The sequence below is a fragment of the Lysobacterales bacterium genome, from assembly GCA_016703225.1.
GTDB lineage: Bacteria > Pseudomonadota > Gammaproteobacteria > Xanthomonadales > Ahniellaceae > JADKHK01.
This window is the reverse complement of record JADJCM010000001.1, coordinates 1,785,707-1,901,049: the sequence shown is the minus strand read 5'-3', so window position 1 is coordinate 1,901,049 and position 115,343 is coordinate 1,785,707. Positions and strand designations below refer to the sequence as shown.

Here is a 115,343-nt window from a genome sequence, read left to right as displayed (position 1 = left end):
CGAGCAAGGCCAGATGCCAGAAACCGATGATGCCCGGCACGCGCGCGCGCGCCGGCGACTCCTCGCGCACCGCCAGCACGCCGAGTTCGCGCCGGAACAGCCAGGTCAGCAGCAACGCGTTGAACAGCACCGCGATCACCGCCCGCCAGCCGAAATGGCTGAGCATGAAGCCGACGTCCCAACCCCAGGTGCCCGCCACCATGAGCACCGGCGGCGCGGCGTAGGGCGTCAGCACGCCGCCGATCGAGATGTTCACGAACAGCACCCCGAGCGCGGCGTACTTCAAGCGCGAACTGATCGCCTGCGAGTAATAACCATCGCGCAGGATCAGTGCCGCCAGCGTCATCGCCGCCGGCTCGGTGATCAGCGAACCGAGCAGTGGCACCAGGCTCAGGGTGACGCTGAAGTACGCGGTCGCGCGCGGCATCGGCAGCACCCGCGCCACCATCGACACCAGCGTCCGCGACACCTGCAGTACGGCACGACTCGCGGCCACGACCATGATCGCGAACACGAACAGCGGCTCGGTGAAGTTCAGCCCTTCGACATACTGCAGCGCTGCCGGCTTGCCCTGTAGGGCCACGAACACGCCAAACAACACCATCGCCCACAGCCCGAACACCACCTCGACCTCGCCAAGCAGGTGGAACACGCCGGCATGCTGCGGCCGCATGTGCGACAGGTGATCGAAGAACTTGGTCGAGAACGTGTGCAGCACCGCCAGCGCGAACAGGCCGCTGCCGATCCACTCCATCATCGTCGCCATGCACTCGCTCCGGGCATCCTGGGCACAGTTTAGCGGGAGGCCTTCAAGCCGCGCCCGTCAACGCCTGCGCGACTGCAATTGCGCGCGCAGGCTGTCGAGGGAGACGCTGGCGATGTCGGTACCACCACGGCGGCGCGGCTGCGAGGCGTCGGGGGCGATCGCTTGCGCGAACACGACTTCGTAGCTGGCCGGGTAGCGGCCGTCGTCGCCGCGGAAGTGCTCGTAGGCGGCGAGCATGGCCGCGAGCTTGCGCTTGCCGGTCAGGCCGCGCGCGCGCGCGGCGTCGGCGTTGCCGGCGCCGATGCCCTTCAGTTCGCGCATCAGCAGCTTCGGCTCGGAGTAACGCAACTGGTAGTGCTCGACATCCAGCATCGGATCGCGAAAGCCGGCACCGATCAGGCGATCGCCGACATCGTGCAGGTCCAGAAACACATGGACGTGCGGCCCGCCGTCGACCGCAGCCCAGCTCTGGCGCAATTCGGTCAGCGTGTCCGGGCCGAAGGTGGTGAACAGCAGCCAGCCACCCGGGCGCAGCACGCGACGGAACTCGTCGAACACCAGCTCCAGGTCCTCGCACCACTGCAGGCACAGGTTCGAGAACAGCAGGTCGATGCTCTGGTCGGCGATCGGCAAGGCGCGCGCGTCGCCGCAGACGCGCCGGAACGGTTTCCACCAGCCGGCGCGCGACTTCGCTTCGCGCAGCATCGGCAAGGCGAGATCGAGCGCGATCACTTCCACCTGCGGAAAACGTTTGCGCATCGCGGCGCTGGCGCGCCCCGGCCCGGCGCCGACATCAAGGATGCGCGCGGGTGCGTCCTTGACCAGATCCAGTCGCTCCAGCAGTTGCGCCTCGACCTGGTGCTGCAGCTGCGCGAGCGCGTCGTAGGCACCGGCCGCACGCGCGAACGCGCGGCGTACGCGCCCGACATCCAGACTCATTCGCCGTGAACCTCGCGCACCAGGATCTTCATCTGCACGGTGAGTTCAGCCAGGTGGGTGATGAACGGCGCATGCGCCGCACCCTCGATCAGGTGGTAGCGCCCGCGGGCACGTTCGGCGGCCCACTCCATCGCCCGCCATGGCACCAGTCGGTCGCGACCGCCGGGCACCCACACACTCGGACAGGTGAGTTGCGAAAGTTGCTCGCTGTAATCGCTGTGCTCGAGCGCGTACAGACCCATCTCCAGCACCGCCGCGCTCGGCTCGCCGCGGTCGAACACATGCATACGCAGCTCACGCAAGCAGGCCAGGGCGTTGTCGTCGCCCTGCGCCTCCAGCGCCAGGAAGCGATCGATGGTGCCACGGTAGTCGCTGGCGAGGTCGCTGCCGAACTGCTGCAGCACCGACAGCGGCACACCGTGCTCCCAGGCACCGTGCTGCACGAAGCAGGGCGAGGCGCAGATCATGCCAAGCCCGGCGACTTGCGCCGACAAGGTCAGCGAGGCACGCAGCGCGACCAGCCCGCCAAGCGACCAGCCGATCCAGATCGATTGCGGAGGCACCAGCTTCGACAGGCGCTCGACGCAATCGGCAACGTCGAATCCCTCCTCGCCGGCGCGGCTGTAGCCATGCCCGGGCAGGTCAACCACATGCACGCGCACGCGCGGGATGCGCACCAGCGCCTCGGCCAACGGCGCCATCACGCCGCCGTGCATGGCCCAGCCGTGGATCAGCACGACTGGAATGTCTCCGCCCGAACCGTGAACGTCGATGTGCATGGCTCAACTCCGCGACAGTCGCCGCAGGATCTCGATCGCCTCGTCGGCGCGGTCCAGCGGTACGAACAAGTGATCGTGATGGTACGCCGCCACGGCGTTGCAGGCGATGCCGGCATCCGCCAGTGCGTTGGCGACCGCGGCGGTCAGGCCAACCGCCTGCAGCGAGGAATGCACGCGCAAGGTCAGCCATGCGCAGGGAAAGGCGAAGTCGATGCCCGCCGCCTCGGCGGCCTCACGCGTCGACACCAGCGTCCAGCCCTCGCGCTCCCGGAACGTCATCACCGCATCGATACCGGCGGGCAGCGTCGGTGCCGTGGCGAAGACGTATTCACCCGGCCGGCGCTCGGGCGACAAGGTGCGCAACAGGATGGTGAGCTGGGTCTCGCCGCTCATGCAGGGCGCGCCCGATCGAGTGCGTCGAGCAGACGATCGACGTCCTGCGCGGTGTGCGCCGCCGACAGCGTGACGCGCAGGCGCGCGCTGCCCGCGGGCACGGTCGGCGGGCGGATCGCCGGCACGTACAACCCCTGTTGCCACAACGCCTGCGCCAGCGCTGAGGCATTCGCGGCATCGCCGAGCAGCAGCGGCTGGATCGGCGTCGAGGAATCCATCAGCACGCCGCCGATCTGCGCCACGCCGGTGCGATAGCGCGCGATCAAGTCCTGCAGGTGTGCGCGCCGCTGCGGCTCGCGGCGGATGATCGCGATCGCCGCCGAGGCCGCCGCCGCAACCGCCGGCGGCATCGCGGTGCTGTAGACGAACGGCCGCGCGAACTGCAGCAAGGCCTCGATCAGCGCGCGCGAACCGAGCACCAGCGCGCCGCCACAGCCGACCGCCTTGCCGAGCGTGACCATGCGCAAGGGCACGTCGTTGGCGCCGAGGCCGAGCTGCTCCGGGCTGCCCTGCCCGTCCGGCCCGAGCACGCCGAAGCCGTGCGCGTCATCGACGTACAGCAGTGCAGCGTGGGTGCGCGCAACGACGGCTAGCTGCGGCAACGGCGCCAGGTCGCCGTCCATCGAGAACACGCCATCGCTGGCGAGCAGTTTCGGTGCCGCGCCCGCGGCTTGCAGCTGGCGCGCGGCAGCCTCGGCATCGCCATGCGGATAGCGGCGCAGTTCGCAGCCGGCGAGGCGCGCGGCGTCGATCAGGCTGGCGTGGTTGAGCTTGTCCTGGACGCAGGTGTCGCCGCGCTCCTGCAGCCCGGCGATGACGCCGAGGTTGGCCAGGTAGCCGGTCGAAAACAGCAGCGCCGACTCGTAACCGAGCCAGTCTGCGACCGTGCGTTCGAGCTGCGCATGCGGGCCGCGATGGCCGCCGAGCAGGTGCGCCGCGGTGCTGCCGACGCCCCAGCGATCCGCCGCATCCTGCATCGCGGCGATCACTTCGGGATGTTGCGCCAGCCCGAGATAGTCGTTGCTCGCGAACGAGCGCAACTCGCGTCCAGCGACGCGCAAGCGCACACCATCGGCGTACTCGACTTCGCGTAGCCCCCGGCGCAGGCCGGCGGTTTCGCGCTCGGCCAGTCGCGCCGCGGCCCGCGTTGCGATGGTCGCGGCTTCGCTCAAGCGGCCTGCGCGCAGTCGGAATCTGCGGCGGCCACCAGCGGCTTGAGTCCGAGCTTGGCGAACAGCGCGCGATCGGACTCGGTGTCGGCGTTGCCGGTGGTCAGCAGCTTGTCGCCGTGGAAAATCGAGTTGGCGCCGGCGAGGAAGCACAGTGCCTGCAGTTCCTCGCTCATCGATTCGCGCCCGGCGGAGAGCCGCACCATCGAGGCCGGCATGGTGATGCGCGCCACCGCGATGGTGCGCACGAACTCGAAGGCGTCGAGGTCGCGCTCGTCGGCGAGCGGCGTGCCGGCGACGCGCACCAGTCGGTTGATCGGCACCGAATCCGGATGCTGCGGCAGGTTGGCCAGCGCGCGGATGAAGCTGGCGCGGTCGGAGCGGGTTTCGCCCATGCCGACGATGCCGCCACAGCAGGTCTTCATGCCGACCTCGCGCACATGCGCCAGGGTGTCGAGGCGGTCCTGGTAGCAGCGCGTGCTGATGATCTCGCCGTAGAACTCGGGCGAGGTGTCGAGGTTGTGGTTGTAGTAGTCGAGGCCGGCGTCCTTCAGCGACTGCGCCTGCGCGCGCGTGAGCATGCCGAGCGTGGCGCAGGTCTCCAGACCGAGCGCCTTGATCGCCCCGACCATCGCGTTCACCTCGGCCAAATCGCGGTCCCTGGGCGAGCGCCAGGCGGCGCCCATGCAGAAGCGCGAGGCGCCGGCGGCCTTGGCCTGCTGCGCCTTCGCCAGCACCTCGTCGAGCGCCATCAGCTTCTCGGCCTTGAGCCCGGTGTCGTGGCGCGCGCTCTGCGGGCAGTAGGCGCAGTCCTCGGGGCAGGCGCCGGTTTTGATCGAGAGCAGGGTCGACACCTGCACCGCGTTGGCGTCGTGGAACTCGCGATGCAGCGACTGCGCGGCATGCATCAGGTCATTGAACGGCAACGCGAACAGCGCCTCGACCTCGGCCTGGGTCCAGTCATGGCACAAGCCATCGTCCGCGATCCGCGACCCGCCCTCTGCGGACGCACACGCACAGCCGCAACCACCACCGCATCCGCCACCCTGTTCCATCACCGTCTCCTTGTCCGCCAAGGCGCGGAAGGGCCGCGCTACAGTGCGCGCAGTCTATGGACGCCCCGGCACCTGTCAACGCATTCCGTTTGAATCCGGTTGACGGGTTCTTCCGCCGACTCGGCCTGCGCGTGCTGCCGCCGCGCTGCCTGCTGTGCCGGGCGCCCGGCGCCAACGGTCGCGAGCTTTGCCCGGCCTGCGCGAATGACCTGCCCTGGAACCGATCCGCCTGCGCCCGCTGCGCGCTGCCGCTTCCGGCACCCGCTGCCGCCTGCGGCGACTGCCTGCAGCATCCGCCTCCGTTCGAGCGCCTGCTCGCGCCGCTGCGCTACGCCGATCCGCTCGACGCCTTGGTCCAGCGCTTCAAGTTCCACCACGACCTCGCCGCCGGCGTACTGCTCGCCGACCTGCTCGGCGACGCACTCGCTGCCCTCGCGAGCGACCCGGCCGACCGCCCCGACCTGCTGGTGCCGGTGCCGCTGCACGCGAAGCGCCTCGCCGAGCGCGGCTACAACCAGTCGCTGGAACTGGCCAAGCGCATCGCTCCCGCCTTGCGGCTGCGCATCGACGCCGCAGCGTTGACACGCACCCGCGCCACCGAAGTCCAGTCCGGGCTCGATTCCAAGGCGCGCCGGCAAAACGTCCACGACGCCTTCGCCGCCGATCCCGAGCGCGTCCGCGACCGCCGCATCGCCCTGCTCGACGACGTCGCCACCACCACCGCCACCGCCCACGAATGCACCCGCGCCCTGCTCCGCGCCGGCGCCCGCAGCGTCCACGTCTGGGTCCTCGCCCGCGCTGCTGCGCGGCGGGAGTGAGGCGAGGGATCGGTGCGGGAATACGTTGCTTCCAAATCCGGAGCCGCGCTGAATCGCCAGCCGGTCCCATCGCAAGTTCTCGCGACACCGCACTGCCGATCGGCACCAATCGGGTAGAGTGCAGCCGTCGTGCACATTGCGCTGCCGCACTCCAGACCACGCGTGCTGCTCAACATGCTCGTCGCACCGATCCACCGCACGAACGCGCAGGCGGCGTGAATCACCGGAGCCAACGCCATGACCACCGTACAGATCACCTTGCCCGATGCGCTCGCGCAGGAAGCGACGAACGCCGGGTTGCTGACCCCCGAGAAGATCGAATCCTTGCTGCGGCAACGACTGTGCGCCGAACGCATCGAACGCCTGCAAGCCGCCCGCGCCAAGCTGGCGACTGCACCGCTGGAGCCGATGACGCCGGAAGAGATCCAAGCCGAGATCAAGGCGTATCGAGCCGAGCAGCGGCGTGCGACTGGTTCTTGATACCAACACGGCACTGTCCGGCCTCTTGTGGGGCGGCGTACCGGGGCGCCTGATCGAGGCAGCCGAACAGCAGCACATCGAACTGGCCAGCAGCACCGCGCTACTCGCCGAACTGCAGGGCGTGTTGTCGCTTTCGCGATATCGCCCACGAGAACCTCGAACTCGCTGGTTTCCACAGCCGTTCCCTATTGGTTGCCTCGCAGACGCTTCATGAAGGCTTCTCGTCCTCCTAAAAACTCTCGGGCAAGCAAATCAGAGCGCTGAAGTCCACCTTCCAGACGTCGATCTCGCAAGGCACTCCGCTATCGTCCACGTTGAGCGACGCAATGACATCGACGCCATCCGCGTCTTTGAATTGAATCTCGGAGACCTGATGGCATGCCTTAGCCGCAGGCTGTGGACCAACGACCCTCAAGCTGCCCATGCCACCATCGTCCATTGGTTCGACTCTCAGCTCCACAAGCCAAGACACTGGAAGAGACAGGCCTCCTTGACGGATCAGTGCATCAAGGAGGTTGCTTTCTGCTGGGGTCAGTTTTCTTTTCACGGACTTCACCACGGTAGCGTAATTCGGCCGACGTTGATCGCACCGTCATCAAGCAGGAATGCTGAGTACGTCACTTCCTTGCCTCCAACAAAAATCCGCTGATTGAATGGCTTTCCGGGTTGAATCAGCGACGCCGAGGTGCGCAGATCGGCGAGCACGGCGCGCTGAACCGCCTCTCGGTTGAGGCCACCCGCCTCAACGTGCCGAAACGTGTGACTGAGCTGATTGGCGTTCCGGCCGAAGCTGATCTCTGGGCCAGAGATGCGCAAAAACCTCCCCAACTTCCCAGCCCACTTCGCCAGCTTGCCAGCGCCGAACTCTAGAGCTGCGTACTTGGCGGCAAACCAGCCCGCGTCCTTCAGGGTTTCAAGCTGTTGTGACGTGATCCTGCGGTTCAGCGCGGCATACTCGTCGCACTCGGAACAGTCAATCTGAGCGGCGGCGGATGGCGTATGCAGGCCGGAGCCTACCCGCCCGCCCGCGGCCCCACCGCCCCACGCACGCGTGGATTCGGTCGTGAATCCGCCCGAGCTCTTGCACGTGCCATCTTGATTCGTGATGTGCGATCCGGTGCAGCGTCCATCCGGATCAAAATACCGATACGGACTGTTGTTGGCATACGCGTACCGATTCCAGTTCCCCGCCGAGCCCATGTCCACGGCCATCGGATCAGTCGAGAGGAAGCGGCCGAGGGCGGGGTCGTAGTAGCGTTGTTGGGCGTAGATCAGGCCGGTGCTGGTGTCGTGCTGGTGGCCGGTGTAGCTGGGGGCGCCTTCGCGGGGGGTGGTGAGGGGTTTGCCGTAGGGTTCGTATTGGGTGCGGCTGCCGCTGATGACGGTGGCGCTGGTGTTGGTCTCGGCGACCGGGCTGCCGAGGGCGTCGGTGTGGACGTAGACGATGCTGTAGGTGGTGGTGGAGGTCGGAGCGCTCGGGGCTTCGCCATCGCGGCCGCCGTCGCTGCCGGCGACCACTTCGGTGGCGCCGGCGAAGGGGTTGCGGAACGGGTTGAGCGACAGCGTCTGCTGTTCGCTGTTGCTGGTGCCCGGGTAGCATTCCGCTTGGGTCAACGTCGAGTCCGCCACCACCTTGGCCACCAGCGATCCGGCCAGGCGCACGTAGTTCACGCCGCGCGAGCGCAGCCGCGAGCACTCGATGTCGTTCTCCCACTGGAACACGCCGCTCGGGGTGTAGATCTGGAAGCGCAGGTCGCGGTCCGGTTGCGGGGCACCCGGCGCCGGCTTGGAGGTGCGCGTGCGCAGGCCGTTGCCGTCGTACACGTGCGTCGCCTGCAGCACGTTGTTGCGCGTCGTTCCCAGCATGCGATCGGCGAGGTCGTAGGTGAAGCGCAGCGTGGCGCCCGACTGCGTGCGCGTCAGCACATTGCCGCGGGGGTCGTGACCAAGAGTGACCTGCGCGACATCGCCCGCCGTACGCGTGCGTTGGAGCCGCTGCGTGGCGGCGTCGCCACCACCACCGCCCACGAATGCGCCCGCGCCCTGCTACGCGCCGGCGCCCGCAGCGTCCAAGTCTGGACCCTAGCCCGCGCTCCCGCGCGACGGGAATGAGGCGGGCGATCGGTCACGGGACTACATCGCTCCGAAGTCCGGTGCTGCGCTGTGCACCGCTTGATCCGCGAGCGGCAGCGACTGTGCGCCGAACGCATCGAACGCCTGCAAGCCGCCCGCGCCAAGCTGGCGACTGCACCGCTGGAGCCGATGACGCCGGAAGAGATCCAAGCCCAGATCAAGGCGTATCGAGCCGAGCAGCGGCGTGCGACTGGTTCTTGATGCCAACACGTCGCGCGTCGTTATCAACTGCGGTTTCCGTCAGCCAAAACCGTCAGAGCGCGAAGTCGAGTCGCCCCGCGCCCCTGCCCGAACAATACGATGCACCCATGCGTCCGAGGCCAGCGTTTCATCCGAGGCAAGCGACACGCCCTCCGAATCCATCACGGCGTATATCTGGTTCGCGATCTCTGGACTCAGGAGGTAGCCGAAGTCGAAAGACCCCTCGAAGCCGAACCAAGCCACTTCAGCTCCCGCAGCTCGTGCAGCTTGCAGACAGCGAGTGATGAGGGCTTCAATGTTCGGCGGAACATCTCTAAAGGAGAGGTCGTACTCAACGACACGGCGCTCCGACAAGACGTCATCTTCGTCGTCTAGGACGTAGGTCTGCGTCTGCGTCGGCGCAGGCTCCAGTGGCAGCGCCGCCAGATCGAGGAGCGAACTCTCCGTTGAAACGACGAACATTGATAGCGTTGCTCCCGAGCCGCTCCATGCGATGGCGTCCGCAATCGATCCCATCACAACCCCCAATGAGCAATTTGAGACGCATCAGGGACAATAGCGGAGAGGATGCGCCCCTGATACGGCCCTTCCTTCGCTACGAACACAACCACCTGTTGGCCACCAGCCTCGCCCGCGAAAGCGCGCGCTGCCGTTCCGCCCAATTTCCAGTCGAAAGATGCGGAGGGTCTTCGCAAGATCGAAGACGTCAGCCGCCGAGACTGACCTCGGTGGCATAGCCCGCCGCCAATCACGAGGCTGACCCCAATCGCGACGATATAGCTGCCATCGCGCCCGTCAGGAACAGATGGACAATCACAACGACGCCAATCTCGATTCCTGAGGATGAAGCAAAGAATCCCTCGCCCCGGATGACAAGTGCGATGTACCAAAGCAAGCAGGGAACCAACACAACTTGCGACTTCGCCTGACGCGATGAAATCCCCTGCATGAACCAGACCACATTCAAGAGTTGCAGCACGATTGCGGCGCCGACCAACGTCCAGGCGAGAAACGTCATGGCACGAGCACTCGTTGGCCGATCAAGCCTTTGATCCACTCCCATCCGGATGGATAGACAAGTCTAGTGCCGGCCACTTCCACGGTGGCAGCGCTTTCGTATGTGTAAGTGAATCGTGTTCCCGAGAGCCACCAACTTGACGTACTCCGGCCGCCAACCATGTACCAGACCCCTTCACCGCCCCAACGCGTCGCGGTAACTGCCGCCCCGGAGCGCGCAGCTCCGGTGAAGAGTCCGGCCCCCATCGCGAGCGAATTTGCGACCCCAAAATAGCCGCCGTTGTCGTAGGCGCCCGACATGATATCGACGCCTCCATCAATGCCATTGCGTTCACGAATGTACTCCGTGAGGCCCATGCTCATCGTGTCACCCCATCCAGCCGCAAAGTCGACCAACGGTTGCGGCGCTGATGGCCAGTCATACGTCACCTGCGGCGAATTGTCGACGACCGCTTGAAGCTGGGCATCGCTGTAGCTCCAAGGATCGCGGCGACCATAGTTCGTCATCTCGCCGATCATTCGCGCATCGACTCCCACCATTCCATCACCGATGTAGCGCGCGCCGGCGCCTGGTGCGCGCCCATCCGGATCCGTAAACCGATACGGGCTGTTCGCGGCATAAGCGTACCGATTCCAGTTCCCCGCTGAGCCCATGTCCACCGCCATCGGGTCGGTGGAGAGGAAGCGGCCGAGCTGGGGGTCGTAGTAGCGTTGTTGGGCGTAGATCAGGCCGGTGCTGGTGTCGTGCTGGTGGCCGGTGTAGCTGGGGGCGCCTTCGCGGGGGGTGGTGAGGGGTTTGCCGTAGGGTTCGTATTGGGTGCGGCTGCCGCTGATGACGGTGGCGCTGGTGTTGGTCTCGGCGACCGGGCTGCCGAGGGCGTCGGTGTGGACGTAGACGATGCTGTAGGTGGTGGTAGAGGTCGGAGCCGTCGGGGCTTCGCCTTCGCCGTCGCGGCCGCCGTCGCTGCCGGCGACCACTTCGGTCGCGCCGACGAAGGGGTTGCGGAACGGGTTGAGCGACAGCGTCTGCTGTTCGCTGTTGCTGGTGCCCGGGTAGCATTCCGCTTCGGTCAGCCTCGAGTCCGCCACCACCTTGGCCACCAGCGATCCGGCTAGGCGCACGTAGTTCACGCCGCGCGAGCGCAACCGCGAGCACTCGATGTCGTTCTCCCACTGGAACACGCCGCTCGGGGTGTAGATCTGGAAGCGCAGATCGCGGTCCGGTTGCGGGGCACCCGGCGCCGGCTTGGAGGTGCGCGTGCGCAGGCCGTTGCCGTCGTACACGTGCGTCGCCTGCAGCACGTTGTTGCGCGTCGTTCCCAGCATGCGATCGGCGAGGTCGTAGGTGAAGCGCAGCGTGGCGCCCGACTGCGTGCGCGTCAGCACATTGCCGCGGGGGTCGTGACCAAGAGTGACCTGCGCGACATCGCCCGCCGTACGCGTGCGTTGGAGCCGCTGCGTGGCGGCGTCGCCACCACCACCGCCCACGAATGCGCCCGCGCCCTGCTACGCGCCGGCGCCCGCAGCGTCCAAGTCTGGACCCTAGCCCGCGCTCCCGCGCGACGGGAATGAGGCGGGCGATCGGTCACGGGACTACATCGCTCCGAAGTCCGGTGCTGCGCTGTGCACCGCTTGATCCGCGAGCGGCAGCGACTGTGCGCCGAACGCATCGAACGCCTGCAAGCCGCCCGCGCCAAGCTGGCGACTGCACCGCTGGAGCCGATGACGCCGGAAGAGATCCAAGCCGAGATCAAGGCGTATCGAGCCGAGCAGCGGCATGCGACTGGTTCTTGATACCAACACGGCACAGTCCGGCCTCTTGTGGGGCGGCGTACCGGGGCGCCTGATCGAGGCAGCCGAACAGCAGCACATCGAACTGGCCAGCAGCACCGCGCTACTCGCCGAACTGCAGGGCGTGTTGTCGCGGACCAAGTTCGCCGGGCAACTGGCCAAGCGCGGACTGACCGTCAACGACGTCTTCGACGGCTATGCCGCGCTCGTGCTCGGCGTGACGCCACTCACCACGCCCTGCGTCGTGCTGGCTGATCCCGATGACGACCATGTCATCGCCTGTGCCATCGCAGCACACGCCGATGCCATCGTCTCCGGCGACAGCGACTTGCTCGATCTCAAGCAGCATCGAAACATTCCGATCCTCACCGCCCAGCAAGCGCTCACCCGCATCACCTGACCGAGCCAACGGCGTGCCCGCCGATGTGGATGCACGCCTCGGTCATCAGCCGGCGACGGTTGCACTTGTATTCCCAGCGCATCTCGCTCGCGGGACCGCGCGTCAAGGTCGTTGCCTCCGCTGCGCGCAGCGCCAAAAGGCCCGCCCCAATCGCGAGTGAATTTGCGACACCGAGATTTCGGTCAGCCCCTTATGCAAACGAGTTAAAGCACATCGACGATAGCCTTCACCTGATTCCCTTCAACCATCTCAAACCGAACACCGGATCGAAACCGCCCCTCGGGTGCATCAGGCGAAAGGAAACGCGCGTCAGCTTTACACGGCTGAGCACGCGCATCTCCTCGAATCTGCAGCACGACACTCCACGCAGTAGACGGCCAAGAAGCCTTGTCCTCAGGAAACCGCGCCACAGTGATGTATTGCCCAGAGGTCGGCAGCAACTCAAGCCTCTCGTCGGACCAATGAACTAGTACCGGGTGCAAGTTAGTCACGGCAACTCCCGAATTGCGGCCTGTTCGAGCTGGTTCAGCTCTCCGTATCGAGCTGGCCCGATGCCATCCAGCCTTTCCAAGCGCATGAGCATATCCGCGACAGGCTTCGGGAGTTTCACTTCCAGCAGCCTACTCATTTCTTTTCCATTCAAGAGATCGCCCCATTGCGTTGCGTGCGCCCGGTCGTCGTCGACTGCTTCCAGTGGCCGATGCCGAGGCCGTACTCGTCGGCGTTCACCTTGGCGAAGGCGATGCTCTCCGCCGAGCCAAGCGCGCTCGCCGCTATCTCGCCAAAGCCGCCAACCGCTTCAACCGCCGCGCTCGCTCGCACGTGATGGCGCCGCGACTTGCGCACGCAATCATGGCCTCCAAGGCTTGTCCCAAGCCGTTCCTGCGCGTGGCGAGCACTTTTGTTCACTGAGATTCGGCGCTAATCAGGTCTATCTATCCCAAGTTCCGCAGTTGGACCCAAAAATTTCGCCCTTGCTCGGCGGTGAGGGTCAATAGAGTCAACGACTTGGCGCGATTTTTGGAGGGTTTTCGGAAGGGTCGTGTTGTGTCACGTCGGAGCGCAATAGTGTCTTACAAAGCGGTTTTGGCTGTGCTAGGGTTGGCACATGTACACGCGCATCACTCGCTCCGGTGGCCGCAGTTATCTGCAGATCGTCGAAGGCTTCCGCTCGGAAGCTGGAGTACGGCAGCGCGTGGTCGCGAACCTGGGTCGCCTCGATCAGTTGTCGGACAAGAAGCTGGATCCGTTGATCCACGGCTTACAGCGCGCACTGGGCCGTGTGCCGAGTTCGGCGCCGGTGCCGGAGTACGACACGGCGCTGGCGTTCGGTGATGTCTATGCGTTGAACGCGCTGTGGTCGGAACTTGGTTTCGGTGAGGCGATCACGCGCGCGCTGCGCTCGTCGCGCCGGGCTTTCGATGCCGAGGCGCTGGTGCGTGCGATGGTGTTCAACCGCTTGTGCGCGCCGGACTCGAAGCTGGGTTGCCTGGAATGGCTTGAGACCGTCTCGATTCCCGGCATGCCCGAGGGCATCAGCCACGACCAACTGCTGCGCACGATGGATGCGCTGATGGATCGGGCGGAGGCCGTGGAGGCGCGCGTTGCGGCGCAGCTGCGGCCGATGCTCGACCAACAGCTGTCGGTGGTGTTCTACGACCTGACCACGATCCGCATTCACGGTGAGGGCGAGGTCGCAAACGATCTCCGCGCGTTCGGCATGAACAAGGAAACTGGCGGCATCGAGCGCCAGTTCGTGCTCGGCGTGGTGCAGTCGGCCGAAGGTCTGCCGCTGATGCATACCGTGCACGCCGGTAACGTGTCGGAGACCAAGACGCTGAAGGCGATGCTGGACTCGGTGCTCAAGCGCTTCGATGTCGAGCGCGTGATCATCGTCGCCGACCGCGGCTTGCTGAGCTTGGACAACGTTGCCGAACTGGCCGCCGTTGCCAACGCCACGCAGCGCAAGTTGCAGTTCATCCTGGCGGTGCCGGCGCGGCGCTATCGCGAACTCGGCGGGACGCTGGATACCCTCGCGTTCGATCGCGACCACGCCAGTCTGGCCGAAGGCGAGTTCGCGGGTCATCGCCTGGTGGTCGCGCACGATCCGGCACGCGCGGCCGAGCAATCGGCGAAGCGCCGCGCGCGGATCGACGAGATCGAGGCGTTCGCCGAGAAACTGGTGAGCAAGCTCGATGCGCAGGATCAGGGCAAAACCGCGCGCGGTCGCAAGGCCAGCGATCGCGGCGCCTACACGCGTTTCCAGCAGGCGGTCGCGGACGCCGAACTGACGCGCTACATCAAGGCCGACTATCAGGCCGATTGCTTCAGCTACGGCATCGACGAACACGCGATCAGCGACGCCGAGCGTTTCGACGGCAAGCTGGTGCTGCTGACCAACGTCAACGACTTCAGCGCCGAACAGATCGTCAGCCGCTACAAGAGTCTCGCCGACATCGAGCGCGGCTTCCGCGTGCTCAAGAGCGACCTCGACATCGCACCGGTCTTTCATCGCTTGCCCGACCGCATCCGCGCGCACGCGTTGATCTGCTTCCTCGCGCTCGTCCTCTACCGCGTCATGCGCATGCGCCTGAAGGCGAACGGCAACACCAACAGCCCGAAGACCACTCTCGAACTCCTGCGCCGTCTGCAAACGCATCGCGTGCACATCGGCAAACAGAGCCTCACCGGCATCGGCACAACCACACCCCAGCAACTCGAACTGTTCGCCGCCCTCGGTATCAAGAAACCCTCCTGACGCTGAGGTATCCCCACGTTTTTCATGATAGCGGGCAGGTCTGAAGCGGTGGTGGAGCGCCATGCGCCAGGTGCGAGAGGAAGCGGAGGAGTTGATGCGGCGACGGCCACCAAGCGGGTCGGCGCAGGACTTCGACGCCGAGGCGCATGGTGGAGTGGTGGCTGCGCACGCAGGTGTTTTTGCCTTCGAGCCTGCCGCCGCGGCCCTGGTGTTCTTCGTGCAGTCCGACAAGCCAGGTCGCGAGTTGCACGAGTGCGAACAGCAGGAGCAGGTTGGAGAGGCGGGAGTCTTTCCGGGTCAGGCTGTGTTCGAAGCCGGCGCCAAAGGTTCCGCTCTTGAGGTCACGGAAGCCTTGCTCGATGGTCATGCGGCGCTGGTAGAGGCACGCCAGTTGCACCGGTGTGCCGCGCTCGGGTGGAAGCGATGTGGCGAGAACCCACGGTTCGCGTGCCGAGCGGGCAGCGCTCTGGCTGGTGCTGTCGCGTCGACGCGCACCGCGCCGGGTCAAGGCGCGACGCCCCTTCGGCCGCGACTGGTGGACAACGATCCGCGTTGTTACGGTCTTGGTGCGCCCGAGATGAAAGGCACCGAGTTCACGGCTGCGTTCCGGCAAGGCCAGTTCGTGGAGCGCGCTGCACGGCAACCAGTCGGCGGCGTTGATCGCAGCCTTCCGGACGGGCTGCACATGGACCGTGCCGCGCACTCGTCCAACGTAATCCCAGCCGAGTGCGGTGACTGCCGTGAACCATGGTCGACGGAATCCGGCGTCGCTCAGGATGACCGGTCGACAACCTTGCGGCAGCAAGCTCGCCAGCTTGCGCAGGAAGGCGCGCTCCACGACTGCCGAACCGGCGCTTTTCTCGGGGTGGACTTCTTCCCAGAGCGTCAGCGTTCGCCCGCGCACCGCCAGGCCGGCGCGCAACAGTTTGAAGCTGCCATCGGGCTTGAGGTCGGACCAGTCGACGACGATCAACGGGTGGGGTTCGCGAATCAGCCAACGCAACATCGCCTGATAGATGGCGGCACGCTGTCGTTCGAGCGGTGCACTGCGCAGCAGGCGGTCGATCGCCTTGAGTGGTGCGGCGACGCGCATCGCACCGGGCCAGTGGCGCGCGATCTCGGTCATGGTCAACCAGCTACCGCTAGCCAGCGCATCGAGCGCCTTGAGCAGCACGGTGGCGGTTGCTGCGTGCAGGGTGGAGAAGACAGAGGGGAGGCATTGCGGCAAGATGGCGCTGGGGCGCATGAGCGTCGGTGATCCTTGGTCTAGACACCCGAACGATTACCGACCTCATGTCGCTCCGCAAGCTATCGCTTTGATTTCGCAGGGCATCGTCGCGCGAAAAGGTGGGGATACCTCAGCTCCTGACGCCCATGTTGTGTCATTTTTGCCTGTCTCACGACAAGCAAATCAATGGGTTACGCGATTAGCTGCGGAACTTGGGATCTATAGCCCGTCATTTCTATCAGAAATCCACTGTGCGAAGCGCCTACGAGCTAACGCAACATCAGCCCTCAAAGGAACAAATAGATCAGCGCCTCCATCATAGGGTGCATACGCACTGCACTTTGAAATATTCGCAAAAACAATTGGCCACGTCTTATCGTTTGCTACAGATAAGATGAGTTTGTCAAACGCTCCATGCCGCCAAACTACGTCAGCACAGAAGATTTCCAAATCCCCTTCGTCGCCATGATGAGACATGACATGTGTCGGAGACAGCCCGTCGACAGGCATATTAATCGACGAGTTCCATTGTTTGCTCTTTCCGAATACTGAGATAAAGAGATTGCAGCGGCTCTCGTTCCCCAAGACAAAGTCAGCAACGACATTATGGCGGCGCAGAATTTCGCTCTTCTCTTCCTCCGTATCGGCATATCTTTTTGACTCGGGTAGGCTATGGATTCGCAGCCAACGATGCCGGAGGGATTCTCTACACGAGAACCCAACAGGCAAAGCAGCACCAAAGGCGTGCTGCCATTCTTCCCGGAGTTGATGCTTAGCCATATACGTAGCCCAATTCAAAAGTTTCAGTTATCGATCTATTGATTAATCACCGATTCGTTCTAGCGTGGCATCAAATGTTCCTGTGCGCGTTTCTCTAGAGCCGAGATTTTCTACAGAGTCAGCCATCTTCCATGCTCCGCCTTTATGCGAATCAATATCTCGAGTTATAAATCTTTTCCCGTCAGTGAATATCGCCTGCCCTCTTATTGTTTCGCTAATTCGTCGAAAGCCAAGTTTCCTGGCTGCGTCTGCGGCCTCTTTTGTGGTCTTAAACACGACCGCCCCTGCAGCGGCAAGCTGCTTAGCCTTCACGCCAAAGCCAAGGAGCTTTCCAGAAGGGCCCAGCCACCAATACTTCACCGTGTCGGTAGCTTGTTCGTCGATCACATCCGCAGCTGCAGACGCTCCGTCGGCAACCTGGCCTGCCGGCGCAGCTTGCCTTCCAATGAAGTTGTGGTGAACCTCTGCCGCGATTTCGTCCGCCTCATTCTTGGCGGCCTCCAACGGAAATTGCCCTCGCCGCTGGGCTTCATCACGACGCTCTTCGCAGAAGAGGTTCTGGTTGCAGACCTGTCGCCCATCCGGATCCGTAAACTTGTACGGTGAGTTGGCGGCATAAGCGTACCGATTCCAGTTCCCTGCCGAGCCCATGTCCACCGCCATCGGGTCGGTGGAGAGGAAGCGGCCGAGCTGGGGGTCGTAGTAGCGCTGTTGGGCGTAGATCAGGCCGGTGCTGGTGTCGTGCTGGTGGCCGGTGTAGCTGGGGCGCCTTCGCGGGGGTGGTGAGGGGTTTGCCGTAGGGTTCGTATTGGGTGCGGCTGCCGCTGATGACGGTGGCGCTGGTGTTGGTCTCGGCGACCGGGCTGCCGAGGGCGTCGGTGTGGACGTAGACGATGCTGTAGGTGGTGGTAGAGGTCGGAGCCGTCGGGGCTTCGCCTTCGCCGTCGCGGCCGCCGTCGCTGCCGGCGACCACTTCGGTCGCGCCGACGAAGGGGTTGCGGAACGGGTTGAGCGACAGCGTCTGCTGTTCGCTGTTGCTGGTGCCCGGGTAGCATTCCGCTTCGGTCAGCCTCGAGTCCGCCACCACCTTGGCCACCAGCGATCCGGCCAGGCGCACGTAGTTCACGCCACGCGAGCGCAACCGCGAGCACTCGATGTCGTTCTCCCACTGGAACACGCCGCTCGGGGTGTAGATCTGGAAGCGCAGGTCGCGGTCCGGTTGCGGGGCACCCGGCGCCGGCTTGGAGGTGCGCGTGCGCAGGCCGTTGCCGTCGTACACGTGCGTCGCCTGCAGCACACCGTTGCGCGTCGCGGTCAGTACGCGCTCGGCGAGGTCGTAGGTGAAGCCTTGCGTGGCGCCCGACTGCGTGCGCGTCAGCACGTTGCCACGGGTGTCGTGACCAAGAGTGACCTGCGCGACATAGCCCGCCGTGCGCGTGCGTTGGAGCCGCTGCGTGGCGGCGTCGGTGTCGTAGTACCAGTCGCGACCGGGCATCGTGTAGCGCGTGAGATTGTCGAGCGCGTCATAGGCCATCGTCGCCGTGCCGAGGCTGCCGCTGGCGCTGGTCAGGCGATCAAGCGAGTCGTACGCGAGCGTCTTGTCGTCGAAGTTCAGCGCATCGTCGATGCCGGTCGGGTTGCCGTTTTCGTCATAGGTGTAGGTGTGGTCGATGACGGTCGCACCGCCGTTCATGTCACGGCTGCGCCAGGGCAGATCGCGCGCGTTCTTGGTCAGCGTGTGCACCACGCCGTTGCCGTAGGTGAACCCGGCCAGCGCTCCGTTCGGGAACCACGAGATCGACGACGCGTACACCCGCCCGGCATCCGGGTCCTTCACCAGCATGGGCTGGCCGAAAGCGTTCGGGCTGTAGGTCGTCCACACCCCGTTCAGCGCGTACTCGCCGGCGACATTGCCGATCGAGTCGTAACTCCAGTTCATCGCCGAACTCTGGCCGCCGATGTGGATGCGCGCCTCGGTCATCAACCGGCGACGGTTGTACTGATATTCCCAGCGCACCTCGTTTGCCGTCCCGGGGCCGCGCGTCAGCGTCTTCAGCGCGCCGTCGGCGTAGTAGGCGCGAGACTCATCGAGCGTCGTGTCCGGGTAGTTCACCGTCAGCAGACGATCCCGCAGGTCATACCCGCGCGCGATCCTTGCCGCCGCCGGAACGCTGGTGTCCTCGCAGCTCGTGGTGCTCAACAACGCCTGACCCTTCGCGCTCCAGTCGATCCGCGAGGCGCCGTCGTAGTGGAAGATTTCCGCAGCGCGCTCGGGCTCGATGGTCTTGCACAGACGCTGATACGCATCGTAGACGTAGCTGCGCGTCGCGCTCACCGTCGGGCTGGTGCCCGAGCGCGTCATCGAGGTCGGCTTGCCCCAGGCATCGCGCACGATCTGCGTGGTCGCGAGCGGCGATGGTGCGTTCAGATACGGGTACTGCTGGATCTGCGTCGGCGAGTCCTCGCTCGGCGCGTCGTATTGCAGAGCGTCGATCTCGGTCGTCTGGCCGCGCGGATTGACGATGCGCTTGCGGTAGCCGGACAAGTAGTCGACCAGCGTGATCAAGCTCCCTTGCTCGGAATGCGCCGCCGTGCTGCGCAAGCGCCCAAGCGCGTCGTACTGCTTGCTCACGCCAACACCCGATGCCACCACTGCCGACACCGTGCCCACGCTCGCGCTCGGATACGACGCGAAGGTCTCGCGGTTGTCAGCGTCGAATGCGCGCACGCTGTAGCGGTGGCTGTTGGTCAGGTAACTGTCCCACTCGTGCGCCAGCACCGGCCGCCACAAGGCATCGAACAGCACCTCCTTGCGATAGCGCCCGGTCGTCGTCGACTGCTTCCAGTGGCCGATGCCGAGGCCGTACTCGTCGGCATTCACCTTGGCGAAGGTGATGCTCGTGCTATCCCAAGTGGTGCCGTCGCCGCTCGGTGGCGTCACCAGATTGACGCGGCCCATGGGGTCGTAGCCAAAGCCGGTGGAATAACCGAGCTCATCCGTGGTCGCGGTGATCTGACCCAAGGCATTTACCGCAGCGCTGATCGCAGTCGCGTTTGCAAAGCCGATGTTGCGCGGAATCCCGCGGTACCAGTTCGACAAGGTCGTGCTCTTGTTGAGCCCATCCACGACCGATGCGAGCGTGCCGTCGCCATTGTAGGCACGGGTCTCGACGCGCAGACCGTTGCTGTAGAGCTTCCACGGTTGGGACAGCGAAGTGAAGTCGGTGGACTCCACCACCGCGCCTGCGACCGTGAGCTTCTTGACCTGTCCAAGCACCCAGTTCGTGAAGTCATGGTGGTACTCAATGGTCTCCGACCGGCCGCCGGCCTCGCCGGTCAGACTGTTGAACCGCTTCACGGTGAGCGCATTGGCGAACTGGTCGTAGCTGTCGTTGCGCAGCACGAACTGCGTGCCCTGTTCGGTGATCGTGCGCTGCTTCAGGGGGCGCAAGGCGGCGGCCGAGAACTCGTCGCTGTGGTCTTCGGCGACCATGCCGAACGGAACCCTGCCAACCATGCCGGGAAACGGCTGGGCGGCAACTTGATCTTCGGCAATGTAGGCATTCGTAGTGGACCGCAAGATGGTGCCCGAAGCATCCAGCACTTGCGTTTCACGCAGCTGCCCCTCGTTCAACGCATAGTCCAGCCCGAAGAAGTAGCGCGCCTTGGTGCCGTCGGGCGCAGTCACTGTGACCTGCTTGCTTTGTCCTGGCGCTGGAGTCGCGCCAGGTACGCCGGGTCCCGGCGCATAGCCGCCCGAGAGATAGCCGTTGGCATCGTTGTCCTTGACGTACTCGTAGGTCCAATCCAACGTCCCGATATTCGGGTTGGAGATGCGCTTTCGCACAAGCGACTTCACGTCCTGGAATACCGGAAGACGGTTCCAGTACTGATCACGGTCTTTGTCCGGGTTTTGCACGCACTCGTAGGGCACGTTGTTGCGGCCATGCCGGGTTGGACGAACCGTGAATTCGCCCACCGCGCCTGAGGGGTGGGTGATGCGGATCGACTGCTCGAAGTGACCTTCTCGCGTATCGATCATCCGCTGATAGCTGCACCACAGGCGCCGATCCAGCGGTAGCGGCAAATTGTTCGCTGGCCGCTCCTGGTAAGAAATGGCCGCGCTGATGCCGTTGGTGTAGGCCCAACTGCTGATGCCGTCGGGGTTCAGCACGCTGGTCAGCTTCCCATTGACAACGTACTGCCAGGTGCGCGTGCCATCGAATACCGAGTTGATGAAACCTGAAGAGCTATAGCCGATGGTGAGCAGGCGACCATCATTGGCCTGGATGCTCTGCAAGCGATCACCCGACCAGTTGTAGTTGACGAAGTTTCCGAAGCGGTCCTCGACCCGCGTGGGGAATAGGCGCACTTTCACGCGTTCCATCCAGACGGGCTCAAGGCTGTGGCGATCCTGATTCATGGTGATGCCGGGGTACAACCTGACCACCATCTGGTCGAAGTAGTAGCGGGTACCGTCCGGCGCATGCGCCAGGAAGCCCTCGCCAGCATGTCCGCTTTTCAGCGTCGGCAAGCACGAGAAGAACCAGAAGTCCTTGGTCACCCATTTGTTGAGAAACCCGTTCGTGGGCAGCGTCAACTTGGGGTGGCCATTCAGCACCCGCAATTCACCACCACCACCGCCGGGCAGCACTAGTTTGTTGCCGCTCCAGAACTCGTAGTTGTTGAAGGTCCCGTAATTGGGCGGTGCCGCTTGAGAGCTGCAGCGGGCTGCGGGCTTCCAATAGCCATCCAAACGCTCATTCGCAAACACGCCTTCGAGATGGGGCAGATCCAGATCCCAGTCGCCCAATGGGAGTGCTGGCCCGATCTCAGAAAGGTCCAACTTGCGACTGAAGGCGACCGGGAGTCCGCTGTTGCCCGGCAGGGAAACATCGGTTGCGGAGAATCCCAGAGCGCCAGTGAACAAGCTGACGCTCTCGCCGAAGATCTCCCCGCTCAAGGGCCCAACGGTCTTCGCCGACCCGATGCGGCTGGAGTATTCCTGCGCCCACTGCACGCGGCCCACCGAAGTCGGCGCCTCCGATGGGGGCACGGTGTCGCCGCCTTGCGCCGAACTGGTCGCCGGGGTCATTGCCACCAACGCCAGCAGCGTGGTCAGCAGGGAGATTTTTCGCTTCATCATGTCCAGTCCTGATTCGGGCAAGCCAACACCGCCCCGCCAACGCATGGCAGGTCCTTATGAACGACAAATTCACCACTGCGCCCCCCGGCTCTCAGCGGCAAAGGGGGCGCACTGTAACGACGGTCAATGAATGTGACAACCCCCAAGCGGCCTGTGATCTGCGGTCAACTTTGGCTCGGGCTGATCTGGATCAAGCGGCTATCGCTGCAGCGGAAGCCAGGCGCTGCGACCAAAAAAAAACGCCAGCACAAAGCTGGCGTTTTTTCGTTGCGGGATTGCGTTAGGTGGGAATCAGAACTTCATTTCCGCGCGCAGGTAGACGAAGCGGCCGGCGGGCAGGTCGTAGCTGGATGCGTCGTAGCCGTTCAGCGAGCACGACAGGCAGATCGGCGGGTCCTTGTCGAAGATGTTGTTCATGCCGAGCGTCAACTGCGTGCCCTCGAACCAGGGCGTCTTCCAGCCGAACTGCAAGTCGCTGTAGGTAGTCGAGCCGAGGCGATTGGTGCCGGCGGTCGGGTTGCTGCACACCTCGAAGTCGACCGCGTCGCCGCATTCCTCGACCAAGTCGCTCATGTGGCGCAGCGTGTAGGCCGCGGAGAAATCGCCATGCGCCCAGGCCAGGCTGGTGTTCGAGGTCCATTCCGGGATCGCGCTGTCGTTGACTTCGATGCCGACGGCACGCGGCTGCAGCACGCCGAGACCATCGACCGCGGTGTAGTCGTTGACGAAGGAGTTCTGCCAGGAGACGCGGAACGAGCCGATGCTCATCTCCGGCAGCGTCCAGAACACATCGAAGTCATAGCCATCGGTATCGACCGAGCCGAAGTTCTGCAGGCGGTTGTTGAACCCATTGATGCCGCCGGTGCTGGCGCGGGTGATGCCGTCGCAGAACGGCGAGTCCGGGCCGCCAGCGACGCACAAGTCGAGCTGGGTCTGCGCATCGATCGCCTGCACCGCACCGTCGATTTCGTGGTTGTAGTAGCTGAACTCGATGTCGAAGCGTTCCGACCAGCCGCTGTTGGCGCCGAAGCCGGGGCTCCAGACGAAGCCGAGCGAGTACGAGTCCGACGTCTCCGGTTCCAGTTCGGGGTTGCCACCGGTAGTCACCGAGATCTGCGAGTTCGCCTGCGCCGCGCCTGCCGGCACGCCGAAGGCGGAGCAGTTCGCTTCCGGCGGCGAGCCATCGAGGCCGATCAGGCAGGGGTCGTCGATCTGCGCGTCGAAGCGCGCCGCGGAGCCGAACAGTTCGCCGATCGACGGTGCGCGGAAGCCCTGCGCGTAGCTGCCACGCAACAGGAACTCCTCGCTCAACTGCCAGCGCAGGCCGAACTTGCCGGTGGTCTCGCCGCCGAAGGTGGAATAGTCGGAATAGCGGCCGGCCAAGCTCAGATCGAGCCGCGACTCGCCCGACTCGTACACCGGCACATTGAACTCGGTGTAGAACTCGTCGACGTCGTACTCGCCCGCGGTGGGCAACGAGGGGACGCCGTTGTATTCGCCGGCGACGGTGAGCGCGTCGGGCAGATAAGTACCGTCGAGGCGACGATGTTCATACCCGGCCGCGACCGCGACCGCGCCGGCGGGCAGGTCGAACAGGTCGCCGGAGATGTTCGCCGAGAGCAGTTGCAGGTTGTTCTCGCTGTAGTCGCGCACGATCGGCTGGATGTAGCCGAGCATCGCCGGCGTGATCGCGCCCGGACCGCTGAAGATGTCGAGCGGCACACACTGCGGATCGGCCTGGCAGGCGCCGATCGGGCCAAGCGCGAGGTTGATGCGGCGGATGTTGTAGCTGCCGTAGTTGGTCTGGTTGGCCTCGTTGCCGCTGCGCACGTAGTTCACGTCCCAGAACCAGGAGCCATCGCCAATCTCGAACACGCCTTCGAGGCCGGTGGCGAAGTACCAGGTATCGACGTCCTGATGGAAGCGACGCGGCCCGCCCTCGATCGGGCGCCGCCCGATGAAGATCAGGTTCGCGTTCGGACCGCTCGACGCGAGATCGAAGCCAAACGGGTTGTACGGGTTGCTCGCCGAAATCAGGATGTTGTCGGCATAGGGATTGCCGGTGCCGGCATCGGGGCCGACGAAGATCGGCTCGGGCGCAGCCTGGTTCAGCGACTCTCGCTGGTTGTACAGCGCGCGCATGTACCAGGTCGTGCTCTCGCCCAGTTCATAGCGGCTCTGCCCGAACAGTCCCTTGCGCTCGCTCGGGGTCTGCAGCAGGTTGAACTGCGCGTAGTTGAAGCGGTTGGCGGTGGTGAACGGAATGAAGTCGGACGGGTAGTTCGGACCGTTCGGATAGAACTGGCCGTTCGGTGTGGTGATGCTGCGGGTCAGGCCGGTGTTCGGGTCGACGAACACGAAGCGGCCGTTCGGCGTGGCCGACGAGCCGAAAGTCAGACCAGTGCCGGGCTTTGGCACGCCGGCGTGTTCGTACTCGGTCGAGCTGATCTCTTCCTGGTCGGTGACACTGGCACCAAGGAAGAACGAGAAGTCGTCGCCGCCACCGCCGAAGGAGATATCGGCGCTCTTGTTCGGGCCGCCGGCGCCGAACTCGCCGTAGTACATGGAGACGGCGGCGCCTTCCATGTCGCGGCGGGTGATGATGTTGACCACGCCGGCGATCGCGTCCGAGCCGTAGATCGAGGAAGCGCCGTCTTCCAGCACCTCGATGCGCTCAATGATCGCCACCGGAATCGTGTTCAGGTCGGTTGAACTGGAGACACCGGAAGCCGAGGCCTCGTTGATCCAGCGCACGCCATCGACCAGTACCAGCACGCGTTTGGACCCGAGGTGACGCAGATCGACCGTCGCCGAACCGGCGCCGACACCGGAACCATCCGGCGGGAAGCCGAAGTTGCCGCTGGAGTTGAACTTGGTGTTCAGCGCCGAACCGGAACCGGTGAGTTGCTGCACGATGTCGGCGACCGAAGTCAGGCCGGACTTCGCCAGGTCTTCGCGGGTGATCACGTTGACCGGGGTCTGTCCCTCGATCGACGCCTTCTTGATGCGCGAGCCGGTGACTTCGACGCGTTCCAGGGTTTGGGAATCTTCTTCGTTCGACTGGGCGAATGCCGGCGCGGTGAGCGGCAGCGCCGCCAAACCAAGCCAGAGCGAACGGCGCACGGCAACCGCGAGCGCATGGCGATGCAAGTTCATAGGAGTCTCCCTCAGGATCTTGTTGTGTGTGGATCAAATCGGAGTCGCAGCACCACCGCCGACCACCGTCTGCGCCGGCGATGAGCGCCCGGGTATGTAGCGCTTTGCGAGCGCGCTGTATACCGTGCCGAAGGTTGGTCCCGTCCGCTAGCCTACGCGCGCCAGGCCCACCGCCATCCCCACCCACAACGCCGCGCCGGCCCAGTGGCTGAGCTTGAAAGCGCGGAAGCAGTCGTCGCGGGCGCGGGTGCGGATGATCCAGTGCTGCACGGCGATGATCGCGAGTGCGGCGCACCAGCCGATGGTGTAGGCGGGGCCCAGGTTCAGGCGCGTGCCGGCGAACCACATCGCGTACAGGAACCCGGCGTGCAGGATGCCGATCGCGACGGTGTCGAGATCGTCGAACAGGATCGCCGTGGACTTGGCGCCGGCCTTCAAGTCGTCGTCGCGATCGACCATCGCGTAGATGGTGTCGTAGGCGGTGCTCCACAACACGTTGCCGAGGAACAGCAGCCAGGCGATCTGATCGACCTCGCCCTTCTGCGCGGCGTAGGCCATCGGCACCGACCAGCCGAATGCGGCGCCCAGCCACAGTTGCGGCAGGTGGGTGTGCCGCTTCAGGTACGGATAGGCGATGGCGAGCGCGGCGCCGACGACGGCAAGCTGCATCGTCAGCGCGTTGGTCAGCGCCACCAGCAGCAACGCCAACATCATCAGTGCGCCAAACACCATCAGCGCCTCGCGTGGCGCCACCTTGCCGTTCACCAGCGGCCGCTGCGCGGTGCGCTGGACGCGACCGTCGAGCCAGCGGTCGGCGTAGTCGTTGATCACGCAACCGGCCGAACGCATCACGATCACGCCGAGCGTGAAGATCAGCAGCAGCGACCACGATGGCATGCCCTTGGCCGCAGACCACAGCCCCCAATAGGTCGGCCACAGCAGCAGCAGCCAGCCGATGGGTTTGTCCAGACGCATCAGCAGGGCGTAGTTGCGCGCGCGCTCGCGCCAGTCGATTGGGGACTGGCTGTGCTGCAGTCCGTCGCCCACGCGCACCGGCGCCGCAGTCGAGCGTGGCTGCGGATGCGCGACGCGTCGCGCCTGCGATTTCGGGGTCCGGGTCATGCCGCGATTGTGCGGCGAAACCCGCGCTCAGCGCGAGCAGGCTTCGAGAAACGATTGCATCAGCGGCGGCGACCCGCGTCGGCTAGAATCTGCCGCAGTTCCGGAGCGCATGCGATGCAGACGGTTCGCTACACCTACTGGCAGGACGGCGAGTTCTTTCTCGGCTTTCTGAACGACTACCCGGACTACCAGACCCAAGGCCGGAGCAAGGACGAGCTGCTGGAGAACTTGCGCGACCTCCTCGCCGACTTCACTTCCGGCGAAGTGCCCTTCATCCGCAAGATCGAGGAATTGCAGGTCGCGTGAATGAAGCGCCGCGACCTGATCAAGGCCCTCGAAGCCATGGGCTGCGTGCTGAGCCGGCATGGCGGCAGACACGACTGGTACACCAACCCGGCGACCCGCCAGTCGCAGCCGGTGCCGCGCCACAACGAGATCAACGAGCAGCTGGCGAAATCGATCCTGAAAAAGCTCGCGGGCGACTGAAGCTCAGCGCGAGCAGGCTTCGAGAAACGATTGCATCAGCGGCGCGCGGCCCATCAGTTCGGGGTCGCGGCCGTCGTGGAACTCGGGGTGCCACTGCACGCCGACGATGAAGCGACTGCGATCCGAGCACGAGATCGCCTCGATCACGCTGTCGTCGGCCTGGGCCTCGACCAGGAAACCGGGCGCGACCTGTTTCGCCGCCTGGTGGTGAATCGAGTTGATGCGGAAGCGCGTGCCGGCGCCGTACCACTCGGCGAAGCGACCGCCGTCGCGGATGTTCAGCGCGTGGCCGTGTTCGTCGTAACGCTCGCTGATCATGTGCGACTCGCTGGTCACGCCGTCGAGCAGCAGGTCTTGGTGGAGCGTGCCGCCGAAAGCGACATTGATCAACTGCATGCCGCGGCAGATGCCGAGTACGGGCTTCATGGCGCGATCGAACGCGCGCAGCAAATCCAGTTCGAAGCGGTCGCGCACAGCATCGACACCGAGCGTGATCTCGCGCGGTTCCTCGCCGTACAGGCGTGGATCGAGATCGGCGCCACCCTGCAAGAACAGCCCGTCGAAGCGCTCGGCGATGTCATCCACATCGAGATCGGCGCGACGCAGTTCGCCGCCACGCTCGATCGTCGGCACCATCGCGACAATCGCCCCGGCGTGCGACAGCCAGTGCGACACCGACTGCTCGAGGAACTGCAGCTTCTTGCCACGGAAGCCGAGTTCGCTCGGCACCTGGTGCAGCAGTCGGGGCGAAACGGCGATCAGCGGAATCCGTGTGCTCATGCACTCAGTCGGGGCGAGATGTCGGGCTGGACAGGTCCGAGAGTATGCGCTGGAGCCGAGTGCCCCGCCAGCCAGCGCGCCACTTCCCGGCAGGCTTCCGGGCGCGTGGCGCCGGTGTCGCGTGCACGCTTGAATTCGGCGATCTGCAGGTCGGCGCTGCTGCCACGCACGAGAATGTGACGCGCCTGCGCCACCGCCGCCTCGCAGCCGAAGTGGGCGACATCGTCGGCGATCAGCGCAAACAGCTGTTCCATGCGTTCGGCCAGCGGCATGCGCTCACCGCTGCCGAATTCGTCGATGAACTGCGCGGCGATGCCGTGGCGCTTGGCCTGCCAGCGGTTCTCCTCGATCAGCAGGCGCGTGGTCGACATGCGCGCCCGGCCGAGGCTCGGGTTGCGCACCGCCGCGCGCACCAGGCAGCGGAACAGGTCGGCGATGCAGAGCGTGTCGCGCACATCGGTGCAGGCATCGGCGATGCGCAACTCGATCGTCGGGTAGTTGGCCGACACCCGCACCGCCCACCACAGGAAGCTGGCGTTCTCGATCACCCCGGCCTGGACCAGCATGTGCACGAAGGCGTTGTAGTCGGCCTCGCCGTTGAAGAACTCGGGAATGCCGGTACGCGGCCACTCGTCGTAGGCAGCCTGGCGATAACTCATCAGGCCGGTGCCCTGGCGGTTCCAGAACGGCGACGAACACGACAGCGCCAGGAAGATCGGCGTGTAGGCGAGGATGCGGTTCATCACGTCGACGCGATCCTGGTCCGGCGGCGGCGCGACATGCACGTGCAAGCCGCACAGCAGGTTGCGGCGGCCGACGATCTGGAAGTCCGAGACCAGTTGGCGATAACGCGGCTTCTGGGTCAGGTTCTGTTCGCGCCATTCCGCCAGCGGATGCGTGCCGGCGGAGACCAGGGCGATGTCAAAACGCTTGGCGATTTCGCCGACGACGCGACGATTGCCGACCACGGCGCGTTCCAGTTCCGCAACGGTGCCGCACACCGGCGTGACCAGCTCGATCTGCGACTGCAGCAGCTCGTTGCTGGCACGCTCGCCGAGGCGGCGACGCACCTCGTGCAGGAATGCTTGCGGCATGCGCGTCGCGATGTTGCCGGTGTCACCCTGCGAGAGGAAGAACTCCTCTTCAACGCCGTAGGTATACGTGTGTTCGTTCATGATGCGATCTCCGTGCCCACCATCACGCCGGAGTCAGCGTCATGGGGAGACAGGGAAGCATGCGCGAAGTTAAGTCCGCGTTATCGATCCGCATGAGGCGTTGCCCCAGGCTCTCATTCGAGCGCTCCTTCGAGGTCGACAAGAATGAGCGCAGACTCGCGCCCTTGCGTCGCATGCCTGAGCGCCGCCGGCGCGACACGACAAGAGCCTGGGGCATCGCCCCAGGTGAACACGACCCATTGGGAGCACGGGGTAAGGCCCCGGGTGCGCGCGACGGAATGGGAACCCGGGGCAACAAACGCCCCGGGAGGGTGCGTCATTTTTTCCGTTTCGGCAGATACAAATCCGTCACCGTGCCCTCGCACACCTCGGCGGCGAGGCCGACGGTTTCGCCGAGCGTCGGGTGCGGGTGGATGGTCAGGCCGACGTCGGCGATCTCGGCCTGCATCTCGATCGCGAGCGCGGCTTCGGAGATCAGGTCGCCGGCATGCGGGCCGACGATGCCGACGCCGATCACGCGGTGCGTGGTTTCGTCGTACAGCATCTTGGTGAAACCCTCGGTGCGACCGATGCCGATGGCGCGACCCGACGCCGCCCACGGGAACACACCCTTGCCGTAGGCGATGCCGCGGGCCTTGGCTTCGGTCTCGGTGAGGCCGACCCAGGCGATCTCGGGGTCGGTGTAGGCGACGCTCGGGATCACGCGCGCGACGAATTCGCTCTTGTGCCCGCTGGCGTTCTCGGCCGCCACTTTCGCCTCGTGCGTGGCCTTGTGCGCGAGCATGGGCTGGCCGACGATGTCGCCGATCGCGAAGATGTGCGGCACGTTGGTGCGCATCTGCTTGTCGACGGCGATGAAGCCGCGCGCGTCGACGTTTACGCCGGCTGCTTCCGCATTGAGCTTCTTGCCGTTCGGCGTGCGCCCGACCGCGCACAACACGCGATCGAACACGGTGTTCTTCGGCATCGACTCGCCTTCGAAGGTCGCGTGCAATCCGTCCGGCTTGGCGTCGAGTGCGGCGACCTTGGTCTTCAGATGGATGCCGGCGTAACGCTTGGCGAGCCGCGTCTGCAACGGCTTCACGAGATCGAGATCGGCACCCGGCATCAGCTGGTCGGCCAGTTCGACCACGGTCACTTGCGAACCGAGCGCATCGAACACGCAGGCCATCTCAAGGCCGATGATGCCGCCGCCGATGACCAGCAGCCGCTTCGGGATCTCGGCGAGCATCAGCGCATCGGTCGAGTCCATCACGCGCGGATCGTCCCAGCGCAGGCCCGGCAGTTTCACCGGCTGCGAACCGGCAGCGATGATCGCCTTCTCGAAACGTACGAGCTTGGCACCGTCCGTGGTCGCGACCTCGACCTCGTGCGCCGAGACGAACTTCGCGACACCGGTCACGCGCGTGACCTTGCGCTGCTTGGCCATGCCGGACAGCCCCGTGTTCAAGGTCTTCACGACCTTGTTCTTGTACGCGCGCAGCTTGTCGAGATCGATGTTCGGTGCGCCGAAGCTGACGCCGTAGTCACTCGCGTGCGCCGCTTCGTCGATCACCTTCGCCGCATGCAGCAGCGCCTTGGACGGAATGCAGCCGACATTGAGGCAGACGCCACCGAGTTCGGCATAGCGCTCGATCAGCACCACGTTCTGGTCGAGATCGGCGGCACGGAACGCCGCGCTGTACCCGCCCGGCCCGGCGCCGATCACCACGATCTGGCATTCGATATCAGGCTGGCGACCACTCGCTGGCGATGCGGTCGCGGACGCTCCGGTCTTCCCTTCTCCCACCGGGAGAAGGTGGCCCGCAGGGCCGGATGAGGGATCGGGTGCGGCCGACGCAAGAGCGCCCTCACCCCCAGCCCCTCTCCCGGCGGGAGAGGGGAGCGAAGCGATCGCGTCCACCACCGCCACCACCATGCCCTCCGATAGCTTGTCGCCTAGTTTTACCCGCAACTCGCGCACGACACCGGCCGCACTCGAGGGCACTTCCATCGTCGCCTTGTCCGACTCGAGCGTGACCAGGCCCTGGTCCTTCTTGATCGTGTCGCCGACCTTGACCAGCACCTCGATCACCGGCACCTCGCTGCTACCGCCGAGGTCGGGGACCTTCACTTCGATCGTGTTCGCCATGACTCGGTCTCCGCTCACAACATCGCCCGCCGGAAATCGGCGAGCAGTTGCGCGAGGTAGCTGGTGAAGCGGGCGGCGGCGGCGCCGTCGATGACGCGGTGGTCATAGCTGAGCGACATCGGCAGGATCAGGCGGGCGTCGAAATTGTTGCCGTTCCACACCGGTTTCATCGACGACTTCGACACGCCGAGGATGGCGACTTCGGGGGCGTTGATGATCGGCGTGAAGGCGGTGCCGCCGATGCCGCCGAGCGAGCTGATCGAGAAACAGCCGCCCTGCATGTCGGTGGGGCCGAGCTTGCCTTCGCGTGCTTTCGCGGCGAGTTCGGAGGTCTCCTTCGCGAGCGCGAACACGCCCTTCTGGTCGACGTCGCGGATCACCGGCACCACCAGGCCATTCGGCGTGTCGGCGGCGAAGCCGATGTGGAAGTATTTCTTCAAGGTCAGCGTCTCGCCGCTGGCGTCGAGCGAGGCATTGAAGTCCGGGAACTTCTTCAAACCGGCGACCGCGGCCTTCATCAGGAAGGCGAGCATGGTCAGCTTGAGGCCGGCCTTCTCGTTCTCCTTGTTGAGCTGCACGCGGAACGCTTCGAGATCGGTGATGTCGGCGTCGTCGAACTGGGTGACGTGGGGAATCATCGCCCAGTTGCGCGCCAGGTTCGCGCCCGAGATCTTCTTGATGCGCGCCAGCGGCTTCGACTCGATCGCGCCGAACTTGCTGAAGTCGACATTCGGCCACGGCAACAGATTCAAGCCGTTGCCAGCAGCGACCGTGGCAGTCACCGCCGGCTTCGCCAGCGCAGCCTTGACGTAGTTCTGCACATCGTCCTTGCTGATGCGCCCACCGCGCGCCGTACCCGTGACCTTCGCCAGATCCACGCCAAGCTCGCGCGCGAACAGACGCACCGCCGGCGACGCATACGGCAACGCCGTGCCCGCCAATTGCGTCGCGTCATGGCTATGCGGCACGGCCACGGACGTGCCCGTAGGAGCGACCCCGGTCGCGACTGGCGTCGCCGCAGGCTTTGGTGCAGGCGATGTGGTTGGTGTGGGAGCGGCCTCTGGCCGCGACGCTGCTGCAACGGTCGCGACCGGGGTCGCTCCTACGGGCACGATTGGAGCCGCATCGGCGGTTTCAATCAACGCCACCACCGAGCCTTCGGAGAGCGCGTCGCCGAGCTTGACCTTGATCTCGCGCACGACGCCGGCATAGCTCGAAGGCACTTCCATGGTCGCCTTGTCGGACTCGAGCGTGACCAGTCCCTGGTCCTTCTTGACCGTGTCGCCGACCTTGACCAGCAACTCGATGACGGGGGCCTCGCTGCTGCCCCCGAGATCGGGGACGCGGGCTTCCTTCAGATCGGCCATGATTCCACCTCGGCGGCGTTTGCCCCAACATGGGGCAAGCATGGCGAACATTGTTGCGGCTTTCCGGTGCAACGGGAAGCCACAGGCGTTTGATTACGATTGCAGCTTCAATCGACGACGCTGAGCCTGACCTCGATGTTGTTGCGCGTCGCTTTCGAGTACGGACAAACGCCGTGCGCCTCGTTGACCAGTTGCTCCGCGGTGGCCCGATCGAGCCCCGGAAGGCGCACCTCGAGTTGGGCGCCGAGGCCAAGTCCGCCGGCTTCCAGCAGTCCGATATCGACGTGGGCGGTGACGAACACGCCCTGCAGCGCGATCTTCTTCTGCCCCGCGACGAAGGCGATGGCTCCGGCGAAGCAGGCGGAGTAGCCACTCGCGAACAACTGCTCGGGATTGGTCGTGCCCGGCGCCTCGTTGCCGCCGAGCGCCTTGGGCTTGTTGAGCTTGATGTCGATCATGCCGTCGGAAGATTTCACGGCTCCATCGCGGCCGCCGTCGGCCGTGGCGTGGGCGGTGTAGAGGACTTTCATGGCGCGAACTCCTGGAAGGGGGGACGATGCTAGCCACAATTCGTGACGGCGGCGTCGAGGCAGCTACACTGGCCGGTCAACGATCGAGAAAAGACATGCCGAACGAACCCACACCCCGCCTGCTCGCCGACCTCGCCACCCTGCCCGCGCTCGAGTCCGAACGCCTGCGCCTGCGTCCGCTGCGCGAAGATGACCTGCCCGACCTGTTCGCGGTGTTCGCCGACCCGGACGTGATGCGCTACTGGACGCGTCCGCCGATGCGCGATCTGGACGAAGCGCGCGCCTATCTGGCCGAGATCGCACAGCACTTCGACGCCCGTACCGGCTTCAAGTGGGGCATCACCCGCAAGGACAACGACCGCGTGATCGGAACGACGTCGCTGTTCCGCCTCGATACCCCGCACCAGACCGCCGAAATCGGCTACGCCCTCGGCTCGGCGCACTGGGGCAATGGCTACGCCGCGGAAGCGGTGCATCGGGTCTGCCGCTTCGGTTTCGAGGATCTCGCCCTGCGCCGCATCGAAGCCGACATCGACCCGCGCCACCACGCATCGATCCACGTCGTCGAGAAGGCCGGCTTCCAGCGCGAAGGCGTGCTGCGCGAACGCTACATCTACAACGACGAAATCCAGGACGTCGTCTACTACGGCCTGCTGGCGCGGGAGTTTCAGCGCTGACTACGGCAACACGCTGCCGGGTCGCCGCGGCGGTGGCGGCAGTAGCCGTGCGAGCTGTTCGCAGTGTGCGTGCTGACGCATGGCTTCGGCCTGCAGCGCCGCCATCTGATTGCGACGCGCCGCGAGCACCAGCGAACCCCGCTGCATGCTCTTTTCGAGTTTCGCGTAGACCGCGCCGAGCCGCTCCTGCAGGGCGATCCGATGCTGCGCGCGTGCCCTGTGGAAATCCGCAAGACCCGGTGCCGCCGTTGGCGCCTGCCGGCGATAGTCGCGCACCAACTGCAGCTTCCAGGCGCTGAGCGCGGCGCGCGCATCGTCCCTGAGCAGATGCGCCTTGACGAGACGCGCGCGGTCGAAATCGGCCGCGGTCTCGATGCCCGCCGCGCGCAGGCGCACGCGCTCAAGCCGGCTCAGTCGCGGTTCGCGCCAGTGCTCGATCAGCTTGCCCTGCAGGAACCGGCGCAGCCCGCCATCGGCCGCGTCGAGCTTGAACTGGGCCAGCGCTGTTGCTTCTTTGGCCTCGAACTGGCGCAGTGCGCGCTCGGCATTGCGCCATTCGTCAACAGCGGCGACCGCGGTGGCGTCATTGATCTCCTCGGCCAGACTCGCAAGCCTCTCGTGCAGGCGTCGGAATTGTGAATAGGCCTCCTCGTATTCACGAAAGCGCCGCCCGAAGTAGTGGAGACCGAACGTTGACACTATGAAACCCAGCACAACGGACAGGAGCAGCAACGGCAGGAAGATTAAGAGGCCGTCGGCCGCGCCCATGCCGAAGGAGGCCACCAGCAGCATGCCGCAGACACCACTGAATATGCCGACGGTGGCACCGAGACCCATCGCCCGCGCCTCGATGTTCTGCTCAGGGTCGGGCGCGCGCAGCGGCGGATACCACGGCACCGGCACGCGCTGCGGCGGGTTCATCTTCCCGACCGCCGCGGCCATCGCGCCGACATCGAATGCGGGGCGTTCCGGGATGGGCGGCGACGCTGGCCGCGTCGACTTGCGCGCGGAGCGCGGCTTGTCCAAAGCTCCGAACAAGCGCACGCGGCGCCGTTCGAGCACGCACCAGGCGCACTCCTGCGCATGTCCGGCGTGGATATGCGCGGCACGCTTCGCACACTGCACCAGCCCTGCCCGCAACCCATCCAGCGCACCGACCCATTGTTGTGGCGTCGGCCGCGCAGCGACGCCGCGCTCGGTGAACGCCTGCTCGAACAGCGCGACGATCGCGGGCGGCAGGCTCTCGATCGGGACCGACTTCGGGGGTGGCGCGATCAATCGTTGGGCGGCGTCTTTCGCGTAGGCGTAGCGGAAATCGCGGATGTCGGCCTCAAGCGATTCACCGATGTGGTCGGCCAGCGGCACGCCGGAATACGGATGCCGCCCGCCCATCAGCAGGTGGAAGATCAGGAGTGCGAGGCCGAAGCCATCGTGGTTCGGCGTGCGCGTGATGTCCTCGAAACTCGCGATCGATTGCAGCTCCGGCGGGGTGAAATGCGCGACGCCGACTTCGCAACGATGCAGTGCGTCGCCGACCTGGATCTGGAACGAGTCGCAGTCGATCAGGATCACGCGGCTGTCGGCACCGACCAGCACATTGCCCTGGTTCACATCGCCGAGCACATGGCCGTGCTCGTGCAGGGTCGCGAACGCGGCGGCGATGTTGCGTGCGACGAACACCAGGAAATCGAAACGCGCCTGCGGAAACGATTCGCGCCGCTGCGCCGGGCTGTACAACATGTGGATCGGCAGCCGCCCTTCGATGCGCTGCATGGTGAAGCCGATCACCGGGCCGTTTTCGCCCAGATGCAGCGTCTCCTCGGGCCAGGCCGCGTAGTTGCGCAAGGGCGAGTCGATGGCCTCCGCCATCAACCGCAGCTTCTGCTGCTTCGCCGCGTCCGGTGCCTGGTGATAGCGCTTCGCCACCCAGTCCGGGTGCGAGGGCAACTCATGCACCACGCCCTCGCCACCGCGGCCGAGTTCGCGGCCGAGGTGAATCGGCTGACCCTGCGCATCGTGCACGGCCGCCACCATCAGATCCTCCGCCCGGTCAGGCCATTCCAGCGATTGAACTCGGCACGCGCCATCGTTTCCAGCTCCATTCGCCGTTCTTGTAGTTGTCGCAAGAGGCCGTCATCTGCGAGCGGTCGCCGCAACTCCTGATACACCGACTGAAGCTCCTGCTCCAGCTTGCGTCGCTTGCTTTCTCGTTCTCGCTCCCGCTCCGCTTCAACCATTTCCGGCCCACGACGAGCCCGCTGCCGACGCTGATAACCACAAGCAAGCACGTTCCGCCACTGCAGCAGCACACGGAACGTCGCGTCGGACAAGACCTGCAACTGCGCCAGTGTGCTTGTGTCGAAGTGAGCTGCTGGCCGGGTATCGGGAACCGCTCTCGGGCTCGAACGCTGCAAGAATGCTAACGCCACAACGGTGGAATCCGGGACGTCGTCTACTGCGGCCTGCTGGCGCGCGACTCTCAGCGCTGAAAGTCGTTCGGAAACGGCAGCAGACCGCCCAGTCCGACGCATACCCGATGTTGTTCGATCAGATTGGAAGTCAGCATTGCCAGAACTTCCATCTCCGCGCTCGTTGGCTCAGCGTCCGGTGAGGCGGCATGCCGCATCGCCTCCAACGCGCGCCGCAACCGATGCTCGATAGCCGCGGCGGTGACCTCGCGACGACGACGGAATTCATTGACGTCTGCTCGCTGCAGACGCCGCTGCCGGTGATAGCTGCGGGCCAACTCGTCGCGCCAGGACGCCAGGGCACGCATGCCCTCGGTCATCGGCACACCAAGCTTCTCGAGCCGTCGATTGTCGACATCGGCAGCAGTTTCGATACCTGCACTGCGCAGCCGCGATCGCTCCACGGCCGTCAATCGCGCATCCACCCACAACGCGATCTGCTTTCGCTGCAGCAATTGCCGCAACGGATCGCCAGTCTCAAGTGTGAACTTCGCCAACTCCAGCGCTTCGCTTTCGTTGAACGATTCCCAGTCGGCAAGTGCCGACCTCCACTCGCGGGTCGCGGCCTCCCCACGACGATCGTTCAAGTCGCGGACCATCACCGCAAAACGCAGCTGGGTTCGCATGAATTCTCCATGCGCGGATGCATAACGCCGATCCCTGCGCTTCTGCACGGACACCGCCGCCTCCGGAATCCCTACCGAGGCCGCTACCGTGGCGAAGCCCAACGTTGCCAGCGCCGCAATTCCCAAGGCAGCTCCCGAGATCGCGGCCACGCCGCCGAGAAGGGTCGAGACGGTCCAGCCGATCACGCCCGCGGTCCGTGCCGAAGCCTCGCCGCTTCCTGGTGGCCTCAGCGCGCCGAGATCCGGAGGCCTGATTCGTGCGGGCAGCGAGATCTTCGCGAACTCGCTTTCCAGCGCCGCGACCACGAGTGCTCGCGTCGTTGGCGCCAACCGCGCTATCACTGGCTTCGGTCTCTCGCCGAAGAGTAGGACGCGCCCCGTTTCCAACCCGCACCACACACACTCGCCAATCACGCCGGCGTGAACATGCAGCGGATTCTTCGCGCAGGCCCGCAGCTGCGCGCGCAGCGCGTCGAGTGCGCCGACCCACTGCGTTGCCGTGGGGCGCGCAGCGACGCCACATTCGGTGAACGCCTGCTCGAACAGCGCGACGATCGCGGGCGGCAGGCTTTCGATCGGGACCGACTTCGGGGGTGGCGCGATCAATCGTTGGGCGGCGTCTTTCGCGTAGGCGTAGCGGAAATCGCGGATGTCGGCCTCAAGCGATTCACCGATGTGGTCGGCCAGCGGCACGCCGGAATACGGATGCCGCCCGCCCATCAGCAGGTGGAAGATCAGGAGTGCGAGGCCGAAGCCATCGTGGTTCGGCGTGCGCGTGATGTCCTCGAAACTCGCGATCGATTGCAGCTCCGGCGGGGTGAAATGCGCGACGCCGACTTCGCAACGATGCAGTGCGTCGCCGACCTGGATCTGGAACGAGTCGCAGTCGATCAGGATCACGCGGCTGTCGGCACCGACCAGCACATTGCCCTGGTTCACATCGCCGAGCACATGGCCGTGCTCGTGCAGGGTCGCGAACGCGGCGGCGATGTTGCGTGCGACGAACACCAGGAAATCGAAACGCGCCTGCGGGAACGACTCGCGCCGCTGCGCCGGGCTGTACAACATGTGGATCGGCAGCCGACCCTCGATGCGCTGCATGGTGAAGCCGATCACCGGACCGTTTTCGCCCAGATGCAGCGTCTCCTCCGGCCAGGCCGCGTAGTTGCGCAAGGGCGAGTCGATGGCCTCCGCCATCAACCGCAGCTTCTGCTGCTTCGCCGCGTCCGGTGCCTGGTGATAGCGCTTCGCCACCCAGTCCGGGTGCGAGGGCAACTCGTGCACCACGCCCTCGCCACCGCGGCCGAGTTCGCGGCCGAGGTGAAGCGATTCACCGCGCGCGTTGTGCAGTGTGTGCATCGATGCCGGACTCAGGCCGCGCGCAACGCGAGCACCAGGGTCTTGTCGTCGTCGGTACGTTCATTCACCGCCGGCGATGACAGAAAGCGCGCCAGCGCTTCGTCGATCTGATCCTGCTGCGCGGCGCTTGCTGCCGCCAGCGTCTTGAAGAAGGGTGCGAAGAACGGCAGGTGCGGCGACTGGTCGGCTGCATTCAAGGCCAGCCGCTGCAGGCCATCGGAGAACAGCGCGATGCGCGAGACCGCTCCGAACTCGGCCACGACCAGACGCTCGGGCGCGTCCTCGTCGCTGAGGAAATACGTCATGTTCGCGTACTCACCGGACATCGGGACCAGCGCCAGCGCCAGCGACTGCTCGTCGCCGAGCACGATCGCGCCATCACCGATCTGGAACACCAGCGTCTGCCCGGGCTGCGCGATCAGGCCAAGAAACGTGCAGGCGAATTCGCGCAAGGGCTGTCCACGCTCACGCGCCAGCGCAACCAGCGCCGAACGCACATGCGCCACCAGTGCACGCGCGAACTCGGCATCGAACAACGCATCGTCGAGCAGCGCCTCCTCGAGCGTGTATTCGGCTGCCGCGCGCACCGCGAGTGTCGCCCCGGCGTCGCTGCTGGCCGCGCTGCCGGCGCCGTCGGCAACGAAGGCCATCAGCAGCTTGCCGCCGGCGAGCAGCGGGAACGCCTCGACATGGTAGGCGTCCTGGCACGGCGTCTGCTGCAGCGCGTGCGACGTTCCGGTCGCCGCGGCGCCGGCAAATACCCAGCTCACACCGAGGCCCAACCCGACGGCGCTTCGAGCCGGAACTCGGTGCCCGGGGTCGAACGCGACACCGAGCGCAACGAACTCGACAACCAACTGAACAACTCGCGAAACCGCAGACCCTGCAATGCCAACGGCGTGCGCTTGCTGATCTTCGCCAGCACCTGGTGGTTGGCGCCCTGCACGCCGATCGGGAAAAACGCGAAGGCCTTGCCGTGCTCGCCGTCGTGCACCAGCTGCGCCGCCTTTGCCCAGTGGTCGGTCGGCGCGCCGTCAGTGATCAGGAAAATCCACGGTCGGTAGTAGGAGATGCCGTTGGCGCGATACTCGGCCTTGCGCCCGCGCACCAGCTCGATCGCGAGTTCGATCGCGCTGCCCATCGGCGTATCGCCCTGGGCTTCGAGCTGTGGCGGCGTGAATGACGCCGCCGACTCGAAGCCCTGCTCGACCCTGACCGGCCCGAAGGTGACGATGCCGACCTCGACCCGCTTCATCGCCAGCGGGTCCATGCGCAGTTCATCGCGCAGCACAGCCAAGCCGGCATTCAGTTCATCGATGCGCGCACCGGCCATCGAGGCGGAGGTGTCGAGCACCAGCAGGCAAGGACAACGCGGCTCGGGGTTGCTGGCGAACTCGGTGGTCTCGAAAACGATCTGGTCGGTCATGCGCGGCGTGGTCCGTGGACAAGACGTGAAGTCTAGCCAGAGCCGCGGCTCGCCACCGGCGTCGGTTGTGACCATGGGCATATGCTGCCGGGGCCAGGACCCGCCATGATGGCGGTGTTATATCCAACCAACACACCTGTGGAACCCGCCTCATGCTGACGATTCGCAACCTGTCCAAGACCTATCCGAATGGCGTGCAGGCGCTGAAGTCGGTCACGCTCGACATCCCCAATGGCATGTTCGGCCTGCTCGGCCCGAACGGCGCCGGCAAGTCCAGCCTGATGCGCACGCTGGCGACCTTGCAGGAGGCGGACAGCGGCGAGGCGAGGCTCGACGAGATCGACCTGCTGCGCGACAAGGACGCGGTGCGCCGCGTGCTCGGCTATCTGCCGCAGGACTTCGGCGTCTATCCGAAAGTCAGTGCGCTCGACCTGCTCGATCATTTCGCCGCACTGAAAGGCTATGTGCACAAGCGCGAGCGCAAGGAAGTGGTCGAGGGCCTGCTGCAGCAGGTGAATCTGTGGAACGTGCGCAAGCTGAAGCTCGGCGGATTCTCCGGCGGCATGCGCCAGCGCTTCGGCATCGCGCAGGCGCTGATCGGTTCGCCGCGGCTGGTGATCGTCGATGAGCCCACCGCCGGCCTCGACCCCGAGGAACGCAACCGTTTCCTGAACCTGCTCGCCGAGATCGGCGAGAACGTGGTGGTGATCCTGTCCACCCACATCGTCGAGGATGTGACCGACCTGTGCCCGCGCATGGCGATCATCAACCAGGGCCAGGTGCTGCTCACCGGCGAGCCACTGGAAGCGATCCGTTCGCTCGAAGGCCGCGTCTGGAAGAAGGTGGTCAGCAAGGAGGAGTTGCCCGCGGTGCAGGCGCGCCTGACCGTATTGTCGACGCGACTGGTCGCCGGTCGCCCGCTGGTGCACGTGTTGTCCGACGCCCAGCCGGAAGCCGGTTTCGAACGCGTCGAGCCCGGGCTCGAGGATGTCTATTTCGGCCAACTCACGCGCCACCGCGCCGCGATCGCGGCCTGAGGACGCGACCATGTTCAGCGAATTCCTAAAGTTCGACCTACGCTTCCAGGTACGCGCACCGCTGCTGTGGATCGGCATCGCCGTGTTCGCCCTGTCCGCGTTCGTCGCCACCAGTTCTGATGCGGTACAGATCGGCGGCTCAATCGGCAACGTGAATCGCAATGCACCCCTTGTGATCCTGCAGTTCCTGAATTCGTTCACCATCCTCGGCCTGTTCATCTCCGGAGCCTTCGTCGGCGGCACCCTGCTGCGCGACTTCGAGATGGGCACGTCCGAACTGTTCTTCTCCAAGCCGATCGGCGCGCGCGCCTATCTGCTCGGTCGCTTCAGCGCCGGCGTGATCGTGTCCGTGCTGATTTACCTCGGGGTTGCGTTGGCGATGATGCTTGGGGCCGCCATGCCCTGGATCGACCCGGCCCGACTCGGTCCATTCCAGCTCTCGCCCTTCGTGTACGGGCTGTGCGTATTCGTGCTGCCGAACCTGATCTTTACCAGCGCCCTGATCATGCTGTTTGCGGCCACGATGCGCTCGATGCTCGGCGTCTACCTCGCGATCATGGCCTTCCTGGTGCTCTCGGGTGTGGCCGGATCGTATGCGCGCGATCTCGACAACCTGTGGGCGGCAGCGCTGACCGACCCGTTCGGCGCGCGCGCGCTCGACCTGACCACGCGCTACTGGACCGCAGAGGACCGCAACACCCTGCTACCGGAACTGGCCGGCTACATCCTCGCCAACCGTGCCCTGTGGCTGAGCCTTTCCGCCGCGTTGATCGCGACGACCCTGTCGGTGTTCAAGGCGCAGCGTGCCGGCACCAGCGCGCGCAAGCCCTGGTTCGGCAAGCGTGCCGGCGTGATGCCGGTCGAAGCCGCACCGACCACGACGCGTACGCCGCGTCTCACTGCGGCGCCGGCAGCGAGCGGATTCGCCTCTGCCTTCCGCCAGTACCTGAAACAGACGCGCTTCGACACCGTGCACGTGCTGTTCTCGGTGCCGTTCCTGGTCATGGTCGCGTTCGGGCTCCTGAATCTTGTCTTCGCCCTGGATGCGACCGGGCCGATGTACGACACGCCGCTGCACCCGGTCACCGCACAGATGCTCGAAGCGATCCAGGGTTCCTACACCTGGCTGCTGATGTTCGTGGTGATGTTCTACGGTGGCGAACTGATCTGGCGCGAGCGCAGCGCCCGACTCGACGGCGTCACCGATGCCTTCCCGGTGCCGAACTGGGTGCCGCTCGCGGCCAAGGCGACGACACTGGTCGCGGTGGTTGCGATTTTCATGCTCGTCGGCGCGCTCTGGTGCATGGGCTACCAGTTGCTCAAGGGTCACCACGCGCTGGAGCCGCTGCTGTACCTGAAGGGTCTGTCACTGGCCGCGGCCCGTTTCATCCTTGTCGGCTGGCTGGCGATCGTGTTCCAGGTGCTGTGCAACCAGAAGTTCGTCGGCTACCTCGCGACCATCGGCATCCTGGTGTCGTGGATGGTGCTCGGCACGCTTGACTTCGACCACAACCTGGTCGCATTTGCGCAGGCGCCGGCGACGCCGTATTCGGACATGAACGGCTACGGCCATTTCATTACCGGCTGGGCCTGGTTCATCGGCTATTGGACGCTGTTCACGCTGTGCGCCCTGCTGGTTGCAGCCGCGTTCTGGGTGCGCGGCACGCCCGAGCCACTGCGCACCCGTGCCGCAGTCGCGAAGTTGCGTCTTGCCGGCCGGCCCGGCGCGCTGCTCGCCAGTGGTGTGGTCACCACCCTCGTGGTGAGCGCCTGGATCCTCTACAACACGACGGTGCTCAATCCCTATCGCGCCAGCGACACCGCGCTCGATCTGCAGACCGGCTACGAAAAGACCTGGCGCCCGACCGAGGGACTGGTGCAGCCACGCATCATCGCCACCGACAACACCGTGCAGATTTACCCGAAACAACGCCGCGTCACCATCGACGGCAAGTACCGGATGAAGAACAAGTCGGCACAGGCCATCGGCGAACTGCACGTGTACCTGGACCCGGACTTCAAGGACGCCACGTTCAGCGTTCCCGGCGCCAGCCTGAAGCGGCACGACGAAGTCAACGGCATGCGCGTCTATGCCTTTACGACGCCGCTGGCACCCGCGGCCGAGTTCGACTTCGGCTTCACGATCGATGCGCGCAACGAGGGCTTCACCAACAACGGCACCCCGGGGCGGGTGCACCACAACGGCAGCTTCTTCGACAACCTCGGCTATTTCCCGCAGTTCGGTTACCAGCGCGGGCTCGAGATCGCGGACCGCAATGAGCGGCGCGAACGCGAACTCGGCGCCCCGCGGCGCATGCCGAAGTTGGAGACGGCGCCGCGTACCGAGACCTATCTGAGCGACGACTCCGACTGGATCGACTTCAAGAGCACGGTGTGCACCAGCCCCGACCAGATCGCGATGGCGCCGGGCTACCTGCAGCGCGAGTGGACGGCAAACGGCCGCCGCTGCTTCCGCTACGAGATGGATGCACCGATCCTCGGCTTCTGGGCCTACATGAGCGCCGGCTGGCAGGTGAAGAAGGACCGCTGGAACGATGTCGCGATCGAGGTCTACTACGACAGCAAGCACCCGTACAACGTCGATCGCATGATCGAGGCGACGAAGAAGTCGCTCGACTACTTCACCGCGAACTTCGGGCCCTACCAGCACCGCCAGTTCCGCATCCTCGAGTTCCCCGGCTACGCCAGCTTCGCGCAAGCGTTCCCGAACACGATTCCGTTCTCGGAGGCGATCGGGTTCATCGCCAATGTCGATGACGAGGACGCGATCGACTACGTGTTCTACGTGACCGCGCACGAACTCGCGCATCAGTGGTGGGCGCACCAGGTGATGGGCGCCGATGCCCAAGGCTCGACCCTGATGAGCGAGACCATGGCGCAGTATTCGGCACTGATGGTGATGGAGCAGGAATACGGGGCGCACAAGATGCGCAAGTTCCTCAAGCATGAACTCGACAGCTATCTGCGTGGCCGCGGTGGCGAGATCATCGAGGAGTTGCCGCTCGACCACGTCGAGTCGAGCCAGGGCTACGTGCATTACCGCAAGGGCTCGCTGGTGATGTACCGACTCAAGGACGAGATCGGCGCGGAAGCGATCAACCGCGCGCTTCGCAACTACATCGCCAAGGTGAAGTTCCAGGAGCCGCCGTACACGGTGTCGACCGAACTGATCGCCGAGTTCCGCGCGGTGGCGCCGCCGGAGAAGCAGCAACTGATCACCGACCTGTTCGAGCGCATCAGCTTCTACGACAACCGCGCCGAGGAAGTGAGCGCGAAGAAGCTCGACAACGGCAAGTTTGAGGTGACGATCGCGTGGAAGGCGGCGAAGAAGCTGTCCGATGGCATCGGCAAGGAAAGCGATCTGGCACTGACCGACGACATCGACATCGGCGTCTTCGCGCGGCCCGAGGGCGGCGAGGAGAAAGACGAGAAGGTGCTGTACCTGCAGAAGCACCGCATCGACCGGAGCGAGGGCAAATTCACCGTCGTTGTGGATGAGTTGCCCTACGACGCCGGCATCGATCCCTTGAACAAGCTCATCGACCGCGTCTCCAGCGACAACCGCAAACGGGTGGTGGTCGAGGAGTGAGCGGGAGGGGGTGCGCTCTTCACACCGCGCCAATTCCCAGCACGCCCCTGTTCTGCTTCGATGCCCGTCCACCCATGCAATGGAGAACCGCCATGCTTACCCTCTACTACTCGCCCGGCGCCGCCAGCCTGTGCGTGCACCAGATGCTGATCGAGCTCGGCGCCGAGCATCGGCTCGAACGGCTGGATCTGCAGGCCGGCGCGCAGAAATCGCCCGAGTACCTGAAGCTCAATGCCGGCGGCGTGGTGCCCACGCTGCTGATCGACGGCGAGCCGATGGTCGAGTCGAGTGCGATCCTGATGTGGCTCGCCGAGCAGGACCCGCAGTCGCGCTTCGTGCCGGGCGAGGGCGCACGCGCGCGGCGCGAGTACCTGCAGTGGTTCCTGTTGCTCGCCAACGGGCTGCAGCCCACGTTCCGGCACTGGTTCTATGCGCAGGAGGTCGCCGGCGAAGCGCAGGCCGAGGCGATCAAGACCTTCGCCCGCGGCCGCATCGAGGCGTTCTGGGAGCGCGTCGACCGTCATCTCGGCGAACGCGGCCCCTACCTTTGCGGCGCGCAGTTGACCGCGGTCGACTTCTTCCTGTTCATGCTCTGCCGCTGGTCGCGCAACATGCCCAGGCCTGCCACCGAATGGCCCTACCTCGCGATGTTCGTCGCATCGATGAAGTCGCGACCTTCGTTCAAGACCCTGTACGAGCGCGAAGGCCTGACCGAGTGGGCCTGATGCCGGACGGGCACGCGCTCAGTCCGCGTGCGGGCGCCAGATGTCGATGGCGAACTCGGGTTCGTAGGGCGGAACGTTGCACTCGATGACGTCGCCCGGTGCGATCTGCAGGGTGGCACCGACGACATCGGCGTACACCGGCAGTGCGTTGATCTTGCGATCGACCAGCACCGCAACATGCGCCGACAGCGGTTCGTGGCGGCGCACCCATTCGAGCACGCGGAACACCGAATGACCCTGGTAGAGCACGTCGTCGACGATGACCACGCGCTTGCCCGAGAACTTTACTTCGGCCTGCTGCGGCGTCTCGGTCAGCGCGGTGTCCGGGTGCAGCAGGGTCAAGTCGTCGCCGTAGCGCTTGACCTTGAGCTCGGTGCGCTCGATCGCCAGCTGCGGGCGCAGCTTCGCCAGTCGCTCGTGCAGCATCGCCGCCAGCGGCGCACCGCGGCGCAATACCCCGACCAGCACCACCGGGTGCGCGTCGAGCCGCATCGACAGCTGCCGCGCCATGCGTTCCATGACGACGTCGAGGTCTTGCGTGGTGTAGGCGCGGAAGCGTTGTTCGGTCATAGTGGGGGACTCGCGGGTGGTTTGGGAATCGGCTCCGGCCGGAGCCAGAGCCACAGGCCGGTGAGGGACATGATGCCGGTGCCGGTGGCGGCCATCCACCATTTCGGCGCGGTCAGGAACATGATCACGGCGCAGGCCAGCATTGACGCGGTCGCCGCCCACTTGGCTTTGCGGCTGACCGCACCGGTGGCTTCCCAGTCGCGGATCATCGGACCAAACAGCGCGTGCGCGTGCAGCCAGTCATGCAGCCGCCGCGAACCTCGCGCGGCCGCCCAGGCAGAGAGCAGGATGAAGGGTGTGGTCGGCAGGCCGGGCAGGACGACGCCGATCAGGCCGAGCAGAAGCATCGCCCAGGCGAAGACGAGATAGGCCCAGCGCGGGATCAGCGGATGCGGTTTCACGGCCGCCGAGCTTAGCGGCTCGACCGCCTCGACAGCCACGCTCGATCGAGTCCGGCGTGCTTCCGGCAAAGCGCGTGTCGACGACCTGCGGCAGGCATTGGCCGGGGGACTGTGACCCACGGCAGGCCGTCGACACGCCGGGCCTTCGCCATCCTGGCGGGCGATCCCGTGTACCCGATGCACTCCGGCATCCGTTTCCGACCGGGCCACGCTGAGCCCGGGGTCCATGTTCTTGCCACGCTCAGGCGGCGGCAGCGTGCTCGTAGTCGGCTTCGAGCCATCCCCACAGCGCCAGTTCGGCGGCGTCGTCCATCGGGATGCGCAAGGCGACGGTGCGCACGTCGCCAATTTGCAGCGCCGGCCCGAAGCGTTCGGTCTTGAGCCCGAGGTTGCGGATCAGGCGCTCGACGCCGACGCTGGTGACGGTGACGATTTCGCGGATGCCGTTGCGGCGCACGAAGCGCAACATCTCGCGGATCATCGCCACCGGGGTTTCGTTCATGCCGAAGCTGGCGCCGTTCTCATGGCGCGCGACCGCGAAGCGGCTGGCTTCCCAGACGTCGGGCTGGCTTGGCGCCGGCTGCCCGTGCAGCAACTCCGGGAACACGTCCTTGAGCATGTACGGGCCGGTAGTCGGCAGCAGCCGCCAGCTGCCGGTGGCGCTGCGCGGGTCTTCGGGATGGCGGGCGACGATGTAGGTCGGTTCGAGGCGGTCGAACCAGTCGCGTTCCTTGCCGTTGTGGCTCTCGACCTTCCATTGCAGACGCTCGGCGAACATCGCGTGGCGCAGTGCGTACATGCTGTCGAGCAGCGGGGCGGAGATGTTTCTCCAGGTGGGCCGACCAATCAGGATCTCTTGCATGGCAATCGCTCCGGCGGGGTAAGGCACGGAGCAATCACAGCGTCAAGCTGACATTTCCAACAGCTGTCAGAACTGACAGGTTGACACGTTTGGCGAGCGGGAATGGAGCGGGAATCGTGGCCCTGCGGGAACCGGGATCAGTCGAGCAGGCCGAGCACCATGGCCTTGGCCACCGCCTGCTGGCGGGTGGCAACGCCGAGCTTGGAACAGGCATTGCGCAGATGGAAGATCACGGTGCGCTCGGTGATCACGAGCAGGTGCGCGATGTCCCAGCTGGTCTTGCCTTCCGCGGCCCACTTCAGGCATTCGCGTTCGCGCGCAGTGAGCGCGCGGATGTCGCGCATGCGATCCCCGAACATCAGCGCCGACGCCGCCTGGTGCACGTAGCTGGCGAGCAGCGTCGCCTCGGCGCAGACGCTGGACTGGGTGATCGGATGATTCGGGTCGGCGGCGGCGTAGGACATCATCCCGAACACGCAGCCGAGCCCGTGCAAGGGCACGCTCAGGCCTTTGGCCAGGCCGAAGTCGCGCGCTTCGCGGACGATGCGCCGACCGAGCGCATCGGGTCGCATCGACGCTCCCGGCGCGCGCGCAAGGTCGTCCCAAAGGGTCGGCACCACGTGCGTGCGCGAGTAGTGCACGGTCGGGTCGCGAAAGGTGTAGCCGGCCTCCAGGTAGTGCTCGCGCCAGTCGTCCGGGTAACCGTTGAGCACGAACTGTTCGCTGCGCGTCGGCGTCACCGCCACCAGCGCGCCGTAGATCCAGTGCGCGAAGCCGAGATCGCGCGCGACCGCGTCAATGGAGTGAGTGAGCGCATCGACGCTGTCGGCAGCGACGATGCGCTCGAGCATGTCGGTGTTGACCATCGCTCGGGCCGGTCTGAGTGCGCGCGGATTCATGTCGACCCGATGCTACCGCCATGGTTTGTGACGACAATAGCAACATCCGTAGCGTGAGCCCGATGCGCAAGATCCTCCACATCGACATGGACGCCTTCTACGCCGCGGTCGAGCAGCGCGACGACCCGGCGCTTCGCGGCCGGCCGGTAGTGGTGGCCTGGAAGGGCGCGCGCTCGGTGGTCTGCGCCGCCAGCTACGAAGCGCGCCAGTTCGGGGTGCGCTCGGCGATGCCGGCGCTGCGCGCCGAGCGGTTGTGCCCGGACGCGGTGTTCGTGCCACCGGACTTCGGCCGCTACAAGGCCGCCTCGCGGCAGATCCGCACGATCTTCGCGCGCCACACCGACCTGATCGAGCCGCTGGCGCTGGACGAGGCCTATCTCGACGTCAGCGTGAACAAGCTCGGCATCGGCAGCGCCACCGCCGTCGCGCAGGCGATCCGCGCCGAGATCCGCGCCGAGACCGGCCTGACTGCTTCCGCGGGAGTCGCGCCGAACAAGTTCATCGCCAAGATCGCCTCCGACTGGAACAAGCCCGATGGCCTGTTCGTGGTGCGCCCGGAGCAGGTGCTCGACTTCCTCGCACCGCTCGAGGTCGGGCGCATTCCCGGGGTCGGCAAGGTGATGCAGGGCAAGCTCGGCGAACTCGGCATCCACACCATTGCCGACCTGCGCGCGTTCGCGCCGCCGGCACTGCAGGCGCGCTTCGGCCAGTACGGTCGCCGACTGCACGAACTGGCGCACGGCATCGACGAGCAGCCGGTGCGGGCGGAGCAGCCAACTCAGCAGATCTCGGCCGAGGACACCTTCGCCGAGGACGTGGCGCTGGCCGCGACCGGGCCGATGATCGAAGCCCTGGCGGAGCGTGTCTGGCGCGCAGCGGCACGTGAGCCGGACCGAATCGCGAGAACGGTGGTGCTCAAGCTCAAGACGCGAGAGTTCCGCAGCCTGACGCGCAGCCTGACCCCGGGCACCCCGCCCGCCGATGCCGCGACGCTGGCGCGCATCGCGCTCGAACTGCGCGATCGCGTCGGGCTGCCCGCCACGACCCGCTACCGCCTGGTCGGCGTCGGCCTCGGCGGCTTCGTCGATGGCTCGTGCGTCACGTCCCAGCTCTCCCTGTTCGGGGCGGGAGAGTGAGCGCCCTCGGTGTACTAGACTCCGCCGCCGTCGGCCCACACTCGACCCGATCGATTGGAGTTGCGCATGAACTGGAGGGGATGTCTCGCGTCATTGCTGCTGGTGCCTGCTGCGGCCGCCACGCCGCATGTGGCGCTGGAGGAATTGTTCAAGCAAGCCGACGCTTCCGACCTCCCAGGCCTCTACCTGCGACTCGAGTCGCCGCTGGGAATTCAGGAATTTCAGGCGGGTGCCGCCGACCCGGACAGCGGTCGCCGTTTTGCCGCCGAGGCGCCGTTCCGCATCGCCAGCATCACCAAGCTTTTCGTCAATGCGCTGGTGTTGCGGGAGGTTGCGTCGGGTCGCCTGCAACTGGATGCGCCGCTGCAGCGCCACCTGGATGCAGCGGAATACGGCGTGCGACGCAGCAAGCCGGATCTTCAAGCCATCACGCTGCATCACCTGCTCGAGCACAGCAGCGGTCTCTGGGACTTCCGCAGCGACAGCATGACCTTCGGTTTGGCGCAGTCGCTGTTCGATCCACGCAAGCAGTGGTCGCAGCGCGAGTTGATCGGCGACGTCCTGCGCCACCGTCCGTATTTCGCGCCGGGTGCCGAGTATCGCTACAGCAACGCCAATGCGCTGTTGCTGTCTGCGGTGTTGGAAAAACTCCACGGCGTGCCGATCGAGACGCTGCTTCAGCAACAGGCATCGGCGTTGGGCCTCAAGGCCTGGGCGTACGAACGCGAGCCGCGCACGCCCCCCGACCTGCCCCGAGGTTTCACCGGCAAGCCGGCCAGACCCAAGGAAACCACGGACTGGAGCATGGGCGGCCTGCCCGACGCAGCGCTGCAGGCTTCCGCTTCCGATCTCGCACGCTTCATCCGCGCTCTGTTCGAAGACGACACGCTGTTGCCGGCACACACCCGTGCACTCTGGTTGGAACAGGAGGGCAGAGTCGGCGATGGTCCGCAGCGGGCATTGCCGGGCATCCAGCTGTTCGCGGGCGCGGGGCTGATCCGGACGTACTGGTACAACGGCAAGGCGTTCGGCTACAAGAGTTGGGTCGCCTATCAGCCGGAGCTTGAACGCAGCGCGGTGCTGTTCATGACCAGTACGCGCGAAGGCGACGAGCGCTGGTTCAACCAGGTCCTCGGGAAAGTGGTGCGCGACGCGCGTGCTCAACCGTCGAACCCGCCGTGACCAGCCCATTCCAGGCGACACGCCAGTCGGCGCGTGGCGACGGGCCTCGGCGGCTTCGTCGAGCGCACAAGGTTCACGATTCAGCCGGGACTGTTTGCGTCCGACTGATTAGGCTGGCTCCGCCAATTGGGAGCCCCCATGTCGACCATCCAGAACGTCAAGTTCACCGAAATCGAATTGCGCGATCTGTTCGCCGGCCAGGCGCTGGCCGGCATGTTGCCGAAGGGCAAGGAACCCGGCGTGCTGCCGAAAAGTCCCGACCAGCTGGCCGAACTCGCCTACGAATACGCCGACGCGCTGATGCGCGCACGCGCGAAACGACCATAGCCGAAATCGCCCTCAGGGCGCCGGCACCGCTTCGCTGAACTCGAGCCAGGACCAGGGAATGCGCCGCACCTGACCGTCGCTCGCGACCAGCCAGGATGCGCTCGCCGGCTGCACTGCCGCCGCCGAAATCGCACCCAGCGCTGTGCGTTGCACGACGTGCGAGGCGAACGCCAAATTGCCGCTCGCGTCGCGGCTCAAGCGCTGCTGCAAGACCACGCCGCTGCCGGCGACGAAGACGCTGTCGTCGCCGCTGCCGGCGCTGAGCGCGAGCAGGTCGAGGTCGAAGTCCGGCATCGCGCGCAGCGCCGATCGCTCCAGGTCCCAGGCATAGAGCCGGGTCGGCGCCGTAGTCAGCAACACCACCGCGCGTGCTCCCGGAACGTGCTGCAGGCGATAGCCACCGCTGCCCGAGACCGCAAAAGTCTGCGCGCGCCACTGCTCGCCGTCGCGTTGCAGATGCACGAATTGGTGGTTCCAGCTGCCTATGAGCGCCTGCTGCTGGCTGGCGTCGAACCACAGCGCATGCAGCGAGAGCTTGCTGCCGGTGAGCGCGCGCACGTCGATGCTCTCCAGCAGTTCCAGGTCAGGCCAGCGCCAGCGCTTGAGACTGCCATCGGAACTGCTCGACCACAGCGCGCCTTCGTCGGCCGCAAGCCACAACTGGTTGACCAGGAACTCGTGGCCACGCGTGCGCCAGCGCAGCTCGAGTTGCGGCTGGCGCCAGACGGCGACGGTGCGGTCGTCGGAAGCGGTGGCGAGCGCTTCCTTGCCGAGCGCGATCGCGCTGATGCCGGCATCGTGCACACGCAGCGAATGCGCCGTTCCGCCCTGCAGCTGCCACAGATCGCCGCTGGCGGTGCCGGCGTACGCCTGCTCGGCATTGGCCTGCAAGTCCCAGACTTCGCCGATCGGCTCCGCGTTCAGCGCCTCCGGCACGGCGCCGGCGAAACGCAATTCGACCAGTTCCCCGCCCTCGGGCTCGCCCAGCCAGACGCGCCCGGATGCCGCGACCAGGCGCGGCAGGATCGCGGCGTTGGCGCCGGCCGGCATCGGCCAAGCCAGGCGCTGGCGTTCACCGTCGCGCCACAGCAGCAGGCTGTGCTCGGCGCGCAGCAGCAAGCTGGGGCCATCCGCCAGCCACAGCGCGGCGTAGCAGGCGACCGGCACTTCGATGCGGCGCGGCGGCGCGTCGTTGCCGACGCGAAACAACTCGACTTGCGGCGAGAAACCGCAGACGGCGATGTCGCCACTGGCCTCGTTCCAGGCCAGATCGTGGATGCGCACCGAACCGCGCGGCGACGACCACAGCACCCGATCCTGGCGCGGATCGAGCAGCACCAGCTCGAACGGCGCCGACAGCGCCAACAGCAGCGCGTCGCGACCGATGCGCGCGAGCTGCACGCGCTCGCGCGGCACGCTGGCAAGCGTGTGGTCCACGCCTTCGGCATGGAAGCGCAGGGCTTTTCCATCGTCGAACAGGAACGCCTGCGCGCGCGCATCCACCGCGATCACCTCCGCGTCCGCGGGCAGTGTGCCGATGGCGCGCTCGCCATTGCCGCGCGGATCGCGTTCGAGCAGTTGTCCCTGGGTCTGCACCACCAAGCCGCCACCGGCAGCGACAGCGACCACGCGCTCGCCCGGCACCGCAGGCTGGCGCACCGCCGTGGCATCGGCCGCGAGCGGCTGCTGGTACACACCGCCGCCGGTGACCAGCACCGCGCCAAGCTCGCCGACGCCGAGCAACGCGCCCGCATCCGCCGGCGTGTGCAGGCGCAGCCCGGGCGCGAGTGACAGCTCGGCGGGCGCTGAATCGTCTGCGCTCGTTGCCGAAGTTGCGTTTGGTGCGGGAGGCGTCGCAGGCGCCGTTCGCAGCAGCCACAACGTCACCAGGGTCGACGACAGCAGTAACGGCGCCAGCAGCCATGTCGACCGCCGGCGCGACGGCGTTGCGCCGGGCGCGGCCAGCTGCGGTTCCGCCGGCGCTGGCAACGGAGTCGTCGCTGCATGCGGCATCGGCGTGGTCGGTGCGGGCGTTGTCGCGGCATCGAAGCGCGCCGCCACCAATGCCGACTCGACCCGCACCACGTCGAGCCAGGCGCGGTCATCGGCACCGGCGAGTTCGCGCAACGTCTGCGCCAGCACGAGCACGTCGGCGTGGCGAGCGGTCGGCTCGAAGGCGGTGGCACGCTGCAGCAACGCGGTCACTGCGCCCGGCAGGCCGAGTCCGGCGAGCGGCTCCAGGGTGCGCTCCTGCACCGCGGCATGCAGCATCTGCGTGACCGACTGGCCGTGGCGCAGCGGCCGCCCGAGCAGGCACTCGGCCACGATCAGCGCCAGTGCGTACTGGTCGGTGGCCGGCCCGACCTCTTCGCCGCCAAGCTGCTCGGGCGTCAGATACAACGGCGTGCCCATGACCATGCCGGTGCTGGTCAGGCGACCGGCGCGCTCGTCCTGGTCCAGTTGCTTGGCGATGCCGAAGTCGAGCAGCTTGGGCACGATTGCGTCGCCCTCGATGGCGAGGAAGATGTTGTCGGGCTTCAGGTCTCGATGCACCACGCGATGCTCGTGCGCATGCGCCAGTGCCCGCGCGATGTCGCCGACCACGCCGGCGATCTCGGCCAGACTCAGTGGCCGCCGCAGGGCCGCGAGCGCACGCGCCAGCGTGCAGCCGCGCAGTCGCTCCATCGCATAGAACGGCACACCCTCCGGGCTCACGTCGAAATCGAGCACCTCGACGATGTGACGGTGTTCGAGCGTCGCGAGCAGCCGCGCCTCGCGCCGGAAGCGCTCCAGGAACTCGGCCTCATCAAGACTCGGCAGCAACAATTTCAGCGCCACCCGTCGCGCCAACCCGAGGTGCTCGGCGAGATAGACGATGCCCATGCCACCGGCGCCGATCACGTCGAGCAGCCGGTAACGCCCGAACTCGCGACCGATCAAGGCGCGCGCATCATCGATGCGGATGCCGCCGCCGCAACGGGCGCAGCGCGACTGCCCCGGAGCGGAGAGGCGACCACAGTCGATGCAGAGTCGAAGTTCCATGCGCAGGCTCTCCGTGCCCGATGGTATTCACAAGCGCCGCGCACCGCGACTTTGCCGTGAACTTTTCCGGCCAGCGCGCGTCACTGCTACGCTTGCGCATCGTTTGCGATCTGCCATGTCCGCCACCCTCGCGTCCTACGCCCGCCATCCCTGGTCCAAGCCGATCGCCGCCGTGGTCAACGCCCTGCTGGCCGCGTTGCTGGTGTGGTTGTTGACGCGCTTCCTGTGGTTGACGCTGGACTGGAATGCGCCGCTGCCAAGCGCCGGGCCAGCGTCGGCGGCGCCGGCAACATTGTCCGCGCCGGCACCCTCACTGGCGCGCTGGCATCTGTTCGGCGCCGCACTGCTCGCGCCCGACCAGCGTGACTTGGCCAGTGCGCCGGAAACCAGCTTGCCGATCGACCTGCGCGGCGTGCTCGCCGGCCCGGACCCCAAGCGCGGGCGTGCCTTCATCGTCGATGCCAGCGGCGAGCGCGGGTTCAACGTTGGCCAGGAAGTCGCGCCGGGTGTCACCCTCGATGCGGTCTACGCCGACCGCGTCGCTCTGTCGCGCGGAGGCCGCATCGAAGTGCTGAAGCTGCGCGGCAACGATGCCGCCAAGCCGGCGGCAGCGAATGCACCCGCCGCGCCGGTGGCGATCACGCCCTTCGCCGCGACACCGCTGCAGCCGCCGGCGAAAGGCGGCGCCGCGATCGACCGCAACCTGTTCGGTCAGGTCAGCGCGCAGAACCTGCCGCTGGTCGGTGTCGACATGGACAAGGTCAAGCAGCAACTCGGCGTTGATCCCGCCGAGCTCGCCAACCAGATCACGCCAATGCCGGTGATGGAAGACGGCAAGTTCGTTGGTGTGCGCCTCAATGGCGGCCAGCATGCGGCGGCGCTGAACCAGCTCGGCCTGCAGCCCGAGGACATCGTCACCGCAGTCAATGGCGTCTCGGTCACCGATCCTTCGCGCATCGGCCCGGCGATCTCGGCGCTGTCCACCGCGGCACGCATCGAAGTGACCGTGCGCCGCAATGGCAAACCGCAAACCCTGACCGTCGACATTCCCCGCTGATCCCGACCGGAGTATTCATGAGCCCACGCCCGCTGGCCCTGCTGATCGCCCTCGCCATCGCCGCGCCGCTTGCCGCCCAGGAAGCGCCCGGCGCGCCGCTGCTGAATGGCAAGCACACGCTGAACCTGAAGGACGCCGACGTGCGCACCTTCATCAGCACCGTCAGCGAGATCACCGGCACCAACTTCATCGTCGATCCGCGCGTCGAGGGCAAAGTCAACATCATCTCGACCCAGCCGATGGACAAGGACGAGGTGTATCGCGTGTTCGAGTCGGTGCTGCGCGTGCATGGCTACGCGCTGGTGCCGGCGGGCGACGTGGTCAAGGTGCTGCCGGAAGCGATCGCGGTGCAGGACGGCGCCGCCAGTTCTCCGGTACGCGGCCCGGACTCGCTGACCACGCGCGTGATCCCGCTCAAGTACGTGTCGCCGAACGCGCTGCTGACGGTGCTGCGTCCGCTGATCCCGCAGAGCGGCCAGATCGTCGCCAGCCCCTCGGGCAACGCCATCATCGTCACCGATCGCGCCGGCAATGTCGCGCGCATCGAGAACATCATCGGCCGCATCGACACCGCCAGCGACAGCAGCGTCGAGGCCATCCCGTTGCAGCACGCCAATGCCCAGGAAGTGGCCTCGACCCTGAACAAGCTCGGCGGCAGCGAGAGCAACGGCAGCAAGCCGGCGATGGTGGTGGCGGACGCACGCACCAACTCGATCCTGCTCTCCGGCGACAGCGGCGCCCGGCTCAAGGCGCGCGCCATGATCACGCATCTGGACACGCCGCTCGATGCCGGTGAAAGCACGCAAGTGGTGTACCTGCGCTATGCCAATGCCGAACTGCTGGTGCCCGTGCTCGACAGCGTCGCCGCCACGCTCACCGGTGGCAGCACCGCCAAGGACGCGTCGCGGGTGGCCACGATCCAGTCGCACCAGGACACCAATGCGCTGATCATCACCGCCGCACCGGCGGTGTTCCGTTCGCTGCAGGGCGTGATCCGCAACCTCGACGTGCGCCGCGCCCAGGTGCTGATCGAGGCGATGATCGCCGAGGTCAGCGACGAGACCGCGCGCGAGATCGGCATCCAGTGGCAGGCCACCGATGGCCTGAGCCAGGAAGGATTGATCGGCGGCACCAACTTTCCGACCACGGGCAACGCTGGCATCGTCGATGCGCTCCGCAACCCGCTGGGTGCGCTCGGTGCCGGCTTGAATCTGGGCTACATCACCGGCACCACCACGATTGGCGAGGGTGACGGCGCGACAACGGTGTACGAGATCGGCGCGCTGGCGAAGCTGCTGCGCGGCGACAGCCGCACCAACATTCTGAGCGAGCCCAGCATCGTCACCCTCGACAACAAGGAAGCGACGATCAAGGTTGGCCAGGAAGTGCCGTTCCTGACCGGGCAGTACACCAACAGCAGCACGACCGGTGGCAGCAGCCAGCCGACCAATCCGTTCCAGACCATCGAGCGCAAGGATGTCGGCATCACGCTCAAGGTCACACCGCATATCAACGAGGGCGACGAGGTGATGCTCGATCTGAGCCAGGTCGTGTCCTCGCTGGCACCCTCGGTCGACGGCGCTTCCGACCTGATCACCAACAACCGCGAGATCAGCACCTCGGTGCTGGTCAAGGACGGCGGCATGCTCGTGCTCGGCGGCCTGACCACGCACGAGACCAGCGAAAGCATCTCCAAAGTGCCGGCGCTCGGCGACATCCCGCTGCTCGGCAATCTGTTCAAGTATCGCAAGACCAACATGGTCAGGCGCAACCTGATGATCTTCCTGCGCCCGCGCATCCTGCGCGACGCCAACCAGGAAGCGATCATCTCGCAGGAGAAATACAACTTCCTGCGCGCCGAACAACTGCGCGTCAACGCCCTGCCCGGCAACACCACGCCCGAACGCGACCAGCCGTTGCTGCAGGTCGCACCGACTTCGGCGCTGGAGGAATAGCCCGCCGTGAACCGCGGCGGCAAACGTACACACGGATGTGTTTACGCTGGTCGGTCGCGCGGCTAGAGTTGCGCCAGCAGTCGCCCACAGGGCGAGGAGACCGTCATGCAGACGACACGGGTATTCAGGAACGGCAATTCGCAGGCCGTGCGCATTCCGGCAGAGCTGGCCTTTGAGCGCACGGATGTGGAACTGGAGATCGAGCGCGTCGGCAACGAGTTGAGGATTCGCCCCGCGCGGCGTTCTCTGGCCGGGGTCCTCGACATCTTCGCCAAGTTCTCGCCTGCTTTCCTGGCCGCGGGCCGCGGCGATCAGGAGCAAGCTGAGCGCGATCCGCTGTGAATTCGCGCTACATGTTCGACACCAACATGTGCATCTACCTGATGCGACGTCAGCCGGTACAGGTGGCGCAGCGGTTCGCGCGCTGCAACGTCGGCGACGTGCTCATGTCGGCGATCACCTTCGCGGAACTGGAATACGGGGTCGCGGTTTCCACTCAGCCGGATTCGGATCGAATGCAGCTGGCGCGTCTCATCGAGAAGATTCCGGTCGCCACATTCGACGGCGCGGCCGGCATCGCCTACGGACCGATCCGCGCAGCCACGCGCGACAGCAGGAAAGATCAATTGGACAAGCTCATCGCCGCGCATGCGATCGCGCTCGACGTGGTTCTGGTCACGAACAACGAACGCGACTTCTCGCGCTACCCAGGCTTGAAGGTCGAAAACTGGCTCGCCACCGGGAGCAATTGAGGTGAAGCCCTCTCCACCACGCCCACCCTACGCCTTCGCGAAGCGGCATGGCGCGACCTTGCTGGAATGGCGCGAGGATGCGGCGGTGATCGCGCATCGGCCCGACGTGCGCGTCGAGGCATTGGCCGAGATGCGGCGTTATTGCGATGCGCCGATCACGCTGCAGGAGATGGACGCGGTCGCGTTCGAACGCCTGCTGCGGGACCTGTACGAGCAGGGTGGCGACGATGCGCGGCAGATGGTCGCGGACATGGACGGTCGCGTTGACCTGGGTTCGCTGGCCGAGGAGCTGCCTGAACCTGAGGACCTGATGGAGAGCGACGATGACGCCATCGTCATCCGCCTGATCAACGCATTGCTGACCCAGGCGGTCAAGGAGAACGCCTCCGACATCCACATCGAGCCGTTCGAGAACCGCCTGGTCGTGCGCTTTCGCGTCGACGGCCAGTTGCGCGAAGTGCTGGCGCCGCAACGCGCGGCAGCGGCGCCGATCGTGTCGCGCATCAAGGTCATGGCCAAGCTCGACATCGCCGAGAAGCGCCTGCCGCAGGACGGACGCATCGCGCTGCGCGTCGCCGGGCGACCGGTCGATGTGCGCGTCTCGACCATTCCCGCCGGCTATGGCGAACGCGTGGTGCTGCGTCTGCTCGACAAGCAAGCCGGTCGCCTCGATCTCGAGAAGCTCGGCATGCAGCCGGAGATGCTGGGCCAGGTGCATGACCTGATCGCGCGCCCGCACGGCATCCTGCTGGTCACCGGCCCGACCGGTTCCGGCAAGACCACCACGCTGTACGCGGCGCTGAGCAAGCTCAACGACGCAACGCGCAACATCCTCACCGTCGAGGACCCGATCGAGTATTACCTCGACGGCATCGGCCAGACGCAGGTCAACACCAAGGTCGACATGAGTTTCGCGCGCGGCCTGCGCGCCATCCTGCGTCAGGACCCGGACGTGGTGATGGTCGGCGAAATCCGCGACCTCGAAACCGCGCAGATCGCGGTGCAGGCTTCGTTGACCGGGCATCTGGTGCTGTCGACCCTGCACACCAATTCCGCGGTCGGCGCGGTCACGCGCCTGCACGATATGGGCATCGAACCGTTCCTGCTGTCGAGCTCGATGATCGGCGTGCTCGCGCAGCGCCTGGTGCGCGTGCTCGACCCGGACACGCGCGAGGCCTATGCCGCCACGCCGAGCGAACTCGCCGCATTCGGCCGCCCCGCGCACGAACGGGTAACGCTGTATCGCCCGCGCTCCGGCCTGCCCGGCAAGTTTCCCGGCTACAAGGGCCGTACCGGCGTGTACGAACTGGTTCTGGTTGACGACGCGATGCGCAAACTGATCCACGAGGGCGCATCTGAAGCCGCGCTCGACGCCGATGCCCGCAAGCGCACGCCGTCGATGTCTGCGGACGGTTGGGCCAAGTGCGTCGCCGGCGTCACTTCGGTCGAGGAAGTGCTGCGCGTCACCCGCGAGGACTGAGCATGTCGCTGCCGGCGCCGCGTTCGTTGTTCGTCTCGGTGACGGCGTGGTCGCTGATCGTGCTCGGCATCCTCGGCGTGCTGTTGGCGCTGTTGCTGGGCGTGCTCGTCTTGCTGCTCGCTGCCACCGGCGAAGCGGACCCATTTGCCGCGGTGCCGCTGTTCACGCTGCTGCCCCCGGCCCTGCAATGGCTGCTTCGGCACGTCGGACTGCTTGCCGCGGTGGTGTTCGTCGCCAGCCTGGCTGCGATCCCGCTCGGCGTGGCGCTGAACCGGCGCCTGGAATGGGCGCGGCGGGCCAGCGTCTGGATCTGCGCGCTGCTGGCGTTGCTGCATTTCGCCGCCGTGCCCTGGCAGTGGCGGGAGATGGACCACTGGTTCGCAGCCATGCGCGCCGACCTGCCCTGGTTCGCGCGCGATGGGCTGGATTCGTTCTACTGGTCGACCCAGCTGACCGGGGCCGGCCTCACCCTGCTGTTTGCGCTCGCGCTGGCCTGGTCGGCCTGGAAACTGGCGCGGCCGGCGGTCTGCGCCGAGTTCCGGGTGCAGGTCGACGGCTCCTGATCCGGGATGGGCTAGATCATCAGTCATGGTGTAATGGTGTTCCATTACACCTAGTTCACCAGTACAGTTCGCCCACGCCCACCCGTCCCGGGTGCGAACCAAGGAGAACTGTCGTGAACCACTGCCTGACCGTGCTTGCTCTCGCCACCGCCAGCCTGCTGCCGCTGGGCGCGGCCCAGGCGGGCCACTTTCACCATGATTGCGATGTCGATCTGCGCAGCGACTACGACCTGCGCATCAGCGCCGACGGCCTGAGCTTCGCGCCGGATTCGGGCAAGGGCGCCAGCATCCGCCTGGACGCCGGGCGCCTGTTCGTCGATGGCCGCGAACTCGCGGTCAACGCCGCCGACCGCGTCCGCATCGCCCGCTTCGAAGACGAGGTGCTGGCCATCCGCGAAGAGGCCATCGGCATCGCCCAGGACGGTATCGGCATCGGCCTGACCGCAATCCGCGAAGTGAACGCGGCGTTCGAGGAGGACGCCGAGCGTGCCGCCGAGTTCAACCGGCGCATCGACCGCATCGGCGCGGAAATGCAGAAGGCGGTGCGCGACGACCTCTCGCACGGCCGCCCGACCGATGCCGAGATCAAGCGCGTGGTCGACCACGTGGTCGAGCCGCTGGTCAAGGAACTGGTGGCCTCGATCGCCGCCAATGTCGCCGGTGACGCCATCGCCATGGCACTGAGCGGTGACGAGTCGCGCGGCAAGGAGATCGAAGCCAAGGCCAAGCGCCTGGAGCGCAGCATCGAGGACAAGGTCGAGGGCGCCGCCAAGCAACTCGAAGCCCGCGCCAAGGAGCTGTGCCCGCGGGTGCAGGCGCTGGCCGAGATCAATGCCGGCTTCGAGGTCGAGATCGCCAGCGGCATCCGCCTCGACCTGCTGTAAGCGCGCCGCGACGGCGGCGCCTGAAGTACGGCACCCGCGCGCAGCGGGTGCCGTGAACACGAGCTCAGTGCCTGCCGCTTTCCCATTCCGTCTCGAGCAATTGCGCCTGCGCGCTGGTGAAGCGACCGCGGTTCTCACGCAACGCCTCGCCCATCGCCGCGGCGATACGCTCAATCACGACCTCCGGCCGTCGCGTATGGCACACCTCGCGACCGAAACGCATGAGTTCGGCATGCGTGGGAAAGCGCCTGTCGCCGGCACCGGAAAACAGCTTCAAGGCCATCGTGCGGTCCACGACGTGCTGCTGGGTTTGCGGGTTGACGTAGGGGTAAATCGTCGTCGTGACCACGTCATACAGCGGCGACAATACGCATAGCGGGCTGTTCGGATGGTCGTACTGCAATCCGAAGTTCTTCAGATGCGCGTCGCCGTTGCGCACCATGACCGAAAGCACCAGGTACTCGAAGAAGGCGTGCAGATTCGCTACCGTGTTGGCGCCGCTGTAGGCTCCGATCGTGCGCGCCACATCCTCGTAGCTTCCGGTGTACTTGTAGTTCCCCTGAGGATCGCGCGGCTTCCCCATCAGCACCGACATGTCCTCGAATCCACGACGCCCGGGCGCCAGGTCAAACCGGCGCATGACGAACAGGCCGCCGTCGTCGGAGAGCCAGAACTCGGGTACCAGGATGCCGGCACGTCGGGCTGCATCCATGCACAGATATTCATTTTGCGTCAGCGCCGGGTAGTCGGCGCCAGAGGACTTCACGATCAGGTCCGAGTGCACCAGGGTCACCCTGCTGCCGCTGTCGGCAGGGAACTGGTCGGCGTCCGGCATCATCACCTTGGGTTGCACGCCCGAGATCCCGGCATCGAAGTAGGTCTCGGCGAGGAACTCGAACAACTGCTGCGTTGCGGTCTCGCGCAGCAAGGTGTCGAGCCCGACGCGCGGACGCTCCGCCGCAGGCGGCTCGCCGGACTGGGTGAAGCGCAATCGCCCGATCTGTTGCTGCCCGGTGATGGCGAGCAGGCGCATCTCGTTGATCGGTTCGTGCTTGGCCATCCGGCGCACGATTCGGTCGTAGAGATAGCCCTCGGGCAGATTCATCGCAAACACGGGCATCAGTGGATTGCCGGCGTAACTCCGGGCGCGGATCGGCATCGTCAACGACACCTCGTGCGCACGGTTCGTCGTGCTGTAGTTGAAGACATACTGCGACTCACGCTGCAGTTGTCCGGCCACGGCGCCTGGCACGTGGACATCGAGCTGCTTAATCTTCATCGACGGCCCCGAACATGCGCTGCAGCTGGTCGAGATCCAGCCGCGTGTCGACGATCGCGAGCCCCTTCCCCAGTGCGGCCAACGCCGCGAACACGGTATGCACCGAGACATTGCGGCCGGCCTCAAGGTCGACAATCGTCTGGCGGCGATAGTGGGTGCTGTCGGCGATGTCCTGCTGCGTCTTGCCGAGCGCCCGGCGCTCGGCCTTGAAGGCTCGGCCAAGATCACGCGCGTTGATCAGTGGATGGGGCTGCATGTCCATTATACCGGTCAATTGACGTTCTAGTCGCGTATATAGTCCTCTATAGCGGACATTTCAAGCCTGGTCGAGCGGTCCGCAGGCACGGAACGCCCCGCTCCGGCGGGGCGTTGTCGTTTCCGCGATCCGTGTCATCAGTCATGCTGTCAGTATGTCGAACATCGCTATACTGCGATCACTGGAGTATGACGCCATGACTGATACCGAAGTGTTCCTGAAGAAGTTCCAGAAAGAACTCGCCGCCGGCACCGTGTCGCTGGTGCTGCTGACGGTGCTGGCACGCGCGCGCAGCCCGATGTACGGCTACCAGATCGCGAAACAGCTTGAAGGCTCGGGCGAGAGCGTGATCGCCGGCAAGCAGAGCGCGCTGTATCCGGTGCTGCGCAATCTCGAAGCCAACGGCCTCGCCGAGAGCGAGGTTGAGCCCTCGGTCTCGGGACCGCCGCGGCGCTACTACCGCATCACCCGGCTCGGCCGGGAAGTACAGCGTGACTGGGCCGAGTCCTGGGGCAGCACGCGCGATTTCGTTGATCAGACCCTTGCGGAGAAGCGAGCATGAACACCCCCCTGCCCACCACGATCGATGCCTACCTCGAGGCACTGCGTGCGGCGCTCGCCGGCGCCGACCCGGCGCTGCTGCAAGACGCGCTCTATGACGCCGAGGAATTTCTGCGCTCGGAACTGGCCGAACAGTCGGGCAAGTCCGAGGCCGAGGTGATCGCCGCGGTCGCCGGCAGCTACGGCGCCCCGGACGAGGTGGCCGCGATCTATCGCGACACCGAGTACAAGGTGCGCCGCGCGATCGAGCCGCCGAAACGCGAGCCGCGGACTTCGCTGCTCGGCCGCTTCTTCGGTGTCGCCGCCGACCCGCGCGCCTATGGCGCGGTGTTCTACATGCTGCTGTCGATGGCCACCGGCATCTTCTACTTCACCTTCGTCGTCACCGGCCTCAGCCTCAGCGCCGGCTTCGCCGTGCTGATCATCGGCATCCCGTTCTTCCTGCTGTTCCTCGGGCTGACGCGGGTGCTGTCGCTGGTCGAGGGACGCATCGTCGAGACCATGCTCGGCACGCGCATGCCGCGCCGGCCGCTGTATTCCGACCGCAGCGTGAGTTGGATGGAGCGCATCAAGGAGATGCTCACCGACGGGCGCACCTGGTCGACGATCCTGTACCAGCTGCTGATGCTGCCGCTTGGCATCGGCTACTTCACCGTCGCCGTCACCGGCTTCTCGGTCGCCTTGAGCTTCATCGCCGCGCCGGTGCTGTACCTGTTCCGCGGCACGCGCTGGGTGCACATGGACGGCGACATCGGCCTCGAAATGTGGTTGTTGCCGCCGGAGTTGGGGCTGCCGCTGCTGTTCGTCGCCGGCATCGTGCTGCTGTTCTCGATGCTGCACCTGGCGCGCGGCATCGCCCATGTCCATGGCGGCATCGCCAAGTCGCTGCTGGTGCGCAGCGGCAGCTGAAACGACGCAAGCGGCTAGACTGGGCAATGCCCGTATCGACCGCCGCACCCGCAAGCGAGTACCGCCGTGCCATCGCCGCGATGATCGCGGCGGTGGGTCTGTTCTCGGTGATGGACGCCGGCATGAAGTGGCTGGCGCCGCACTACCCGCCGCTGCAGATTGCGGCCTTGCGCGGGCTGGCCTCGGCGCCCTTGGTGTTGCTGTGGGCGGTGGCCACCGTGGCACCGGTGTCGCTGGTGCGCATTCGCTGGTCGCTGCACCTGCTGCGCGGCGCCTTGTCGATCTTCATGCTGGCGACTTTCGCCTACGCGCTGAAGCGGCTGCCTCTGGCCGACGCGTACACGCTGTTCTTCATCGCGCCGCTGCTGATCACCGCGCTGTCGGCACCACTGCTCGGCGAAAAGGTCGGCGCCGCGCGCTGGGCGGCGATCCTGGTGGGTCTGGTCGGCGTGATCGTCGCGATGCGTCCGAGCGGCTCCGGCTGGCTTGGGCTTGGCAGCATCGCCGCGCTCGCCTCGGCGTTCGGTTATGCGCTGTCGGCGATCACCGTGCGCACGCTTGGCCGGAGCGACAGCACGCAGAGCATGGTGCTGTGGATGACGGTGATGGTCGGCCTCGGCGCTGGCCTGCTGGCGTTGCCGGAATGGCGACCGATCGCGACGACGCACTGGCCGGCGATCGCGGTGATCGGCGTTTCCGGCGCGCTGGCGCAGTACGCCATCACCATCGCCTTCAAACTCGGCGAGGCTTCGGCGATCGCACCCTTCGAATACACCGCGCTCGGCTGGGGCGTCGCGCTCGACTGGCTGCTGTGGCAGACCCTGCCCGACCGCTTCGTGCTGATCGGCGCGGCGATCATCGTCGCCAGTGGCGTGTACCTGATCCGCCACGAGCACGAGCACGCCGAGGCGGAACATCCCTGATCGACGACGGCTCGTCCCGCCACGCTGCGATCACGGCACGGCGGCCCCTACCATCGTCCCTCGTCTTCGCTGGAGTGCTTCATGACCGCTCGTTTCCTGCTCGCCGCTGCGGCGGCGCTGGCCATCGGCCCGACCCTGGCCCAGTCCAATGCCAGCGGCCTCGATCCGCACAACCTCGACCCCGCCACCGCAGCCTGCAGCGACTTCTACCAGCACGCCAACGGCGCCTGGCTCGCGCGCAATCCGGTGCCGGCCGCCTATTCGAGCTGGGGCAGCTTCAACGAACTCGACGACCGCAACAACGCCAAGCTGCGCGCGATCGCAACCTCCGCGATGGCGCAGACCGACATTGCCGCAGATGCGCCGCAAGGCCTGGTCGGCGCGTTCTACGCCGCCGCACTGGATGAGGCCCGCCTCGAACGACTGGACGCGCAGCCGATCGCCGTCGACCTCAAGGCCATCGACCGCATCCGCCGCCGCGACGACGTGGCCGCGCTGGTGCGCGCTTGGCATGCGCGCGGCACACCGGTGCTGTTCGGCCTGAACGTGCGTCAGGATCTGAAGGACAACACCCGCGTCATCGCCTACGCGACCCAGGGCGGGCTCGGCCTGCCGAACCGCGACTACTACACACGCACCGACACCGAGTCGACCCAGTTGCGCGCGCAGTACCACGCGCACATCGCGCGCATGCTGGAACTCGCCGGCGTGCGTGCGCGCAAGGCGCGCAAGCAGGCCGATGCCGTGCTCGCGCTGGAAGCGCGCCTGGCCGAAGCAGCACTGCCGCGCGAGGAACTGCGCGATCCGAACAAGAGCTACAACGTCGTTTCCCTGGCCGCGGCCAACGCGGTGACGCCGACCTTCGACTGGACTGCATTCTTCACCGACCTCGGCGTACGCAAGCCCGGGGACTTCTCGCTGTCGCACCCGAAGTTCTTCGCCGCGATGCAGCGCGAGCTGGCCGAGGCGCCGATCCGCGATCTGCAGGCCTACCTGCGCTGGCACCTGCTCAACGGCACCGCGGCGCATCTGTCCAAGCGCTTCGTCGACGCCGATTTCGCCTTCACCGGCACCGTCCTGCGCGGGCAGAAAGAGCTCAAGCCGCGCGACGAACGCACCGTCGAGCAGATGAACTACCTGCTCGGTGACCCACTCGGCCAGTTGTTCGTCGCGGAACATTTTCCGCCGGCGGCGAAGGCGCGCATGCAAACGCTGATCGAGCACCTGCGCACCGCGCTGCTGGCACGTCTCAAGCAGCTGCCGTGGATGGGCGAAGCCACGCGCGCGCAGGCGATCGAGAAGTGGTCGACCTTCACCGCCAAGATCGGCCACACCGAAAAGTGGAAGGACTACACCGGCGTGCAGCTCGCGCGTGACGCCCACTTCGCCAATGTGCGCACCTTGCAGGCGCATCTCGCCCGGCTGAGTTTCGCCAAAGTCGGCGCGCCGATCGACCGCCGCGAATGGAACATGCCGCCGCAGCAGGTGAACGCCTACTACAACGCGGTGTGGAACGAGATCGTGTTCCCGGCCGGCATCCTGCAGCCGCCGTTCTTCGACCTGGCCGCCGACGACGCGCTCAACTACGGCGCCATCGGCGGCGTGATCGGCCACGAACTGCTGCATGGGTTCGACGACTCCGGTTCGCGCTTCGACGCGCAGGGTCGCCTGAACCTGTGGTGGACGCCCGATGATCGCAAGGAGTTCGAGGCGCGCGCTGACCGTCTGGTGACCCAGGCAGCGGAATTCGAGGCGCTGCCCGGGTTCAAGCTCAACGGCCGCGTCGCGCTCGGCGAAAACATCGGCGACCTCGGCGGCCTGACCATGGCCCACGGCGCGCTCGAACTGGCGCTCAAGGAACAGCCGCAGCCGAAGATCGACGGCCTCACGCCGCAGCAGCGCTTCTTTCACGGCTGGGCGCAGATCTGGCGCCGCAACTACACCGACGCCGCGCTGAAACTCCAAGTCAACGTCGGTCCCCACGCCCCCGGCAAGTTCCGCGTCAACGGCCCACTATCGAACCTCTCCAGCTTCCGCGAAGCCTTCGACTGCCCCGACCACAGCGCCATGGTCCGCCCCGAAACGACGCGCGTGCAAATCTGGTAGCAAAGCCAGAACGCGCGCAACTCAACGCCAAACCGCCAACGACCCGACCCCCTCCGCCACGCCAACCGACCGGCTCCGCCAGCGAACCTGACCCCCCAAGTTCCGCAGCTAATCGCGTAAGTCCTTGATTTGCCTGTGGTGAGACAGGCAAAAATGACACAACATGGGCGTCAGGAAGGTTTCTTGATGCCGAGGGCGGCGAACAGTTCGAGTTGCTGGGGTGTGGTCGTGCCGATGCCGGTGAGGCTCTGTTTGCCGATGCGCACGCGATGCGTTTGCAGACGGCGCAGGAGTTCGAGAGTGGTCTTCGGGCTGTTGGTGTTGCCGTTCGCCTTCAGGCGCATGCGCATGACGCGGTAGAGGACGAGCGCGAGGAAGCAGATCAACGCGTGCGCGCGGATGCGATCTGGCAGTCGGTGGAAGACCGGTGCGATGTCGAGGTCGCTCTTTGAGCACGCGGAAGCCGCGCTCGATGTCGGCGAGACTCTTGTAGCGGCTGACGACTTGTTCGGCGCTGAAGTCGCTGACGTTGGTCAGCAGCACGAGCTTGCCGTCGAATCGTTCGGCGTCGCTGATCGCGTGTTCGTCGACGCCGTAGCTGAAGCAATCGGCCTGATAGTCGGCCTTGATGTAGCGCGTCAGTTCGGCGTCCGCGACCGCCTGCTGGAAACGCGTGTAGGCGCCGCGATCGCTGGCTTTGCGGCCGCGCGCGGTCTTGCCCTGATCCTGCGCATCGAGCTTGCTCACCAGTTTTTCGGCGAACGCCTCGATCTCGTCGATCCGCGCGCGGCGCTTCGCCGATTGCTCGGCCGCGCGCGCCGGATCGTGCGCGACCACCAGGCGATGATCCGCGAACTCGCCTTCGGCCAGACTGGCGTGGTCGCGATCGAACGCGAGGGCATCCAGCGTCCCGCCGAGTTCGCGATAGCGCCGCGCCGGCACCGCCAGGATGAACTGCAACTTGCGCTGCGTGGTGTTGGCAACGGCGGCCAGTTCGGCAACGTTGTCCAAGCTCAGCAGGCCGCGGTCGGCAACGATGATCACGCGCTCGACATCGAGGCGCTTGAGCACCGAGTCCAGCATCGCCTTCAGCGTCTTGGTCTCCGACACGTTGCCGGCGTGCACGGTATGCATCAGCGGCAGACCTTCGGCCGACTGCACCACGCCGAGCACGAACTGGCGCTCGATGCCGCCAGTTTCTTGTTCATGCCGAACGCGCGGAGATCGTTTGCGACCTCGCCTCACCGTGAATGCGGATCGTGGTCAGGTCGTAGAACACCACCGACAGCTGTTGGTCGAGCATCGGCCGCAACTGCGCCGCAACGCGCGCTTCGACGGCCTCCGCCCGATCCATCAGTGCATCCATCGTGCGCAGTAGCTGATCGTGGGTGATGTCCTCGGGCATGCCGGGAATCGAGACGGTCTCAAGCCATTCCAGGCAACCCAGCTTCGAGTCCGGCGCGCACAAGCGGTTGAACACCATCGCACGCACCATCGCCTCGGCATCGAAGGCTCGGCGCGATGAGCGCAACGCGCGCGTGATCGCCTCGCCGAACCCAAGCTCCGACCACAGCGCGTTCAACGCATAGACATCACCGAACGCCAGCGCCGTGTCGTACTCCGGCACCGGCGCCGAACTCGGCACACGGCCCAGCGCGCGCTGCAAGCCGTGGATCAAGGGATCCAGCTTCTTGTCCGACAACTGATCGAGGCGACCCAGATTCGCGACCACGCGCTGCCGCACTCCAGCTTCCGAGCGGAAGCCTTCGACGATCTGCAGATAACTGCGGCCACCGGAGCGAGTGATGCGCGTGTACATGTGCCAACCCTAACACAGTCAGAACCGCTTCGTAAGCCACTATCGCGCTCCGACGTGACACAACACGACCCTTCCGAAAACCCTCCCAAAATCGCGCCAAGTCGTTGACTCTATTGACCCTCACCGCCGAGCAAGGGCGAAATTTTTGGGTCCAACTGCGGAACTTGGGTGACCCCGGTTGGCAAACCGACGGCCCACGATCGACAACGGGCTGACTGGCAGAGATCGGCCAGGAGCGGTCAGTCAGCAATCCGTCTGCCAGAAACGGCATTGCAGGCCGGGGAAAGGCTGAGTGGTTCATAACGATTAACCGAGGAAGGTCTACTCGCTCAGCTGCAGCTGGTTGAAAATATCCTGCAAGTTATCCGGCTGGAGCGCCCATCGATACGCAGGATGGACCTCCCAGTTAAAACCGAAATCAGCGAAGCTCAACGACAGATAGCGGTTCTCTTCAAAGTAGCGCCGAACAATCGTGCCGTCCTCCGTGTCTTTTCGCGCAACTAGAAAGTTGATCTTGTACATGAAAGCCGCCAGGCTCTTCTCATCAGCTCGCTTGCCGCTAGAAAACTGGAAAGCACCCATCTGAGAGATGCTTCGGATCTTCTCCAGTAGATTATCGGTAGTGTACAGATAGCCGGACTTTGCGCTTCGCTCGCGTTTGTTCGGCTTCATATTCACCAACAGGCGCTCTATCTCTGGAAGTTCAGATCGAAACTCATTGACAGTGTCCTGATCCGACCTTGCGAGTACTCGCCGAAAATCATCTTCATGTCGGCTGTAGATATCTTTTGCCCACCACGAGCGCGCGTCTCGCGAGCGGAGAGTGTCAGAAGTTTTACGAGGTCACGAGGTCGCTTGCGGATCAGGGACATCAGCACGCGATACATCGGTGTGTCTCGCCACTTCCCCTCGCCGCTGAATCTCTCATCCATTACGCGAGAAAGCGTTTCAGCCAACTGCGTTTGTTTGAGCGAAATCAGCACCTGCTCATCTCCAGTTTCGCCGAAGAATGTGCGGATACGCTTCACAAGCAGTGCAAAAATTTCGTGATTGGTCCACGAATGCCAGATCACAGATCCTTCAATCTTGTCAGTGGACTCATCCGAGGTCCGAACCAAGTAGTACACATCCGATCGCAAAGACACCTTGAATGAAAGTCCGCGGTTGTCCGCCGCCATGTCCCGAACTGCATTCAAGAGGGCAGATATCCTATGAATGTCCTGCGGGCGCCCTTGCCAACCGCGGTCAAGATCATCGATGTAGATGCTGACTGTCCTTTTCGACAGAAAGTGTTGAAGAACGTTTTTCTTGATCCCCTGAACCGTGCCCTGCTTTTCTGCGAAGTAATTTGCGAGTGCGTTCAACAACTGCCCACCGATCAATTTGGTGCGCGACACCGCGTTTGCTTCATCGCCGAAACTCGTGAGGATCTTCTCGGCAATGATGCCGACGAGACCATCTTTCCAATCTCGAACTGCACGGATGAAGTCGGTAAGGTCTCCGCCGATTCCGACGATGTCATCGGGTCGAATCAATATCGCCAAGCGACCATTCTCTTCCGCTTCTGCCATCGCTACCTTGAACAGGGCCGACTTACCGACACCCTTGTGCGCCACCAGAATGCGAAATGGAAGATCGGATGTGACCTGCTCGTAAGTATCGTTCTTGAAGTAGTACTCGCGCAGTCGGTCAATATCCTCGCTTTCCGCTGCCTCATGCCCAAACAACTGCTGTATTTCAACTTCAGAGAACGTCAATGTCGTTGGCATATGCACCGCTCTTGGCTTAGTCGAAATTATCTAGAGGCAGACTAGCGACTCGAACCCGGATTGCTAGTAGATGCCGAAAGACGACGTGCGTCTGACCCGATAGACCTTCAGGAATTGCCACGGAGAATATCGCGTGGAGCATGCCATGACACCTGCCATGAATCGCCCAGGACTTCGTAGACATCCCGGAACCGAGCACATAAATGTCCGAAATGGGTCGATTCCTGCCGGTCATGCCGTTGCCGGTCGTTGCCGGTCGTTGGAGGTCGGTCATGGCCAGTTTGGCTGGCGAACCCGATCCAGTGAGCTGGCGATCACTGGTCTGTTGGTTGGCGATACGCATCAATGCGCGCGCAGGGAGAAGCGTTGGCGGTAGTCGGCGGGGGTGAGGTGGGTTTCGCGCTTGAACAGTTTGCGGAAGCTTGCGGTGTCGGAGTAGCCGCAGCGTTCGACGATTTCGTCGAGGCTCAGGCGGCTGGTTTCGAGTAGTGCCTTGGCGCGTTCGACGCGCAGGCGTTGCAGGTGGGCGAGTGGTCCGGCGCCGTACTGGGTCTGGAAGTGGCGCAGCAGGGTGCGCTCGCTGGTGCCGACTTGCGCGGCGATTTCGGCGACGCCGAGCGGGCGGTGCATCTGCTGTGCGAGGAACTTCTCGACCTTCTCGCCGAGCGTGGAGCGCGGCTTCTCGATCAGTGCCGCGGACACGTACGGCGCCTGGCTCTGGCGCTCGGGATCGACCAGCAAGAACTTGGCCGTCTGCTGCGCGAGCTCGGGATCGACCCGGCTTGCGATCTGGCGGAAGACGAAGTCGAGCACGGCGGTGGCGCCGCCGGCGGTGGTGACCGAACCGGACTCGACCACGAGCGCGTCGGCCTGCAGCTCGACCAGCGGGAACGCCTGCCGGAACGCTGCCGCGAGCCACCACGAGGTGGTCGCGGTGCGACCGTCGAGCAGACCGCTCATGGCCAGCAGGAAACTGCCGGTGCAGCAGCCGGCGAGGCGTACGCCGCGCTCATGCATCGCACGCAGCAGCGCGATCTCGACATCCAGCGTGGCGCACTGTGCCAGCAACTCGGCGGCACTGCCGTGCATGATGCCGGGCAACAGCAGCACGTCCGGATCTCGCTCGGGCGCGACGATGCCGGACAACTGCATGCCGCCCGAGGTGCGCACCGACGTCGCGCCGCGGGCGTGGATCAGCTCGGTGCGAAAGGCCGGCGCGGCGGCACCGAAACGCAGCAGCGCGAGCTGGTCGGCCACGCGCAGTGCGTCGCTCGGTGCCGCGATGCTCGACATCATCACGCCGTCGAAGACGAGGATGCCGAGCCGCAGTGCGAGCGGCCGCTCAACCATCGATGCGCACCGCGCCGTGCTCGCGCAGCAGCGTCTGGATCAGCGCCGCCGGCAGATGCAGGCCGCCGCTGACACTCGATTCGCAAGACAGCAGCGGGATGCGCTCCGGGTGTCCGGGCGGCAGCGGCGTCACCGAAGGCGCCAGCAGCTCGACCTGGCCGACCGCGTCGGTGGTCAGCAACCACAGTCCGGGCGCGATGCGCGCGTCGTCGCGGCAGCGCGCGCCCTGGCGCACCAGCAGGCCGGCACCCGGCGGCTGCAGCAGCCAGGAACCGTCCGATTGCATGTAGACGGCGGTGTACTGGGTGTCGGCGATCAGCTGCGGCAGGTCCGCGGGCTCCACGGCCGCGGCCGGAAGCGCGGCGAACAGACCGGTCAGAACCAGGCGTCGAACGAGGGAAAAGGCTTTCATGACACGCTCCGAGTTGCGGACGGAAGGTCCGCATGCCGACAGCTTGCCGCTCCGATCCTCTCTTCGGGAGTGGCGGAAACGACTCTAACAGAGTCATTTCCGTCACCGTACCCCTCGAACCCGGTCGGTTCTCGCCCTTATCCGGGCTGGAAGTCCAGCTCCACCAGGGAACCATCGAAGCGCAGCTGGACCTCGCGCTGCGGTGCGGGCGCGCTGGCCGGCGGCGGCGTCAACACCACGGCCGGGTCGTACTGGCGAATGTTGGCCGTGAACAGCTGCGCGCCACTCTCGATCAGCACATGCCCGGGCCGCGTCGTCTGCACGTATTCGAGTTCGCCTTCCTGCGCGATCAGCTGATCGAGCGCCGGCAGCAGCGATGCCGCCAGTGGCGCGAGCAGCGGGTCGTTCGCAGCGGTGTTGGCGAGCAGGGTGCGGAAACTGGCGGAGGACACCGCCGGCGTCGTCACTTCGACCGCCATGCCGTTCCCGCCGGGAAGGCTGCTGCTTCCGGCCAGCGTCGCGTGCAGGTCGCCGGAGAGGATGATGGTGGCGTCGGGAAGTCGCGCAAACAACGCCTGCCTGCCCTGCGGAAACCCGTCCCACTGGTCGACATTGAGCAGGAAGCGCTGGTTGAACGGGGCCGGTACACCAAGTGCCGGTGCCGTCAGGTCGAGCACCAGAGGTCGCGTCGAAACCGAACTGGCGAGCACCTTCCACTTCGCAGTGGAGGCCGCCATCTGGTTCGTGAGCCAGTCGAGCTGCACATCGCCGAAGGCGTTCTGCGCCTGCGCGCCGCGGGTCTGGTGGATCCACGCCGCGTAGATCTTGAACGTCGGCTCGACCACGAAGTAACGCGAGCCGACCGATCCGAACAGGCCGGTCTTGCCGAGCGTGTACCAGGCCATGCCGGTATCGAGCGTGGCGATCAGGGCCGCGGGAATCAGCGGCACCTGCTGCGCCGGCGGCACCGCCGCGTTGTATTGCGTGAGCAGCGAGTTCAGGATCGTGGTGGCGACATTGCCGCGCGCCGCGTTTTGCGCGCGCAATCCGGCCTGGCCAAGATCCACGCCTGCGTTGAGATAGCCCTGGGTCAGCGTCGCCTGCAGCACCTGCTTGTAGACCGCGTACTGCGGCAGGTCGATGTCGAGGTAGGGCGAGAACTGTGCCCGCACCGCCGAGTAGGGAATGCCCTGGGCCGCGAAGAACTGCGTCAGCGCGACGCGATCCATCACCACCGCGCCCGGAAACGCGTCCTCGGGAATCAGGTGATCGGGGCGGTACGAGCGGTAGTCGGTGAGGAACAGTTCCAGATCTCGGCCGAAGCGCAGCTTGCGATACATCGTCGTGTTCGGATACAGGTCGGCGCGGTCGACGCCGAGCGCGCCCTGGCTGCCGCCGAGCTCGGTGTCCACCGGCATGAACTCGAAATAGGCCTGCTCGGCATTGCGCCGGCGTTCGGCATCGAGTTCCTCGAACAGTCCATCGCGATAGGTGCCCATCGCCTTCCACGAGTCGTCGGAGAACTCGTGGTCGTCCCAGATCGCGACCACCGGGAAGCGCTGGTATAGCTGCTGCATCAACGCATCGTTGCGATAGGTGCGGTGCAGCTGGCGATAGTTGTCGAGGCTCTTCGCCGCCTGATAGGTGGAGCCGGCAGCACCCAGCGTGATCGCGCCCACACGGTCGTCGAAGGTGATCGAACGCGCTGCAGCACCGCCCTGGAAGCTCGGGTCGCCGGTGGTCTCGTAAATGGCGTCGCCGAGGTGCAGCACGAAGTCGAGGTCTTCGCTCAGCAGCGGCATCAGCGTGGTGAAGTAGCGGCCGATGTAGTCGTTGCAGCTCAACGATGCGAACTTGACCGGCGTGGCATCGGTGATCGCGCGCGCGGTGCGGGTGCGACCGGTGGCGGAAGCCAGGAAGTTGCCGTTGCGCGGCGCGAGGAAGCGATAGAAGTAGCGGCTGCCGGCGCTCAGTCCGGTGACGCGCACCTTCAGACACCAGTCGGCCGCGGCACGCGCGCTGAAGTCGTGGTTGACCAGCAGCGTGGCGAAGCTCTCGCTGGTCGAGACCTGCAGGCGCAGCGCGATATCGCCCACTTGACCGCTCTCGAAGAAGCGTGTCCACAGCACCACCGCGTCTGGCCGCGGGTCACCCGAGGCGATGCCTTGCGGGAACGAAGCCGCGCTCGGCGTGATGGTGCCGTTGCCTTGCGGCGTGCCCGCTTCCGGGCTGTTCGAATCGCTGTCGCAACCGCCGAGGCCGAGCGCGCTGGCGCTGGCGGCGACGCTGAAGATGCGCAGGACTTGGCGCCGCGTGTGGTTCGTGGTCATCGGTGGTTCTCCGCTACTGTCGGTGAATGTTTCCGCGCGGGGCTCGACTCGCCCCGGGGTTCCGCAGGGATCCTGTGCCAGATCCCGACGCGGGTTATAGAGGCATTTCATGGCATTGTCCCATCCGCCCATGTGCCTGATCGCCTTCGCCCTGCAGGTTCACCCGCGCTACCACCTGGTGCTCGCCGCCAATCGCGACGAGTTCCACGCGCGGCCGAGCGCGGCCGCGCAGTTTCACGACGACGCGCCGCAGCTGTTCGGCGGCCGCGACCTGCAGGCCGGCGGCAGCTGGCTGCTGGCGTCGGCCGCTGGGCGCGTCGCCGCCGTGACCAATGTCCGCAACGGACAGCCGGAGTCGGGCCTGCGCTCGCGCGGGGAACTGGTGCGTCGCGCCGCGGCCGCGACGCCGCTCGAAACCGAGCTGCAGGCGCTGCAATACAACGCGGCGCACTATGGCCGCTTCAACCTGCTCGCCTACGAAGCGGGTCGGCTGTGGTATGCCGGCAATCATCCCGAAGCTCGCCTGCACCAGATCGACGCCGGCGTGCACACGCTGTCCAACGCCGCACTGGACACGCCGTGGCCGAAGACACTGCGACTGCACGCAGCGATGACGCAATGGCTCGCAGCCGACGGCGACGATCCGGCGCCCTTGCTCGCCGCACTCGCCGACCCGCAAATCGCGCCCGACTCCGAACTGCCGTACACCGGCGTGCCGCTCGAATGGGAGCGCCGCCTCTCCGCCGCCTTCATCACCGGCGACGACTACGGCACCCGCGCCAGCAGCATCGTGCTCGTCGCCGACGACCACATCCGCTTCATCGAACGCCGCTTCGGGCCGCATGGCGTGGCGCTGGGGGATACCGATGAACGCGTCGAGAGCGCATCCGCAGCATTCCGCCGCTGATCGCCGAACGACGGGAGCCTGCGTGTTCGTCACGGCGACACTGCGTCACGTCGCTATGCTCGCTTGATCGATCGGCGCACCGCCGAGCCATCACCGAAGGAGATCCCGATGTTGATCACTCCGCTGTACGCCGGTCTGCTCGCCTTGCTGTACCTGACTCTGAGCTATCGCATCGTGGTGATGCGCGGGCCGGGCGGACCGAGCCTTGGTGACGGCGGCAATCCGATCCTGTTGCGACGCATCCGCGGCCACGGCAATTTCGCCGAGTACGTGCCCCTCATCTTGCTGATGATCGCGATGCTCGAACTCGGCCACCAGCCCGCCTGGCTGATCCACGCCCTCGGCGCCACCCTGCTCGTCGCGCGCCTGCTGCACGGCTACGCGCTGTCGTTCACCGAAGCCTTCAAGTTCGGGCGCTGGTGGGGCACCGCCCTGACCTTCCTGCTGCTGCTCGTCTGCGGTGGCTTGTGCGTCTGGCAGTCGGTGCAAGCGCAGGGGTTGTTCGGCGCGGTCTCGTAGGACCGGCGCCGAACCGAGCGCAGCAACGCCTGGGCGAAATCACGCCGCGACGGCTGCGATGAGTTCGAGGCGTTCGATGATGGCGGCGGTGGCGGTGGCGGTGCTGGCGGTGCCGCCGAGATCGCGGGTGCGGATGCCATCATCGATCGCGCGTTGCACGGCGGCTTCGAGCAGCGTTGCGGCTTCGGGTGCGGCGAGCGACTGGCGCAACATCATCGCCGCGCTGAGCACGGTGCCGTAAGGGTTCGCGACACCTTGGCCGGCGATGTCCGGCGCCGAACCGTGGATCGGTTCGTACACACCGGGACCGGCATCGCCGACCGATGCACTCGGCATCAACCCGAGTGAACCCGAGACCGCCGCGCATTCGTCGGTGAGCACATCGCCGAACAGGTTCTCGGTGAGGATCACGTCGAAATCGCGCGGCCGGCTGACCAGGTACATCGCCATCGCATCGACCAGCAGGTGTTCGAGCTGCAGGTCCGGGAATTCCTCGCGCACGACCCGCGTCACCACCTCGCGCCAAAGCCGCGAGGTTTCGAGCACATTGGCCTTGTCGACCGAGGTGAGTTTGCCGCGGCGTGTGCGCGCGAGGCGCGCGGCAGTGCGGGTGACGCGTTCAACTTCGGCCACGGTGTACGCGCACTCGTCGGTCGCACGGGTTTCGCTGCGCGTGCGTTGCCCGAAGTAGATGCCGCCGGTGAGTTCTCGCACGACCAGCAGGTCGACGCCGGCGATGCGCTCGGGCTTCAACGGCGACGCATCGACCAGGGCCGGATGCACCTGCAGCGGACGCAGGTTCGCATACAGGCCGAGTTCACTGCGCAGGCGCAACAGCCCCGCCTCCGGACGGATCGCGCTCGGCACGTTCGCCCACTTCGGACCACCGACCGCGCCGAGCAGGATCGCGTCTGCCGCACGACAGGCCGCGAGCACGGAGGCCGGGAACGGATCGCCATGCGCGTCGATCGCGGCGCCACCGAAGTCCTGCGCAATGAAGTGCAGACCGAGTCCGGTCTGCGCATCGAGTGCACGCAACACCTCGACCGCCGCCGCCGTCACTTCGGGACCGATGCCATCGCCACCCAACACCACGATATTGCGGCTCATGCCCTTGCCTCCTCAAAGCGCGCGATCGAAGCCTGACGCGCCAGCAGATAGCCGAGCTGGTCGACGCCATCGAGCAGGCATTGGCGCGCGAACGGGTCGACCCGGAACTCGATCGGCGCGTGGCCCGCGCGCTCAATGCGTTGCGACTGCAAGTCGATCGTCAGCGTCTCGCCAGCCGCCGCCAATAGGCTCGCGTGCTCGCCGGGCGTGACCACGATCGCGAGCAGGCCGTTCTTCAAGGCGTTGTTGCGGAAAATGTCGGCGATCGCGGTGCTGATCACCGCCTGGATGCCGGCATCGAGCAAGGCCCAGGGCGCGTGCTCGCGCGAGGAGCCACAGCCGAAATTGTCTCCGGCGATCAGCACCGCGGCGCCTGCATGCTCGGGCTGATTCAACACGAACTCCGGGTTCGGCGTGCCATCGGGCAACCAGCGCCAGTCCTGGAACGCATGGCGGCCGAGACCGGCGCGTGTGGTCGTGGTCAGGAAACGCGCCGGGATGATCTGGTCGGTGTCGATATTCGCGACGGGCAGCGCGACGCTGCGCGATCGGATGCGTGCGATGCCGCTCATGCCGCCACCTCCGTGCGCTGCCAGGCACGCGGGTCCGCGACCACGCCGGCAAGTGCGGACGCCGCCGCCGTCGCCGGGCTGGCGAGCACGGTACGCACGCCCTTGCCTTGGCGTCCTTCGAAATTGCGATTGCTGGTGCTGACCACGAGTTCTCCTGGTTTGGCGATATCGCCGTTCATGCCCAGGCACATCGAACACCCGGGCTCGCGCCATTCGGCGCCGGCGGCGCGGAAGACGCGGTCGAGGCCCTCGGCCTCGGCTTCGCGCTTGATGCGTTCGGAGCCGGGCACGACCAGCATGCGCACATGCGCGGCGATGCGGCGGCCACGCAGCAGTTCGGCGGCATCACGCAGGTCGTTGATGCGCGAGTTGGTGCAACTGCCGACGAAGACGACATCGACGTGTTCGCCGCGGATCGGCGCTTCCGCCTGCAGGCGCATGTAGTCGAATGCCCTGGCGTTCGCCGCGGTCTTCGCGGGCAGGTTGGCGTCGATCGCGACGACCTTGCCGGGATCGGTGCCCCAGGTGACGGTGGGCCTGACCGCGCTGGCATCGATGTCCACCATCTTGTCGAAGACCGCATCGTCGTCGCTGCGGAACGACAACCAGCGCTTTGCTGCCACTTCGAAGGCATCACCCTGCGGCACCAGATGGCGACCGCGCAGCCATTCGATGGTCGTGCCATCGGGCGCGATCAATCCGGCACGCGCACCCATCTCGATCGACATGTTGCACAGGGTCATGCGTTCTTCCATGGTCAGCGCGCGGATCGCGTCGCCGCGGAACTCGATGACATGACCGGTGCCACCGGCGACGCCGACGGTGCCGGCGATGTGCAGGGTCAGGTCCTTGGCGCTGACCCCGCGCGGCAAGCGACCGCGCACGGTCACAGCCATCGTCTTCGGCTTGTGCTGCAGCAGGCATTGCGTGGCCAGCACGTGGCCGACTTCGGTGCTGCCGATGCCGAAGGCGAGCGCACCGAAAGCACCGTGGGTGCTGGTGTGGCTGTCGCCGCAGACGATGGTCATGCCCGGCTGCGTCGCGCCCAGCTCCGGCGCCATCACGTGCACGATGCCGCGGTCGGGCGAGTCATAGCCGTGCAGCGGCACGCCGAAGTCGGCGCAGTTGCGGATCAACGCATCGACTTGCTGCTCGGTCGCGGCGTCGAGGTAGTCGCGGCCGCCGTCGGCGCGCGCCGGTGTGGTCGGCGTCGAATGATCGAGGGTGGCGAGCGTGCGCTGCGGCTGGCGCACGCGCAGGCCACGCTCGCCGAGCAGCGAGAACGCCTGCGGCGAGGTCACCTCGTGCACCAGGTGCAGGTCGATGTAGATCACCGCCGGCAAGCCATCGCCATCGGCCTCGACCAAGTGCGCCTGCCAGAGTTTTTCGAATAGGGTGCTTGTGGTCATGGATCAGGTTCCGGTGGCAGCGAGTTGCGACTGGCGCTCGCGTGCAGCGCTGACGCTGGCGATGCGATTGATGGCTTCGAGCAGGGCCCGTGCCGAGGCTTCGATGACGTCGGTGCTGACCGCCTGGCCGCGGTACTCGCGACCCTGGTGCAGCACGCGCACGCTGGCGCGGCCCTGGGCGTCGCCGCCGCTGGTCACGCTCTGCAACGCGAAATCCTGCACGCTGATGACGAGCCCGGTCGCGCGTGTCAACGCATTCGCGATCGCGTCGACCGGGCCGTCGCCGACCGCTGCCTCGCGCACGGTGCGACCTGCACGGTCGCACAGCGCGACGCTCGCAGTCGGCTCATTGCGACTGCCGACGGCGGTCGCGACATGCAAGGCATCCAGTGTCCACGGCTGCTCGGCATCGTCCTCGACCCCCAGCCACAGCGCCTCGAGATCGGCATCGAAGACCTCCTTCTTGCGATCGGCCAGGCGCTTGTACGCCACCATCAGCACATCGAGATGGGCATCGTCGATGCCATGGCCGAGCGTGGCCAGGCGATCGCGCACCGCGGCGCGGCCGCTGTGCTTGCCGAGCACCAGCGAGGAGCCGAGCACGCCGACGTCTTCGGGCTTCATGATCTCGTAGGTGCTGCGATCGGCGATCATGCCGTGCTGGTGGATGCCGGACTCGTGCGCGAACGCGTTCTCGCCGACGATCGCCTTGTTGCGCGGAATCGCCTGGCCGATGAACGAGGACAGCAGGCGGGCGGCGCCGTACAGGCGCTGGGTGCGGATCTGCGTCCGCACCGGGTAACGGTCCGGGCGCGTGCGCACCGCCATCACGATCTCCTCGAGCGCGGCATTGCCGGCGCGTTCGCCAATGCCGGTCAGGGTGCACTCGACCTGACGTGCGCCAGCCTCGACCGCGGCCAGCGAGTTCGCCACCGCGAGCCCAAGATCGTCATGGCAATGCGTGCTGATGGTGACACCGTCGATGCCGACGACTTCGCGCTTGAGCAGTCGGATCAGCTCGCCGTACTCGCCCGGCGTGGTGAAGCCGACCGTGTCCGGCACATTGATCGTGGTCGCGCCGGCGTCGATCGCGGCGCTGAACAGACGCACCAGGAACTCGGGTTCGGAGCGCGTCGCGTCCTCGGCCGAGAACTCGACGTCGGCGCACAGCGCGCGCGCCTGGTGCACGCCGGCGATGGCGCGTTCGATCACCTCGTTCGCGGTCATGCGCAGCTTCATCTCGCGATGGATCGGGCTCGACGCGATGAAGACATGGATGCGCGGGTGCGCAGCGTCCTTCAAGGCCGCGGCGGTGGCGCGGATGTCGGCCTCATTGCAGCGCGCGAGGCCACAGATGCGCGCCTCGCGCACGGTGCGCGCGATCGCCTGCACCGCCTGGAAGTCGTCGTCCGAGGCATTCGGATAGCCGGCCTCGATGATGTCGACGCCAAGCGCCTGCAGCGTCTCGGCGATGCGCAACTTCTGGATGCGGTTCAGCGTGCAGCCCGGGCTTTGTTCGCCGTCGCGCAGCGTGGTGTCGAAGATCAGCAGCCGCGCGCTCATCGGCGTCGACTCCGTACCGGGATCGGTTGCAGGCGTGCGCGCGGTTCGAGGAACGAGGCGAACAGCGTGGCGAACAGGGTGCGCAGGAAGTTCATGGTGGAGTCCTCGGGTGCAGGGTCTTGCGGGTCGGATCAGGGCGAAAAAAAACCCCGCGTCGTTGCCGGCGCGGGGTTCTGGATTCCTGGTTTCTACGCTGCTGTTCTAGCTCGAAGCCGGTCCATCCCGCACGCTGGGCGGAATAAGAAGCAGGCCAAGAAGTACCGCGCGCACGACCGTTCGCACGGGATCGCGCGGCAGGTTCCGGTCGTGGTGCAGTGCAGTGAACATGGCTGGAAACTCGCATGCGTTCTTGCGAGCTGTCAAGTCTGCGCCATGTGACGAAAACGCATATGGGGCCCGCAGCCGAGTCCGGCCAATCGTGGGTCCGGCTTCAACCGGACGCTTGCAGCTTGGCCTCGCAGAAGCGTCCGGCTGAAGCCGGACCCACCATTTTCCGGGCGCCCTTTTAATGAGGGTCTTCGTGAACTCGTGTGGGTAAAAGCGGGGCATTTCAGAGCGCCGGCAGCATGCAGGTAAGGACTTTGAGGCGGAGATATTCCTCGTCGCGCAGTCCGTAGGCGCGGCGCTGGATGACGCGGATCTTGTTGTTGAGCCCTTCGACGAAGCCGAGCGAGACCTTGTTCTCGGGCTGGCAGTAGGCGGCGATGCCGTCCCAATGGCGCTCGATCATGTCGGCAAATTTCTCGAACGGTTTCAGACGCTGCCAACGCAGCGATGCGCGCCATTGATCGAAGAAGCGCCGCGCCCAGGCTTCGCGCTGGTAGTCCCAGAGTTGGCCGAAACTTTCCTTGAGCAGGTAGGCGGTGTTGAGACGCCTGTTCGCGGCGAGCAGGCGTTTGAGCGCAGCGCGGCCATCGACGCTGAGGTTCTCGCGATGCGACAGCAAGGTGTATTTGTGGCCCTTGATGTAGCTGCGATCCTTGCCGCTGAGGCGGGCGTATTCGGACTTGCGTACTGCGTCCAGGGCGTCGCCCAGATGGCGCATGACGTGGAACTTGTCGAACAGGATCGCCGCCTGCGGTGCATGCGCCGTGGTCGCGTTGCGAAATGGCTTCCACATGTCCATCACCGCAAGCCGGATGCCCGCGGATTTCCTTGTGCCAAGCGCCTCGTAGAACATCGCCATGCTCGCCTCGGAACGATCATTGCCGCCGAACCAGATCGGTCGCCGACGGATCAGATCGCTGACCACAATGCGATAGGTGTGACCCTTGCGGATCGAGATTTCGTCAATGCCAATCGCCTTCGGTCCGGGCATTCCCGCGCGCTTGAGTTGCTCGGCCATGTACTGCTTGTCCAGCGCCTTCACCGTCTGCCAATCAAGCTTGAATTCCTTGGCGACATCGCTGATCGAGGAACCGCGACAGCGCTGCCCGATGTGCCACGCAAACCGCTTCGTGTAGAACGGATTGTCGGCCAGGAAGTCGAGCTGCTCCGTCTTCACCTTGCCGCAAGCTGCGCAGGCCACACGCCGGACCACGATGTCGAGATAGACCCGAGTGTCGCCACAGGACAGGTCGCGTACGCGTCGAACACGATGGTCGTACCAACCGAGCTGAACACGTCCGCAACATCCGCAGACGGTTTTTTTGCGCGCCGTTCGAGCGCGATGACCCGCGCCTTCGGATCACCTAACACGCCCTTGATCGCCGCCTTCGCACGGCAACCCGGGAACCGATACGCGTCGAGCAGGCGACGCACCCGAGCAGACGATTTGGCCATCGCTCAAGCGTGCCAGAATTCCCACCAACCCCAAACTGCCGCATCGCCAAGCTGGATGCGCCTTGCAGGGCGAGCTACGGGCTCAAATCACCCACACGGCTTCACGAAGAGCCTTTAATGAACGCGGGCGCGCGAAATCGGTCGCAGCCGTCAGTCCGCGATTTGGTGCATCGCGGAAATTTGTGCTTGACAATTCCACGAAGCGGCCTCTAGCTTCGGGGCCATGACGACCCCCTTCGCCGCCACGAATCCGAGCCAAGACATTGCCATGTCGCGGCGACTCGTGGGTGCGAACTCACTTCTCAACCTCGTAGTACTCATTACGCCCTCACCCGAGCGGGATGCGTGCTTGACCTGACCTAGACCAAGAATCAGGACTCCACCGAAACCCCCGCTCCGGAAGGACGCGGGGGTTTCGTTTTTTCGGGGTCCCAAATTCCCGAACCGAGACAGACCGAATGCGTAGCAATGCCATCAAACACGGACCCGACCATGCACCCGCACGCGCGATGTTGCGCGCCACCGGGCGCGACGACGCGGCAATCGCGAAACCCTTCGTCGCGGTTGTGCATTCGTGGTCGGACGTGTCGCCGTGCAACTTCACCCTGCGCGCTGCCGCCCAGCACGTGCGCCGCGGCATCGAAGCCAACGGCGGCACCGCGATCGAGTTCAACACCATCGTCGTCACCGACGGCATCGCCATGGGCACCGCCGGCATGCGCGCCTCGCTGGTGTCGCGCGACTGGATCGCCGACTCGATCGAGCTCGCGGTCAACGGCCACAGCCTCGATGCAATGGTGATCCTGTGCGGTTGCGACAAGACCATCCCGGCTGCGGCGATGGCCGCCGCGCGCATGAACATCCCGACCGTGGTGCTGTACGGCGGCTCGATCGCGCACGGCGTGCACCACGGCCAGCACATCACCATCCAGGAGGTGTTCGAAGCGGTGGGCGCACATTCGGCCGGGCGCATCGACGACGCCGAACTGCTCGCAGTCGAGAAGGATGCCTGCCCCGGTGCCGGCGCCTGCGGCGGCCAGTTCACCGCGAACACGATGGCGATGGTGATGACCATGCTCGGGCTGTCGCCGCTCGGCGCCAATGACTTGCCGGCGATCCATGTCGATCGCGCCCGTGCCGGCGAAGATTGCGGCCGCCTGGTGATGGAATGCCTGCGCCGCGACTTCACTCCGCGCCAGGCGCTGACGCCGGCCGCGTTTCGCAATGCCGCACGCATGGTCGCCGCGACGGCCGGGTCGACCAACGCCGTGCTGCACCTGCTCGCGATCGCGCACGAGGCCGGGGTGCCGCTCGCGATCGACGACTTCGATGCGATTGCCGCAATCACCCCGGTGATCGCCGACCTGAAACCCGGTGGCCGCTACACCGCGATCGAACTGACCGCCGCCGGTGGCACCACGCGCGTCGCGCAGATGCTGATGCAGGGCGGCGTGCTTGAAGACCACCCGAGCATCGAGGGCGATTCGATGCTGGCGCTGCTGGCGGATATCGATCTCGGCGAACAACCGGAGCCGGTGGTGTACCCGCTGAGCCAGCCGCTGAAGCCACGTGGCGGCTTCGCGATCCTGCATGGTTCGCTGGCACCGGAAGGTTGCGTGGTGAAGCTCGCCGGCCACGGCCGCATGCGCTTCGAGGGGCCGGCGCGCGTGTTCGACGGTGAGCCGGCGGCGTTCGCCGCGGTCCAGGCCGGCAGCATTCGCAGCGGCGATGTCGTGGTGATCCGCCATGAAGGGCCGGCCGGCGCACCGGGCATGCCCGAGATGCTGGCGGTCACCGCGGCGCTGATGGGCCGCGGCCTCGGCGCCGAAGTCGCGCTGATCACCGACGGCCGTTTCAGCGGCGCCACGCACGGGCTGATGGTCGGCCACGTCGCGCCGGAGGCGGCGCGCGGCGGCCCGATCGCGGCGATCGCCGATGGCGACCCCATCGTCATCGACGTCGACGCGCGTCGTCTCGACTGCCTCGCCGACCTGTCGGCGCGTAAACCCGATCCGCTGCCGCCGCGCGCGACCCGCGGCGTGCTCGCGAAATACGCGCAGCTGGTCGGGTCGGCTTCGAAGGGAGCGATCACCAGTCCCTAGAGCAACCCCCTCCCAACCTCCCCCTGGCTGCGCCAAGGCGAGGAGCCATTCACCCAAGCATCCACCAGGAGCAACACGCAATGAGCCCGATCACCGCAGCACTGAAAGAACAGACCATCGCCGTCATCGGTTACGGCAGCCAGGGGCGCGCGCATGCGTTGAACCTGCGCGACTCCGGCTTCCAGGTCATCGTCGGCGCGCGCCGCGACGGCCCAAGCTGGCACCAGGCCCAGGCCGATGGCCTGCAGGTGTTCGAACCCGGCGCGGCCGCGGCCAAGGCCGACCTGATCGCGCTGCTCACGCCCGACATGCAACAGCCCAAGGTGTTCGAGGAGTCGATCGCACCGAACTTCAAGCCCGGCGGCGCGCTGCTGTTCGCGCATGGCTTCAACATCCACTTCAAGCAGATCCAGACCGACGACAAGTGGGACATCATCCTGGTGGCGCCCAAGGGTCCGGGCGCGCTGGTCCGGCGCGAATACGAGACCGGCCACGGCGTGCCCTGCCTGGTCGCGGTGCACAAGGACGTGTCCGGGCAAGCGCTCACGCGCGCACAGGCCTATGCGCACGGCATCGGCGGCGCCCGCGGCGGTTTGATCACCACGAGCTTCGCCGAGGAAACCGAGACCGACCTGTTCGGCGAGCAGGCGGTGCTGTGCGGCGGCGTCACCGAACTGGTGGTGCAGGGCTTCGAAACGCTGGTCGAAGCCGGCTATCAACCCGAAGTCGCGTACTTCGAGTGCATGCATGAGCTGAAGCTGATCGTCGACCTGCTGCACGAAGGCGGCATGGCCAAGATGCACCGCTACATCAGCGAGACCGCGCAGTACGGCGACCTCACCCGCGGCCCGCGCATCGTCGACTCGAGCACGCGCCAGCACATGCGCGACATCCTGCACGAGATCCAGGACGGACGCTTCGCACGCGAGTGGGTCGCCGAATACCGCAGCGGCAACGCCAACTACAAGGCGTTGAAGCAGGCCGATCTCGACCACCCGATCGAGACCGTCGGTGCCCGTCTGCGCGCGCGCATGCCCTGGCTCGATCCGGCCAAGCGCGCCGCACACGCAGCCGCGGCTCCAGCCGCCGCACCCGCGAAAGAACCCGCCACCGCCTGAGCGCAGACCATGACCCACTGCGACGACCATGATGCGATGAAGACCGGAGCCGAATGGCTGATCCACGCGCTCGAAGCCGAGGGCGTGGACACCGTATTCGGCTATCCGGGCGGCGCCATCATGCCGGTCTACGACGCACTCGTCGGCTCCAAGCTGCGACACATCCTCGTGCGCCATGAACAGGGCGCGGCGCTGGCCGCGGTCGGCTATGCACGTGCCAGCGGCCGCGTCGGCGTGTGCATGGCGACCAGTGGTCCCGGTGCGACCAACCTGCTCACCGGCATCGCCGATGCATACCTGGACTCGGTGCCGATCGTCGCCATCACCGGCCAGGTGCCAACGCACCTGATGGGCACCGATGCCTTCCAGGAAGTCGACGTGTTCGGCATGTCGCTGCCGATCGTCAAGCACAGCTTCATCGTGCGCCGCGCCGAGGACATCGCAGCGACCGTGCGCGAGGCCTTCGCGATCGCCGCCGAAGGACGTCCCGGCCCGGTGCTGATCGACCTGCCCAAGGACATCACCGTGGCCAAGGCCAAGGCGCGTCCGAGCACGCGCATCGAGCAGCACCCGGGTGCGCCGCACGGCAAGGACATCACCCAGGCGCGCGCGCTGCTCGCGGCGGCACAGCGGCCGGTGATCTACGCCGGCGGCGGCGTTGGCATCGCCCACGCCGAAGCGGCCCTGCAGCGCTTTCACGAAATCACCCGCGCGCCGGCGGTGTGCACGCTGAAGGGCCTCGGCGGCGTCGACGCCAATGATCCGCTGTATCTCGGCATGCTCGGCATGCATGGCAACCAGGCGGCGAACTTCGCGGTCGACCTGGCCGACCTGCTGATCGTGGTCGGCGCGCGTCTGGATGATCGCGCCACCGGCAAGCTCGACACCTTCGCGCCGCACGCGCAGGTGATCCACCTCGACGCCGACGCCGCCGAGATCGGCAAGCTGCGACATGCCGATGTCGCGCTGCACGGCGACCTGATCAAGAGCCTGGATGCACTGGCGATGCCGCTGCGCATCGACCCGTGGCGGGCGCACTGCCAGGGACTGCGCGTGCAGCACCAGTGGCGCTACGACGCCCCCGGCGACGACATCTACGCGCCGCTGCTGTTGAAGCAGTTGAGCGAACTGGGTGGTCCCGACATGGTCGTCAGCTGCGATGTCGGCCAGCACCAGATGTGGGTGGCGCAGCACTGCCGCTTCTCCCGCATCAGCCATCACCTGTCGAGCGCCGGACTCGGCACCATGGGCTTCGGCCTGCCGGCCGCGATCGGCGCGAAACTCGCCCGCCCGGCTGCCACCGTGGTCTGCGTCAGCGGCGACGGCTCGATCATGATGAACATCCAGGAGCTGGCGACGCTGCACCGCTACGGCATCCCGATCAAGATCGTGTTGCTCGACAATTCCGGCCTCGGCATGGTGCGCCAGTGGCAGACGCTGTTCTTCAACGAGCGCCACAGCGAAGTCGATCTTTCCGACAACCCGGACTTCGCCGAGCTGGCGCGCGCGTTCCGCATCCCGGCCGCGACGATCACCCGCCGCGAGCAGGTCGAACCCGCCCTGCGCGCGCTGCTCGACGCGCCTGGCGCGTTTCTGCTGCACGTGAAGATCGACGCCCGCGCCAATGTCTGGCCGCTGGTGGCCCCGGGCAAGTCGAATGCGCAGATGATGGTCGAGCAGCCCGCCACCGCCGCGTCAGCGCCATGACAAAGCGTCATCAGCATCCCGCAAGAAATCGCTTGACACCTCCACAAGCCCACCACTAGTTTCGAACCCATGACCCGTCGCCCCGCCATCCACGCGTTGTCCACGCACACCTCTCCGGTGTCGCCGGCGACCGCGTGCATCGCTGCCGCCGGCCGCTGCGTTTCGCTCGTACTCGTACTCGTACTCATTACGCCCTCACCGGAGCGGGAAGAGTGCTTGACCTGATGCGATAAGCAACCCAATCAGGACACCACCGAAACCCCCGCTCCGAAAGGCGCGGGGGTTTCGCGTTTTGGGGCCCCGGAAATCACGATGACAGGAGAAATGACCATGAACGACATCCATGCCCTGGGACTGGTTCTCGCCCGCAGCGAAGGCGCGCTGCTGCGTCTGCTCGGCACCGTGCAGCGGCGCGGCTTCGAGATCGCCGGCCTGAGCACGCAGCCACGCGACGCCGACACCTGGATCGTGTTGATGCAGCTGAGCTCGGCGCGCGATGTGCAGACGCTGAAGCGCCAGGTTGAGAAGCTCTACGACGTGGTCGGCTTCCTCGACACTGAAACCAGCCCGCGCCGCATGCCGCAGCCGCAGTTCGCCGCCGCCGCCTGAGCCCGCCCGATCCCGAGAGGTAGACCCCATGTCCTTCAAAGCCACCCAATACATCTGGCACAACGGCCACTTCGTTCCCTGGCAGGACGCCAAGGTGCACGTGCTCGCGCATGGCCTGCACTATGGTTCCTCGGTGTTCGAGGGCATCCGCGCCTACGCGACGCCGAAGGGCACGGCGATCTTTCGCTTGAGCGACCACCTGGAGCGCCTGTACGAATCGGCGCGTATTCATCGCATGCGTATTCCCTATGCGCGCGCTGAATTGCACGAAGCCTGCCGCCAGATCGTGCGCAACAACCGTCTCACGCGCGGCGCCTACCTGCGCCCGATCGCCTATCGCGGCATGGTCGGCTACTCGCTGGCACCGGACCCGAATGCGCCGGTGGAAGTCGCGATCGCGGCCACCGAAATGGCTGCCTTCCTCGGCAACGAAGCGATCGGGAACCGCGTCGAGGCCTGCGTCTCCTCGTGGCAACGCCCGGCAGCGAACACCTTGCCGGTGTCGGCCAAGGCCGGTGGCAACTACCTCAACAGCCAGCAGATCAGCATGGAAGCCGCGCGCCACGGCTACCACGAAGGCATCGCGCTCAATGTCGATGGCATGCTCGCGGAAGGCGGCGGTGAAAACCTGTTCCTGGTCAAGCGCGGCGTGCTGTACACGCCACCGACCGGAGCCGCGATCCTGGCCGGCATCACCCGCGACTCGATCCTGCAGATCGCCCGCCAGCTCGGCTACGAGGTGCGCGAGCAGGCGATGCCGCGCGAGGCACTGTACGTCTGCGACGAGGCGTTCTTCACCGGTACCGCCTGCGAGATCACGCCGATCCGTTCGATCGACGGCCTGACCATCGGCGAAGGCGCGCGCGGACCGATTACGCGCGAATTGCAGGACGCGTTCTTTGGCCTGTTCAACGGCAGTACCCACGACGCCTGGGGCTGGCTCGATCACGTCGGCGGCGGCGAGATCGAGGTCGAACACGACCTCGCCACGGCACTGGCATGACCTTCCCGGCCGCCGCCGTTGCCTGCTCCACCCCTTCCCCGGCGGCGGTGGCGGCCACCTACCTGCAACGCGTACTCAAGGCGCGCGTCTACGATGTCGCGATCGAGTCGGCGCTGGAGCGCGCACCACGACTGTCGAAGCGACTCGGCGCACTGGTGCTGCTCAAGCGCGAAGACCAGCAGCCGGTGTTCTCGTTCAAGCTGCGCGGCGCGTTCAACAAGATCGCCTCGCTCGATGCGGCGGCGCGCGCACGCGGCGTGATCTGCGCCTCGGCCGGAAATCACGCGCAGGGCGTGGCCCTGGCGGCGCGCCGGCTCGGCCTGCGCGCGGTGATCGTGATGCCGACCACGACGCCGCGCATCAAGACCCAGGCGGTAGCCGATCTCGGCGCCGAGATCGTGCTGCACGGCGACGACTTCGATGCCGCCTGCGCGCATGCGCGTGAACTCGAACGCGAGCAGGGCCTGAGCTTCGTGCATCCGTTCGACGACCCCGAAGTGATCGCCGGCCAGGGCACGATCGCGATGGAGATCCTGCGCCAGCGCCACGGCGAGGAGATCGGCTGCATCGTGGTGCCGGTCGGCGGCGGCGGCCTGATCGCCGGCGTCGCTGCCTATGCCAAGGCGCTGTATCCGCACATCCGCATCATCGGAGTCGAATCCGAGGATGCGCCGACCCTGCGCGATGCACTCGCCGCCGGACACCCGGTACGGCTGCCGCGCGTCGGCGTGTTCGCCGACGGCACCGCGGTGCGCGAGATCGGCCACGAAACCTTCCGCGTCGCGCAAGGCCTGGTCGACGAGGTCGTGCTGGTCTCGACCGACGAAATCTGCGCCGCGATCCAGGACATCTTCGAGGACACCCGCGTCGTCGCCGAGCCCTCGGGTGCGCTCGCGGTCGCCGGGCTCAAGCGCTGGCTGCAGTCCAACGATTGCGGCGAGCGCGCCTGCGTCGCCGTGGTCAGCGGCGCCAACATGAACTTCGATCGCCTGCGCCATGTCGCCGAACGCGCCGACCTCGGCGCCGAGCGCGAGATGCTGCTGGCGGTCAGCATTCCCGAACAGCCGGGCAGCTTCAAACGCTTCTGCGAAGTCATCGGTACGCGCGCGGTCACCGAGTTCAACTATCGCTACCGCGATGTCGGTGCCGCACACATCTTCGTCGGCCTCGCCATCGACCCCGGCAGCGACGACCGCGCCGATGTCGTACACGCGATCCGCGCCGCCGGGCTCAAGGTCGAGGACCTGAGCCGCAACGAGATGGCCAAGCTGCACGTGCGCTACATGGTCGGCGGCAAGGCCGCGGGCATCGCCGACGAGCGCCTGTTCCGCTTCGAGTTCCCGGAACGTCGCGGTGCCCTGCTCAAGTTCCTCGACGCCATCGGCACCGACTGGAACATCAGCCTGTTCCACTACCGCAACCACGGCTCCGACCACGGCCGCGTCCTCGCCGGCATCCAGGTCCCGCCCGCCACCGCGAGCGCCTTCACCCAACACCTCGCCGAGCTCGGCTATCCCCACGCCGAAGAAACCAGCAACCCGGCGTATCGGGCGTTTTTGTAACTGCGAACGAAGCGCAACCATCTGCTGCGCTGCTCTGGCGCACCGCCGGGTCCTCGCTCAAGGCAAGGCGTGCACCGCGCAGACTCCGGCCAAGCGCTTGTCTCCGGCGCACGGGCGTGCGGTCAGCCAGTCGCCGCGGTAGTCGAGCAGGCGGTCGCAATAGGCCGCAACGCGATTGCGCGACAACTCTGACAGCACGAATCGCTCGTCTCCGAGCAATTCCCAAAGCGCGACGCCAGCGAGAATGCCGCCGCGATAGCTACTTTCCAGCGACCAAGTCGTAACTCCGTGCTCGCGTGCGTACGACCGAAACATCTGCCTGCTGGTGAGCTGGTGAGCTTTTCGCGTCCAATCCGGTGTCACCGGAGCTCCCGATGCAACCACCACCTGGCGAAGTTCCGCGCCTGCAAGCGTGGCGCAGGTCTGGAAGGAGTACGCCATCGCTTCCTCACTGACAAGGTTGGCTCGCGGAATTCCGAACCCGCTCGCACTCGTCGCGAACACATGGGTCAGCTCGTGCAGGGCCACCGTCTGCAGGTTCCAGAGCGCATCGAACTCCGCGTACTCCTCGGAAGCCGACCCCACTCCGATTGCGATCCGCATCGGTACGCCGCGATCACTGATCGGTTGTCGAGAACGATGGCGCAGGTGAAATCCTGCGGGCACCAGGATCACCTCCACATCAAGCCCGGGAATCGGTCGCGAAAAATGCTTCTCCATCTGGGAGACCATCCACAGCGCAGGCTCCCAAAAGAGCCCCTTGGCCGGACTGGACGCTGGATCGATGTTCGGCACAATCGCCGCCGCGTAGGTTTCCCGCGCGAGCGGCGCAGGCGAGATCAGCAAGCGCAGCGCCACCTTTCCCGAGCGTGCCTCCCGAAGCACGATGAACTCCTCGACTGGCAACGCCTGATCGCCATAGTCGAGTTCGCTGTCTACCCGTACCAACGTCTGCGAGCCACGCCGAACGACACTGACCTCCGCGGACGCCACCGGCGCGGATGCGACAGGTACCGACTGGATCGTCATCACCAAGAGCAACAGCAACGCGCCCCACAGCGTTCGGTTTCGAGATTGCTGGGTCGATTCAACGCGACGGAATTGACCTTCCCGAAACCGGCTCTCCTGCCCTTGTTCACGCATCACCAAGTAACCCAAGAACTATCTCCAGCCAATTGGCTCTCACTCGTGCATCGCACCAACTGAACGTACTGCGCCGGACACGGGAGTGGAAATTCCACCCCCGCGCGAAACCTGTCTATTCCAGCGCGCAACCGTCGCAACCGCCATCACCGGCACCGCTGTACCAACTTCTTGAACCACCGACATCAACGACACCATCGTAGACAATCTTGAAGGTGACCAGATTCGTGCCGGACTTGCTGAAGAAGCCGACGCTCGCCACATCTCCAGCAACCTCATCTGCCATTCCGTTTTGTCCGCGCAGCCAGGAGTTCACAGCTGGCGGGTTATCGAATCGCACTTCGTATTGCTGCTGGGTTGCCGGAAAATTGGCAGAGGCAACGATTGCCCCATGGCGACGCAACACGATGTTGATTGAGGTCGCCACGTAGCTCTTCGCCACCAAGTTGGATTCCGACAGATCAATCCACACACGCGCTGCATCAAAGGTATTGAAGTCGAGCGTTCCACTCGCCGCGGATTTTTCAAACGTGGCTCGGCATTGTGCTTGGTGGACCCCTCCACTACTTCCTCCGTGACCGCTGCAGGAGACCTCTTTCACTCGCGTCCCTGCGCAGCCAACCATGGCCAATCCAGCCAGCACTGCGAAACCCAGCCAAGTTTTTCCGTTCATGTGTTTGTTCCTCTACTCGTGACCCCCTGCCGCGACGAAACTACCCCCCCCCGCAACACTGTCACAACCTGTCACTTCTTGCAGGTAGACAGGTGAAGCGCTCCTTTTGCCGTCGGCCTCGTCAGCAACCCTGGCACCCAACGCCGCATCGATCTCGCGCGCGCGACTACCGCAACCACGACTCCGACCACCGCAATGGCGCGAACAGGTTCATAGCATCGCGCGAAACTGTTCTGGCGTCAGCCCGGCGTCGCGCACGGCGTCAAGGTGACTGATGCCGGGAATCTTCGGGATGGCTAGCGCGCGACTTCGATCTCGCGCACGTCTTCGCCTTCAAGCTCGGCATCGATCGCCGCAAGATACTCGCGGATCGCGTCGCTGATGTTGGTGATCGCCTCCGCCTCGGTGGCGCCTTGCGACCAGCAACCGGGCAAGCCGGGCACGGACACGGCGAATCCCTCGTCGGACGGATGCAGGGCGATTCGATAGCGCATGGCGGTCACCTCAAGGCCGATTGTAAGCCTCCGCTGCAGGCAAGTCAGGCTTTCACCCGCCGCAGTCATCGCTGGCGCCATGATCGCCGCATGTCTGGCGGAGGCGGAGCATGCGATGCAGATGACCGAGTACCCACACGGGGCGCCGTGCTGGTTCGAGCTGGAGACGAGCGACCACCGCGGTGGGCAGGCGTTCTGGTCGCAGTTGTTCGGATGGGCCTGCGACGACTTCCCGATGCCGGGTTCGGACGCGGTGTACACGATGTTCGCGCTCGGCGGCGATGCCCACGTGGCGGCGGTGTACGCGCTCGATCCCGCGATCGCCGCTCAGGGTTCAGTCCCGCACTGGAACGTCTACTTCCGCGTGCTCGATTGCGACACGGCGACCGCCAAGGCGCTGGCCGCAGGTGGAAGCGTGCTGGCCGGGCCGTTCGATGTCGGCACGCACGGCCGCATGAGCTATCTCGCCGATCCGGAGGGCGCCGCGTTCGGGCTCTGGCAGCCCTTCGAGCACCAGGGCGCCGGGCGTATCCACGAAGTCGGCGCAGTCGGTTGGGTCGAGCTTGCGGCCCGCGACACGGTGCGTGCCGCCGAGTTCTATCGTGCCGTGCTCGACTGGGAAGTCAGCGAGATGGAAATGCCGCACGGGCTATACCGGCTGTTCGCGGCCGGCGGCACGCAATGGGGCGGCCTGCTCGGCATGACCGAGGAGTGGGGCGAGATGCCTGCGCACTGGTCGATCTACTGGCGCGTTGCAAATGTGGACGCCGCCGTCGCGAAGGCGAAGTCGCTCGGCGGCATGCAGTGCTTCCCGAGCTTCGACGCGCCCGGTGTCGGCCGCATCGGTCGCGTCAATGACGCGCAGGGCGTCGGCGCCTATCTGATCGAGTTTCCATCGGCCGCCTGAGCAGGTTGACGCAACGGTTTCACTCGAACGCGGCGACCCGCGCTTCGAGTGCGGCAATGCCCTCGCGCAATGCCAGCACCTGTGCCTCCAGCTCGGACACTCGCTGCGCCAGCGGCGATGCGCCGACCACCGTCGCAGGCTCGTCGTCCTCGCGCCGTGCGTGTGCCTCCACCGGGCCGCAGAACAGCTGGGCGTAGCGGTCTTCACGCTGCCCGGAGGCGCGTCCGATGTTGCCGACGAAACCGCGCTGCTGCAGGCGCTCCAGCACCTGCTTCACGTCATCGAGCGACCCGACCTCGGCAAGGCGATCGCTGCGCGTCAGCAACTCCGGCGCCGACTGCGGCCCACGCAACATCAGCAGGCACAGCAGCGCACGCTGCGGTTTGGTCACGCTCAACTTGTCCTCGATGCGATGCTCGTAGCGATGCGCACGCGAGCCATGCACCACACGCACCCAGCCGCGGTCCTCGAGTTCGCGCAGCGCGTGGCCGACCTCGCCCTCCTCGACATTCATCAGCGGTTCGCGACTGGTCTTCTGGTTCGCTGCCAGCACCAGCGAGTTCACCGTCAGCGGATACGCCTCCGGCGTCGTCGCCGCCTTCTCGATCAGACAACCGACGATGCGGGCTTCGGTCGGACTGAGGCACAACGCCTCGTCGAGTGGTTGGGTCATGCGTGCCTCCTGGGCAGAAGACGCGCAGTGTGGCGCAGCGCATCCGCTCGCGCATCCACCCACCACGGGGCAAGTCCACTGCTAGCATCGCCGCCAGTGCCACCACCGGAGAAGCATCGTGAACCGCTTGCTTGGCGTCTGCTTGTTCGCACTCGCGCTGGTCTGCCCGCCCACTGCGCGCTGCGCCGAGGCTCCGCTGCTGCTGGTGCTGGACGGTTCTGGGTCGATGTGGGGACAGGTCGGCGGCGAGGCCAAGATCGTCGGCGCGCGCCGTGTCGTCAACGAACTGGCATCCGGGCTCGACGATGCGACTTCGCTGGGACTGATCGCCTACGGCCATCGCCGCGAGGGTGATTGCAACGATATCGAGGCGCTGCTGCCACTGGCTGCGCTCGACCGCGACGCGCTCCGCAAAGCCGTCAACCAGATCACCCCCAAGGGCAAGACGCCGATTACGGCAGCGCTCCAGCGTTCGCTGGAATTGGCTCCGGTGAACGCCACCGTGGTGCTGGTCACCGATGGCCTCGAAACTTGCGGCGGTGATCCTTGCGCCGCAGTGAAGACGGCCAAGGCAAAGGGCTCCGAATTCGTCCTGCACGTCATCGGGCTGGACGTGGGCAGCGAGGATGTTTCCTCGCTCGAGTGTGCCGCGCAGGCCGGGGGTGGGCTGTACTTGCCCGCGAAAGACGCTGCCGAACTGGCGCATGCGCTGCAAGCTGCGGTCGCAATGCCCTCGAATGCTCCCGCAGGCGCGCTCGTGGTCGAGGCCAGGCGCAACGGCGCACTGCAGGATGTCGCGTTGCGCATCCAGCCCGAGGACGGCGCCATCGACATCGTCGCCCGCACCTACGCCACAAGTGCGACCAACCCGCGCACCATCCCGCTCGCGGACGGTCGCTACGCCGTGCAGGCCACCGCCATCGGCCTCGCCGAATCCGCGCCACGCCGCTTCGCGGTGGAAATCCGCGGTGGCGAACGCGTCCCGAAACTGCTCGACTACTCGACCGGCGAACTCTTCGTTGGCGCCACCCGAAACGGGGCGCTCACCGACGTCCGTTACCAAGTGTTCAACGCCGGGGACCGCCTGGACGCCGTCGCCGCCGGACGAACCTACGACCATGCCAGCCACAACCCCGCGCGCGTGGTACTGGCGGCCGGCCACTACGACGTGGTCATGGACGGACTGGATCTGGCCGACAAACCGCGCCACGAACAACGCGATGTGGTCGTCTCCGCCCAGGGGCGCAGCGAGTCGGCGCACGACTTCGCCGCGGGCACGCTGCAGCTCGGCGCACAGCGCGGCGACCATCTGGCCGATGCCACGATCCAGATCGAGCGAGACGGCAAGGCTGTCACCGCCGGCCGTACCTACCAGAGCGCCGCTTCCAACCCGAAGTCCTTCGTGCTTTCGCCCGGCGACTACCAGGTCCGTATCACCGAAATCCGCGGCGAAGCCCGGCGCCTCGCCATCCGCATCGACGCCGGCCAGACCCAAACCCACAGCATCGACTTTGCGATTGCCGAGCAGAAGGCCGGCGAGTAGCGCTACCTCGGCTGTTGCGCGGCCGCGACGATGGATGCGCGCGCCACCTCACGGCGCCGGCTCAGGCCGGGCCGCTTGGCGCAAACAACGGGAAGAAATCGCGGTCGGCCTTGAGCAGGTGACGGGAGACAACTTCGTCGGCGAGGAACTCGACGACGCCGCCAAGGTTGGCGTCGCCGCTGTCGAGCGCGGTGCGCAACTCGCGGGCGCGTTCGAGCAGGGTGGCGTGGATGCGTCGGTGTGCGTCGAGGCGCGCGTAGCCGCGCGCCGCCAGCTCCGCCTCTTCGTCGGCGAAATGGGTGGCGACGTGGCGCAGCAGGCGGTCGTAGATCGGCGTGACCAGGTTCTGGCTGCTGCCGTGGGTGAGGAAGGCGTCGATCAGCTCGTTGGCCAGGTCGAACAGTTCGCGATGCTCGCGGTCGATCACCGCATTGCCGCACTCGTAGGCCTCCTGCCAGACCAGATGCAGGGCCGAGGTGCCATGCGCTGCCGCCCACAGGTCGGAGTTGCCGCGCGCATCGACGCGCATCGCGTTGCGACCGGCGCACTTGGCGGCGTAGAGCATGACGTCGGCGCGGTGGAACCACTCGTCGGCAGACTCGGAGGCCAGGTGTTCGGCCACACCGAGGCTGACCGTCAGGCGGCCGACGCCAGGGAATGCGTGCCCGGCGACGGCCTCGCGCAGGCTTTCGGCGACCCGCGCCGCGCCGCGATGCCCAGACGCGGTGGCCAGCACCGCGAACTCTTCGCCACCCCAGCGGAACAGCCGGTCCGACGTCCGCACCGCCAGGCTGGCAACGCGCGCCAAATCGGACAGGACCTGGTCCCCGACCTGGTGACCGAAGCCGTCGTTGACATCCTTGAAGTGATCGACGTCGAACAGGATCAGCGACAGCGGTTGCTTATGCCGCAGGCTGCGCCTGATTTCGGGATCGAGCGAGCTGTCGAAGTGCATCCGGTTCCACAGGCCGGTCAGCGCATCGGTGACGACGCGCCGCTCGAGCGCCGCGATGCGCTCGCTCAGGCTCAGCGTGGCCGGACAGGCGGTGAGCCCCGGACAGTTGTCCGGGAGCGAGAACGGACCGTGGTCCACGTGCGCCATGCCGACACTCCCCGCGAATAGCGAAAGTCCCGCCGCCTGCATCCCCAGACGCAGACGCCACCCCCCGGTGCCGCCGGATGATTGCACTGCGCGCCGGGACGCACAATCCGACCGCTGCCAGTGACGTCAGCACCACCGACCAGGTCAGTCGGATGCGATCGCGTCGATCTGCTCGCGATAGCGCGTGCGCGCCTCGGCGTTTTCGACCCGTCCGAGGCGGGCGCGCGCGTCGGCGGCGGCACGCCGACTGGCCGCCGCGTCGACCGGGCGCAGTGCGCGCGCATGACCAATCAGCGTCTCCACACGCAGGTCGTCGGGCAACTCGGCGCGGTCGATCAGCGCGAGCGCCTGGTGCGTGTACCGCGCCGCCTCGGCATGCCGTTGCAGCTCGATCAGACTCTGGGCGATGCCATTCAGCACGTACACCAGATCCGGGTGGTTCTCGCCGAACGCGGCGCGGCCTGATGCCAGCGCGCGTTCGTAGGCCGGCACCGCTTCGGCATCGCGGTTGGCCGAGTCGAGCGCGATCGCCAGCGTGAGCAAGGCAGCGTGGCTGGTAGCGTGCTGCTCGCCGTAATTGGCCAGCGCGATTGCCAGCGCGCGCTCGGATTCGCGGATTCCGGCGGCGAACTCGCCAAGGTATTGCAGGATCTGAGCGTAGTTCGAGCGCAGCTGCGACAGCCGCGGATGCTCGGCCCCCAGCGCCGCCTCGGCGCGTGGCAGCAATCGTTCGTACACGCGACGCGCCTCGGCGTAGTCCCCGAGCGCGAGTGCGGCGTTGCCGAGCATGCTCTCGACCTGAAGCGACTCGAACACCGGAGCCGCCTCGCCCAGGGCATCGATGCGCCCGCGCGCCGCCTGGGCGATGCCGCGGTACTCCTCGTAGCGACCAGCCTGCAGCGCGAGTCTTCCTTCGCTGAACAGGACTTCCAGCTCGCGCAGCGGCATCGACTCGCCGCTGCGCACCATCTCGGCGCGTGCCAATCCTCGCCACCAGGCTGCGGCCTCGGCCTGCTTCAATCGCTCGCCGATCACCGCCGCTGCGCGCGCGGCCGCCGCAACGCTGGCAAGGGCATCGCGCGCCGTCAGCGCAAGCACGTAGGCTTCGCGATAGCGCGCGGACGCCGGCTCGTACTCGCCGCGTTCCTCGCGGATGCGAGCGTCCAGCAGCGCCGCCTCGGCTGCCAGCGGCGGATACTCGAGCGCCGCCGCCGGCACCGCCGCGACCCGTTTCGCTGCCGCATCCACGCGCGCCGCCAGCATCTCGGCGCGTGCCGCCGCAAGTTCGTCCCCATGATGCGCGACCAACGCGCGCAGGCGCGCATCCACCGGCAGCGCCGGCCGCTCCAGCATCGACTGCGAGGTCGTGCAACTGGCGCTGTCGGACAGTCCGTCCAGTACTTGAGCCGAGCGCCCGACCAGGCCGGCATCGGCTTCGGCGAACATCGCCAACAGCTGCGCGGCTTCGGCGTGGCGACGATCGAGACAGGCATTGCGGAGATCCGCGAGCGCCGGCGACTGCGTGCGCTGCACGTGCGTGGCCCGACACACGGCGGAACGCTGTGCGTGCAGGTCCTGGCCGTAGTCCGCCAGACGCTGGAGCACTTCGTCGGCGGCGACGCTGGCGAACGGCAGCCGGCTCGACGCAAACGACGCTCGCACGCGCGGCGTGACCGCTGCGAGCGTTGCGCCGAACGCATCTTCGCCATCGGCGCAAGGCGCCGGCGCGCGCAGCGTCCAGGCGGCGGCGACCGCAGCAACCGCTGCAACCGCCAGTCCCAGCAGGATCGTCCGCCGTGGCGGGGCCAATGCGGCGCGCATCGCCGCGACCAGCACCGCGAGGTCGGCGTGGCGCTGGGCCGGATCGATCGCCAGTCCACGCAGCAGCAATTCGCGCAGACGCGGCGGCAATGCTGCAAGCGCAGCCCGGTCCGGCACCACCGCGGCTTCGCGCCGATGTGGCTCACGCAGACCGCGTCCGACAACGAGCTCATACCAGGTCGCGCAGAACGAAAACTGGTCGGCTGCTGCCGAGGCGTCCTCACCGGCGATCTGTTCGGGCGCCGCGTACTGCGGCGTGTAGGCGGTCTGGGTCATTCCAGGTCCCGGCGCTTCCTCCTCCGCCGACGCACGCGGCAGCGGTGCGGCATCAATGCCGGCGATGCCGAAGTCGATCAGGTGTGCCGAGCCCGCGGCATCGACCAGCACGTTGTCGGGCTTGATGTCGCGATGCACGATGCCCTGCGCGTGCGCGTGGCCGAGCGCCTCTCCCACTTCGATCATTAGCGAGGTCGCGGCGCGCCACCCCGGCCGTGTCTCGTGCTGCCACTTCCGCAGCGGGCGACCATCGATCCACTCGGTGGCCAGGTACAAGCCATGCGCGCTTTCGCCGACGTCGTGAATCTGCACGATGCCGCGGTGGTTGAGCCGCGCCAGTGCGCGCGCTTCGCGCAACACGCGCTGATGCTGCTCGCCGGTCTGCGCCTGATGGCGCAGCAGCTTGATCGCGATCTTGCGATCCAGCGTCGGGTCGTACGCGGCATACACCCTGCCCATGCCGCCCTGGCCGAGCAGGTGCAGCACCACGAAGCGGCCGACGCGGGCCCCGACCTCGAGCGGCGTCGCCTCCAGCAACTGCGGCTGCCAGGGCGCCGTCGCTGCAGTTGGCAGCGGTTGCGTCTGCGCTTCTTCGCCAGCGCCGCTCATGCCGCGAACCCGTGTTCCTTGAGCTTGCGGTACAAGGTACTGCGCCCGATGCCGAGCAAGGCCTGAACGCGGTCGAGATCGCCCCGTGCCAGTTCCAGCGCGCAGCCGAGCGCGTCGCGCTCGGCGCGCAACAAGGCCGCGTCCAGCGTCAGCGGCTGCGTCGAGGCAGGCGTGCGCACGCGCGCGCCCAGGTGGCGCAGATCGAAGGGTTCGCCCGGCTCCAGCTGCAACGCGGCGCGCTGCATTTCGTTGCGCAATTCGCGCACATTGCCTGGCCAGGAGTATTCGAGCAGGGCCGCGAGCGCGGCTTCGGTCACGCCCGGGCAGCTGCGCCCAAGCGCGGCAGTCGCTTCTTCGAGGAACGCGCGCGTCAGCCGGATCACGTCGGTGCGGCGTGCACGCAGCGGCGGCACTTCGAACTCGAATCCGGCGAGACGGTGGAACAGGTCGAGCCGGAAGCGCCCCTCGCGGACGGCGGCATCGAGCGCCTGGTTGGTCGCGGCAATGAACCGCACATCGATCGCCGTCGCCGTGCGGGCGCCGACCCGAAACACCTCGCGCGCCTCAACCGCGCGCAGCAGCTTGGCCTGCAGGTCCACCGGAAGTTCGCCGATCTCGTCGAGGAACACGGTCCCGCCGCGCGCTCGTTCGAGAATGCCGACGCGTTCGCTGACACCGGTAGCGACGCCTCGCTCGATGCCGAACAGCTCCGCCTCGATCAGGTCCTTCGGAATCGCAGCGCAGTTCCAGGCGACGAAGGCCGCGTCGCGGCGGTCCGATTGGGCGTGCACCCAGCGCGCAACCACGTCCTTGCCTGAACCGGATTCGCCGGTCAGCAAGACCGTGAGCGACGACGGCGCCACCTTGCCGAGCGCGCGCAGCGACTGCGCGAACATGGCGTCGCTGGTGATCAGTGCAACCTCGGCGGATGCTGTCGCGCCGCCACCGCCGCCGGTGTCGACGACGCGGTCCGACAGGCGCGCAATCAGCCCCAACAGGGCTTCGACCAACGGCGCATCCGGCGCCATTGGCCCGACCGTCCAGGCCAGATGCAGGCCGGCTCGCTGGCCGTGCACGGCCCCATCCAGTACCCCGCAATCAGCCAGCACGACCGCGGCATCCTCCACGTCCGCGGTGATGCGCAAGCCGGCGAAGAAGCCTTGTGCGACAAGGGCGTCACCCAGCAGCTGCAGCCGCAGACCGCGCCCGAGCCCGCTGCCACGCTGCACCGCTTCGTCCAGCGCGAGGATCAACCGTCGCCAGCGGTCTGCAGCGATGGTCGTGGCCGCTGCCGGTTCCTTTGCCGAGCCGCGGCTCGCGGGAGTGGCCGCGAGATCCAGCAGGATCTGCGCACCCGCGGCGGCAGGCGCGAACACGATGACGAGCGGTCCGAGCTCCACCCGCAACGGCGCGTCGGTGGCCAGTTCGCGGATGCGCTGCCCCTGGGCGCGGGTGCCATTGCGCGAGTCCAGGTCGCGCAACAGGTAGCCGCCATCGGCGAATACCTGCACTTCGAGATGGCGCCGGGAAACGCCGGCGAGCGGCAGGCACCAGTCGCAGCCGGCATCCGACCCGAGCACGTGGACGCCGGCAGTGAACCAGTGCCGCACCACCGGCAGCACTTCGTTCGACTCGGCTTCGGCGACCACGCGATAGTCCATCGCACAAGCATGCGCGAGGCGCAGGCCGACCACAAGCTGCGCCCCGGACACTGCCGAGTTACTCGAACTGATCCTTGAAGATCTCCGGCGACTGCGCGACCACGCTGATCGCGTGCTCGTGGCTGTCGTTGGCCCCCTGTGTCTCGGTGTAGCCGCTGCCGCCCACGGCAAAGGCGACGCGGGCGGTATCACCGGGTAGCGCGGCCGAAGAAACGCGCAGGCTCGCGTCGCAGACCAGGAAACCCTCGCTGCCCGGACTCAGCATGGCGATCACTTCGGCGTGGATCGCGATCGACGCCGCCGATGCCGCCGCATTGAGGCCCGGCATGCACACCAGCGACTCGACCGCCAGCTTCTCCAATGGAAACAGCCTCACGAACGCATCCGGCACGCGACTGGGTCCGTCGTTCATGACAGCAAACTGGAACGACACGATGGCATTGGGCGCGGCGGCCGCGGGCGCCCCCAGCGCGACCACGCGCAGGTCGGCGACACGCTGGATCGGCGCGATCCACTGCACGCGATTGTTGGACGTGTTCGGATCGAGCCCGGTCGCGCCCAGCATGGTCGGGCGGTAGACGTCGGCGTAGCCACCGATCAGCGGACTGTCCATGGTCGCATTTGGCGTTGCCGTGATGGTGACTTCGGCGGTGGCATAGACGCCGAGATTGATGTCGGCCTGCACCAGCCCGCCACTGCCGCTCGGCGTGACGCAGGCCGCGCCCGAGACCGGCAAGCAGGTGAAGCTGACATCGCTGAAGCCGCCACGCAGGTCCGATTCGAGGCGCGCACCGTCGATTGCCGAGGGCCCGAGGTTGCGTATGCGCGCCGTCCAGCTGAACGGCATGCCGGGCACGATGGCATTGCCTACCCCGGGAGCCGTCAGCGATACGAAACTGGCTTCGAGATCGGCGCTGGCGATCGGCGTGGGGCTGCAGTCGAGTTCCAGACTCCAGTCTTGCAGCGTGCCGGCGTCGCCCGTGGCGCTGTCGACGACGCGCAGTCGCCAGGCGCCATCCGCGGCCTTGCCGATGAAGCCGGCGAGCGCTTGCGCCGGCTGAAAGGTCCCGAGGATCGCGTGACTGGCTGGAGGGCTGGCAGCGCAGACATTCTCGGCGTCGGCATCGGCGCGGTCGTCGAACACCGCGCGGATGTGTTCGTCGCCACAACCGACGGTACTGCCAGGCACACCCGGACGATCGAGCAGGACGCGCGAGCTGCCATCCGGTGCATGCAGCGTCACGGTCAAGTCGCCGACCCAGGTGTGGGCGATGTCGACGCCGACCCGCAGGCCGCGCACGTAGCCACAGCCCAGCACAGTCCGGTTCGAATCCAGCCAGTTGTTGAAGAACTGGTTGTCGGGAATCGCCGCTCCGCAATTGGTGGTCACCGTGTTCCCGCAGTGGCCACCCGGCAAGCTCACCGCTGCCGCGATGTCGCGGGTCAGCGTTTCCACGAATGCTTCCGAGCAGCCGCCCGCGGCCTGTGGTTGCACGGCGCCCGGCAGCGAGAACCCGCCATCCACCAGACTGCCGCTGCAGCCGCTGCCCAATCCGACACTCCCGGCCGTTGCCAGCGCGTTCTGTCCATTGCTTAGCGCCAGTCCATTCCGCCACGTGAAGGCGGTTGCGGTCGCAGCGTCGGCAAGCCAGGTGCTGCGTCGGATCGCGTTCAGATTGCCGTCGAGCAGACTCAGGAAACTGCTGCAGTCGCGATCGCTGCGGGGTCGCAGCGGCAGCAACCCTCCGTCGATGCCGGGCAGCCAGTGCTGGTCGCTGGCGGCAACACCGCTGCCCTCGAAACACGCACTGCCGAGCACCCGCAATCCGTCCTCGTGGACCAGAAAGTCCACCGCGTCATCGTCGCCAAATCCGCCCAGATAGGTCAGGGCTTCATGCCCACCCGCAGCTGGAAAAGCAGCCAGGAACAGGTCCCGGTTGCCGCGCAGCTCGGTCTCCGCGCCTGGACTCGAACCCTGCGGCAGGTCGGGTGAATTGGTATCACCGAGCAACAGGATCGAAGCCCGGGACGCGTCGTAGAGCAGGCGGACGGCTTGCAGTGTTCCGGTCGGAGCGACCAGCGTGCGGTCGGTGTAGGTGGATTGCAGATCGGGGCTGAACTCGCGGATCAGCACGCCGCGACCGGCGCCAAAGCTCGGCACTGCTTCGCCATACCAATCACCGTCCGTAGCGTGATGGAATGCAGCGTACACAGGGCCAGGCAACTGCGTGCTCACGGCCAACCCGTTCTCGATGAGGTTCGGGACGATTCGCTGGTCCTCGATGCCGACCAACGTGATCGGCAGTCGCAACAGGCGCGTGCGATACGGCCGCAGGTAGTCGTCGCTCGCAGCGTAGCCACTGGCGACATACAGCGAGGCATCCATGCTGCTCACGGCGAGGGCGCGCAGCGCATGGTCCCTGTGATCTGTGGAAAGGATGCGAGCGGCCAACTGCGAGGCCAGGTCCGCGGAGAAACGCCACACGCGCAATGGATACGCGCTGGTTCCACCGCTTGCGGCGATGAAGACATCACCGGACGGGCCATGCAAGGCCAGCTTCAGCGGGAAGCCGAGGAAACCGCCGCTGGCACTTGGTGGAAACACCAGTGTGGCCAGGCGCTGGGAAAGATCTGGCGAAAGGCGCGACACATACGAAAAGCGCGTCGGCGGCATGGCCCCGACACCGGGAAGATCAAGCGAATCACTTTGCCCCGACATCAGCAACGAGCCATCCGCCTGGGCCACAACATTCTCGATGGCGAATTCCTCGCCGCTGCCGCCGTGATAGGTCCGCGCCAGATAGGGATCGACATGCAGCGCACGCTTGCGGTCGTAGCGTCCGAAGTCGAACGCAACGCGATGGCCATCGATGCGATAGCGCACGCGCACGGGTTCGATGCTGTCGTCTGCGCCGAACTGCCAGGCCTTGGGCGCCGACCAGGCGAGCGTCTCGCCGCCAAGTGCCAGCGACAGGTCACCGCCATCGCGGTGCGCAACGTCATCAACGCCTTCAAAGCGCAGGGTCAGGCGTGCGGCATCGACGCCCGGAGCGATCACGAACAGCTGCTCGGCCGACCCGGCCTCATTGCGGCGCAAACGGTACTGGACATCGCCATCGCGTGCGCGCATGCCCAGTTCGGCGAATCGCGGTATGGGCGTCGGCCCCGCCTCGGTCAGCAGCTGCACGGTGTCGGGCAGTCGCTGCGCACCTTGGGGCGAGCTCCAGCGACCATAGCCCTCGACGAGCACCTTGAAGCTGCGGTGCTCGCCGTCGGCGGCGCGCAGTGCGAACGCGAGACTGCCGTCGGCGTAGACCGCGATGTCCGCTTGCGGCGCGCGCAAACCAAAGCTTGCCTGGTCGGCATCCGGCGCGAACGCGCCGACGAAGCCCTCGCTGCGCCAATCCGGCGCACTGGCTGCGGGCGCGGGCGGGGCCGCTCGGCCCTCCAATGCGAGGAAAAAGGTGCTGAACGCAAGCATCAGGCAACAAATGAGGCGGGACATGGCGAACTCCTGGGGGTGACGCGCCCCGATCGCAGTTCGCGTGCCAAACCATATCCCATTGTTTTTACTGCACATTTTGCGCAGCTTCGGCCATGGCGTCCCGATTGCGGGACGCATCGATGGCGAATCGGCCCGGCCTGTCCCGCAGCCAGGACGAGCCCAAAAGCACAAAGCCCGCTGCGAAGCGGGCTTTGAGTGGCACGAGCAATCCCGCGTGCCGGCGGGTGGAATCAGCTTGACCGCTCCGGGTTACGGCGCGATGACGCGGGTATCTCAGCCGCGTTTCATCATCCGCGCTTCATGAACTTGAAGAACTCCTCGTTGGTCTTGGTGTCCTTCATCTTGTCGAGCAGGAACTCGATCGCGGCCAGTTCGTCCATCGGATGCAGCAGCTTGCGCAGGATCCAGATCTTCTGCAGCAGGTCGGGGTCGATCAGCAGTTCTTCGCGGCGGGTGCCGGAGCGGTTGATGTTGATCGCCGGATAGACGCGCTTCTCGGTGATGCGACGGTCGAGGTGCACTTCCATGTTGCCGGTGCCCTTGAACTCTTCGTAGATCACCTCGTCCATCTTCGAGCCGGTATCGACGAGTGTGGTCGCAACGATGGTCAGCGAACCACCCTCTTCGACATTGCGCGCGGCACCGAAGAACCGCTTCGGTCGCTGCAGTGCATTCGCATCGACACCGCCGGTCAGCACCTTGCCGGAGCTTGGCACGACGGTGTTGTAGGCGCGTGCCAGACGGGTGATCGAGTCGAGCAGGATGACCACGTCCTTCTTGTGCTCGACCAGACGCTTGGCGCGCTCGATCACCATTTCGGCGACCTGCACGTGGCGTGACGCGGGCTCGTCGAAGGTGGAGCTGATCACCTCGGCGCGCACCGAACGCTGCATCTCGGTCACTTCTTCCGGACGCTCGTCGATCAGCAGGATGATCAGGTGCGCTTCCGGATGATTGTGCACGATCGCCTGGGCGACGTTTTGCAGCAGCATGGTCTTGCCGGCCTTCGGCGGCGACACGATCAGACCGCGCTGGCCCTTGCCGATCGGCGCCATCAAGTCGAGGATGCGGCCGGTGATGTCTTCGGATGAACCATTGCCGCGCTCGAGATGGAAGGCCTGACGCGGGAACAGCGGCGTCAGGTTCTCGAACAGCACTTTGTTCTTGCTGGCTTCCGGTGGCTCGCCGTTGATCGCGTCCACTTTCAGCAGCGCGACATAACGTTCGCCGTCCTTCGGTGAGCGGATCTTGCCGGTGATGTAGTCGCCGGTGCGCAGGTTGAAGCGACGGATCTGCGAGGGCGACACGTAAACGTCGTCGGGACCGGCCAGGTACGAGGCTTCGAAGGCGCGCAGGAAGCCGAAGCCGTCCTGCAGGATTTCGAGCACGCCCTCGGCATCGATGCCTTCCGGCGTGCGCGTGAGCACCTTCAGTACCGAGAAGTTGACGTCTTGCTTGCGCGCGCGCGCCACGCCTTCCTGAATGCCGATCTTCTCGGCGAGATCGAGCAGCGCCGCCGGCGACATGCGCTTGAGCGCAGTCAGGCTGGTCGGCGCATCCGGCGGAATGGTGTAGTTCTGGCGCTGCGGCGGCTGAAACTCGCGCTCGCCGTTGCCGCCCGGCTCGCCATCGCCCTGGTCGGCGGGCATGCCGTCGTTGTTGGGACGCGGGCCGCGCTCGCGGTCGCGGTCCTTGAACCGCTTGCGGAAGCGCTCGCGGCGCGACACGCGCTGGCCGCCTTCACCGCTCTCGGCAGCGCCCTCGCCTTCCTGGCGTTGGCTGTTGCCATTGGATTCGCTGCCGCCCTGGGCAGTGTCGGGAGCGGCGTTGCGCTGCTCGGAAACGGGCGTATCGGCGTTCGTCGCCGGAGTGGTTTCGGACACGGGAGTCTCGCGCATGAGCGCTGAATGTTGCGGTGGGGAAGTTGGGGGACAACGGGACATCTCGTCCCGGTCAACGCCTTCATGATCGAAGGCTGCGTCGCGCGCGACGGTTTCATCGCGTTCTGACGGGAACGGACACTAGCACCGCACTCGCGGCGGGCACAAGAGTTGCGCTGCCGCCCGGGCGTGATGCGACCGAAGCACAAGGGGCGGCCCCCTGTGGCCGCCCTGGCTTGTATGCGGGGACGCCGCCGAACGCGTTGTTTCGATGCGCCACGAGCAGGGCGGCCACAGGGGGCCGCCCCTACATCGAGATGCGGTCTAGAGGTTCTTGTCGATCAGGCTGGTGAGTTGCGACTTGGACAACGCGCCGACATGCGTGGCCTGCACCTTGCCGCCCTTGAACAGCAACAGCATCGGGATGCCGCGCACGCCGTAGTTGCGTGGCGTCTTCTGGGCGATGTCGGTGTTGACCTTGACGATCTTCAGGCGCCCGGCATAGCTCTCGGCGACATCATCGAGGATCGGGGCGATCATCTTGCACGGCCCGCACCATTCGGCCCAGAAATCCACCAGAACCGGCTCCTGGGACTGCAGGACGGTGGCGTCGAAGGTGTTGTCGTCGGCATGGGCAATGCGGTCGCTCACTGAAATCTCCTTGAAGGGCGCGGGTTTGCGCCGGGCATGCGGTACACTCCGCGGGTCGTGCTGCGGCCTTGATCCCCTGGATCGGCCCGGCGCGCTTGCCGGGGGCGTCGGATTGTCGCCCCCACCCGGGAGCGGATCAAGCACGCCCCCGACCTGCCCGCGGTGATGCGGGCGAATCCGCGCCACACAAGGCCGCACCCGAAAGGCAACAGAAAAAGAATGTCCGACAAGCCACTGACCGATGTCTGCTTCGAGAACTTCAGCCTCGACCCGCAACTGCTGAAGGGTCTCGAAGATGCAGGCTTCATCCGTTGTACCCCGATCCAGGCGATGTCGCTGCCGATCACGCTGCAGGGCCGCGATGTCGCCGGCCAGGCCCAGACCGGCACCGGCAAGACCGCTGCCTTCCTGGTCTCAATGTTCAATCGTCTGCTGACCAAGGCGGCGCGAGCCGACCGCAAGGACAACGAGCCACGCGCCGTGATCCTGGCGCCGACGCGCGAGCTCGCGATCCAGATCGAGAAGGATGCGCAGCAGATCGGCCGCAACCTCGGCCTGCGCATGGCACTGATCTACGGCGGCGTCGACTACGACAAGCAACGCACCCAGCTCAGCGACGGCGTCGACGTGATCATCGCCACCCCCGGCCGGCTGATCGACTTCGTGCGCCAGCACGCGGTGTCGCTGCGCGCGGTCGATGTCGTCATTCTCGACGAGGCCGACCGCATGTTCGACCTCGGCTTCATCAAGGACATCCGCTTCCTGCTGCGGCGCATGCCGGACCCGCACGAGCGCCAGAACCTGCTGTTCTCGGCGACGCTCAGCCATCGCGTGCTCGAACTCGCCTATGAGCACATGAACGAGCCCGAGAAAGTCGTGATCGAGTCGGAATCGGTGACGGTCTCGCGCGTGCGTCAGGTAGGTTACTACCCGGCCGCGGACGAGAAGATCCCGCTGCTGCTGCACCTGCTGCACAAGGTCGGCAGTCCGCGCGGCATGGTGTTCGTGAACATGAAGATCGCCGCCGAGCGCGTCGCACGCAAGCTCGAAGCACACGGCTGGAAGGTCGGGCTGCTCTCCGGTGACGTGCCGCAGAAGAAGCGCGAGTCGCTGCTGAACCGCTTCCAGAAGGGCGAACTGGAACTCCTGGTCGGCACCGACGTCGCCGCGCGCGGCCTGCATATCAACGGTGTGACCCACGTCTTCAACTACGACCTGCCGCACGACGCCGAAGACTACGTGCACCGCATCGGCCGCACCGCGCGCCTCGGCGCCGAAGGCGATGCCATCAGCTTCGCCTGCGAGGACTACGCGGTGTCGCTGCCGGACATCGAGAAATACATCGAGCAGAAGATTCCCTTCGAATCGATCACCCCGGACATGCTGGTGGCGCCACCGAAGCGCGAGCGCGCGCCGGGCGAGGGCCGCAGCGAACTGTCCGAAGTGCTGGATGCGGCGGCGGCGAAGCGTCGCGAAGACCGCGACCGCAAGAACCGCGATGGCCGCACCGGTTCCGGCGGCAGCAGTCGCCGCAGCTCGACCGGGTCGGGGCATGCCGGCAGCAGCTCGCGCGGCGAGCGCAAGCCGGGCGAACGCCGCGACGGCCAGAAGCCGCGTCACGAGGGACCGCGCACGCAATCCGCCGCGCCGCAGCCGCGTCCCGAGCCGATGACCGAAGGCGTGCCCGGCGAGTCACCGGCCGAGGCCGAACGTCGCCGCAACCGTCGCCGCCGCAAGCCGCGTGGCGAACGCGTCGAAGCCAGCGGTGCCGTCGTCATCCAGCAGCCGATCACCGCCGAGATCCCGACCGTACCCGCGGGCGCGCCGTTCTTCGCGCGCCTCAAGCACAAGATCAAGCAGATCGTGCAGCGCCTGCCGATGCCGGGCCGACGCCGCTAGCCGATCCGCGCACACCCCCGATTCGCGGGGATGACGCCATCCCGGAGCCCGCCGAACATGGCGCGCCGCTCCGGGAGTGCCTCATGCAACGTGCGCTTCGTCCCACCTTCCTGATCTTCATCGCCCTGCTCGCTGGCGCCGGCCCCGCGCAGTCGGCCATGGTCGGCATGAATCTGACGGTGCGCGATCCACTCGGCACCGGCACCTTCGGCGCTGCCGGCGTTGGCGGCTTGACGCTTTCGGCCACCAACGTATCCGGCGCCACATTGACCGCGCCGATCACCTTCCGCATGACGCTGCCGCAAGGGATCAGTTTCGTCGACGGATCGACCAACAGCAGCACCTTCACCTGCAGCGCACCGGTGACGCCACGCGATGTGGTGTGCGTGCGCAACACCAACTGGACCACAGCGCTGTTCGGCGCCTCGCTCAGCTTCGACATCGACGTCGCCGCGGACTTCACGCCGGTCGGCCTGACCGAGTTCACCGGCACCATGGAGAACGCGCAGTTTCCGCTGCCCGATCCACTGAACTGCGTCACCACCAACGGCGGCACGACGCAGTGTACGAAGGACATCGTAACCGTCGTGCAATCGCAGGTCTTCGTCGATCGCATCACCATCGACAGCGACAACATCCTGACCGCCGGTGATGACGAGGTGGCGCGCGTTCGAGTGGTGAATGCCGGCTACGACCAGGGCAACGCGCCGCTGACGATGAAGCTGCATTGGCCGGATGGCGTGACATTGCTCACCCAGATCGATTGGGGCGGCATCAATTGGACCTGCAGCGGCGCCAACCCGACGACCTGCACGACGAACAACTGGATCGTCGGCAGTAACGAGCCCATCTTCAACATCCGCGTCGCTGACAACATCCCGATCCCTGGCCCGCTGACCATCCGCACCGAGATCGGCAACCGCGAACCACAGCCGATACCGAGCGACTGCCTGGCCAACCCGACGCAACTCGGCTGCTTTTCGGCGTCGTTCGCGACCGAGGCGGCGCCCGCGCCCATCCTCGAGATCATCAGCATGGCGCACACCCCCGCGGTGCTGCCGATCCAGAGCAACACCGGCAGCATCACCGTCAGCTATCGCAATGTCGGCAATCTCGGAGCCGGAAATTTCTACGTATCGCTGCAACTGCCGCCGGGCTTCGGTTACGCGTCGCTGCAGGCCGGCACGGGCTATGCGCTGACCGCATGCACCGCCACCGGCAGCGTCGAGTTGGGCCAGACCGTGAAGTGCAGCCGCAGCGCGGGTTTGCCGGTCAACGGCAGCGGCTCGGGCGTGGTGCGCCTGAACATCGCGCGTGGCGTCGTTTCGCGCGTTGGCGGCGACCCGTTGGTGGTGGCGTCGATCGCCAGCGCAGCCGCCGACAGCGCAAACCCGGACATCCTGCTCGACTGCGCATCCACCCCCGAAGCCGCGCACTGCGAACACCAGGCGGTTCCGGTAACTGGCGGCTGCATGGACTACGCCGAGGACATCTACTGCAACGGCTACGAGGCCGTGCCCTGATTCGCGCTCAGCGACGCGGGCAATCCGCGCTCGCAGCCGCGCCGCGCAGCCGCTGCGGCAAGTAGTAGTCGAGCAGTTCGCGCGTGCGCGCATGCTCGGCGGTGGGCAACAACTCGCCCAGATCGGCGATCCAGCGATCCGCGCACTGTGTCGCCGTGCGACTGGTGCGCGCGGCGCAATCGAGCAGGTGGGCAAAACCGATGCGGTAGCGGCGGAAATCCTTGCGGTCCATCACCGGGCCATGTCCCGGCACGAGGCGGGTGAAAAGCTGGTCGCGCAGATCCTCCAGCACCTCGCGCCAGCCGGCGGGACAAGCGGTGTCGAGGAACGGCACCGGCAGGGTGACCAGATCACCAGCGATCAGGGTGCGTGACATGCGGTCGTAAGCCCAGACATCGCCATCCGTCACGGCCTGCGTGGTCAGGTGGATGTCGAGATCGCGCCCGGCAAGCACGCGCCGGCCGTTCTCGATGATCGGCACGGTCGGGTGCAGTCGCTCACCCAAGTCGATGCGTGCGATCTCGGCCACCCAGCTCCGCAGCTCAGGCGCATCCGGTTGCCCTGCCGCCAGCGCGACCAGTTGCTTGCGGTAATCGGCGAGGAAGCCGCGCTGAGCCGCGACGATGGCGCCGCTCGCGTGCACCTCGGCCCGCGGGTATGCGGTGCGCACCATGACGTTGCCGCTGACATGGTCGAGGTGCCAATGGCTGTTGATGATGTCGCTGATCGGCACGCCCGACCGCGCGGCGTGGTCGAGGATGGCCTGCGTGTGCGCGTCGTGGCGACCGGTATCGACCACGATCCAGCCATCGCGTCCGCGCAACATCACGCTGTTCCCGTCGGGCTGCTGCCCAGGCACGAAGGCGCCGCGGAGCAGGTGCAGATCGGGTGCGATGGCCTCGAACGACTGCGCCCCTGCCAGGACGCTTACCAAGGCGAACGCGAAGCCCACAACCCAACGCTGTCGCATCCATCGCTGCATGATCGAACTCCGCCGCACCCGCACCGCGCCGACGATAATGCGAAGCACGATGAGGGTTGCCAGTGCTGCGACGACCGTACGCCGCGGCGGGATCAGTCGTGCGCGCCGCGTCGGTGGCAGTCGCCGCCGACCGCAACGAAACCCTCCGGTCCGATGCGGGTCCCCGGGATTTCGCTGTTGCCGTGGTCCGACCAGAACGAAACCGCCGGCAGTACGCGCGCATCGCTGCGCCAAACCACCACTTCGTAGTCGGAACCGGTCTCGAACGGCCGGCCGCTGCCGACACTGTTGGCGTTGTGCATCTCGTGCGCGTGCGGCAGCACCTTGCGCAAGGTTCCGGGGTAAACCACTTCGGCGCTGGCACCGATGCGCAGGCGATATACCGTCACTTCGACACGGGCGCTCGCAGCACCGCGATTGACCAGCTTCCAGTCGACCGAGCGCGTACCTGCCGGCAGTGCGAACGGACCCGACGACAGCAGGCAGCCACCTGACTCGGGTTGATTCACGCTCATCGTCTGCGACTTGGGCAAGGTCACGGCCTCGCTCGATTCGGCCGACTGGTTCGCGCCTCGCGGCGGCGCGGAGCGCTCGATTTCGAGCGTGTCGCCGGGCGCCGGCGAGCGCATAACCTCCACGGCAGCGACCGGTGCGGCCAGCACGGTCAATAGGCAAGTGCGAGCGATCATCGGCAACATGGGTGTTCTCCTCGGGTGGAGGAAAGCGCGGGACTGCGTGTCAGCGCTTGCCCAACAACGCGCGCAAGTCCGCGAACGGGTTCGAGGTGGCCGCCGCGGCCTTGGTCTCGCTGGCGAGACTGCCAGCATCGTGGTCGAGATAGCGCTGATGCTCGTTGTCGTGGCAGTACAGGCAGAGCAGCTCCCAGTTGCTGCCATCGGCCGGATTGTCGTCGTGATTGTGGTTGCGGTGGTGCACCGTCAACTCGTGCACGTTTGCGCGCGTGAACTCACGCGCGCAGCGCCCGCAGATCCACGGATACATCCCCAGTGCCTTCTCGCGATAGCCGCTCTCGCGTTCGCGCTTCGCCTTCGCGGCATCGGCGACGATGCGGTCGAGCTTCGACTCATTGATCGGCTTGTGGGCGGACACGGATAGCGACTCCCAGCGGTGTGCGATGGCGCAAGTCTAGTGACGGGGGAGCCGTTTGCGTCCGCCCCGAGGGCCACGCTGCACATGCACTTTCGTCACAACTCAAGCGTTGCCGCACCCGCGCCCGACCGATATCGTCGTGCCGTCAGATCCTCGCGACGCCGCTCGCGAGGCTGAAAATCCCGGCGCCTACCGGTCACATGTTCCTTGAGGGGGTTCCATGCGTCACAACCTGTTGTTCCTGGCCGTGGCCGTGGCCGCACTCGGCTCCGCCACCGACTCGATCGCCGCCGGCAAGTCCAAGAGCGGCCACAAGTTCAAGGGCAATGTCGAACTCCAGTACCGCACCAACGACAACATCTCGGTGGCACCGTCGTCCGGGAAGGGTTTCGACTTCGCGGACCTGTCTGAATTCGGCGATGAGGACGACGAATCCGATACGGGCGACGAGGACGACGAGGACGAAGACTTCGACGATGCCTTCGATGACGTCGTCGATGCCGATCTCGACGAGGACGAGATCGAGGAAGATGACGCGATCGACGAGGACGGCGACGGCATCGACGACATCATCGACCCGAATGCCGACACTCTGGTCGACTCCCAGACCCGCGTCACCGCCAAACTTGGGCTCGGACACAAGTACCAGTTCGGCAACGGCTCGACCTCGTGGAACAACGGCTTCAAGCTCGCCAGCGACACGCACGGCGGCCGCAGCGAACTGAACAAGCTCAACTGGGCGGTCACCAGCGGACTCGAGTTCGCGCCAAAAGAGAGCAAGCACTCGTTCAAGCCCTCGCTGTCCTACGTGACGCTGGAGAAGGACGACAACAAGTTCGTCAGCACCTTCGTGGTTTCGCTGGCCTACGAGTACGAAGTCTCCAAGCGTGTCGGTCTCGGCATCACCTACAACTACCAGGACAAGGACATCACCAACCCGGACTCGCCGGACTCGCGTATCGACACGCTCGCGCTCGCCGCGAACTTCAAGGCCACCGACAACGACATCTTCAAGCTCAAGTACGCGCCCAAGGTGGAAGACTCGACCGCGGTCACGCGCGACACCGACGCCTGGGCCTGGGAAGCCACCTACACGCGCAAGCTGCCGTGGGAGATGGCGCTCGGTCTCGGCTTCAAGTTCGACTCGGTTGACCACAAGAACCTGACGCCAAACCGCCAGGACGACAACACCACTTACGCCATCAACCTGGCCAAGGACTTCGGCAAGCAGCTCACGATCGAGGCCGGCTACGAAACCCGCGACCGCAACTCCAACATCCCGAGCAAGGACGCCAGCAACGACAGCATCTACATCGGCGGCACCTGGAAGTTCTGATCGGCACCTACCGACGCGCGCACCACCTGAAGAACGCCGGGGGCTGAGGATCTGGGCTGATGCCCGCGAATCCGTTCAATAGGCAATAGCGCCGCGAGGCTGATGTTCCAGCGCGCCTGTTCTGGCCGTTGGGCTCGGTCTGCGGACTTGACTTGTGACCGCGAACGATAGATAAGGACTAATACATTATCCCTTAATCCGTTTATGGGATATTTCATGAGGCCATATTCATGCGTTCCGCGGTGACAGACACGCTGCCTCCCAAAGTTGGCCGCTCGCTGGGAAAGCTGGGCGCGGACCTGCGCGACGCCCGCCGCAAGCGCCATCTGACCGTGGCGATGATGGTCGAGCGGGTCGGTGTATCCAAGGCCACCTACCAGCGCGTTGAAAAGGGTGACCCCAGCGTATCCATGGGTGTGTACGCGATGGCCCTGTTTGTCCTTGGCTTCCCCAGCGCGCTGGGCGAGATTGCCGACAGCCGTCGCGATGACACCGGGCTGCTGCTCGATGCACGCCGCCTGCCCCAGCGCATCAGGCCCAAGAAAGCGCCGGAAGCGCCATGAAGCGGACGATCGATGTCTTTCTCGGTGACATTTCACGGCAAGTCGGTACCCTGCGCTTCGAGGCACAGGGGGCGCGCCAGGCGGCCGGTTTCGAGTATCACCCGGACTGGTTGGCCGCACCGGATCGATTCCCGCTCGAGCCGGGCTTGCCGCTGGTGGCCGGCATGCAGTTCCATCCGGCGCAGCGCGATGGCTCGCTGTTTCATGGCGTGATCGCGGATACCGAGCCGGACGGTTGGGGGCGCAAGGTCATCCTCCGCGACTCCGTGAAGCGGCGGCAGCAATCCAGGAAGGCAGGCACCGCGACGGAGTCGGGCCCTCTGAACCATCTCGATTTCCTGCTGGCAGTCGATGACCTGAGCCGCATGGGCGCGCTGCGTTTCCGGGACGAGGACGGGAATTTCCAGCGCAGGCCCGAAGCGCGCAGTGCACCGCCACTTATCGAGCTGGGCGCGCTGCTCTCGGCCTCCCGTGCCGTGGAAATGCAGGCGGAGACTGCGGCAGATCTCGCCTTCCTGCGAGGCCGCGGCACCTCGTTGGGCGGTTTGCGCCCCAAGTGCTCAGTTATCGACGACGACGGGCGGCTGTCGATCGGAAAGTTTCCCAGCGTCGCCGACGATCGGCCAGTTACCCAGGGCGAAGTGCTGGCATTGCGCTTGGCCAAGGCGGCTGGCATCGATGCTGCCGCAGCAAGGCTGGTCGACAGCGACGGCCTGCCCGTGGCCCTGATCCGCCGTTTCGATCGCACCGACGACGGCCGCCGCCTGCTTTACGTTTCCGCCGCGACCATGCTCGGCGCCGACAGCAGCGACGGCACGGAGCATTCCTACACCGAGATCGTCGATGCGTTGCGACAACACGGCGCTCAGCCGCAGGCCGACATCGAGGAGATCTGGAGGCGCATCGCGTTTTCCATCCTCATCACCAATGTTGATGACCACCTGCACAACCATGGCTTCCTGCATCAGCAGCTCGGGCAATGGCGGCTGGCGCCGGCCTTCGATGTGAATCCCTTCCCCGAGCGCGTCCGCGAGCTCAAGACCTGGATCTCCGAAGACTCCGGCCCCGAGGCCTCGATCGACGCGCTGATGGCGGTCACCCCCTACTTCCGCATTGACCAACGAACTGCCCGGCGGATCCTGGGCGAAGTGGAGCGAGCAGTAAGCCTATGGCGTGAAGTTGGGCGCACCCTGGGTATGCTCGACCGCGAACTGGAGCCGTTCGCCGGCGCCTTCGAGCATCCGGAGCGCAATGCCGCGCGAGCAGTCATCGGCTGAGGCAAGCCAGCGTGCCTGATGACGCCCTGGCAGGCGCCAAGGCTGTGCCTTGAATGTCGATGAAGACGTGCAGACCGCGCGTCACTATCTCGCAATCGGCAACGTCCTTTTTTCGCAGCCTCATCACCTATCTCCCTCCTGATCGCTGAAACCGGTCGGAGTTGACCGGCAAGGCCATGCTGCCTTGAGAAACACGACTTGACTCGCTGCACTGGGCCGATCACGTCGACCCTTTGGAACATTGAAGCAGGTTGCGCTGCTGCGTAGCCCGCGCGAGGTTTGCCGTCGGGCGGTAAGGGAAATGTGGTGCATGAGGTGGAACCGCCACAAAAACAAAGGGCCTGCATCGCTGCAAGCCCTTGATTTGAATGGCTGGGAGACTAGGATTCGAACCTAGATA

General features: G+C 66.1%; 94 protein-coding genes and 6 pseudogenes (1 of these 100 cut by a window edge). 41 read left to right on the top strand and 59 right to left on the bottom strand.

The window, feature by feature from the left end; translation table 11 throughout:
• The 6 genes in view from IPG63_08200 to bioB are tightly spaced (at most 57 nt apart) and all read right to left on the bottom strand, a layout consistent with a single transcriptional unit that may run on beyond the window.
• Positions 1-766 carry the 5' portion of a putative Na+/H+ antiporter gene (locus IPG63_08200; GenBank protein ID MBK6727223.1) on the bottom strand. Its footprint begins 494 nt before the window's first position, so the window shows 766 of its 1,260 coding nt (coding positions 1-766); it begins with the start codon at positions 764-766; the stop codon falls past the left edge of the window.
• 57 nt (positions 767-823) lie between these two features.
• Positions 824-1,705, bottom strand: a complete 882-nt coding sequence (gene bioC, locus IPG63_08195; protein ID MBK6727222.1) for a malonyl-ACP O-methyltransferase BioC — start codon at positions 1,703-1,705, stop codon at positions 824-826.
• The gene (gene bioH, locus IPG63_08190) at positions 1,702-2,484 is read right to left on the bottom strand and encodes a pimeloyl-ACP methyl ester esterase BioH (protein ID MBK6727221.1); all 783 of its coding nucleotides are present in this window, start codon (positions 2,482-2,484) and stop codon (positions 1,702-1,704) included. The genes bioC and bioH overlap by 4 nt, the downstream gene beginning before the upstream one ends.
• Positions 2,485-2,487: 3 nt before the next feature.
• Positions 2,488-2,877, bottom strand: a complete 390-nt coding sequence (locus tag IPG63_08185) for an ACT domain-containing protein (GenBank protein ID MBK6727220.1) — start codon at positions 2,875-2,877, stop codon at positions 2,488-2,490.
• Complete coding sequence (gene bioF, locus IPG63_08180) at positions 2,874-4,031, bottom strand: 8-amino-7-oxononanoate synthase (GenBank protein MBK6727219.1); 1,158 nt, start codon at positions 4,029-4,031, stop codon at positions 2,874-2,876. Before bioF ends, IPG63_08185 begins: the two co-directional genes overlap by 4 nt.
• A gap of 14 nt (positions 4,032-4,045) precedes the next feature.
• Positions 4,046-5,101, bottom strand: coding sequence for a biotin synthase BioB (bioB, locus tag IPG63_08175; GenBank protein ID MBK6727218.1), 1,056 nt, complete (start codon positions 5,099-5,101; stop codon positions 4,046-4,048).
• 89 nt (positions 5,102-5,190) lie between these two features.
• Between bioB and IPG63_08170 the strand changes: the two genes are divergently transcribed.
• Positions 5,191-5,919, top strand: a complete 729-nt coding sequence (locus IPG63_08170) for a ComF family protein (protein MBK6727217.1) — start codon at positions 5,191-5,193, stop codon at positions 5,917-5,919.
• A gap of 237 nt (positions 5,920-6,156) precedes the next feature.
• Positions 6,157-6,399: a hypothetical protein gene (locus tag IPG63_08165; GenBank protein ID MBK6727216.1), complete on the top strand. Its 243-nt coding sequence runs from the start codon at positions 6,157-6,159 to the stop codon at positions 6,397-6,399.
• 229 nt (positions 6,400-6,628) lie between these two features.
• Here the strand turns inward: IPG63_08165 and IPG63_08160 are convergent, their stop codons facing one another.
• Both IPG63_08160 and IPG63_08155 read right to left on the bottom strand, forming a co-directional pair.
• Positions 6,629-6,901, bottom strand: coding sequence for a hypothetical protein (locus IPG63_08160; protein MBK6727215.1), 273 nt, complete (start codon positions 6,899-6,901; stop codon positions 6,629-6,631).
• Between the two features lie 50 nt (positions 6,902-6,951).
• Entirely contained in the window at positions 6,952-8,325 is a 1,374-nt protein-coding gene (locus IPG63_08155) for an RHS repeat-associated core domain-containing protein (GenBank protein ID MBK6727214.1), read from the bottom strand.
• Between the two features lie 237 nt (positions 8,326-8,562).
• Between IPG63_08155 and IPG63_08150 the strand changes: the two genes are divergently transcribed.
• On the top strand, positions 8,563-8,733 hold the full coding sequence (locus IPG63_08150) for a hypothetical protein (protein MBK6727213.1): 171 nt from the start codon (positions 8,563-8,565) through the stop codon (positions 8,731-8,733).
• 39 nt (positions 8,734-8,772) lie between these two features.
• Here IPG63_08150 and IPG63_08145 read toward each other — a convergent pair whose 3' ends face one another.
• From IPG63_08145 to IPG63_08135, 3 genes are all read right to left on the bottom strand, one after another.
• Positions 8,773-9,249 carry a hypothetical protein gene (locus IPG63_08145; protein ID MBK6727212.1) on the bottom strand — a complete coding sequence of 159 codons (477 nt, stop codon included), beginning with the start codon at positions 9,247-9,249 and terminating at the stop codon, positions 8,773-8,775.
• A 232-nt stretch (positions 9,250-9,481) separates the two neighbouring features.
• On the bottom strand, positions 9,482-9,751 hold the full coding sequence (locus IPG63_08140) for a hypothetical protein (protein MBK6727211.1): 270 nt from the start codon (positions 9,749-9,751) through the stop codon (positions 9,482-9,484).
• Positions 9,748-11,238, bottom strand: coding sequence for an RHS repeat-associated core domain-containing protein (locus tag IPG63_08135; protein MBK6727210.1), 1,491 nt, complete (start codon positions 11,236-11,238; stop codon positions 9,748-9,750). The genes IPG63_08140 and IPG63_08135 overlap by 4 nt, the downstream gene beginning before the upstream one ends.
• Before the next feature lie 135 nt (positions 11,239-11,373).
• Here IPG63_08135 and IPG63_08130 point away from each other — a divergent pair, with 135 nt between their 5' ends.
• Positions 11,374-11,544: a hypothetical protein gene (locus tag IPG63_08130; protein ID MBK6727209.1), complete on the top strand. Its 171-nt coding sequence runs from the start codon at positions 11,374-11,376 to the stop codon at positions 11,542-11,544.
• Entirely contained in the window at positions 11,528-11,941 is a 414-nt protein-coding gene (locus IPG63_08125) for a putative toxin-antitoxin system toxin component, PIN family (GenBank protein ID MBK6727208.1), read from the top strand. Before IPG63_08130 ends, IPG63_08125 begins: the two co-directional genes overlap by 17 nt.
• A 487-nt stretch (positions 11,942-12,428) precedes the next feature.
• On the opposite strand, the gene IPG63_08120 is transcribed toward IPG63_08125, so the two are convergent.
• Entirely contained in the window at positions 12,429-12,569 is a 141-nt protein-coding gene (locus IPG63_08120) for a hypothetical protein (protein ID MBK6727207.1), read from the bottom strand.
• Positions 12,570-12,580: 11 nt separating this feature from the next.
• Positions 12,581-12,787 carry a hypothetical protein gene (locus IPG63_08115; protein ID MBK6727206.1) on the bottom strand — a complete coding sequence of 69 codons (207 nt, stop codon included), beginning with the start codon at positions 12,785-12,787 and terminating at the stop codon, positions 12,581-12,583.
• Between the two features lie 262 nt (positions 12,788-13,049).
• On the opposite strand from IPG63_08115, the gene IPG63_08110 reads away from it, so the two are divergent.
• Positions 13,050-14,699 (top strand): IS1634 family transposase, encoded by a 1,650-nt coding sequence (locus IPG63_08110; protein ID MBK6727205.1) that lies wholly within the window; start codon positions 13,050-13,052, stop codon positions 14,697-14,699.
• A gap of 22 nt (positions 14,700-14,721) precedes the next feature.
• Here the strand turns inward: IPG63_08110 and IPG63_08105 are convergent, their stop codons facing one another.
• From IPG63_08105 to ubiA, 6 genes and pseudogenes are all read right to left on the bottom strand, one after another.
• Complete coding sequence (locus IPG63_08105; protein ID MBK6727204.1) at positions 14,722-15,945, bottom strand: IS4 family transposase; 1,224 nt, start codon at positions 15,943-15,945, stop codon at positions 14,722-14,724.
• An 804-nt stretch (positions 15,946-16,749) separates the two neighbouring features.
• On the bottom strand, positions 16,750-17,211 hold the full coding sequence (locus tag IPG63_08100; protein ID MBK6727203.1) for a hypothetical protein: 462 nt from the start codon (positions 17,209-17,211) through the stop codon (positions 16,750-16,752).
• Positions 17,212-17,280: 69 nt separating this feature from the next.
• A pseudogene (locus IPG63_08095) lies at positions 17,281-18,202 on the bottom strand (RHS repeat-associated core domain-containing protein).
• A 1,428-nt stretch (positions 18,203-19,630) separates the two neighbouring features.
• Positions 19,631-21,898: pseudogene (locus IPG63_08090) on the bottom strand (RHS repeat protein).
• Positions 21,899-22,144: 246 nt separating this feature from the next.
• Positions 22,145-25,009: a TonB-dependent receptor gene (locus IPG63_08085; protein ID MBK6727202.1), complete on the bottom strand. Its 2,865-nt coding sequence runs from the start codon at positions 25,007-25,009 to the stop codon at positions 22,145-22,147.
• Between the two features lie 147 nt (positions 25,010-25,156).
• The gene (ubiA, locus tag IPG63_08080) at positions 25,157-26,131 is read right to left on the bottom strand and encodes a 4-hydroxybenzoate octaprenyltransferase (GenBank protein ID MBK6727201.1); all 975 of its coding nucleotides are present in this window, start codon (positions 26,129-26,131) and stop codon (positions 25,157-25,159) included.
• Positions 26,132-26,245: 114 nt separating this feature from the next.
• Between ubiA and IPG63_08075 the strand changes: the two genes are divergently transcribed.
• Positions 26,246-26,437, top strand: coding sequence for a type II toxin-antitoxin system HicB family antitoxin (locus IPG63_08075; GenBank protein MBK6727200.1), 192 nt, complete (start codon positions 26,246-26,248; stop codon positions 26,435-26,437).
• Complete coding sequence (locus tag IPG63_08070; GenBank protein ID MBK6727199.1) at positions 26,438-26,617, top strand: type II toxin-antitoxin system HicA family toxin; 180 nt, start codon at positions 26,438-26,440, stop codon at positions 26,615-26,617.
• 3 nt (positions 26,618-26,620) lie between these two features.
• Here the strand turns inward: IPG63_08070 and IPG63_08065 are convergent, their stop codons facing one another.
• The 5 genes from IPG63_08065 to IPG63_08045 all read right to left on the bottom strand — a co-directional run bounded on the left by IPG63_08065 (position 26,621) and on the right by IPG63_08045 (position 32,600).
• Positions 26,621-27,397 (bottom strand): gamma-glutamyl-gamma-aminobutyrate hydrolase family protein, encoded by a 777-nt coding sequence (locus tag IPG63_08065; protein ID MBK6727198.1) that lies wholly within the window; start codon positions 27,395-27,397, stop codon positions 26,621-26,623.
• Positions 27,394-28,572 (bottom strand): carboxylate-amine ligase, encoded by a 1,179-nt coding sequence (locus tag IPG63_08060; protein MBK6727197.1) that lies wholly within the window; start codon positions 28,570-28,572, stop codon positions 27,394-27,396. The genes IPG63_08065 and IPG63_08060 overlap by 4 nt, the downstream gene beginning before the upstream one ends.
• A gap of 316 nt (positions 28,573-28,888) precedes the next feature.
• Positions 28,889-30,703: a dihydrolipoyl dehydrogenase gene (gene lpdA / locus IPG63_08055; protein ID MBK6727196.1), complete on the bottom strand. Its 1,815-nt coding sequence runs from the start codon at positions 30,701-30,703 to the stop codon at positions 28,889-28,891.
• Between the two features lie 14 nt (positions 30,704-30,717).
• Positions 30,718-32,070 carry a dihydrolipoyllysine-residue acetyltransferase gene (gene aceF, locus IPG63_08050; protein MBK6727195.1) on the bottom strand — a complete coding sequence of 451 codons (1,353 nt, stop codon included), beginning with the start codon at positions 32,068-32,070 and terminating at the stop codon, positions 30,718-30,720.
• A gap of 107 nt (positions 32,071-32,177) precedes the next feature.
• On the bottom strand, positions 32,178-32,600 hold the full coding sequence (locus IPG63_08045; protein MBK6727194.1) for an organic hydroperoxide resistance protein: 423 nt from the start codon (positions 32,598-32,600) through the stop codon (positions 32,178-32,180).
• Positions 32,601-32,695: 95 nt separating this feature from the next.
• On the opposite strand from IPG63_08045, the gene IPG63_08040 reads away from it, so the two are divergent.
• On the top strand, positions 32,696-33,277 hold the full coding sequence (locus IPG63_08040) for a GNAT family N-acetyltransferase (protein MBK6727193.1): 582 nt from the start codon (positions 32,696-32,698) through the stop codon (positions 33,275-33,277).
• On the opposite strand, the gene IPG63_08035 is transcribed toward IPG63_08040, so the two are convergent.
• From IPG63_08035 to IPG63_08015, 5 genes are all read right to left on the bottom strand, one after another.
• Positions 33,278-35,311: a helix-hairpin-helix domain-containing protein gene (locus tag IPG63_08035; GenBank protein MBK6727192.1), complete on the bottom strand. Its 2,034-nt coding sequence runs from the start codon at positions 35,309-35,311 to the stop codon at positions 33,278-33,280.
• Positions 35,311-35,607 carry a hypothetical protein gene (locus IPG63_08030; GenBank protein MBK6727191.1) on the bottom strand — a complete coding sequence of 99 codons (297 nt, stop codon included), beginning with the start codon at positions 35,605-35,607 and terminating at the stop codon, positions 35,311-35,313. The genes IPG63_08035 and IPG63_08030 overlap by 1 nt, the downstream gene beginning before the upstream one ends.
• A gap of 149 nt (positions 35,608-35,756) precedes the next feature.
• Complete coding sequence (locus tag IPG63_08025; GenBank protein ID MBK6727190.1) at positions 35,757-37,730, bottom strand: helix-hairpin-helix domain-containing protein; 1,974 nt, start codon at positions 37,728-37,730, stop codon at positions 35,757-35,759.
• An 11-nt stretch (positions 37,731-37,741) separates the two neighbouring features.
• Complete coding sequence (locus IPG63_08020; GenBank protein MBK6727189.1) at positions 37,742-38,500, bottom strand: protein phosphatase 2C domain-containing protein; 759 nt, start codon at positions 38,498-38,500, stop codon at positions 37,742-37,744.
• Positions 38,497-39,156 (bottom strand): VWA domain-containing protein, encoded by a 660-nt coding sequence (locus IPG63_08015; protein ID MBK6727188.1) that lies wholly within the window; start codon positions 39,154-39,156, stop codon positions 38,497-38,499. Before IPG63_08015 ends, IPG63_08020 begins: the two co-directional genes overlap by 4 nt.
• Before the next feature lie 152 nt (positions 39,157-39,308).
• Here IPG63_08015 and IPG63_08010 point away from each other — a divergent pair, with 152 nt between their 5' ends.
• The 3 genes from IPG63_08010 (at position 39,309) to IPG63_08000 (ending at position 44,528) form a co-directional block, all read left to right on the top strand.
• Positions 39,309-40,193 (top strand): ABC transporter ATP-binding protein, encoded by an 885-nt coding sequence (locus IPG63_08010; protein MBK6727187.1) that lies wholly within the window; start codon positions 39,309-39,311, stop codon positions 40,191-40,193.
• Between the two features lie 10 nt (positions 40,194-40,203).
• Entirely contained in the window at positions 40,204-43,803 is a 3,600-nt protein-coding gene (locus IPG63_08005; protein ID MBK6727186.1) for a hypothetical protein, read from the top strand.
• Between the two features lie 92 nt (positions 43,804-43,895).
• Complete coding sequence (locus IPG63_08000; protein ID MBK6727185.1) at positions 43,896-44,528, top strand: glutathione S-transferase family protein; 633 nt, start codon at positions 43,896-43,898, stop codon at positions 44,526-44,528.
• An 18-nt stretch (positions 44,529-44,546) separates the two neighbouring features.
• On the opposite strand, the gene IPG63_07995 is transcribed toward IPG63_08000, so the two are convergent.
• The 4 genes from IPG63_07995 to IPG63_07980 all read right to left on the bottom strand — a co-directional run bounded on the left by IPG63_07995 (position 44,547) and on the right by IPG63_07980 (position 47,260).
• The gene (locus IPG63_07995; GenBank protein MBK6727184.1) at positions 44,547-45,098 is read right to left on the bottom strand and encodes a phosphoribosyltransferase; all 552 of its coding nucleotides are present in this window, start codon (positions 45,096-45,098) and stop codon (positions 44,547-44,549) included.
• Positions 45,095-45,727 (bottom strand): YbaN family protein, encoded by a 633-nt coding sequence (locus IPG63_07990; GenBank protein ID MBK6727183.1) that lies wholly within the window; start codon positions 45,725-45,727, stop codon positions 45,095-45,097. The genes IPG63_07995 and IPG63_07990 overlap by 4 nt, the downstream gene beginning before the upstream one ends.
• A gap of 13 nt (positions 45,728-45,740) precedes the next feature.
• Positions 45,741-46,361, bottom strand: a complete 621-nt coding sequence (locus IPG63_07985) for an acyl-homoserine-lactone synthase (protein MBK6727182.1) — start codon at positions 46,359-46,361, stop codon at positions 45,741-45,743.
• Between the two features lie 137 nt (positions 46,362-46,498).
• Positions 46,499-47,260 (bottom strand): LuxR family transcriptional regulator, encoded by a 762-nt coding sequence (locus IPG63_07980; GenBank protein MBK6727181.1) that lies wholly within the window; start codon positions 47,258-47,260, stop codon positions 46,499-46,501.
• Between the two features lie 62 nt (positions 47,261-47,322).
• On the opposite strand from IPG63_07980, the gene dinB reads away from it, so the two are divergent.
• The 3 genes from dinB (at position 47,323) to IPG63_07965 (ending at position 49,905) form a co-directional block, all read left to right on the top strand.
• A complete protein-coding gene (gene dinB / locus IPG63_07975) occupies positions 47,323-48,396 on the top strand; it encodes a DNA polymerase IV (GenBank protein ID MBK6727180.1) in 1,074 nt (357 codons plus the stop codon).
• Positions 48,397-48,462: 66 nt separating this feature from the next.
• Positions 48,463-49,578, top strand: coding sequence for a beta-lactamase family protein (locus tag IPG63_07970; protein MBK6727179.1), 1,116 nt, complete (start codon positions 48,463-48,465; stop codon positions 49,576-49,578).
• Positions 49,579-49,716: 138 nt separating this feature from the next.
• Entirely contained in the window at positions 49,717-49,905 is a 189-nt protein-coding gene (locus IPG63_07965) for a hypothetical protein (GenBank protein MBK6727178.1), read from the top strand.
• A gap of 12 nt (positions 49,906-49,917) precedes the next feature.
• Here IPG63_07965 and IPG63_07960 read toward each other — a convergent pair whose 3' ends face one another.
• A complete protein-coding gene (locus IPG63_07960; protein MBK6727177.1) occupies positions 49,918-52,947 on the bottom strand; it encodes a protein kinase in 3,030 nt (1,009 codons plus the stop codon).
• Positions 52,948-53,062: 115 nt separating this feature from the next.
• Between IPG63_07960 and gspC the strand changes: the two genes are divergently transcribed.
• The 7 genes from gspC (at position 53,063) to IPG63_07925 (ending at position 59,638) form a co-directional block, all read left to right on the top strand.
• Positions 53,063-54,004 carry a type II secretion system protein GspC gene (gene gspC, locus IPG63_07955; GenBank protein MBK6727176.1) on the top strand — a complete coding sequence of 314 codons (942 nt, stop codon included), beginning with the start codon at positions 53,063-53,065 and terminating at the stop codon, positions 54,002-54,004.
• A gap of 17 nt (positions 54,005-54,021) precedes the next feature.
• Entirely contained in the window at positions 54,022-55,959 is a 1,938-nt protein-coding gene (gene gspD, locus IPG63_07950; GenBank protein MBK6727175.1) for a type II secretion system secretin GspD, read from the top strand.
• Between the two features lie 105 nt (positions 55,960-56,064).
• The gene (locus IPG63_07945) at positions 56,065-56,301 is read left to right on the top strand and encodes an AbrB/MazE/SpoVT family DNA-binding domain-containing protein (protein ID MBK6727174.1); all 237 of its coding nucleotides are present in this window, start codon (positions 56,065-56,067) and stop codon (positions 56,299-56,301) included.
• 11 nt (positions 56,302-56,312) lie between these two features.
• On the top strand, positions 56,313-56,711 hold the full coding sequence (locus tag IPG63_07940; protein MBK6727173.1) for a type II toxin-antitoxin system VapC family toxin: 399 nt from the start codon (positions 56,313-56,315) through the stop codon (positions 56,709-56,711).
• The gene (gene gspE / locus IPG63_07935) at positions 56,707-58,191 is read left to right on the top strand and encodes a type II secretion system ATPase GspE (GenBank protein MBK6727172.1); all 1,485 of its coding nucleotides are present in this window, start codon (positions 56,707-56,709) and stop codon (positions 58,189-58,191) included. Before IPG63_07940 ends, gspE begins: the two co-directional genes overlap by 5 nt.
• Before the next feature lie 2 nt (positions 58,192-58,193).
• A complete protein-coding gene (locus IPG63_07930; protein MBK6727171.1) occupies positions 58,194-58,754 on the top strand; it encodes a hypothetical protein in 561 nt (186 codons plus the stop codon).
• A gap of 113 nt (positions 58,755-58,867) precedes the next feature.
• On the top strand, positions 58,868-59,638 hold the full coding sequence (locus IPG63_07925) for a DUF2884 family protein (protein ID MBK6727170.1): 771 nt from the start codon (positions 58,868-58,870) through the stop codon (positions 59,636-59,638).
• A gap of 64 nt (positions 59,639-59,702) precedes the next feature.
• Here IPG63_07925 and IPG63_07920 read toward each other — a convergent pair whose 3' ends face one another.
• Together IPG63_07920 and IPG63_07915 are read right to left on the bottom strand one after the other, a co-directional pair.
• Complete coding sequence (locus tag IPG63_07920; protein MBK6727169.1) at positions 59,703-60,917, bottom strand: type II toxin-antitoxin system HipA family toxin; 1,215 nt, start codon at positions 60,915-60,917, stop codon at positions 59,703-59,705.
• Complete coding sequence (locus IPG63_07915; protein MBK6727168.1) at positions 60,907-61,173, bottom strand: helix-turn-helix transcriptional regulator; 267 nt, start codon at positions 61,171-61,173, stop codon at positions 60,907-60,909. The genes IPG63_07920 and IPG63_07915 overlap by 11 nt, the downstream gene beginning before the upstream one ends.
• Positions 61,174-61,369: 196 nt before the next feature.
• Here IPG63_07915 and IPG63_07910 point away from each other — a divergent pair, with 196 nt between their 5' ends.
• The 4 genes from IPG63_07910 to IPG63_07895 all read left to right on the top strand — a co-directional run bounded on the left by IPG63_07910 (position 61,370) and on the right by IPG63_07895 (position 65,672).
• Positions 61,370-61,735 (top strand): PadR family transcriptional regulator, encoded by a 366-nt coding sequence (locus IPG63_07910; protein ID MBK6727167.1) that lies wholly within the window; start codon positions 61,370-61,372, stop codon positions 61,733-61,735.
• Positions 61,732-62,643 carry a sensor domain-containing protein gene (locus IPG63_07905; protein MBK6727166.1) on the top strand — a complete coding sequence of 304 codons (912 nt, stop codon included), beginning with the start codon at positions 61,732-61,734 and terminating at the stop codon, positions 62,641-62,643. Before IPG63_07910 ends, IPG63_07905 begins: the two co-directional genes overlap by 4 nt.
• A gap of 26 nt (positions 62,644-62,669) precedes the next feature.
• The gene (locus tag IPG63_07900; protein ID MBK6727165.1) at positions 62,670-63,566 is read left to right on the top strand and encodes a DMT family transporter; all 897 of its coding nucleotides are present in this window, start codon (positions 62,670-62,672) and stop codon (positions 63,564-63,566) included.
• Positions 63,567-63,647: 81 nt separating this feature from the next.
• Positions 63,648-65,672, top strand: coding sequence for a M13 family metallopeptidase (locus IPG63_07895; protein MBK6727164.1), 2,025 nt, complete (start codon positions 63,648-63,650; stop codon positions 65,670-65,672).
• Between the two features lie 170 nt (positions 65,673-65,842).
• Here IPG63_07895 and IPG63_07890 read toward each other — a convergent pair.
• From IPG63_07890 to IPG63_07870, 5 genes and pseudogenes are all read right to left on the bottom strand, one after another.
• Positions 65,843-67,491: pseudogene (locus tag IPG63_07890) on the bottom strand (IS1634 family transposase).
• A gap of 321 nt (positions 67,492-67,812) precedes the next feature.
• A pseudogene (locus tag IPG63_07885) lies at positions 67,813-69,248 on the bottom strand (hypothetical protein).
• Between the two features lie 354 nt (positions 69,249-69,602).
• A complete protein-coding gene (locus tag IPG63_07880; protein ID MBK6727163.1) occupies positions 69,603-70,610 on the bottom strand; it encodes a helix-turn-helix domain-containing protein in 1,008 nt (335 codons plus the stop codon).
• Positions 70,603-71,022: a hypothetical protein gene (locus IPG63_07875; protein MBK6727162.1), complete on the bottom strand. Its 420-nt coding sequence runs from the start codon at positions 71,020-71,022 to the stop codon at positions 70,603-70,605. Before IPG63_07875 ends, IPG63_07880 begins: the two co-directional genes overlap by 8 nt.
• A 137-nt stretch (positions 71,023-71,159) precedes the next feature.
• Positions 71,160-73,352 (bottom strand): alkaline phosphatase D family protein, encoded by a 2,193-nt coding sequence (locus IPG63_07870; protein MBK6727161.1) that lies wholly within the window; start codon positions 73,350-73,352, stop codon positions 71,160-71,162.
• Between the two features lie 130 nt (positions 73,353-73,482).
• Between IPG63_07870 and IPG63_07865 the strand changes: the two genes are divergently transcribed.
• Both IPG63_07865 and IPG63_07860 read left to right on the top strand, forming a co-directional pair.
• Positions 73,483-74,259, top strand: a complete 777-nt coding sequence (locus tag IPG63_07865) for an NRDE family protein (GenBank protein ID MBK6727160.1) — start codon at positions 73,483-73,485, stop codon at positions 74,257-74,259.
• Between the two features lie 108 nt (positions 74,260-74,367).
• Complete coding sequence (locus IPG63_07860) at positions 74,368-74,778, top strand: MAPEG family protein (protein ID MBK6727159.1); 411 nt, start codon at positions 74,368-74,370, stop codon at positions 74,776-74,778.
• 39 nt (positions 74,779-74,817) lie between these two features.
• Here IPG63_07860 and leuB read toward each other — a convergent pair whose 3' ends face one another.
• The 5 genes and pseudogenes from leuB to IPG63_07835 all read right to left on the bottom strand — a co-directional run bounded on the left by leuB (position 74,818) and on the right by IPG63_07835 (position 81,098).
• Positions 74,818-75,888 (bottom strand): 3-isopropylmalate dehydrogenase, encoded by a 1,071-nt coding sequence (leuB, locus tag IPG63_07855; protein ID MBK6727158.1) that lies wholly within the window; start codon positions 75,886-75,888, stop codon positions 74,818-74,820.
• Positions 75,885-76,460: a 3-isopropylmalate dehydratase small subunit gene (leuD, locus tag IPG63_07850; protein MBK6727157.1), complete on the bottom strand. Its 576-nt coding sequence runs from the start codon at positions 76,458-76,460 to the stop codon at positions 75,885-75,887. The genes leuB and leuD overlap by 4 nt, the downstream gene beginning before the upstream one ends.
• Positions 76,457-77,869 carry a 3-isopropylmalate dehydratase large subunit gene (gene leuC / locus IPG63_07845; protein ID MBK6727156.1) on the bottom strand — a complete coding sequence of 471 codons (1,413 nt, stop codon included), beginning with the start codon at positions 77,867-77,869 and terminating at the stop codon, positions 76,457-76,459. Before leuC ends, leuD begins: the two co-directional genes overlap by 4 nt.
• A gap of 3 nt (positions 77,870-77,872) precedes the next feature.
• Positions 77,873-79,432, bottom strand: a complete 1,560-nt coding sequence (locus IPG63_07840; GenBank protein MBK6727155.1) for a 2-isopropylmalate synthase — start codon at positions 79,430-79,432, stop codon at positions 77,873-77,875.
• Between the two features lie 550 nt (positions 79,433-79,982).
• Positions 79,983-81,098, bottom strand: a pseudogene (locus IPG63_07835) (ISL3 family transposase).
• Positions 81,099-81,672: 574 nt separating this feature from the next.
• Between IPG63_07835 and IPG63_07830 the strand changes: the two are divergent.
• The 6 genes from IPG63_07830 to ilvA all read left to right on the top strand — a co-directional run bounded on the left by IPG63_07830 (position 81,673) and on the right by ilvA (position 89,315).
• Positions 81,673-83,316 (top strand): dihydroxy-acid dehydratase, encoded by a 1,644-nt coding sequence (locus tag IPG63_07830; protein ID MBK6727154.1) that lies wholly within the window; start codon positions 81,673-81,675, stop codon positions 83,314-83,316.
• Positions 83,317-83,396: 80 nt separating this feature from the next.
• Positions 83,397-84,434 (top strand): ketol-acid reductoisomerase, encoded by a 1,038-nt coding sequence (gene ilvC, locus IPG63_07825; protein MBK6727153.1) that lies wholly within the window; start codon positions 83,397-83,399, stop codon positions 84,432-84,434.
• 36 nt (positions 84,435-84,470) lie between these two features.
• Entirely contained in the window at positions 84,471-86,141 is a 1,671-nt protein-coding gene (locus IPG63_07820; protein MBK6727152.1) for an acetolactate synthase 2 catalytic subunit, read from the top strand.
• A 330-nt stretch (positions 86,142-86,471) separates the two neighbouring features.
• A complete protein-coding gene (locus IPG63_07815) occupies positions 86,472-86,750 on the top strand; it encodes an ACT domain-containing protein (GenBank protein MBK6727151.1) in 279 nt (92 codons plus the stop codon).
• Between the two features lie 28 nt (positions 86,751-86,778).
• Complete coding sequence (locus IPG63_07810; GenBank protein MBK6727150.1) at positions 86,779-87,753, top strand: branched-chain amino acid transaminase; 975 nt, start codon at positions 86,779-86,781, stop codon at positions 87,751-87,753.
• Positions 87,754-87,800: 47 nt separating this feature from the next.
• Positions 87,801-89,315, top strand: a complete 1,515-nt coding sequence (gene ilvA, locus IPG63_07805; protein ID MBK6727149.1) for a threonine ammonia-lyase, biosynthetic — start codon at positions 87,801-87,803, stop codon at positions 89,313-89,315.
• Between the two features lie 57 nt (positions 89,316-89,372).
• Here the strand turns inward: ilvA and IPG63_07800 are convergent, their stop codons facing one another.
• The 3 genes from IPG63_07800 to IPG63_07790 all read right to left on the bottom strand — a co-directional run bounded on the left by IPG63_07800 (position 89,373) and on the right by IPG63_07790 (position 91,625).
• On the bottom strand, positions 89,373-90,473 hold the full coding sequence (locus IPG63_07800; protein ID MBK6727148.1) for a hypothetical protein: 1,101 nt from the start codon (positions 90,471-90,473) through the stop codon (positions 89,373-89,375).
• A gap of 100 nt (positions 90,474-90,573) precedes the next feature.
• Positions 90,574-91,131, bottom strand: coding sequence for a hypothetical protein (locus IPG63_07795; GenBank protein MBK6727147.1), 558 nt, complete (start codon positions 91,129-91,131; stop codon positions 90,574-90,576).
• A 296-nt stretch (positions 91,132-91,427) separates the two neighbouring features.
• A complete protein-coding gene (locus IPG63_07790; GenBank protein ID MBK6727146.1) occupies positions 91,428-91,625 on the bottom strand; it encodes a type II toxin-antitoxin system HicB family antitoxin in 198 nt (65 codons plus the stop codon).
• 79 nt (positions 91,626-91,704) lie between these two features.
• Here IPG63_07790 and IPG63_07785 point away from each other — a divergent pair, with 79 nt between their 5' ends.
• Positions 91,705-92,532 carry a VOC family protein gene (locus IPG63_07785; protein MBK6727145.1) on the top strand — a complete coding sequence of 276 codons (828 nt, stop codon included), beginning with the start codon at positions 91,705-91,707 and terminating at the stop codon, positions 92,530-92,532.
• Positions 92,533-92,551: 19 nt separating this feature from the next.
• Here the strand turns inward: IPG63_07785 and IPG63_07780 are convergent, their stop codons facing one another.
• Positions 92,552-93,205, bottom strand: a complete 654-nt coding sequence (locus IPG63_07780; protein MBK6727144.1) for a YceH family protein — start codon at positions 93,203-93,205, stop codon at positions 92,552-92,554.
• A gap of 118 nt (positions 93,206-93,323) precedes the next feature.
• On the opposite strand from IPG63_07780, the gene IPG63_07775 reads away from it, so the two are divergent.
• Positions 93,324-94,748, top strand: a complete 1,425-nt coding sequence (locus IPG63_07775) for a VWA domain-containing protein (GenBank protein MBK6727143.1) — start codon at positions 93,324-93,326, stop codon at positions 94,746-94,748.
• Between the two features lie 61 nt (positions 94,749-94,809).
• Here IPG63_07775 and IPG63_07770 read toward each other — a convergent pair whose 3' ends face one another.
• The 6 genes and pseudogenes from IPG63_07770 to trxA form a co-directional block, all read right to left on the bottom strand.
• Entirely contained in the window at positions 94,810-95,850 is a 1,041-nt protein-coding gene (locus IPG63_07770) for a diguanylate cyclase (GenBank protein ID MBK6727142.1), read from the bottom strand.
• A gap of 144 nt (positions 95,851-95,994) precedes the next feature.
• On the bottom strand, positions 95,995-98,556 hold the full coding sequence (locus tag IPG63_07765) for a serine/threonine protein kinase (protein MBK6727141.1): 2,562 nt from the start codon (positions 98,554-98,556) through the stop codon (positions 95,995-95,997).
• Positions 98,553-100,268: a sigma 54-interacting transcriptional regulator gene (locus IPG63_07760; GenBank protein ID MBK6727140.1), complete on the bottom strand. Its 1,716-nt coding sequence runs from the start codon at positions 100,266-100,268 to the stop codon at positions 98,553-98,555. Before IPG63_07760 ends, IPG63_07765 begins: the two co-directional genes overlap by 4 nt.
• Before the next feature lie 7 nt (positions 100,269-100,275).
• The gene (locus IPG63_07755) at positions 100,276-103,722 is read right to left on the bottom strand and encodes a proprotein convertase P-domain-containing protein (protein MBK6727139.1); all 3,447 of its coding nucleotides are present in this window, start codon (positions 103,720-103,722) and stop codon (positions 100,276-100,278) included.
• Between the two features lie 287 nt (positions 103,723-104,009).
• A pseudogene (gene rho, locus IPG63_07750) lies at positions 104,010-105,500 on the bottom strand (transcription termination factor Rho).
• A 426-nt stretch (positions 105,501-105,926) separates the two neighbouring features.
• The gene (trxA, locus tag IPG63_07745) at positions 105,927-106,253 is read right to left on the bottom strand and encodes a thioredoxin TrxA (protein ID MBK6727138.1); all 327 of its coding nucleotides are present in this window, start codon (positions 106,251-106,253) and stop codon (positions 105,927-105,929) included.
• Positions 106,254-106,472: 219 nt separating this feature from the next.
• Between trxA and rhlB the strand changes: the two genes are divergently transcribed.
• Both rhlB and IPG63_07735 read left to right on the top strand, forming a co-directional pair.
• Positions 106,473-108,152, top strand: coding sequence for an ATP-dependent RNA helicase RhlB (gene rhlB, locus IPG63_07740; GenBank protein MBK6727137.1), 1,680 nt, complete (start codon positions 106,473-106,475; stop codon positions 108,150-108,152).
• An 83-nt stretch (positions 108,153-108,235) separates the two neighbouring features.
• The gene (locus IPG63_07735; GenBank protein MBK6727136.1) at positions 108,236-109,675 is read left to right on the top strand and encodes a hypothetical protein; all 1,440 of its coding nucleotides are present in this window, start codon (positions 108,236-108,238) and stop codon (positions 109,673-109,675) included.
• A gap of 7 nt (positions 109,676-109,682) precedes the next feature.
• On the opposite strand, the gene IPG63_07730 is transcribed toward IPG63_07735, so the two are convergent.
• From IPG63_07730 to IPG63_07720, 3 genes are all read right to left on the bottom strand, one after another.
• Entirely contained in the window at positions 109,683-110,657 is a 975-nt protein-coding gene (locus tag IPG63_07730; protein ID MBK6727135.1) for an MBL fold metallo-hydrolase, read from the bottom strand.
• Positions 110,658-110,749: 92 nt separating this feature from the next.
• On the bottom strand, positions 110,750-111,355 hold the full coding sequence (locus IPG63_07725) for a hypothetical protein (protein MBK6727134.1): 606 nt from the start codon (positions 111,353-111,355) through the stop codon (positions 110,750-110,752).
• 40 nt (positions 111,356-111,395) lie between these two features.
• Positions 111,396-111,767: an HNH nuclease family protein gene (locus IPG63_07720; GenBank protein MBK6727133.1), complete on the bottom strand. Its 372-nt coding sequence runs from the start codon at positions 111,765-111,767 to the stop codon at positions 111,396-111,398.
• Between the two features lie 220 nt (positions 111,768-111,987).
• On the opposite strand from IPG63_07720, the gene IPG63_07715 reads away from it, so the two are divergent.
• From IPG63_07715 to IPG63_07705, 3 genes are all read left to right on the top strand, one after another.
• Positions 111,988-113,103, top strand: coding sequence for a porin (locus IPG63_07715; GenBank protein MBK6727132.1), 1,116 nt, complete (start codon positions 111,988-111,990; stop codon positions 113,101-113,103).
• A gap of 230 nt (positions 113,104-113,333) precedes the next feature.
• Positions 113,334-113,666, top strand: coding sequence for a helix-turn-helix transcriptional regulator (locus tag IPG63_07710; GenBank protein ID MBK6727131.1), 333 nt, complete (start codon positions 113,334-113,336; stop codon positions 113,664-113,666).
• Positions 113,663-114,943, top strand: a complete 1,281-nt coding sequence (locus IPG63_07705; protein ID MBK6727130.1) for a type II toxin-antitoxin system HipA family toxin — start codon at positions 113,663-113,665, stop codon at positions 114,941-114,943. The genes IPG63_07710 and IPG63_07705 overlap by 4 nt, the downstream gene beginning before the upstream one ends.
• The last annotated feature ends 400 nt before the right edge of the window (positions 114,944-115,343 follow it).

Coding starts and splice junctions, on each gene's coding strand:
- bioC (MBK6727222.1), bottom strand. CDS start 1,705: ATGAGTCTGGATGTCGGGCGCGTACGCCGCGCGTTCGCGCGTGCGGCC.
- bioH (MBK6727221.1), bottom strand. CDS start 2,484: ATGCACATCGACGTTCACGGTTCGGGCGGAGACATTCCAGTCGTGCTG.
- IPG63_08185 (MBK6727220.1), bottom strand. CDS start 2,877: ATGAGCGGCGAGACCCAGCTCACCATCCTGTTGCGCACCTTGTCGCCC.
- bioB (MBK6727218.1), bottom strand. CDS start 5,101: ATGGAACAGGGTGGCGGATGCGGTGGTGGTTGCGGCTGTGCGTGTGCG.
- IPG63_08165 (MBK6727216.1), top strand. CDS start 6,157: ATGACCACCGTACAGATCACCTTGCCCGATGCGCTCGCGCAGGAAGCG.
- IPG63_08145 (MBK6727212.1), bottom strand. CDS start 9,249: ATGGGATCGATTGCGGACGCCATCGCATGGAGCGGCTCGGGAGCAACG.
- IPG63_08140 (MBK6727211.1), bottom strand. CDS start 9,751: ATGACGTTTCTCGCCTGGACGTTGGTCGGCGCCGCAATCGTGCTGCAA.
- IPG63_08125 (MBK6727208.1), top strand. CDS start 11,528: ATGCGACTGGTTCTTGATACCAACACGGCACAGTCCGGCCTCTTGTGG.
- IPG63_08120 (MBK6727207.1), bottom strand. CDS start 12,569: ATGAGTAGGCTGCTGGAAGTGAAACTCCCGAAGCCTGTCGCGGATATG.
- IPG63_08110 (MBK6727205.1), top strand. CDS start 13,050: ATGTACACGCGCATCACTCGCTCCGGTGGCCGCAGTTATCTGCAGATC.
- IPG63_08105 (MBK6727204.1), bottom strand. CDS start 15,945: ATGCGCCCCAGCGCCATCTTGCCGCAATGCCTCCCCTCTGTCTTCTCC.
- IPG63_08085 (MBK6727202.1), bottom strand. CDS start 25,009: ATGAACTTGCATCGCCATGCGCTCGCGGTTGCCGTGCGCCGTTCGCTC.
- ubiA (MBK6727201.1), bottom strand. CDS start 26,131: ATGACCCGGACCCCGAAATCGCAGGCGCGACGCGTCGCGCATCCGCAG.
- IPG63_08075 (MBK6727200.1), top strand. CDS start 26,246: ATGCAGACGGTTCGCTACACCTACTGGCAGGACGGCGAGTTCTTTCTC.
- IPG63_08070 (MBK6727199.1), top strand. CDS start 26,438: ATGAAGCGCCGCGACCTGATCAAGGCCCTCGAAGCCATGGGCTGCGTG.
- IPG63_08065 (MBK6727198.1), bottom strand. CDS start 27,397: ATGAGCACACGGATTCCGCTGATCGCCGTTTCGCCCCGACTGCTGCAC.
- IPG63_08060 (MBK6727197.1), bottom strand. CDS start 28,572: ATGAACGAACACACGTATACCTACGGCGTTGAAGAGGAGTTCTTCCTC.
- lpdA (MBK6727196.1), bottom strand. CDS start 30,703: ATGGCGAACACGATCGAAGTGAAGGTCCCCGACCTCGGCGGTAGCAGC.
- aceF (MBK6727195.1), bottom strand. CDS start 32,070: ATGGCCGATCTGAAGGAAGCCCGCGTCCCCGATCTCGGGGGCAGCAGC.
- IPG63_08045 (MBK6727194.1), bottom strand. CDS start 32,600: ATGAAAGTCCTCTACACCGCCCACGCCACGGCCGACGGCGGCCGCGAT.
- IPG63_08040 (MBK6727193.1), top strand. CDS start 32,696: ATGCCGAACGAACCCACACCCCGCCTGCTCGCCGACCTCGCCACCCTG.
- IPG63_08035 (MBK6727192.1), bottom strand. CDS start 35,311: ATGGTGGCGGCCGTGCACGATGCGCAGGGTCAGCCGATTCACCTCGGC.
- IPG63_08025 (MBK6727190.1), bottom strand. CDS start 37,730: ATGCACACACTGCACAACGCGCGCGGTGAATCGCTTCACCTCGGCCGC.
- IPG63_08015 (MBK6727188.1), bottom strand. CDS start 39,156: ATGACCGACCAGATCGTTTTCGAGACCACCGAGTTCGCCAGCAACCCC.
- IPG63_08010 (MBK6727187.1), top strand. CDS start 39,309: ATGCTGACGATTCGCAACCTGTCCAAGACCTATCCGAATGGCGTGCAG.
- IPG63_08005 (MBK6727186.1), top strand. CDS start 40,204: ATGTTCAGCGAATTCCTAAAGTTCGACCTACGCTTCCAGGTACGCGCA.
- IPG63_08000 (MBK6727185.1), top strand. CDS start 43,896: ATGCTTACCCTCTACTACTCGCCCGGCGCCGCCAGCCTGTGCGTGCAC.
- IPG63_07995 (MBK6727184.1), bottom strand. CDS start 45,098: ATGACCGAACAACGCTTCCGCGCCTACACCACGCAAGACCTCGACGTC.
- IPG63_07990 (MBK6727183.1), bottom strand. CDS start 45,727: ATGGACCCCGGGCTCAGCGTGGCCCGGTCGGAAACGGATGCCGGAGTG.
- IPG63_07985 (MBK6727182.1), bottom strand. CDS start 46,361: ATGCAAGAGATCCTGATTGGTCGGCCCACCTGGAGAAACATCTCCGCC.
- IPG63_07980 (MBK6727181.1), bottom strand. CDS start 47,260: ATGAATCCGCGCGCACTCAGACCGGCCCGAGCGATGGTCAACACCGAC.
- dinB (MBK6727180.1), top strand. CDS start 47,323: ATGCGCAAGATCCTCCACATCGACATGGACGCCTTCTACGCCGCGGTC.
- IPG63_07970 (MBK6727179.1), top strand. CDS start 48,463: ATGAACTGGAGGGGATGTCTCGCGTCATTGCTGCTGGTGCCTGCTGCG.
- IPG63_07965 (MBK6727178.1), top strand. CDS start 49,717: ATGTCGACCATCCAGAACGTCAAGTTCACCGAAATCGAATTGCGCGAT.
- IPG63_07960 (MBK6727177.1), bottom strand. CDS start 52,947: ATGGAACTTCGACTCTGCATCGACTGTGGTCGCCTCTCCGCTCCGGGG.
- gspC (MBK6727176.1), top strand. CDS start 53,063: ATGTCCGCCACCCTCGCGTCCTACGCCCGCCATCCCTGGTCCAAGCCG.
- gspD (MBK6727175.1), top strand. CDS start 54,022: ATGAGCCCACGCCCGCTGGCCCTGCTGATCGCCCTCGCCATCGCCGCG.
- IPG63_07945 (MBK6727174.1), top strand. CDS start 56,065: ATGCAGACGACACGGGTATTCAGGAACGGCAATTCGCAGGCCGTGCGC.
- IPG63_07940 (MBK6727173.1), top strand. CDS start 56,313: ATGTTCGACACCAACATGTGCATCTACCTGATGCGACGTCAGCCGGTA.
- IPG63_07930 (MBK6727171.1), top strand. CDS start 58,194: ATGTCGCTGCCGGCGCCGCGTTCGTTGTTCGTCTCGGTGACGGCGTGG.
- IPG63_07920 (MBK6727169.1), bottom strand. CDS start 60,917: ATGAAGATTAAGCAGCTCGATGTCCACGTGCCAGGCGCCGTGGCCGGA.
- IPG63_07915 (MBK6727168.1), bottom strand. CDS start 61,173: ATGCAGCCCCATCCACTGATCAACGCGCGTGATCTTGGCCGAGCCTTC.
- IPG63_07910 (MBK6727167.1), top strand. CDS start 61,370: ATGACTGATACCGAAGTGTTCCTGAAGAAGTTCCAGAAAGAACTCGCC.
- IPG63_07905 (MBK6727166.1), top strand. CDS start 61,732: ATGAACACCCCCCTGCCCACCACGATCGATGCCTACCTCGAGGCACTG.
- IPG63_07900 (MBK6727165.1), top strand. CDS start 62,670: ATGCCCGTATCGACCGCCGCACCCGCAAGCGAGTACCGCCGTGCCATC.
- IPG63_07895 (MBK6727164.1), top strand. CDS start 63,648: ATGACCGCTCGTTTCCTGCTCGCCGCTGCGGCGGCGCTGGCCATCGGC.
- IPG63_07880 (MBK6727163.1), bottom strand. CDS start 70,610: ATGGTTGAGCGGCCGCTCGCACTGCGGCTCGGCATCCTCGTCTTCGAC.
- IPG63_07875 (MBK6727162.1), bottom strand. CDS start 71,022: ATGAAAGCCTTTTCCCTCGTTCGACGCCTGGTTCTGACCGGTCTGTTC.
- IPG63_07870 (MBK6727161.1), bottom strand. CDS start 73,352: ATGACCACGAACCACACGCGGCGCCAAGTCCTGCGCATCTTCAGCGTC.
- IPG63_07865 (MBK6727160.1), top strand. CDS start 73,483: ATGTGCCTGATCGCCTTCGCCCTGCAGGTTCACCCGCGCTACCACCTG.
- IPG63_07860 (MBK6727159.1), top strand. CDS start 74,368: ATGTTGATCACTCCGCTGTACGCCGGTCTGCTCGCCTTGCTGTACCTG.
- leuB (MBK6727158.1), bottom strand. CDS start 75,888: ATGAGCCGCAATATCGTGGTGTTGGGTGGCGATGGCATCGGTCCCGAA.
- leuD (MBK6727157.1), bottom strand. CDS start 76,460: ATGAGCGGCATCGCACGCATCCGATCGCGCAGCGTCGCGCTGCCCGTC.
- leuC (MBK6727156.1), bottom strand. CDS start 77,869: ATGACCACAAGCACCCTATTCGAAAAACTCTGGCAGGCGCACTTGGTC.
- IPG63_07840 (MBK6727155.1), bottom strand. CDS start 79,432: ATGAGCGCGCGGCTGCTGATCTTCGACACCACGCTGCGCGACGGCGAA.
- IPG63_07830 (MBK6727154.1), top strand. CDS start 81,673: ATGCGTAGCAATGCCATCAAACACGGACCCGACCATGCACCCGCACGC.
- ilvC (MBK6727153.1), top strand. CDS start 83,397: ATGAGCCCGATCACCGCAGCACTGAAAGAACAGACCATCGCCGTCATC.
- IPG63_07820 (MBK6727152.1), top strand. CDS start 84,471: ATGAAGACCGGAGCCGAATGGCTGATCCACGCGCTCGAAGCCGAGGGC.
- IPG63_07815 (MBK6727151.1), top strand. CDS start 86,472: ATGAACGACATCCATGCCCTGGGACTGGTTCTCGCCCGCAGCGAAGGC.
- IPG63_07810 (MBK6727150.1), top strand. CDS start 86,779: ATGTCCTTCAAAGCCACCCAATACATCTGGCACAACGGCCACTTCGTT.
- IPG63_07795 (MBK6727147.1), bottom strand. CDS start 91,131: ATGAACGGAAAAACTTGGCTGGGTTTCGCAGTGCTGGCTGGATTGGCC.
- IPG63_07790 (MBK6727146.1), bottom strand. CDS start 91,625: ATGCGCTATCGAATCGCCCTGCATCCGTCCGACGAGGGATTCGCCGTG.
- IPG63_07785 (MBK6727145.1), top strand. CDS start 91,705: ATGATCGCCGCATGTCTGGCGGAGGCGGAGCATGCGATGCAGATGACC.
- IPG63_07780 (MBK6727144.1), bottom strand. CDS start 93,205: ATGACCCAACCACTCGACGAGGCGTTGTGCCTCAGTCCGACCGAAGCC.
- IPG63_07770 (MBK6727142.1), bottom strand. CDS start 95,850: ATGGCGCACGTGGACCACGGTCCGTTCTCGCTCCCGGACAACTGTCCG.
- IPG63_07765 (MBK6727141.1), bottom strand. CDS start 98,556: ATGAGCGGCGCTGGCGAAGAAGCGCAGACGCAACCGCTGCCAACTGCA.
- IPG63_07755 (MBK6727139.1), bottom strand. CDS start 103,722: ATGTCCCGCCTCATTTGTTGCCTGATGCTTGCGTTCAGCACCTTTTTC.
- rhlB (MBK6727137.1), top strand. CDS start 106,473: ATGTCCGACAAGCCACTGACCGATGTCTGCTTCGAGAACTTCAGCCTC.
- IPG63_07735 (MBK6727136.1), top strand. CDS start 108,236: ATGCAACGTGCGCTTCGTCCCACCTTCCTGATCTTCATCGCCCTGCTC.
- IPG63_07730 (MBK6727135.1), bottom strand. CDS start 110,657: ATGCAGCGATGGATGCGACAGCGTTGGGTTGTGGGCTTCGCGTTCGCC.
- IPG63_07725 (MBK6727134.1), bottom strand. CDS start 111,355: ATGTTGCCGATGATCGCTCGCACTTGCCTATTGACCGTGCTGGCCGCA.
- IPG63_07715 (MBK6727132.1), top strand. CDS start 111,988: ATGCGTCACAACCTGTTGTTCCTGGCCGTGGCCGTGGCCGCACTCGGC.
- IPG63_07710 (MBK6727131.1), top strand. CDS start 113,334: ATGCGTTCCGCGGTGACAGACACGCTGCCTCCCAAAGTTGGCCGCTCG.
- IPG63_07705 (MBK6727130.1), top strand. CDS start 113,663: ATGAAGCGGACGATCGATGTCTTTCTCGGTGACATTTCACGGCAAGTC.